This window comes from Deinococcus aquatilis DSM 23025 (assembly GCF_000378445.1).
GTDB lineage: Bacteria > Deinococcota > Deinococci > Deinococcales > Deinococcaceae > Deinococcus > Deinococcus aquatilis.
Window position 1 is genome coordinate 1 of sequence record NZ_KB899697.1, and the last position, 115,343, is coordinate 115,343.

80 protein-coding genes and 1 pseudogene (1 of these 81 running past the window's edge) are annotated in these 115,343 nt (G+C 62.0%); 36 read left to right on the forward strand and 45 right to left on the reverse strand.

Annotated elements, in window-relative coordinates; translation table 11 throughout:
• The 3 genes and pseudogenes from F561_RS0102435 to F561_RS0102445 form a co-directional block, all read left to right on the forward strand.
• Positions 1–263, forward strand: a pseudogene (locus F561_RS0102435) (IS4 family transposase); the annotation flags it as partial.
• A 226-nt stretch (positions 264–489) separates the two neighbouring features.
• Positions 490–2,154 (forward strand): sensor histidine kinase, encoded by a 1,665-nt coding sequence (locus tag F561_RS0102440; RefSeq protein ID WP_157451495.1) that lies wholly within the window; start codon positions 490–492, stop codon positions 2,152–2,154.
• Between the two features lie 118 nt (positions 2,155–2,272).
• A complete protein-coding gene (locus F561_RS0102445; protein ID WP_019008349.1) occupies positions 2,273–2,710 on the forward strand; it encodes a response regulator in 438 nt (145 codons plus the stop codon).
• A 62-nt stretch (positions 2,711–2,772) separates the two neighbouring features.
• Here the strand turns inward: F561_RS0102445 and F561_RS0102450 are convergent, their stop codons facing one another.
• The 3 genes from F561_RS0102450 to F561_RS0102460 form a co-directional block, all read right to left on the reverse strand.
• Positions 2,773–3,609 (reverse strand): alpha/beta fold hydrolase, encoded by an 837-nt coding sequence (locus tag F561_RS0102450; RefSeq protein ID WP_019008350.1) that lies wholly within the window; start codon positions 3,607–3,609, stop codon positions 2,773–2,775.
• 136 nt (positions 3,610–3,745) lie between these two features.
• Positions 3,746–4,990 (reverse strand): VanW family protein, encoded by a 1,245-nt coding sequence (locus tag F561_RS0102455; protein ID WP_019008351.1) that lies wholly within the window; start codon positions 4,988–4,990, stop codon positions 3,746–3,748.
• Positions 4,991–5,167: 177 nt separating this feature from the next.
• Entirely contained in the window at positions 5,168–5,647 is a 480-nt protein-coding gene (locus F561_RS0102460) for a fasciclin domain-containing protein (protein WP_019008352.1), read from the reverse strand.
• A gap of 443 nt (positions 5,648–6,090) precedes the next feature.
• On the opposite strand from F561_RS0102460, the gene F561_RS0102465 reads away from it, so the two are divergent.
• On the forward strand, positions 6,091–6,690 hold the full coding sequence (locus F561_RS0102465) for a DUF2239 family protein (protein ID WP_026298548.1): 600 nt from the start codon (positions 6,091–6,093) through the stop codon (positions 6,688–6,690).
• Positions 6,691–6,693: 3 nt separating this feature from the next.
• Here F561_RS0102465 and F561_RS0102470 read toward each other — a convergent pair whose 3' ends face one another.
• Positions 6,694–7,764 carry a sulfite oxidase gene (locus tag F561_RS0102470; RefSeq protein ID WP_157451496.1) on the reverse strand — a complete coding sequence of 357 codons (1,071 nt, stop codon included), beginning with the start codon at positions 7,762–7,764 and terminating at the stop codon, positions 6,694–6,696.
• 612 nt (positions 7,765–8,376) lie between these two features.
• On the opposite strand from F561_RS0102470, the gene F561_RS0102475 reads away from it, so the two are divergent.
• Positions 8,377–9,900, forward strand: coding sequence for a DEAD/DEAH box helicase (locus F561_RS0102475; protein ID WP_019008355.1), 1,524 nt, complete (start codon positions 8,377–8,379; stop codon positions 9,898–9,900).
• 187 nt (positions 9,901–10,087) lie between these two features.
• Here F561_RS0102475 and F561_RS0102480 read toward each other — a convergent pair whose 3' ends face one another.
• A complete protein-coding gene (locus tag F561_RS0102480; RefSeq protein WP_019008356.1) occupies positions 10,088–11,038 on the reverse strand; it encodes a tyrosine-type recombinase/integrase in 951 nt (316 codons plus the stop codon).
• Between the two features lie 416 nt (positions 11,039–11,454).
• Here F561_RS0102480 and F561_RS0102485 point away from each other — a divergent pair, with 416 nt between their 5' ends.
• The 5 genes from F561_RS0102485 (at position 11,455) to F561_RS27685 (ending at position 21,849) form a co-directional block, all read left to right on the forward strand.
• Positions 11,455–15,087, forward strand: a complete 3,633-nt coding sequence (locus tag F561_RS0102485) for a PAS domain S-box protein (protein ID WP_019008357.1) — start codon at positions 11,455–11,457, stop codon at positions 15,085–15,087.
• A gap of 553 nt (positions 15,088–15,640) precedes the next feature.
• Positions 15,641–16,039: a hypothetical protein gene (locus F561_RS0102495; RefSeq protein WP_019008359.1), complete on the forward strand. Its 399-nt coding sequence runs from the start codon at positions 15,641–15,643 to the stop codon at positions 16,037–16,039.
• 312 nt (positions 16,040–16,351) lie between these two features.
• A complete protein-coding gene (locus tag F561_RS0102500) occupies positions 16,352–19,081 on the forward strand; it encodes a PAS domain-containing sensor histidine kinase (protein WP_019008360.1) in 2,730 nt (909 codons plus the stop codon).
• Positions 19,082–19,861: 780 nt separating this feature from the next.
• Positions 19,862–21,262 (forward strand): sensor histidine kinase, encoded by a 1,401-nt coding sequence (locus F561_RS24580; RefSeq protein ID WP_019008362.1) that lies wholly within the window; start codon positions 19,862–19,864, stop codon positions 21,260–21,262.
• Positions 21,263–21,636: 374 nt separating this feature from the next.
• A complete protein-coding gene (locus F561_RS27685; RefSeq protein ID WP_040379603.1) occupies positions 21,637–21,849 on the forward strand; it encodes a KGG domain-containing protein in 213 nt (70 codons plus the stop codon).
• A gap of 255 nt (positions 21,850–22,104) precedes the next feature.
• On the opposite strand, the gene guaD is transcribed toward F561_RS27685, so the two are convergent.
• The 5 genes from guaD to F561_RS0102545 form a co-directional block, all read right to left on the reverse strand.
• On the reverse strand, positions 22,105–23,406 hold the full coding sequence (gene guaD / locus F561_RS0102520; RefSeq protein WP_019008364.1) for a guanine deaminase: 1,302 nt from the start codon (positions 23,404–23,406) through the stop codon (positions 22,105–22,107).
• Positions 23,403–24,254: a xanthine dehydrogenase accessory protein XdhC gene (gene xdhC, locus F561_RS0102525; RefSeq protein ID WP_019008365.1), complete on the reverse strand. Its 852-nt coding sequence runs from the start codon at positions 24,252–24,254 to the stop codon at positions 23,403–23,405. Before xdhC ends, guaD begins: the two co-directional genes overlap by 4 nt.
• 247 nt (positions 24,255–24,501) lie before the next feature.
• On the reverse strand, positions 24,502–26,871 hold the full coding sequence (gene xdhB, locus F561_RS0102530; RefSeq protein WP_019008366.1) for a xanthine dehydrogenase molybdopterin binding subunit: 2,370 nt from the start codon (positions 26,869–26,871) through the stop codon (positions 24,502–24,504).
• Positions 26,868–28,340, reverse strand: a complete 1,473-nt coding sequence (locus F561_RS0102535) for a xanthine dehydrogenase small subunit (protein WP_019008367.1) — start codon at positions 28,338–28,340, stop codon at positions 26,868–26,870. Before F561_RS0102535 ends, xdhB begins: the two co-directional genes overlap by 4 nt.
• Before the next feature lie 307 nt (positions 28,341–28,647).
• Positions 28,648–29,964, reverse strand: a complete 1,317-nt coding sequence (locus F561_RS0102545; RefSeq protein WP_019008369.1) for a glycerate kinase type-2 family protein — start codon at positions 29,962–29,964, stop codon at positions 28,648–28,650.
• Positions 29,965–30,086: 122 nt separating this feature from the next.
• Between F561_RS0102545 and F561_RS0102550 the strand changes: the two genes are divergently transcribed.
• Genes F561_RS0102550 through allE form a run of 4 tightly spaced genes read left to right on the forward strand, consistent with a single transcriptional unit; the run spans position 30,087 to position 34,837 of the window.
• Positions 30,087–31,472 (forward strand): aldolase/citrate lyase/malate synthase family protein, encoded by a 1,386-nt coding sequence (locus F561_RS0102550; RefSeq protein WP_019008370.1) that lies wholly within the window; start codon positions 30,087–30,089, stop codon positions 31,470–31,472.
• Positions 31,469–32,722, forward strand: coding sequence for an allantoate amidohydrolase (locus F561_RS0102555; RefSeq protein ID WP_019008371.1), 1,254 nt, complete (start codon positions 31,469–31,471; stop codon positions 32,720–32,722). The genes F561_RS0102550 and F561_RS0102555 overlap by 4 nt, the downstream gene beginning before the upstream one ends.
• Positions 32,712–34,073, forward strand: a complete 1,362-nt coding sequence (locus F561_RS0102560; protein WP_019008372.1) for an allantoinase — start codon at positions 32,712–32,714, stop codon at positions 34,071–34,073. The genes F561_RS0102555 and F561_RS0102560 overlap by 11 nt, the downstream gene beginning before the upstream one ends.
• The gene (gene allE, locus F561_RS0102565; RefSeq protein ID WP_019008373.1) at positions 34,070–34,837 is read left to right on the forward strand and encodes a (S)-ureidoglycine aminohydrolase; all 768 of its coding nucleotides are present in this window, start codon (positions 34,070–34,072) and stop codon (positions 34,835–34,837) included. The genes F561_RS0102560 and allE overlap by 4 nt, the downstream gene beginning before the upstream one ends.
• 68 nt (positions 34,838–34,905) lie before the next feature.
• Here the strand turns inward: allE and F561_RS0102570 are convergent, their stop codons facing one another.
• From F561_RS0102570 to F561_RS0102590, 5 genes are all read right to left on the reverse strand, one after another.
• On the reverse strand, positions 34,906–35,487 hold the full coding sequence (locus F561_RS0102570; RefSeq protein WP_019008374.1) for a TerD family protein: 582 nt from the start codon (positions 35,485–35,487) through the stop codon (positions 34,906–34,908).
• A 44-nt stretch (positions 35,488–35,531) separates the two neighbouring features.
• Positions 35,532–36,776 carry a VWA domain-containing protein gene (locus F561_RS0102575; protein ID WP_019008375.1) on the reverse strand — a complete coding sequence of 415 codons (1,245 nt, stop codon included), beginning with the start codon at positions 36,774–36,776 and terminating at the stop codon, positions 35,532–35,534.
• Positions 36,773–37,993 carry a TerD family protein gene (locus tag F561_RS0102580; RefSeq protein WP_019008376.1) on the reverse strand — a complete coding sequence of 407 codons (1,221 nt, stop codon included), beginning with the start codon at positions 37,991–37,993 and terminating at the stop codon, positions 36,773–36,775. The genes F561_RS0102575 and F561_RS0102580 overlap by 4 nt, the downstream gene beginning before the upstream one ends.
• Positions 37,994–38,102: 109 nt before the next feature.
• Positions 38,103–38,678 carry a TerD family protein gene (locus tag F561_RS0102585; protein ID WP_019008377.1) on the reverse strand — a complete coding sequence of 192 codons (576 nt, stop codon included), beginning with the start codon at positions 38,676–38,678 and terminating at the stop codon, positions 38,103–38,105.
• Between the two features lie 182 nt (positions 38,679–38,860).
• A complete protein-coding gene (locus tag F561_RS0102590; protein ID WP_019008378.1) occupies positions 38,861–39,316 on the reverse strand; it encodes a tellurite resistance TerB family protein in 456 nt (151 codons plus the stop codon).
• A gap of 233 nt (positions 39,317–39,549) precedes the next feature.
• Between F561_RS0102590 and F561_RS0102595 the strand changes: the two genes are divergently transcribed.
• On the forward strand, positions 39,550–40,653 hold the full coding sequence (locus F561_RS0102595) for a Gfo/Idh/MocA family protein (protein WP_019008379.1): 1,104 nt from the start codon (positions 39,550–39,552) through the stop codon (positions 40,651–40,653).
• A 162-nt stretch (positions 40,654–40,815) separates the two neighbouring features.
• Here F561_RS0102595 and F561_RS0102600 read toward each other — a convergent pair whose 3' ends face one another.
• Positions 40,816–41,844 carry an aldo/keto reductase gene (locus F561_RS0102600; RefSeq protein ID WP_245556411.1) on the reverse strand — a complete coding sequence of 343 codons (1,029 nt, stop codon included), beginning with the start codon at positions 41,842–41,844 and terminating at the stop codon, positions 40,816–40,818.
• 713 nt (positions 41,845–42,557) lie between these two features.
• On the opposite strand from F561_RS0102600, the gene F561_RS29605 reads away from it, so the two are divergent.
• On the forward strand, positions 42,558–44,006 hold the full coding sequence (locus tag F561_RS29605) for an endo alpha-1,4 polygalactosaminidase (protein WP_019008381.1): 1,449 nt from the start codon (positions 42,558–42,560) through the stop codon (positions 44,004–44,006).
• A 105-nt stretch (positions 44,007–44,111) separates the two neighbouring features.
• Here the strand turns inward: F561_RS29605 and F561_RS0102610 are convergent, their stop codons facing one another.
• From F561_RS0102610 to F561_RS0102645, 8 genes are all read right to left on the reverse strand, one after another.
• Positions 44,112–45,038, reverse strand: a complete 927-nt coding sequence (locus tag F561_RS0102610) for an endo alpha-1,4 polygalactosaminidase (RefSeq protein WP_019008382.1) — start codon at positions 45,036–45,038, stop codon at positions 44,112–44,114.
• Position 45,039: 1 nt separating this feature from the next.
• Positions 45,040–47,196: an Agd3-related carbohydrate-binding protein gene (locus F561_RS24590; RefSeq protein WP_083922258.1), complete on the reverse strand. Its 2,157-nt coding sequence runs from the start codon at positions 47,194–47,196 to the stop codon at positions 45,040–45,042.
• Positions 47,177–48,214, reverse strand: a complete 1,038-nt coding sequence (locus tag F561_RS24595; protein ID WP_083922259.1) for an NAD-dependent epimerase/dehydratase family protein — start codon at positions 48,212–48,214, stop codon at positions 47,177–47,179. The genes F561_RS24590 and F561_RS24595 overlap by 20 nt, the downstream gene beginning before the upstream one ends.
• Before the next feature lie 10 nt (positions 48,215–48,224).
• On the reverse strand, positions 48,225–49,013 hold the full coding sequence (locus F561_RS0102625) for a nucleotidyltransferase family protein (protein ID WP_019008385.1): 789 nt from the start codon (positions 49,011–49,013) through the stop codon (positions 48,225–48,227).
• Between the two features lie 80 nt (positions 49,014–49,093).
• A complete protein-coding gene (locus F561_RS0102630) occupies positions 49,094–50,089 on the reverse strand; it encodes a GDP-mannose 4,6-dehydratase (RefSeq protein ID WP_019008386.1) in 996 nt (331 codons plus the stop codon).
• A gap of 62 nt (positions 50,090–50,151) precedes the next feature.
• Positions 50,152–51,714, reverse strand: a complete 1,563-nt coding sequence (locus tag F561_RS0102635; protein ID WP_019008387.1) for a hypothetical protein — start codon at positions 51,712–51,714, stop codon at positions 50,152–50,154.
• Complete coding sequence (gene pelF / locus F561_RS24600; RefSeq protein ID WP_019008388.1) at positions 51,711–53,183, reverse strand: GT4 family glycosyltransferase PelF; 1,473 nt, start codon at positions 53,181–53,183, stop codon at positions 51,711–51,713. Before pelF ends, F561_RS0102635 begins: the two co-directional genes overlap by 4 nt.
• A 99-nt stretch (positions 53,184–53,282) precedes the next feature.
• On the reverse strand, positions 53,283–53,576 hold the full coding sequence (locus F561_RS0102645; RefSeq protein WP_157451498.1) for a hypothetical protein: 294 nt from the start codon (positions 53,574–53,576) through the stop codon (positions 53,283–53,285).
• Between the two features lie 965 nt (positions 53,577–54,541).
• On the opposite strand from F561_RS0102645, the gene F561_RS0102650 reads away from it, so the two are divergent.
• From F561_RS0102650 to F561_RS0102705, 12 genes are all read left to right on the forward strand, one after another.
• Positions 54,542–56,815, forward strand: coding sequence for an AfsR/SARP family transcriptional regulator (locus F561_RS0102650; protein ID WP_019008390.1), 2,274 nt, complete (start codon positions 54,542–54,544; stop codon positions 56,813–56,815).
• A 58-nt stretch (positions 56,816–56,873) separates the two neighbouring features.
• Positions 56,874–57,602: a hypothetical protein gene (locus F561_RS0102655; protein WP_019008391.1), complete on the forward strand. Its 729-nt coding sequence runs from the start codon at positions 56,874–56,876 to the stop codon at positions 57,600–57,602.
• Positions 57,603–57,725: 123 nt separating this feature from the next.
• Entirely contained in the window at positions 57,726–58,811 is a 1,086-nt protein-coding gene (locus F561_RS0102660; RefSeq protein WP_157451499.1) for an ATP-grasp domain-containing protein, read from the forward strand.
• Entirely contained in the window at positions 58,808–59,944 is a 1,137-nt protein-coding gene (locus F561_RS0102665; RefSeq protein WP_019008393.1) for a phosphoribosyltransferase domain-containing protein, read from the forward strand. The genes F561_RS0102660 and F561_RS0102665 overlap by 4 nt, the downstream gene beginning before the upstream one ends.
• Positions 59,941–60,705: an HAD-IIB family hydrolase gene (locus F561_RS0102670; protein ID WP_019008394.1), complete on the forward strand. Its 765-nt coding sequence runs from the start codon at positions 59,941–59,943 to the stop codon at positions 60,703–60,705. Before F561_RS0102665 ends, F561_RS0102670 begins: the two co-directional genes overlap by 4 nt.
• A 185-nt stretch (positions 60,706–60,890) precedes the next feature.
• Positions 60,891–61,982, forward strand: coding sequence for a cysteine protease StiP domain-containing protein (locus F561_RS0102675; protein WP_019008395.1), 1,092 nt, complete (start codon positions 60,891–60,893; stop codon positions 61,980–61,982).
• 41 nt (positions 61,983–62,023) lie between these two features.
• Positions 62,024–62,950, forward strand: coding sequence for an aldolase/citrate lyase family protein (locus tag F561_RS0102680; protein WP_019008396.1), 927 nt, complete (start codon positions 62,024–62,026; stop codon positions 62,948–62,950).
• 301 nt (positions 62,951–63,251) lie between these two features.
• On the forward strand, positions 63,252–64,481 hold the full coding sequence (locus F561_RS0102685; protein WP_019008397.1) for a branched-chain amino acid ABC transporter substrate-binding protein: 1,230 nt from the start codon (positions 63,252–63,254) through the stop codon (positions 64,479–64,481).
• 824 nt (positions 64,482–65,305) lie between these two features.
• Entirely contained in the window at positions 65,306–66,676 is a 1,371-nt protein-coding gene (locus F561_RS0102690; RefSeq protein WP_019008398.1) for a S8 family serine peptidase, read from the forward strand.
• Positions 66,677–66,857: 181 nt separating this feature from the next.
• Positions 66,858–69,047: an HD domain-containing phosphohydrolase gene (locus tag F561_RS24605; protein ID WP_019008399.1), complete on the forward strand. Its 2,190-nt coding sequence runs from the start codon at positions 66,858–66,860 to the stop codon at positions 69,045–69,047.
• Between the two features lie 190 nt (positions 69,048–69,237).
• The gene (locus F561_RS26995; protein ID WP_019008400.1) at positions 69,238–72,537 is read left to right on the forward strand and encodes an EAL domain-containing protein; all 3,300 of its coding nucleotides are present in this window, start codon (positions 69,238–69,240) and stop codon (positions 72,535–72,537) included.
• Between the two features lie 380 nt (positions 72,538–72,917).
• A complete protein-coding gene (locus tag F561_RS0102705; protein WP_019008401.1) occupies positions 72,918–73,436 on the forward strand; it encodes a hypothetical protein in 519 nt (172 codons plus the stop codon).
• A 75-nt stretch (positions 73,437–73,511) separates the two neighbouring features.
• Here the strand turns inward: F561_RS0102705 and F561_RS0102710 are convergent, their stop codons facing one another.
• The 10 genes from F561_RS0102710 to F561_RS27005 all read right to left on the reverse strand — a co-directional run bounded on the left by F561_RS0102710 (position 73,512) and on the right by F561_RS27005 (position 95,530).
• Positions 73,512–73,847 carry an acyl carrier protein gene (locus tag F561_RS0102710; RefSeq protein ID WP_019008402.1) on the reverse strand — a complete coding sequence of 112 codons (336 nt, stop codon included), beginning with the start codon at positions 73,845–73,847 and terminating at the stop codon, positions 73,512–73,514.
• A 119-nt stretch (positions 73,848–73,966) separates the two neighbouring features.
• On the reverse strand, positions 73,967–75,001 hold the full coding sequence (locus F561_RS0102715; protein ID WP_019008403.1) for a 3-oxoacyl-ACP synthase III family protein: 1,035 nt from the start codon (positions 74,999–75,001) through the stop codon (positions 73,967–73,969).
• A complete protein-coding gene (locus tag F561_RS0102720; RefSeq protein WP_019008404.1) occupies positions 74,998–76,515 on the reverse strand; it encodes a coproporphyrinogen-III oxidase family protein in 1,518 nt (505 codons plus the stop codon). Before F561_RS0102720 ends, F561_RS0102715 begins: the two co-directional genes overlap by 4 nt.
• Positions 76,516–76,621: 106 nt before the next feature.
• Complete coding sequence (locus F561_RS0102725; RefSeq protein WP_019008405.1) at positions 76,622–77,824, reverse strand: GNAT family N-acetyltransferase; 1,203 nt, start codon at positions 77,822–77,824, stop codon at positions 76,622–76,624.
• Positions 77,821–79,377 (reverse strand): aminotransferase class III-fold pyridoxal phosphate-dependent enzyme, encoded by a 1,557-nt coding sequence (locus F561_RS0102730; RefSeq protein ID WP_019008406.1) that lies wholly within the window; start codon positions 79,375–79,377, stop codon positions 77,821–77,823. Before F561_RS0102730 ends, F561_RS0102725 begins: the two co-directional genes overlap by 4 nt.
• Positions 79,374–81,158: a thioester reductase domain-containing protein gene (locus tag F561_RS0102735; RefSeq protein WP_157451500.1), complete on the reverse strand. Its 1,785-nt coding sequence runs from the start codon at positions 81,156–81,158 to the stop codon at positions 79,374–79,376. The genes F561_RS0102730 and F561_RS0102735 overlap by 4 nt, the downstream gene beginning before the upstream one ends.
• Positions 81,159–81,166: 8 nt before the next feature.
• Positions 81,167–85,012, reverse strand: a complete 3,846-nt coding sequence (locus F561_RS0102740) for a non-ribosomal peptide synthetase (RefSeq protein WP_019008408.1) — start codon at positions 85,010–85,012, stop codon at positions 81,167–81,169.
• The gene (locus F561_RS0102745; protein ID WP_019008409.1) at positions 85,009–92,820 is read right to left on the reverse strand and encodes a type I polyketide synthase; all 7,812 of its coding nucleotides are present in this window, start codon (positions 92,818–92,820) and stop codon (positions 85,009–85,011) included. The genes F561_RS0102740 and F561_RS0102745 overlap by 4 nt, the downstream gene beginning before the upstream one ends.
• A gap of 305 nt (positions 92,821–93,125) precedes the next feature.
• Positions 93,126–93,881: a 4'-phosphopantetheinyl transferase family protein gene (locus tag F561_RS27000; RefSeq protein WP_019008410.1), complete on the reverse strand. Its 756-nt coding sequence runs from the start codon at positions 93,879–93,881 to the stop codon at positions 93,126–93,128.
• A gap of 80 nt (positions 93,882–93,961) precedes the next feature.
• A complete protein-coding gene (locus F561_RS27005; RefSeq protein ID WP_019008411.1) occupies positions 93,962–95,530 on the reverse strand; it encodes an NPCBM/NEW2 domain-containing protein in 1,569 nt (522 codons plus the stop codon).
• A gap of 450 nt (positions 95,531–95,980) precedes the next feature.
• Here F561_RS27005 and F561_RS24625 point away from each other — a divergent pair, with 450 nt between their 5' ends.
• Together F561_RS24625 and F561_RS0102765 are read left to right on the forward strand one after the other, a co-directional pair.
• Positions 95,981–96,850, forward strand: coding sequence for an SRPBCC family protein (locus tag F561_RS24625; protein ID WP_019008412.1), 870 nt, complete (start codon positions 95,981–95,983; stop codon positions 96,848–96,850).
• Positions 96,847–98,043: a zinc-dependent alcohol dehydrogenase gene (locus F561_RS0102765; RefSeq protein ID WP_019008413.1), complete on the forward strand. Its 1,197-nt coding sequence runs from the start codon at positions 96,847–96,849 to the stop codon at positions 98,041–98,043. The genes F561_RS24625 and F561_RS0102765 overlap by 4 nt, the downstream gene beginning before the upstream one ends.
• 83 nt (positions 98,044–98,126) lie before the next feature.
• Here the strand turns inward: F561_RS0102765 and F561_RS0102770 are convergent, their stop codons facing one another.
• The 7 genes from F561_RS0102770 to F561_RS0102800 form a co-directional block, all read right to left on the reverse strand.
• Positions 98,127–98,966 (reverse strand): VOC family protein, encoded by an 840-nt coding sequence (locus F561_RS0102770; RefSeq protein ID WP_019008414.1) that lies wholly within the window; start codon positions 98,964–98,966, stop codon positions 98,127–98,129.
• A 96-nt stretch (positions 98,967–99,062) separates the two neighbouring features.
• Positions 99,063–100,124: a galactokinase gene (gene galK / locus F561_RS0102775; protein ID WP_019008415.1), complete on the reverse strand. Its 1,062-nt coding sequence runs from the start codon at positions 100,122–100,124 to the stop codon at positions 99,063–99,065.
• Positions 100,121–101,233, reverse strand: coding sequence for a galactose-1-phosphate uridylyltransferase (gene galT / locus F561_RS0102780; protein ID WP_019008416.1), 1,113 nt, complete (start codon positions 101,231–101,233; stop codon positions 100,121–100,123). Before galT ends, galK begins: the two co-directional genes overlap by 4 nt.
• A complete protein-coding gene (locus F561_RS27010; protein WP_019008417.1) occupies positions 101,230–102,735 on the reverse strand; it encodes a glycoside hydrolase family 36 protein in 1,506 nt (501 codons plus the stop codon). Before F561_RS27010 ends, galT begins: the two co-directional genes overlap by 4 nt.
• Complete coding sequence (locus F561_RS0102790; protein ID WP_019008418.1) at positions 102,735–104,891, reverse strand: beta-galactosidase; 2,157 nt, start codon at positions 104,889–104,891, stop codon at positions 102,735–102,737. Before F561_RS0102790 ends, F561_RS27010 begins: the two co-directional genes overlap by 1 nt.
• A 109-nt stretch (positions 104,892–105,000) precedes the next feature.
• Entirely contained in the window at positions 105,001–105,219 is a 219-nt protein-coding gene (locus F561_RS0102795; protein ID WP_019008419.1) for an ABC transporter permease family protein, read from the reverse strand.
• A gap of 45 nt (positions 105,220–105,264) precedes the next feature.
• A complete protein-coding gene (locus F561_RS0102800) occupies positions 105,265–106,023 on the reverse strand; it encodes a DeoR/GlpR family DNA-binding transcription regulator (RefSeq protein ID WP_245556412.1) in 759 nt (252 codons plus the stop codon).
• 543 nt (positions 106,024–106,566) lie between these two features.
• Between F561_RS0102800 and F561_RS0102805 the strand changes: the two genes are divergently transcribed.
• Positions 106,567–107,202, forward strand: a complete 636-nt coding sequence (locus F561_RS0102805; protein ID WP_157451501.1) for a hypothetical protein — start codon at positions 106,567–106,569, stop codon at positions 107,200–107,202.
• Here the strand turns inward: F561_RS0102805 and F561_RS0102810 are convergent.
• Positions 107,199–108,590, reverse strand: coding sequence for an MATE family efflux transporter (locus F561_RS0102810; RefSeq protein WP_083922263.1), 1,392 nt, complete (start codon positions 108,588–108,590; stop codon positions 107,199–107,201). The two genes, F561_RS0102805 and F561_RS0102810, sit on opposite strands and share 4 nt — an antisense overlap.
• Positions 108,591–108,750: 160 nt before the next feature.
• Between F561_RS0102810 and paaA the strand changes: the two genes are divergently transcribed.
• The 5 genes from paaA to paaZ all read left to right on the forward strand — a co-directional run bounded on the left by paaA (position 108,751) and on the right by paaZ (position 113,890).
• The gene (paaA, locus tag F561_RS0102815) at positions 108,751–109,740 is read left to right on the forward strand and encodes a 1,2-phenylacetyl-CoA epoxidase subunit PaaA (protein WP_019008423.1); all 990 of its coding nucleotides are present in this window, start codon (positions 108,751–108,753) and stop codon (positions 109,738–109,740) included.
• Positions 109,741–109,750: 10 nt separating this feature from the next.
• Positions 109,751–110,293, forward strand: a complete 543-nt coding sequence (locus F561_RS0102820; protein ID WP_019008424.1) for a hypothetical protein — start codon at positions 109,751–109,753, stop codon at positions 110,291–110,293.
• Positions 110,286–111,095 (forward strand): 1,2-phenylacetyl-CoA epoxidase subunit PaaC, encoded by an 810-nt coding sequence (gene paaC, locus F561_RS0102825; RefSeq protein ID WP_019008425.1) that lies wholly within the window; start codon positions 110,286–110,288, stop codon positions 111,093–111,095. The genes F561_RS0102820 and paaC overlap by 8 nt, the downstream gene beginning before the upstream one ends.
• Positions 111,095–111,586, forward strand: coding sequence for a 1,2-phenylacetyl-CoA epoxidase subunit PaaD (gene paaD / locus F561_RS0102830; RefSeq protein ID WP_019008426.1), 492 nt, complete (start codon positions 111,095–111,097; stop codon positions 111,584–111,586). Before paaC ends, paaD begins: the two co-directional genes overlap by 1 nt.
• A 237-nt stretch (positions 111,587–111,823) precedes the next feature.
• Complete coding sequence (paaZ, locus tag F561_RS0102835) at positions 111,824–113,890, forward strand: phenylacetic acid degradation bifunctional protein PaaZ (protein ID WP_019008427.1); 2,067 nt, start codon at positions 111,824–111,826, stop codon at positions 113,888–113,890.
• A gap of 87 nt (positions 113,891–113,977) precedes the next feature.
• Here paaZ and F561_RS0102840 read toward each other — a convergent pair whose 3' ends face one another.
• The 3 genes in view from F561_RS0102840 to F561_RS0102850 are tightly spaced (at most 57 nt apart) and all read right to left on the reverse strand, a layout consistent with a single transcriptional unit that may run on beyond the window.
• On the reverse strand, positions 113,978–114,487 hold the full coding sequence (locus F561_RS0102840) for an SRPBCC family protein (protein WP_019008428.1): 510 nt from the start codon (positions 114,485–114,487) through the stop codon (positions 113,978–113,980).
• The gene (locus F561_RS0102845) at positions 114,484–114,831 is read right to left on the reverse strand and encodes an ArsR/SmtB family transcription factor (RefSeq protein ID WP_019008429.1); all 348 of its coding nucleotides are present in this window, start codon (positions 114,829–114,831) and stop codon (positions 114,484–114,486) included. Before F561_RS0102845 ends, F561_RS0102840 begins: the two co-directional genes overlap by 4 nt.
• A 57-nt stretch (positions 114,832–114,888) precedes the next feature.
• Positions 114,889–115,343, reverse strand: partial view of a low temperature requirement protein A gene (locus F561_RS0102850; protein ID WP_040379660.1) — the 3' end only. It continues 748 nt past the right edge of the window; the window shows 455 of its 1,203 coding nt (coding positions 749–1,203); its start codon lies off the right edge, out of view; its stop codon occupies positions 114,889–114,891.

The window sequence follows — 115,343 nt, forward strand, 5'->3', positions numbered from 1 at the left end:
CCCACATGACGCTCCACGATCACGTGGAGCGCCTACTCTGCCTATTGACCCTGGCGTACGTCTGGTGCGTGCTGGTGGGGGTTCTCCAAACCTGCACTGTGAAGGCGCACGGTCGGCGAGCCTGGAGTGTGGTGACGCTGGGCCTCCGGACCCTCGTGCGGACGTTCGTCTGCATCCACGAGCGTGGGGAGGCGGAAGCCCTGCAACTCATTGGGCTTTTGAAATCCAGCCAGACGCTCAATTCAGAAAGTGTCGGGTACTGAGCTTGATGGGTCGTCATTTGCGACACTTGCCATCAAGTGCTTCTTTTTATGACTTATAGCGATAAATGAATGAACTGGGCAATACGGAGAAAGGAGCCACCGGAATTCTGTTTCCCCCGTGGTTCCTTTCGCCGTACTGCGTGCTTAAGAGCTGTGACGTGATATTTATCTCAAATCACTAAAAAAGTACAGCGCAGGCGACAGTATTATTTTACACTTCCCGAGAATGACCGTTCGGGATGATGCTACCAACACCCCTTCCTCACAACAGGGAGAACATAGAAGCGGAGTTTTGGCGTATGCGTCTCCGGGGGAACCGCTGGCTGCATTCATCCTGCGGCCTTTCTGGTTGCCTTTGTTACTGCTGCTGGGTGTAGGAATCTCGGTACTCGTGGCTGTGGACCGTAATGCCCGCAGCGCCATGCTGGTCAGGGAAGCGCAGGCGCGGCTGACCCTGATCACGACCTTGCTGCGCGACACCGCCGATCTGGAGCGCGGGCAACGTGGGTTCATCATTACCGGGATAGAGTCTTTTTTGCAGCCCTACACGATTACCAAGAAAAACCTTCCCGACCACATTGAGGCGCTACGTAAATCGAGTGTCACCGATCAGCAACGGGTGAATTTAAACCGCGTGGCTCTGTTGATCGTCACGTGGGATCGTCAGGCGGCCATGCCCGAAATTTCGGCCCGCCGAGAATCACTGACCAATGCCGTGCAGCTCGTCAGCGACGGCAGTGGCAGGCGCACTCTGGACGAGGCGCGTCAGACGCTGAATGTCATGCAGACCCGAGAAAATGCCCGCCTGAGTGCGGCTTTGGAATCGAGTACCCTGACCCTGCGCAACGTGCGGGCCGTAACGCTGCTGGGGTTGTTCCTCAGCATGCTGCTGCTGGTTCTGACAGCACTGAGAACCGCCAGAACCGTGGCAGGGAATGTGCAGGACGTGACGGCGCGGGCGCGGCATATGGCGGCGGGTCAGTACAATGACCGCCTGCCGCCGACGCCACTGCTGGAACTGCGTGAATTGGGTCAGCAATTTCAAATTATGGCCACTGCGGTACAGGAGCGCGAACGGACGCTTATCACCACCAACGCTGCTCTGGAGCGCAGCAACCGCGAGTTGGAGCAGTTTGCCTACGTCGCCAGCCACGACCTTCAGGAGCCGCTCAGAACCATCGGCAGCTACACCGAACTGTTGTCGAGACGGTATACAGGCAAACTTGATGAGCGGGCCGACCAATATATTGCCTTCACTATTTCGGCCACCCAGCGCCTCAAGTATCTGATTCAGGATCTGCTGGCCTACTCCCGCGTACGCCAGGGCGGGCGTAACTTCAGTGCCGTCAATACTGCCGAACTCGTCAGTCAGGTGCTGGAAGACCTGCAACTTCAGGTACAGGGCGCACAGATTCAGGTTGGCCCTCTGCCGACCGTCTGGGGAAATCCTGAACTGCTGCGGCATGTGTTTCTCAATCTGATCGGCAATGCCCTCAAGTTCCGTGCAGAGGGACGGCCTGCTCAGGTAGAAATATCGGCGCAGGACGACGGCACCTGCTGGACCATTCGCATACGGGATAACGGGATTGGGATAGAGCCTCAGTACCACGACCGAATTTTTGGAGTTTTTCAGCGCCTGCACGGGCCGAACGAGTATGAAGGCAGCGGTATCGGTCTGGCCGTGACCCGTACAGCTCTGGAGCAGCACGGCGGTACCCTCAGTCTCAGCAGCGTTTTCGGTCAGGGCAGCACTTTTTCTTTCACCATCCCGCACGCCGCAGCCCAGCTCTCCGCGCACGCTCTGGCAGAGGCCCGGTCTGTTCCCGCTGATCCGGCTCTCCGCGCAGACCGCCCCACGCCCAGCACTCCCGAGCCACCCCCCGGCACCTAAATTTCTGCTCTCAGTCGGCTAGAATATATTGTGATGTGTTCGGTCACCCGCCCTCGCTGCACCAGGCTTCGGCGCACCAGTAAAATCCAGGCAGTCCACTTTCCGTTCAGGAGTACGTATGAAGTCCATTGAAATTTTACTGGTCGAAGACAATCCCGCCGATGTCATGCTGACCGAAGAAGCGTTCACGGAAGCCGATTTTCCCCACCGCCTCCATGTCGCCAAAGACGGCGTCGAAGCTCTGCGTTTTTTGCGCAGAGAAGACCACTATGCCGGTCAGCCCACCCCGGACGTGATTTTGCTGGATCTGAATATGCCGCGCATGAGCGGGCTGGAAGTGCTGGACATTCTGAAGCTCGATCAGTATCTGCGTAATATTCCGGTGATCGTCCTGACCACGTCCAGGGCTGAAGGCGATATCTGGCGCAGCTATAACCTGCATGCCAACGCCTATATCCCCAAACCGGTGACCATCAGTGAATTTGTGGAAGTGATCAAATCATTCGAGACCTTCTGGTTCTCGATTGTGGCGCTGTCTCCCAAAGCCAAGCCGTAACCCTGCACCAAGAGGAGAGGCGCGGAGCCTTTTTTGTGCTCCGCGCCTCTCCTCTTTTTTGTTCAGGCCCGCTTCAAAAAGTTCAGCAGTGCGGCGTTGAGTTCCTCAGCATGTGTCCAGCCCAGAGCGTGTGGGCCGTCCTTGATGACCACCAGCTCGCTGCCTGCGATCATCTGATGGAGGCGTGCTCCCGTTGCTTCCAGCGGCAAAATCCGGTCGGCGTCGCCGTGAACGATCAGGGTCGGGACATCGATCCGGGCCACATCGGCGCGGAAATCGGTCAGCCACGCCGGAACGCAGGCGAGAGTGGCGCGGGCCGAGGAACCCACCGCCACATTCCAGCTGGCCTGCAAGACTTCATCGCTGACACGGGTGCCTTTCAGGACGTCAGCGTTGTAGAAATTTTGAAAAAATTGTTTGAAGAAGGCTGGACGGTCTGCGCGAATGGCGTCCATGATGCCCTCGAACACGCTGCCGTCCACTCCTTCTGGGTTCTCTGATGTTTTAAGGAGATACGGGGCGATGGGCGCAGCAAAGACCGCCTTCTGAATCCGGGCGGAACCGAATTTGCCCAGATAACGGGCCACCTCTCCGCATCCCATAGAGAAACCCACCAGAATCACGTCGCTCAGGTTCAGGTGCGCCAGCAGATGCTCCAGATCAGCAGACAGCGTGTCATATTCGTACCCCACCGAGGGCTGACTGGAAGCGCCGAAGCCCCGGCGGTCATAGGTGATGACCCGGTACCCTGCGTCCAGCAGCGCCGCTTCCTGCCGTTCCCACGAATGCCCATTCAGCGGGAAGCCGTGAATCAGGACGACTGGTTGCCCCGTGCCGTGATCCTCGAAATACAGATTGATGGGCTGCGCGTTTTCCTGACCGACAGTGACATAAGCCATAGGTATCCTCCTGATCTCTCAACATGAGTTTAGGCCTGTGAGCTGGCTGGGGCGTCATATTTTGTCTTGAACGTCCTATCACCTGCCCTTATTCTCCTTTTTTTGCCCCCTTGCCTTTTCGTCAAACTGGCGTCACTCACTGAACTCCCCTCAGGCGGGCGTCTCCCGGCGGCACGGCAAAGACGCCGCCCCAGGCCCGGTAACTGCTGGACAGACGCTCTTGGCGGGTGCGGCCATCGGCAAACTTGATCTGCCGGACAACCGAAACCTGTGCTCCCGCCGCAGGCATATCTATTCGGCGCACCGTGCCCGCTGCCATCTTGGAGTCGGCTATGAAGGTGGGCGGCGGCGCGGTGCGTGTACCGGACAGCTCAGGCGCACCAATCTGCACCTGTCTTCCGTCGGGGCGGCCAAACAGATGCACGCTCAGGCGGGCTGCCGGAATATCCCAGTCGGCCTGCACCAGCAAGACTCCGGCGGTATCGTTGCGCCAGCGCAGATTTTTGGCGGGGGCGTACACGGCAGCGTCCAGGCCCGGAGCGCCGTAATAACCCACCTGATAGGAGTGCGCGTGCCTTTCGGTGATGGGCAGTCCGGCGCGGAAGGCCGCCCGAAAAACCGTGGTGCTGACCTGACACAGACCGCCCCCGTCTTCCACACTCAGGGTATTACCTGTCACCACATAGCCCTGCCGAAAGCCTGTTCCTGCGCTGATCGGGCCGATAGAGGCGTTGAAATTGAACTCGGCACCGGGAGCAACCCACCTGCCATGGACCCGGCTGGCTCCTACACGCACATTTTCTATCCGGAAGTCAGGACTGCCCGCAAACGACGATTCACCTGTGCCCAGATACGCCAGCCCCTCGGCAGCGGCCCAGGCCACGTTGCGCGGCGGGGCCACCAACCTGACCGACAGGGCGCTGCGTGAATCACCTCGCTGCACAGCCCGCAGTAATGCCGCTTCGGTGGCGGCCCGGTCTACCTTCCAGCCTGTCTGGGCCTGAGCGATCCAGCGTTTGCCCTGCCGAAAGAAGCGCAGTTCGCGTGGCTTACGGGCCTCTATCTGATCGTAGAGCGGCATCAGCGCAGGCCGCAGCAGGTCTACACTCCCAGCAGTCTTCACCTGGCTTACCTGCTGGGTACTGAGGGGCAGGGTCAGCGAGCGGTGTACGAGTGGGCGCGAGATCTGCCCTCCCGACAGGACGGGTTCCGGGACGCTCCAGAGCAGCTGAATGTTGGTGGGTTGCGGCACCGTTTTGGGGGCTTTCGGAGGTGCGGCAGCCTTCAGAGGGGCAGTAGGCGGAAGGGTGGCATTGGACGTTCCCGAAGTTTGCGGGGCCGGACGGCAGGCCACCAGCGCCCCGAGGAGAAGCAGGGCCATCAGGGAACAGGGAACGGTCTGGAACGATAGGCGCATAAATTGGACTCTCTCAGGGGGAAAAACAAACGTTTCTGGGAATAGAGACCGAGCGTATGCTCAGAACAAATCTCCAGAGATGAAAAAGGGGAGAAACAGCCTGCTGGCCGCCGCTCCCCCGCGTGATGACTGCTGGTTGCCTCAGGGCATCAGCACCGTGTCGATGACGTGGATGATGCCGTTGCTGGCCGCAATATCGGTCTGCGTGACCGTCGAGTCGTTAATGGTGACCGTGCCGCCGTTGACCGCGATGGTCACGTTGGCTCCGTTCACGGTCTTGGCCGTGCTGAGATTCACCACTTGGGCGGCAGTGACCCGGCCCGGTACCACGTGATACAGCAGCAGAGCTTTCAGTGCGGCGGGGTCGTTCAGCAGGGCGTTCAGTTGATCCTGCGGCACCTTGGCAAACGCGGCATTGGTAGGCGCGAACACCGTAAAAGGTCCGGCGCTGCTGAGCGTGCTTGCCAAGCCTGCGGCCTGCACAGCGGTCAGCAGCGTGCTGAAGTTCGGATCGTTGGCAACGATTGCGGCAATCGTATTGCCCGTAGGAACGGCGCTACCGCCTCCTGCAAAAGCAGGCGTGGCAAACATCAGAGCGGTCAAAACAAAAATTTTCTTCATAGTCAAACCTCCGTAAACAAGACAAGTCGCCCTTTTGATAGAAAGGGATGCCAGATTGAAAGAAATAAACTGTCAGGCCACCAAGTTGTCTGATCTGCTGACAAAGGCAATTTAATTGCCATTCTCGGCTGTCAAAGTACGCCCCGGTACAATGAGATACTTCTGAGAATTCGATATGACTTTAGAGTTGGGTCAGTATAGGTAGAGATAGAGGATTAAAATCGACTGAATGAGTTATTTTCGACGGCAAATTAAGTGGAAGTTACGATTGCAAGAGCCTAAAATGCAGTGGCCCACTAGGCTCACATGTGATCTCTGCATCCGTCATACAGAATCCGAGAGACCGCCTGCTCTCCTGTACGAGGCAACGCCCTGATGCCCTAGGCCATTTATTCTACCCGGATGATATTGACATCCGTATTTTACCCGGATACTATCCTCGTATGGATAAATTGCCTGTTTATACGGCTTTTGACGGCACACACCACCTCCTCACAGGTACGCTCCGTGAGGTATTGACTCATCTCAAAACCCAGGAGGAATCGCTCGACGGCGGCTCTCCGGTCCTGATTTTTGAAGCCCACAGCGGGCGGCAGGTCGATTTTAATTTGCGCGGCACGCTGTCCGAGGTGTTGGAACGTGAAGCGCCGCTTCCTGTTGCAGCTGCCAAGGCTGGCCCCGGACGGCCCAAACTGGGCATCGTTTCACGCGAAATCTCTTTGTTGCCCCGGCACTGGGCCTGGCTTGAACAGCAACGCGGCGGGGCGTCGGCCACCCTGCGCCGCCTGGTCGATGAGGCACGTAAAGAGAATCCCGGTCAGGAGCAAATCCAGCAGGCCCAGACCGCCACCGACCGCTTCCTGGGTGTGATGGCTGGAAATCTGCCGCATTTTGAGGCCGCATCACGCGCCCTGTATGCCCGCGACCGGGCTGCATTCAGTCAGCACATCGCCCAGTGGCCCGGTGATATTCGGGCTTACGCCCTTCAACTGGCAGCACCTGTTTTTGCGGATCACTCTATAGAAGCCGCTCCGTCCACCTGACCCTCACTCCAGCGTGACGGTGATGGGCAGTGGGAAGGTGATCATGTATTTTCCCCGCCCTGGCTCGTGCCCGCTGGGTTGGGTGTGGCCTGCCGAGTCGGTGGCGCGGGCCAGCAGAGTCACCTTGCCGGGAGTGCCGGGGGTCTGCCAGAGGTAATGCCAGCGCCGCCACACATGAGTTTCCGGGGGATCGGTAAGTTCGGCCTCGGCCCAGGTCAGGCCGCCATCTGTGCTGACCTCCACCCGTACGATGTCGGCTTCACCTGTCCAGGCCGCGCCTGTGATGTCGTAGGGTTGTCCGGCAGCCACGTATTCGTCTATAGCAGGCCGGGCAATCTGGGCCTTGACCTGCATCACCGAAAGCGGCGTCATCTGGGGCGACAGGGGGCCGCTCTGATCCCAGTACGAATAGTCCAGCGTCTGGAAAAACCCCTGAAACGGCGTTTGAGTTACGTGAATCTCGGTCAACCATTTCACCGAGGCCATGCCGTACCATCCCGGTACGATGGCCCGCAACGGAAAACCGTGTTGGGGTGTCAGGGCTTCACCGTTCATGGCATAGGCCAGCAGCACGTCGTCCTGCGCTTTGCCCAGCGGCACACTGCGCTCATAGGCGATGATCCCCGGCGTTCTGGCGGGTTCATGCAGACAGCCCCGGTCGGCGCCGCACAGCACCGCTTCCCGTGCCCCTGCTTGTAGCCCTGCCCGCTCCAGCACGGCACGCAGCGGCACACCTGTCCACTGTGCGGTACTCACTGCTCCCAGTTCCCAGGCCACACCCTCTACCTTCGGTGTCAGAAAGGATCGGCTGTTGCCCGCACACTCCAACGTAACTGTGACTGTGCGCGGGGTCATGGCCTGCAGGTCGGCCAGCGTCAGCCTCAATGGGCGCTCAATCAGTCCACCAACCTGCAGGCACCAGTCGGCGGCGTTCAGTTCGGGCACCGGAAAATGACTGCGGACATAGAACTGTCCAGACGGTGTCAGACGCTCCGACAGGGTATGAAACGGAAATTCCAGATTGGCCGGACTGTCTTGCCGAACGATCATTTCTGACCCGTGGGGCGTGGGCATAGATCTACTCCAGAGCAGGGGTCGCCAGGAAGGCACCCAAAGAGAAACTTCATCCGTGCGCCGAACGCGGCACCGAATCCCGTAGGTCAGCAGTTGAGGCCTTCATTAAACAACGAATCGGCCTCAACAACGAATTGGTTCGGGGAGACCCGCTCCAGTGACAGCAAAACACCGACGGCAAAATCAACAGGCCAGAGCCTCGAGTACAGATTCGGCACGCTTCCTGCCGCGTCCCTCAGACAGTCACGCTGCTTTCCTGGCTCAATGGGATACAATGATCCCTGTGAATCCCCGCGATTGCGGGTGGCGTTCAGCCCCGGTGCCTCCAGTCGGTCTCCAGACCATGGGCATCAAGACAGTAGTTGCGCTGAAAAGATATTGTTTCTGGCCTAGATTCTCTCTTTATCGATCCTGCGGTTTCTGATCTGTTTTGCCTCATTGCTGGCAGGGGTCTGATCGGAAATGCGGTGTGTGGCGAGTCTTGCTGCGCGGTTGGGCCTCTCAGGCGGGGTATTCAACGTTCTACCCTTTACGCCTGCGGCCCCTGCCTGACGCCGCATCCATCCATGCCCCCACCCAGCTCAGGCCGGGTGCGCTGGCTCAGGAAACCTCATGACCTATAACCGCAACGCTTCATCTGCCCGTACTTCATCCAACCAGAATTCAGGCAACGCCGCCACGCTGGAGCGCCCCGCGCAGCCCGTGGCGTGGCAGACCCTGCTGGGTGGCCGCACCCCCACACCCGTTCAGGCTGGAGCCATTCCCGCACTGATGGACGGCCAGGACGTTATCACCACCGCCCGCACTGGCAGCGGCAAAACGCTGGCTTTCCTGATTCCTGCCGCCGCCCGTGGAATCGGCATGGGCACCACACGCGGTATGCGCCCCGAAGTCCTGGTGGTCACGCCCACCCGCGAACTGGCCGTCCAGATCCGTGACGTGGCCCGCGAACTGGGCATGTCGGCGGGCCGAATTACGGGAGGCATCACGCCCTCGCAGACCCGCAGCGAGGCGACTGGCAAGGGCCTGATCGCCGGAACCCCCGGACGCCTCAAAGACCTGATCAGCCGTAACGAACTCAGCCTTGCTGGACTGAAATACGTGGTGCTGGACGAAGCCGATGAACTCCTGTCGCTGGGCTTCCTGAAGGATGTGGGCGACATTTTGCGGGCGGCCAAAGGTCAGGCGGCTCAGGCGCAGGCCGAACACCGGGGCCGCACTGGGGCGCGTGCTCTGCAACTGGCGATGGCCTCGGCCACCTTTCCGGCAGCCATCCGCAACATTGCCGAACAGTTCATGCACGAGCCAAAGCGCATCGACATCGCCCCTGACCGGGCGGCCCTCTCTGCCGAGCAGGGTGGCAAAACCGATCAGGACGTGATGGGCGGAGCCACCGGAGCCACCCACCTGCTGATCAACGTGACGCGGGGCAACGTGCTGGAGGTGGCGGCCAACCATGCCCGCGAAGCCCTGCGCGAACCCGGCGGCTGCGTGGTCATTTTTTGCCGCACCAAGGCCCTCGTCAAGCGCCGCGCCGAACATCTGGCCGATCTGTTGCCCGGCGATACGGTCAGCCCGCTTCAGGGCAACATGGATCAGAAAAAGCGCGAGCATGTGATGGGTCTCCTGCGGAACGGGAAATCGCGCGTGCTGATCGCCACCGACATTGCCGGACGCGGTATCGATCTTCCCGAAGTGCGCCTGGTGATTCATATGGACGTGGCCTCCACTTCCGAAAACCATGTCCACCGTTCGGGCCGTACGGCGCGTGCAGGTCAACCCGGAACCAATCTGGTGCTCCTGATTCCCGAACAGCGCGGTCTGTGGCAGGGCGTGCGGCGCGGATTGCCCGCTGCCCTGCAACCCCCGCTGACCAACGAAGAGGGTCAGATCGACCGTGAAATTCAGGAAAAACAGGGCGGCAACGGTGGTAGCGGCGGCCAGGGCCGTGGCGCACGCGGCAGTCAGGGTGGTGGACAACAGGGCGGTGGGCAGCGAGGCCAAAGCCAGGGCCGGTCACAGCAGGGCGGTCAATCGTCCGGTCAGGGTCAAGGTCGTTCGGGCAGTTCGTCTCAGGCCGCAGGCGTCGGCGCGGGCCGGGTCGGGCCACAACGCGCCCGCCGTGGCCGAAACTGAGCAGCAGCTCAAATTGATTTACCCTTGTGGATGATGGAGAGGCAGGCTTAGTTGGGCCTGCTTCTCTATTTTTTATTTGATTTACATAGGAATAACTTAAATAAGCCAGAACCAGCACGATGCATAGCGTACCGGATGGTTGAGTAGTGCAGACCTCCTACCCACAGTAGCCCGCTTCTTTCCTCCGCTAGAAAAACTCCACCTCGCTCGCCACATCGTCATCCTGCACCGCCACATATCGCCGGGTCGTATCGACGCTGCTGTGTCCCAGAAATAGACCCACCCGCGTAAAGTCCCGTGTGGCGCTATACAGGCGCGTCCCCGAGTGCTTGCGGGCTGCGTGGAAACCTCGCCAGACGTGCCCGTATCCTGCGGCACGGAAAGCTTTCTGCATCTGGTACGTGGCCTGTGCGTAGTTCCAGTCGAACAGTCGGCCATCTGTGGATACTGGGGGAAGCCCTGCCAGAGCCGCCCGTACCCGTTGACCGAGGGGCACGCGGCGTATCTTTCCGCCTTTGCCGTGAACTGTCAGGCGTGCGCCCTCTATCTCTGTGAGTTTCAACCCCAGTGCTTCACTGACCCGCAGACCTGCGTGAGCACAGAGCAGCAGCAGGGCGGCCAGTCTGGGTTCACACTGCGCCAGTACCGCATCTATTTCTGCCATGTAGGGCGGGTTTTTCACGATGCCGGGGGTGGGGTCGGGCGGGACGTGAGCATCCTCGAAAGGCTGCGCCTCGGTGGCCCCTGCCCAACGCAGTGCACGGTACAGTGCCCTGACTCCGGCCACGTACTGCGCGACTGTAGATGCTGACAGCGTGCCCGTCTTGCCGCGCCCCAGCGTAGGCCGGGTCTGCAACTGGGCCACGTAACGGCCTCCGTCGCGCCGTCCGGGTCTGAGGAGCTGTACGCCGTTATCCTGTGCCCAGGGCACAAAATCGCGTACTGCCAGAGCGTAGGCATCCAGGGTTTTGGAGCTGGTGCGTGCCCCTTTACGGCTTGCAGTGGTCATATAGGCCCGTGTGATCTGCACCAGCATTTCGCCGTCGTAGGTGCTGGCGGCTTCCACGGCCCGCACCCGCAGAGCCTGATCAGTCAGGTTAGAAATGGCGAGCGTACCAGTGGCCCGGACCAGGCTCACAGCCGATGCCCCTGCACAGGCCAGCAATACCGAACAGGCCTGCCCAAGGCCAGCCGTCTGTCAAGTTGGATCATGGTTCAAGTCTACGCCCTGCAAACAATATTTTCAAACTAAGCCTTATTAGTGCGAAAACACAAAAGGGCTGAAGTGGTCCGCTTCCAGGACTGGCCTTATGCGGGGGTGGAGTCTCCCCAGGTCTTTTCCCCCTTGAAGAGATTGGGATGACCCTTCCTGACCTTCCTGTGAGGACAAGATTTTTTGGGGCTTCGGAAAGTTCTAGGTCAACTGGGATCGAACCGAGTTTGTATGGCCCCTTGAATGAGGACTTTTGGTGTGCGAGGCGCAATTTAAAGAAGGGAAAGAACTGCTAAGGATGACCTGTGGTTAGGCCTATTGTTGCGCTTTATTCTGATGGCATGCTCGAACAGTCCGGCACTTCCTTGGTGCGCCCGTCACTCAGCAAGCGCCTTCAGGATGTAACAGAACTTCTTGCCGCTGCTCGAACACAAGATGATGTTTTTGCCGTGATCCTCAGGCCTGCGCTTGAAGCCCTGGGCGCAATTTCGGGTACGGTGCTGCTGCTGAGTGCGGATGGACGCCGCCTGCTCCATGCCGTGACCGAGAGTGAAGAACATCGGCCCCTTCTCTGGCAAGACGGCCCGCTGGAGAGCAGTCTGCCAACCGGCGAAGCTCTTGCCCGGCACGTCCCACTTTTTTTTGAACATGCCGGGGCACTGACCGCCGCCTATCCTGCCATCCAGATCGGGCCGGATGTGGTGCCTCCGGTTGCTACGGCCATCCTGCCCATGTTCGAGGGTGAGCAGGCACTGGGCGTGATCGTGCTGGATTTCCGGCAGCCTCATCAGTTCACAGGTGATGAGAAACGCTTTCTGAGGACGCTCAGTGCTCAGTGCGGCATTGCCCTGGGGCGTGCCCGCCTGACCGCCGATTTGCAGCAGCAACTCCAGAACAGGACCCAGGCTGCCGATCAGGAGGCGCAGGTCTACGAAGCGTTTGTGGGGTTTGCTGGCGCACCCGGTACGCCAACTGATCCACTCGAACTTGTGCGGCAAGCCATTGAAGTTTTGCAGCAGCGTTTTGAAAATGGCAGCGTCATTTACTATGAAGCTGTAGGCGATCTCTGGAAGCCGCGCGTCTGGGGCGGTACTTTTGCCCCCGAGGTCTCCCCTCTGCTTACGGCAGACCTGTCCTCCACGCCACTGATTCGGAAGATGGTGCAGACCCGGCAACCGGTGATGATAGACGCCCGCAGTAGCGGGTGGGAAGAGGAGCACCCGCTGCATTTTCCCGGCAGTCCCGTGCAAAGCACCGTGAATGTGCCGCTGATCTTCGGCGATCCCGCGCAGGTTGGAGCCGAGGTACGGGGGATGCTGCTGATGGGCCTCAACAACATATGGCACTGGCAGGAAAGCGGCCGCAGACTCCTGATGGCCGTAGGGCGCGGCCTCAGTCTGGCACTTGAACGCGCTGAACAGGCCAGGCAACTGGAGGAAGAACGGGCCGCCCTCGACGCCTTCGTTGCCTTTGCCGAGGCTTCGGCGCTCAACACCGATGTGCAGACACTTGCTGGCCGTGCCGTGGAGGTGTTGTGCACGACGCTGGGCGCGGTCAATGCCGTGTATTACCAGCTGGAAGGAGATCTCTGGAAGGCAGCGGCGTGGTCCTCGGGATGTCCGCCAGAGATGCTGGTGGTGTTACAGGCCGGTATTCCCACCTCTGCCCCCAGCTTTGCCGAGGTCTCGGCCACCCGCGCCGTGATGTTTGTGCTAGGTTGGAAAGCCGAGCAAGAGGGTGTGCAGGAGGCTGAAAGTTTTGGTGCGGTCGCCCTGTATCCACTCTTCTTGCTGGACGCTCCATCTGACGCCCCGCCTCACGGCCTGTTGACGATGGGCACTCAGCGGGCGAGCAACTGGACAGACCGGGAGGCCCGCGTGTTCCGGGCAGTGGGCCGGAGTCTCTCGCTGGCCCTGGAACGGGCCGAGCAGACCCAGCGACTGGAAATCCAGAATGCGGAACTGGGTGCCCGTGCCCGTGCTCTGGAGGCGTTTGCCGATCTGACCCGCGATCTGTCTGCCGAAACTGACCGCTATGCATTGATCAAGCGGGCGCAGGAAGTGGTGATGTCGCTGCTTCCCCCCGGCTACGCGCTGTATTACGAGCGTGAGGATGGGCTATGGCGTAACCGGGTTCAGACAGGTCATCTGGGAAATTCGGGTTTGCAGGCGGCCATTGATGCCGGGTTCCCCTACGAGGTGCCTCAAAGCCTCGTGATCCCGTGGCAGACGCATCAGCCGTTCTATCAGGATGAATATGTTCGTGGCAGCGATACGGACGCCGCCCTGGTGCAACACGTCAATACAGCCGCGACCCTGAGAATCACCGTCGATGGGAACGGCATCGGGGTCATCTGTTTCGTGCTGTTCGGTTCGCGGCGTTGGACTCAGACCGATAAAGTGGTGATGGAGACGGTGGTTCGGAGTCTCGGAGTCGCTCTGGAACGTGCCGAGAGCGTGGCACATCTGGAAGCGAGAACCCGTGAAGTCAGTGAGTGGCGCGAACGTTATGAGGTGGCGGTGCGTGGTTCTGGACACATGTTGTACGACTGGAATCCCACCACGGATTCAATCCTGTACGGTGGTGCTGTCACAGAGATCACGGGTTACACCCCGGATGAGCTGGCTGGAGATCTGAGTGACTGGACGCAGCGCCTGATTCATCCAGACGACCGCGCCAGTTTCTCTGCAGAAATCAGGCGTGTGATCGAGCAAAACGATGAATTTCATCTGGCATTCCGGGTGGTGCATTCAGATGGCAGCGTGCGGCAGGTGGAGGACGACGGGTACCTGATCCACGATGAGGGTGGCCGACTGAGCCGAATGGTGGGCTTTTTAAAAGACGTGACCGAACAGAAACGGGCAGCCGAGGAATTACGCCGCGCGTCCCGATTCAATGAACTGATTCTGAACAATGTAGGCGAGGGATTAACTGGCGTAGACCTGGAGGGCCGAACGTCCTTCGTTAACCCGGCGGCTCTGGCGTTGCTGGGTTACACCGCGGATGAATTGATCGGGGTACCCCAACACCCACTGATTCATCACACCCGTGCAGATGGTTCGCCCTATCCCAGAGATGAATGCCCCATCTATGCAGCTTTTACCGATGGACAGGTTCGGACGGTACAGGACGAGGTGTTCTGGCGCAAGGATGGAACGAGTTTTCCAGTGGACTACACCAGCACGCCCATTCTGAATGAGGCGGGCGAAATCGAGGGTGCAGTTTTGGCTTTCCGGGATATCAGCGAGCGGCAGCTGGCGCAGGAGGCGTTGCAACACAGCAATGCAGAACTTCTACGCAGTAATGCTGAGCTGGAGCAGTTTGCCTATGTTGCCAGCCATGATCTTCAGGAACCTCTCCGTACCGTCACCAGTTTTTCGCAGCTGCTTGCCAGCCGTTACAGCGGAAAGCTGGATGCCAAAGCCGATACGTACATTCAGATGATTACCGGTGGTACAGACCGGATGGCCCAGTTGTTACAGGATTTGCTGACCTTTTCACGCGTAACCAGTGAGGCTCAGTTTTATGCCTCTCTGGATTCTGCCGCGCTCGTAGCTCAGGTCGTTCAAGATCTTCACGACCAGATTGCACGAACAGGGGCGCAGATTGATGTCGGCCCGTTGTTCCCTGTGGTGGGCGACGCTTCGCAATTGCGTCAGGTTTTTCAGAATCTTCTGGGAAATGCCCTGAAATTCAGTGGCCCGGAACGAAATCCGGCAGTCTACATCAGTGCCAGGGCGCAGGGTGACTGGATTGAATTCAGTGTAAGGGACAATGGAATAGGCATCGCTCCAGAATTCTTTGACCGCATCTTTACCATCTTTCAGCGCCTTCATACCAGAGATCAATATGAGGGCAACGGTATCGGTCTTTCGATTACCCGAAAGATTATTGAGCGTCATGGTGGGCAGTTGTGGTTGGATTCTTCATTGGGAAAAGGCACAACCTTCTTTTTTACCCTTCCCGTCGGTTGACGGTAAACCAGAGGCATTCAATAAAATCTATTACGGGTGTTTGGTAGTGATTTGAAATAGCATAGTGAGTATAACGTATCAATAGAGTTAAACATGGGTGCTTAATAACTACGTTTGTCTGTGATACCGATTGACTAGTAATGTCCTATTTCTCAGTTTGAAAACAGAAATATATAGACAGATAATTATCTGCCAGGGACAGTTATCACCCAGCATCTCAGGACCGCGTGGGTCAGGCACCCACTCTAGTTAAACAAATCTTAATAATACTCACCCTTCTTCTGTGGGTTATCCTGCCTGAAGTTGGTGCGTTTCGGTTCCAACAGCAGCGACCATCCGCAATGACTTTCCTGCCCCGCCCAGAGTTTGAGTTGATGGATCAAGTTGAGTAGGTCACCTTGATCTTTTGGAGAGACCGAGTAGAGCGAGGCCAGAAAAATGTACGTTGTATAGGGAATGAATTGGTTCTGGCGGTATTCCAAAAACGCTGCCGGGTTAGGTGTAATGTCCTTAGAAGCTTGTTCCTGTTCCCTTTGATGAGGCCGCTAGAAATATGAGTGATCCACTCCTGGATGTCCTGCGCCAAGCAGCGACCTGGCCCAAAGCGCTACACCGGGTTGCCAGTGCTGGTGGCGAACATTTTTTTGCTGGCTTTCATCGCCTCTTGCCGGGTGGAATGCCCTCCGACCCCCTGATTCACCTGTCTCTGGGTCCCAGTGGACAGGTCATCTGGCAAAAAGGCAGCGGCCCAGCGTTGGTCATGTATCTGCTGAACTGGGGAATGACTGAGGGATGGCAAATCCAATTTGAAATCGAGCAGGAATTTGATGAAACCGGGGATTGGGCTGTGTATACGGTTACTGTGGTCGGCGTAGGGCAATGCAAGGCTCGCGATCCACTGACGGCCACCTTGCAAAGTCTGGCCCAGGCCCAGTTACGCCAATCTGGGTAACCAGACGGTAGAGATGAACTCCGGCCTGAATAGCTCTGCTCACCTCGGGACTGGTTATGCCGGAGGGAACACACCGCAGATTGATCGGGCTGGGTAATGATCTCTGCTTTCGTAGGAAGCTGCGCAAAAGAGCTGTTGGAGCCTCACCTGATGAGCGCAGAGGCTCCGAATCGCTATTTCTGGTCGTGATCATTTCAATGATCTACGTTGTACTCTCAAAATTTTTTTAATAAACTCCATTGCTACTTAATAGGACCTCTGTCTGTTGCAAAAAGTGAGATTACTCTTTAGCGAGTGCGCTAAGGTGGGTTTATGTCTTTGCCGCAAACCAACGATACGCGTCTTCAGTTGGCTCTGAAGGCTGCGCGTCAGGGCGCGTGGGAATTCGATTTACGCAGCAATGCGGGTTACCGGTCTCCCGAACTTCGGGAACTGCTGGGCGTCCAGCAGGGTGACCCTTCATTGACTGACTATCTGGCCCATGTGGACCCCGCAGACCGGGCACGCGTGATACGGGCCTTTGGAGAACTCCGCAGCGGTGAGCGGGATGAATCGGTCTTGCAGTACCGCTTTTTGCGGGATGATCGGCAGGAACTCTGGGTAGAGCAGCATACCTTCGTGGAGCGGGATGAACTCGGCGAGGCGGTGCGGCTCTACGGTCTATCACGCGATATTACTGCCCAGAAGCAGACCGAGCAGGCCCTGCACGAGCTGAATGCCACCCTGGAGGCCCGCGTGACCCAGCGCACCCGGCAGCTGATCGAGGAACGGGCCGCGCAGGAGGCTTATGTGGCCTTTACCGAGGCAGTGGGAACCGAAACCGATGTGCTGGTGCTGGCGCGGCAGGCCATCGCCATGTTGCAGCTGCGTTTTCCGGGCGGCACGGTGGTGTATTACGCGCAGCAGGGCGAGCTGTGGCAGGCTCAGGCGTGGAGTGAGGACATCAGTGAAGAGTTGCTGGCGACCGTTGTGGGTGGACTGCCGACCAGCACTCCCCTGATCCGGAGTACCCTCGCTTCTGAGAACGGGTTTTTTACTGGTCAGTGGAATTCGGAACAGATCCACCACACCGAGGAGTACAGCGCCGCCGCAGGCTATCCACTCAGGGTCAACGGGAAGGTAAAACATCTGATGCTGTTTGGCCTCAAGGCCCCCAATGCCTGGAGCGACCAGGATCAGGCGCTGATTCGGGCAGTCAGCCGGAGCCTCAAGCTGGCGCTGGAGCGGGCCGAAGTGGTCACCGAGCTTGATCGCCGCACCCGTGATCTGGAACGCGCACGCAGGCAGGCCGAGGTGCTGGCCGTATTGGGGGAAGCGCTGCAACGCACCGTCACGCCCGATGAGGTGGCGGCGCTGGCCCTGGCACGCATAGGGCCTGCGATTCAGGCTCAGAGCATGTTGGTGGTGCGCCTGGAAGATGACCAGATTCACCTGCCGACCCTGTGGGGCGATACACCGGAAGCCATCATGAGGTACATGACGCGCCCCGGTCTGAAACTCGACGAGGCCCCGATCCTGCAACGTGTGGCCCAGACAGGACGCAGTGTCTATCTGGACAACTACCGCTCGGAACCGGGTACAGTCGCGTCGTTTCCGGCGCTGGCAGGAGCCGTGGAACCGATCCACCTGCCCGATCAGACGCTGGGGGGTTTTCTGGTGGCTTGGCGGCAGGAGGAATGCGGCGCGTGGCTGGAACATGAGCAGGATCTGCTGCGGCGGGCGGCCAATACGCTGGGCCTGGCGCTGGAACGGGCGGTACAGGCCCGGCACCTTCAGCTCAATAAGGCTGAGGTCGAGAGCCGGAATGCCGCGCTGGAGGCGGTGGCCCAGCTGTCCCGTGACCTGATGTTCGAAACCGACCGTTATCCGTTGGTGCGCCGCGCTCAGGACATCGCGCTGAGTCTGGTGCCCTCCGGATACGCCTCCTACTACGAACCCGAGGGCGATCTCTGGCGGCTGAAATCCCTGGCGGGAGAATTTGGCGACCCCCGCCTGGAAACGTTGGCGCAGGCTGGATTCCCCCTGGCAGTTCCCACGTTGATGACGCCCTGGAAGACCCGACAACCCTTTTTTCAGGACATGTATCAGCAGGGCCTCGATACATCGCCGGAAGTGGTGCAGCATATTCACGCCGTGGCCGCGTTGCCTCTGATGATGAACGAGGCTCCGGTGGGCATAGTGGTGGTGGCGCTCTTTGGTCAGCGAACCTGGACTTCCGTGGATAGGGCCGTCCTGGAGACCATCGTTTCTGGACTGGGATTGGCTGCCGAACGTGTAGAACAGGCGCGGCAACTGACAGCCCAGCGCGACGCCCTCAATCTACGGACACAGGCGCTGGGGGCGGCCAATGAAGAGCTGGAAGCTTTTGCCTACTCGGTTTCACACGATCTGCGCACACCTGTTCGGCATATCGCCAGCTTCAACGATCTGCTCAGAAAATCGCTGGGGGACAATCTGGATCCTAAGGTCGGACGTTATCTGGGCGTCATCGATCAGGCAGCCAGGCGCATGAATACCCTGATTGACGCCATGCTGGACCTGTCCCGCACTTCCCGCCAACCGCTCCGGCTGGGATTGGTGGACCTGGGAACGCTGGTGGCCTCTGTACAGATGGAAGTCAGTGCCGATGTGCAGGACCGTCAGATCGAGTGGAAATTGGGCCACCTGCCCTTGGTCATGGGTGACCTGGAGTTGCTCCGGCAGGTCATGCTGAATCTGATGTCAAACGCCGTGAAGTACACCGGCCCGCGTCCGGTGGCGCATATCGAGGTCTGGGCCGAGGAACGTCCCCAGGAATGGGCGGTGTTCGTGCGGGACGACGGGGTGGGATTCGATCCGCGCTACGGCAACAAACTGTTTGGTGTGTTTCAGCGCCTGCACCGACAGGAAGACTTTGAAGGCAACGGGGTGGGGCTGGCAAATGTGCGCCGGATTCTGGCCCGGCATGGCGGTCAGGTGCTGGCCGAGGGACGCCTGGGCGCAGGAGCCACCTTTTCCTTTACGCTGCCCAGGCCAGACACGGCAAACAATCAGGGCAGGTGAATGAAGCCCTTCTCTACGAACTGACCTGAGCGGCTTGCACAGGGGTGAGCCTGATACTGCTGGAAATAGAAAAGAGAAGACTGGATATCCCTGCCCAGTTCTACGCCGGGCATCTGCGGAGCATGAGTCATACAGAGTCATACAGTGCTTGGAACTCTGGGTTTCCTTTGGAGGGGCAGGCGGTGGCCGTATCTCAGGGAAGGGCCGACTGTACGGGAAGCCTACGGAATCCGTCTGACACGGACTTGTTCTGATTTCCGAACATCAGGGAAAGCGCCGATAGGGTTGTCCATCGTCGCCAGCCCTCATAGTGAACGGACGCCCACAAAGACGCCACTGGCTCTGCTGTGCAGTTCTGAGCGTCGGATGATTCTCGCGCAGTCTCGCCATCTGGGAACACAGCTCATGACGTGATGCCACCTCACCGGAACAACTGGAAACGGCGTGGAGTCCGCAGACGAATAAAAAATGCATGAACAGGATTTGGGAATAAAAGTTATCATATCTTACAGACAGTTCTATACTATAGACATCCGGATGGTCACGAACATGGAAAGGTCGGTATAGACCCCAGGAACGACCCATGATGCTGCGTTGCATGCTGCATTCACAATGTGACAGGTAGGATAGAACTGAGATGGTGTAGACCTTCTACCTCATTCTTCTGACAAGCTCGTCATCAGGATGACTGTGGGTCTGGGGCCATTCGGGGAAAACTGAATCCAGAGGGACCTCAGAGCTGAACGGTACTGAAAGACCAGGATCAGAAGGAGGGCGAGCATGAAAAAAGCTGACCAGGGTGCAGAAGTCGGAAAGGAAGCTGTCGATCCGGCGCTCCGTCTGGAAGCAGAGCGTCTGCTCGGTACAGTGCCTCCTCTGGATGTTCCTGAGCCTCCGGCAGCCCTGCGTCTGCATCTACAGACACAGGAACATGAACTTCAGGTTCGTCAGATTGAACTGGAGTTGCAAAATGAACAACTGCGTCAGACCAATCTGGAACTGGAATTAACGCGGAACAGATACACGGACCTCTTCCAACAGGCTCCTCTGGGATATTTCATGCTTGACCAGAGCGGCACGATTTTGGAGGTGAACACAACAGGTTGCACCCAGTTGGGCCTGACCCACGAGCGCCTGAACGGGCGGCGGCTACCTGTGTTTGTGCAGGAAAATTTTCGCACCCATTTTGCGGTGTTCTTGCGCCGTGTTTTTGAAACGATGCAGCCCTGCCGTGTCGAACTGACGCTCGTGGGTCAGGATGGGAAAAATTTTTATGCCCAGGTCGATGCTGTAGCGACTGCGGCCTCAGACGGGACTCCTTCTTATGCCCGTGCTGCCGTCATCGATATTTCGCCTCTCAAGGAAGCGCAGGAAGCCATCTCCTTGCTGAATGCTGTACTGGAAGAACGGGTGCAGGCCCGCATTGCCCAGATCCAGGAACTCAACGATGAGCTGGAAGCACTGGTGCAATCGGTGACGCATGACCTCCGTTTACCGCTGCAACAGATCAACACCTATGCCAGTCAACTTCAGGCGAAGGCCGAGGCCAGTGGCCTCCCGCCGCAGCAGGAGTTACAGCAGGTCCTGAGCGGCGTTGATCATCTCAATGAGCTGGTGGGAGCACTGTTCGCGTATTTCAAGGCTGGCCGCCAACGCGCCCGCTTTTTTCCTGTGAGTCTGGAACGGGTCATGGCTGATGTCCGCAAGAGCATGAAAAGTGAACTGCAGGCCCGGCAGGTCAACCTGACGCAAGACCCCCTGCCCACCATCTGCGGTGACAGCCGCACGCTGCACATGCTGTTTTCTCACCTGCTGGGCAATGCACTGAAATTTAGCCCACAGGACAGAACGGCGCAGATTCGAGTCATCTCGCAGGAAAACGAACGTGAATATCTGATCTGCGTGCGCGACAACGGCATAGGCTTCAACATGCGTCACAAAGACCGTATGTTTGGAATTTTCCAGCGACTGCATCAGGAACGGCAGGATGCAGGATTGGGTTTGGGGCTGGCACTGGTGCGGCGCATTGTCATGCGGCATGGCGGGCGTGTGTGGGCAGAGGGGAGAGAGGGCGAGGGGGCCAGTATCTGGGTGGCCTTCCCCAAAGGGCAGGGAGAGCACGGGCAGAAGGTTCATCAGGCCTTCGTGCAAGGCGGCACGGCTCCGCACCTCAAGCCATAATTTGCACAGATGAAATGAGTTCAGGCAGAACCCCTTGTCATTCCCTGACCTCAGAGGATCTGTACGAAGGAAAGTGCTGGAGGTCTTTTCCCCGATACTTTCCTTCTTCACACTGCTCTCCCAATTCGCTCCTTGCGTTCAGGCCAGGACGGGTACAACTGTTGATCGATCTTTTGAGAGGAACAACACTTCACGTTTCAGACATGAGGGTCAAATTAACTCATCTTTAACAGCTTTATGCAAGGCCAACATTTTTCACTTCCCTGCCTTTAGTGAGATGGGTGTGGCCGAGCTGGCCGACACGCCAAAATCGTTCTCAGAGAGCAGGAGCTTCTGCTCTACATCTCATCCAATGTTTCTCCCGGAGGCGTGACATGACCAACAAAGATGATAAGAACGGTGGCGGCCGCGGGTTTGCCCGTATGGATCCCCAGAAGCAGCGTGAAATTGCCAGCAAGGGCGGCCAGGCGGCCCACGCCAGCGGTAATGCCCACCAATTTACATCCGAAGAAGCACGCGCCGCTGGCCGCAAAGGTGGGCAGGCTTCTCGTGGTCGTAGCAAACCCAGCGCTCAATCTGCGGATTGAAACTGTAATTCCTGTGCAGGAGCCGCCCCACCAGAACGCGTGGGGCGGTTTTTTTGGCCCCAGTGCGGCTTTAGGGCGGCCAGTGACCAGTATTGGTCCTCCGTTGTCTGTCTGAACAGCCGTGTGTCACACGTTGTTTTGGCCTACACGTAAGACTGTCTTTCTGTACGTGCTGGACGGTATCTGAAGGCAAGGTGTTTCAAAACCGAGTCAACGGACAGCAGCCACAATCCCCTCTCTTGCTGGAAACTTCTGCTAGGAACTGGCGCGGCGATAAACCGAGTCGCCTCCTATCCAGACCTGTGCCACATCGCCCTGGGTGCCGCCTGCAAACACCGACGCCAGGGCGCGTTCGGTGCTGGTGGCATGGGCCAATACAGTCTTCATGATGCTGCCTTCCGGCGGGCAAAAATACACCGCGTCGAAGTTTTTGCCTGCGCTGAAATCGCCGATCTGGTCTTCCAATTGCAGCGCTTCGGCCCCGGCGCGGGTTGCCAGATACAGAAGGTGCGCGGGCGAGAGCGGCACGCCTTCCAGCCCCATGAGCTGCTGCATGAAGTGGGCCTGTAAGCCTTCCTTGAGCATAGAAAAGCCGGTGCCGCCGCCCACATCGGTGCCCAACGAGACGTGAACGCCCGCCGCCAGATGGCGTTTCAGAGGAAACATGCCGCTGCCCAGCGCCGAATTGCTGCACGGGCAATGTGCGGCAGTGCAGCGGTGTTCGGCCATCGCGCCCAGTTCGCGGTCTGTGGGATGCACGGAGTGGGCCAATACACTGCGGCGCGTGATCAGTCCGGCCCGCTCGTAGGTGTCCAGATAATCGCGGCTCTCCGGGAAGAGTTCGCGCACGGTTTCTATTTCGCGGCCATTTTCGTTGATGTGGCTGGTGAATCTGACCCCAGGAAACTCGGCCATCAGCGCGGCACAGGCATCCAAGATTCCCTCGGAGGCCGACAGAGAAAAACGCGGCGTGACGGCGTAGAGATTGCGCCCCTGCCCGTGCCAACGCCCAATCAGCGCCTTGCCTTCCTCATAGGCCCGCTGCGGCGTGGTGTGCAGTTCGGAGCGCAGCATCCGGTCAGAGACGACCTGACCCGCCACCGCCCGCAGCCCGACCCGGCTGGATTCCTGAAACAGAATGTCCACGGCGCTGGCAAAATGAGAACCGAAAACCAGCGCGGTGGTGGTGCCGTTGCTGGTCAGGCCCGCTACAAACTCGCGGGCGACGGCGGCAGCATAGGCATCGTCGCCAAATTTGGCTTCTTCGGGCAGGGTGATGGTGTCCAGCCATTCCAGCAGCGGCAGCCCCAGCCCACCGATCACGCGCACCTGCGGGAAATGCACGTGCGTGTCGATGAATCCGGGCAGCAGCAGGCCGCCGCGCAGGTCTTCTACAGGCTCGTCGGGAAAGGCGGCGCGAACATCGGCAAAGCTTCCGCTCTGGATGATCTGGCCGTTCTGGACAAGTAGGCCGCCGTCATCTTCGATCTGAAGGGCCTGGGCAAATTGAAACGGATTGGCAGGAGTGTGCAAAAAGGTGGCGCGGTAGAGGGTCATGAAGTCCTTTGGGAGGCAGATACGGGCTGCTGAAGAGATGGGGCTTTGGGCTGCTGCTCCAGAATTTGTACGAGCTGGGCCGCCACACTGACCGCGATCACGGCAGGCGTTTTGCCCCGGATTCCCGGTAAACCGATTGGCGTGGTGATGCGCTCCAGTTCGGCTTCGGTGTGGCCCACGGCCTTCAGTTGCTCGCGGAACCGAATCCATTTGACGCTGGAACCGATCAGGCCGACAAAACCCAGATCCGGGCGGCGCAGGGCCGCGTCACACAGGGCGGCGTCTTCGGCGTGGTCGTGGGTCATGATGACCACATGACTTCCGGCGGGCAGCTTGGGCAGGGTCAGTTCGGGAATGGGCAGGGGATGAAGGTGAAGGGTGGCCGCGCCCGCCGCCAGCCCCGAGAGGTGTTCGGGGGCCAGTTGCGCCGCCCGCGAATCGGTGAGGTGCAGATGCACGGGCAGGCGCGACAGGATCAGCGCCAACTCCAGACCCACATGCCCGATGCCAAAAAGAGCGATGTGGGGCCGTACCGTTGCCAGCGGCTCCAGAAGCAGCGTCACCTCTCCGCCGCAGCACTGGCGGCCATATTCGTTGGGGGCGCTGTCGGTCAGGCGCAGGGTCAGGAGTTCGGGGGTCTGGGCATGGGCGAGCAGCAGGGCGTGGGCGCGGGCTACGGCGGTGGCTTCCAGATTGCCGCCGCCCACGCTGTCCCAACTGCTGTCGGCGCTGACCACCATTTTGGCCCCAGCCTCACGCGGGGCATGACCACGCACGGCAGCCACCGTGATCAGGACGCCGGGTTCGTTGTGGTCGGTCAGGTATTGGAGGGCAGCGAGCCAGTTCATGTGGGGGTTCCTTAGTGTTGATTCCTGTTGGGCTTGGTCACATTCAGGCGGAGGCATCACCCCCAGTCAGCTTCGCCGCCAGCCCCCTTAAGGGGAGCGCAAAAGCGCAGTGGTCCTCCCCTCTAAGGGGGGCGTTGCGTCAGCAACGGGGGGGTTGGGTTGCGCACCTCGCCAGACTCATGACCAAATGCTGCACAGGGCTTGTGCTCCCGCTTTTCCTACAGCCCACAACCCACGTCCCACACCACTAGTCATCCGCCGCGACCACTTCTGCCCGTTCCTGCCGCGCTTCTTCCAGCGCCCAGAACACGGCTTCGGGGGTGGCGGGGCTGGCGAGAAGTTGCGGCCTTCCGCTGGGGCCGAACGCGGCGGCGGCCTGACGTAGCGCCTCGCGCACGCTGATTGCCAGCATCAGGGGCGGTTCTCCGACAGCTTTGGAGCCGTACACTACGCCGTCTTCGGTGGCCTGTTCCAGCAGAGCCACGTTAAAGATTTCGGGCATTTCGGAGAAACTGGGCAGCTTGTAGGTGCTGGCCGACTGGGTGGCAAGGCGGCCCCGGTGTGGCCCTTGGGTGGTATCCCAGCGCAGCTCTTCGAGGGTCAGCCAGCCCGCGCCCTGTACGAAGCCGCCTTCGACCTGTCCGATATCGATCAGCGGGGAAAGGCTGTCGCCCACATCGTGTAGCAGGTCGGCACGCAGGAGGCGGTAGGCTCCCGTAAAACCGTCCACTTCCACTTCCGACACCGACGCGCCGTAGGAGAAATATTTGAACGGCTCGCCCTGCATGGCGACCCGGTCCCAGTGCAGCCCCGGCGTGCGGTAATAGCCCGCTGCCCACAGCTGGGTGCGGAGGTGGTAGGCGTCGTGGACGAGCTGGGCAAAATCCAGACCCTGATCCGGGTGGCCCAGCGGGTACACGCGGCCATTCTCGAACCGCACATCATCGGGATGCACCCCCAGGCTGCCTGCCGCCACCGCTGCCAACCGCTCCTTGATCTGGTCGCAGGCGTTCTTGATGGCCCCGCCGTTGAGGTCTGCCCCGGAACTGGCCGCCGTGGCCGACGTATTCGGCACCTTGTCGGTGCGGGTCGGGGCGAGGCGCACACACCGGAGGGGCACACCCAGCGCCGTGGCCGCCACCTGAATCATTTTGGTGTGCAGTCCCTGGCCCATTTCGGTGCCGCCGTGGTTGATGAGCACCGAGCCGTCTTTGTAAATGTGAACGAGTGCGCCCGCCTGATTGTAAGCCGTGAAATTGAAGGAGATTCCGAACTTGACGGGCGTGATGGCAAGGCCGCGCTTGGTGTGCGGGTGGGCCGCGTTGAACGCCTGAATCTCGGCCTGACGGGCGGCAAAATCGCTCTGTTGCAGCAGCGTTTGCCACACCAGTTGCAGGCGCTCGGCGTGGCGCACGGGCTGACCGTAGGGCGTGGCCTCGCCGGGGGCATAAAAGTTGCGCTGGCGCAGGTCTGCGGCCTCCAGACCCAGCAGGGGAGCGCAGCGGCCCAGAATATCTTCGATCACCAGCATGCCCTGCGGCCCGCCAAAGCCCCGGAAGGCTGTCTGGGACGTTTTATTGGTTTTGCAGATGCGTCCCAGCACCTCCACATGAGGAAGGTAATAGGCATTGTCGATGTGGCACAGGGCGCGGGCCAACACCGGTTCGGAGAGGTCCAGGCTCCAGCCGCCGTCGCTGCTGAGGGTGGCTTGCAGTGCGTGCAGGCGGCCCGATTCGTCAAAACCCACCTTCCAGCGGGCGTGGAAGGGGTGGCGCTTGCCGGTCATGGTGAGGTCCTGGGTGCGGTTCAGACGAACCCGGACTGGCCGTCCGGTGAGGGTCGCGCCCAGTGCGGCGATGGCCGCGAAGCCGTGTGGCTGCATCTCTTTGCCGCCAAAGCCGCCGCCCATCCGCAGACACTGTACCGTGACCTGGCTGGAGGTCAGGCCCAGCACATGTGCCACGATTTCCTGTGTTTCGGTGGGGTGCTGCGTGCTGCTCTGAATAAACATCTGGCCCGATTCGTCGGTGTAGGCCAGCGCTGCGTTGGTTTCCAGGTAAAAGTGTTCCTGTCCGCCGAACTCGAATTCGCCCTCAAAGACGTGCGCGGCTTCCCCGAACCCCAGCGCCACATCGCCCCGGCGCAGGGTGGGCTGCGATCCCTGAAAACTGTCCTCAGCAATGGCTTCGGCAATGGTCAGGAGGGCAGGCAAGACTTCATATTCTGCGCGAATCGCTTCGGCCCCCAGCCGCGCTGCTTCGGTGCTGTCGGCCAAGACCCAGCACACGGCCTGACCGTAAAACATCACTTCGTTTGGGCCATTTTCTCCGAACAAAAGCGGCTCATCATGCTTGACGCCCGCATCGTTGACCCCCGGCACATCGGCGGCGGTCAGGACGCGCACCACGCCGGGAACAGACAGCACCGGAGAGGTGTCCAGCTTCAGCAGGCGGGCGTGGGCATGCGGCGCTTGCAGCGGCCAAGCGTGCAGAAGGTTGTGCAACCGCACACCCAGATCATCGGTGTACAGGGCGTGCCCGGTGACGTGCAGATCGGCGCTTTCGTGCGGCACGGGGTCGCCGACGGCCCCCAGCGGCGGGCGTTCAAACAAGCTCATGCCAATTCCTCCTGACGTTGTGTGGTCTGTTCAAAATAGAACTTCAGCAGGGTTTGCTCCAGCATGGCGGCGCGGTAGGCGCTGGAGGCGCGGTGATCGTCCAGCGGCGTGCCTTCTGTGCCCAGTATCTTGGCAGCCAGACGCACATTTTCTTTATTCCAGACCTGCCCGGTCAGTGCCGCTTCGGCTTTCAGCCCGCGAATGGGGGTGGCGGCCACTCCGCCCAGGCCGATGCGGAGGCGCTGCACCGTGTCGCCTTCCAACTCCAGCGCAATGCCCACTGCCACGCTGGAAATATCGTCGAAGCGGCGCTTGGCAATCTTGTAAAAGCCCGTGAGGGGCGCAAGCGGCAGCGGAATCCGCACGGCGCGGATCAGTTCGCCGGGAAGCCGGACAGTCTGACGGTAGCCGGTAAAATAATCGGCCAGCGGCACCTCACGCTCACCTTGCGGGCCTACCAGCACCACGCCCGCATCCAATGCCAGCAGTACGGGCGGGCTGTCTCCGATGGGTGAGGCTGTGCCCAGATTGCCGCCCAGCGTGGCATTGTTGCGGATCAGGCGCGAGGCGAAATGCGGGAACCACTCGCGCAGGAGCGGGATTTGATTGCCCAAGCGCCGTTCGATCTCCGACAGATTCAGGCCCGCGCCGAGTTCTATGAACCGATCGGTAGCAGTCAGGGTGCGGAGTTCCGGCAGACCGTCCACCGCGATGGTGACGCCTGCGCGGGCATGGCGCAGATTCACTTCCACTCCCCAATCGGTGCCGCCTGCCAGTACCTTGGCGTCTGGGTGGGCGGCCAGCAGGTCTAAGGCTTCTGCAAGGGTGCCGGGACGGTAAAAATCGCCGTCTGGGGTGCTGAGGTGCGTGGGACGGGGCATGGGCGGCGTCTGAGTGCGGCGCTGGGCCAGTGGATCGGTTCCTGCTGAGTCAGATTCGGGCGGCATCCCAAGGGCGTAGGCGGCATCCTGAATGGGGCGGTAGCCAGTGCAGCGGCACAGGTTCCCGCTGAGGGCGTGCAGATCGAATCCATTGGGGCCGTGGTGTGCGTCACCCGTTACCTGTTCTGTTTGGCTCCGCTCTGGGCGGTAATACTCGGCGGCCATGCTGACCACGAAGCCGGGGGTGCAGTACCCGCACTGCGAGCCGCCGCGCACTGCCAACTCGTGCTGCACGGGATGTAGCGTTCCCGGATGCCCTAGTCCTTCTGCCGTTACCACTTCCTGCCCCGCCACACTGCCCATCAGAACAAGGCAGGCGTTCACAGATTCCAGCCGCGTGCCGCCGTGTTCATCTGCCCGTGCCATCAGCACTGCACAGGCTCCGCACTCGCCTTCTGCGCAACCTTCTTTGCATCCGGTCAGGCCCTGATCCCGCAGCCAGTTCAGCAATGTGGTATGTGGGCGCACATTCCCGGCGACTCTGGGCTGTCCGTTGACGGTCAGTTCTAAAGTGTGCAAATTGGACATAAATGGGCCTCCTGATCTTTGAAAGCGTGGCACGAAAAGAGTGTGACAACTGAGGCGTAGACAATAGAAAAAAGCCTGATGGTCAGCGTGCGTCTGCCTCTCACTGGATTCATTCAGAGGGGGCAGGCGCATGGTTGACGCACAGGCTGGGAAGGCGCAGGGCGGACGGCTGGTTATCCATGCAGAACAGCCGTCTGGGTTGTGGGTAAAACTCTGGCTGTACTGTAGGACGGGGATTGGGGGATTGCAAGGTGAGCTAAGGGGTGTAGGTTATGTGTTGTGGTTTCTGTTATTCCAAAGTAAATAGTTAGAGTACCAGTAGCACGCGTAAGTCGTTCAAATTCTGCCCGGTGGGGCCAGTCATCAGGGCATCACCTAGAGCTGCAAAAAAGGAGCCGGAATCATGGCAGTGCAGGGCGACGGCAGGATCGAGTCCCAAGGCCCGCGCCCGCATCAGGCTGTCTGGGGTCAGGAAAGCTCCAGCAGCGGTAGAAACTCCGTCTATGCCATCCGAGCCTGCCGACAGGCCCCAGAGGGTTTGGCCTAAATCCTCCAGTTCAAGTTCAAGCAGCAAGGCCAGGGCAAATTCCTGATTGCGGCCGCCGATGCCCGGAGCTGACCCCAGCGTGACGGTGGTTTCTCCGCCGGAAATCAGGGCAACGGGGGGCGGGGCAGGCGTGCCGGATGTGTAAATACCGCGAATGATATTGGCGTGCGTGGCGGCCAACTCGCGGGCCTCACCGCCGAAGGAATCGCCCAGAATGACGGCCCGCACGCCGAACAATTTCAGGTGAGCTGCGGCGGCATTGAGAAGCAAACCGTTAGAACCGATCACCTCAGTTTGAACGGTGGCGAAGGCGGAGCTGGGTTTGGGCGTCTCAGGAATTTCTCCCCGAATGCCCTGGTGCAGATGTGCCCGTACTGCCGGATGCTCCAGCCCAAATCTGTCCAGCACGGCCAGAGCATCGGCAAAGGTGGTCGGATCGGGCACGGTGGGGCCGGACGCGATGACACTGGGATCGTCTCCGATCACGTCGGAGAGCAGCAGGGCCGTGACGGACGCGCCGCGCTTCAGGGCCGCCTGCGCCAGACGCCCACCCTTGACCCGCGAGAGGTGCTTGCGAACTGTGTTCAGGTCATGAATGCCTGCACCGGAAGCCAATAATTCCTGTGTCAGCGCCTGCTTTTGCGCCAGCGTCACGCCCCAGGGCGCACACAGCAGGGCGCTTCCGCCGCCCGAACCCAGCACCAGCAGATGCTGACCGGCTTGCAGTTGGCCCACCCATTCCAGCAACCTCGCCGCTCCGCGCACGCCGCGTTCGTCGGGCACCGGGTGGCGGGCAACATGGACTTCTCCCTGACCGTGCTGGACGGCCAGTTGCACGGCTGGACTGGGAGTTAGCCCATCGGGGGCAAGGGCCAAGAACCGCGCTGCTGGATAAACGGACAGGGCCGCGTCCAGCATGGGCAGGCTGGCTTTGCCGATGGCAGCGATCAGGGTGGGCACAGGAAAACCAGGCTGAAGCAACCGCGCCCGCACCAGATCGCCCGCGTCGGTGGCCTGCAATGCGGCGTGGTAAGTGGCTTCCAGCAGGGCGCGGGGATCGGGGATGGAGGCGGGCATGCTGGCCTCAGCATAGGCTTGGAGCGGAAAGCTAGACGCCTAAAGATCTTGAGGCCCGTAGCCCCTGGGTTGATAGGCTGGGGCCAAAGCAAACCGCTCTCTCCCCCGCCCCGAGGACGCCCATGACTCCGCCCATTCCAATTCCAGCCGATTCCATCCGACTTTCCCCGCTGGCCCACCAGTTGGCTGCCCGCCTGCATACGGCGCTGCGTGCCCGCTGGGAGCAGCTTCCCGGCAAGACTTCCCCGCCTTCCCCACCCGAATATGAGGCCGCCCCAGTTCCAGCTGACCTGAAGGGCCGCCGCGCCGAACTGATCGTGGAGGCGTCGGATGTGGCGGCGCTGCGACAGGCGCTGACCTCTGATGCTGATGCCGTGGTGATCGATTTTGACGATACTTTTGCCCCCACGCGGGCCAACGTGCAGGCGGCCTATGATGCGCTGACTTGGGCTACCCAGACCGAAAAACCGCTTCTGGCACGGCCCCGCGCCCTGTACGCGGTGGAAGAAGGGCTGGAGTTCGGCGGCCCCGGTATTGCCAGTCTGTGCGATCTGGCCGCCATTCTCGCAGCGCGGCCCCGGCGACCTCTTCACCTGTACATTCCCAAACTGGAAACGATGAATGAGGCATCCTTCTGGGAAGACGCGCTGGCGTTGGCCGAGGCAGAACTGGGGCTGACTCCCAACTCTGTGCGGGTATGCCTGCAGATCGAAACCTTTCTGGGCGTGCTGCACGCCGACGCCCTGCTGTATACCCTGCGTGGGCGGGCGTATGGCCTGAACGCGGGGCGCTGGGATTACGTGTTCAGTCTGGTCAAATCGGTTGGAACATCGAGTGGAGCCGTGCCGCCCCGCGCCGAATTGAGCATGGAGGTGGACGCGATGCGGGCCTATGCCGAGGCTCTGGTACGCGTCTGCCAGCGCCGCGACGCCGAGGCGATAGGCGGAAGCGCCGCCGTCGCGCCTGATCCGGCAGACCCGCAACCTGCGCTACAGACCGTGCAGGCCGATAAACGCCGCGAAGCTCTGCAAGGATTCACGGCGGCGTGGGCCGGATTGCCCGAGCTGTTGGGTGCGGTACGGGCGGGATTTGAAGGCGTGACCGCCGCGCCGCTGCCCCCCGAATCGCCGCAGCGCACGTTGGAGCGTTTGTTGGCCTTGCCCCAACCCCGTCCATTACCGCTGGGAACTGTGCAGGACACGATTGGACTGGCATTGGCCGTGTTCGGGGCGTGGTACGCGGGGCGGGGCGTGGTGGTGCGCGGGGGCCGAATCGAGGACACCGCCACCGCAGAACTGGCCCGCGCCCAACTGTGGCAGTGGGTACGCTCCGCTGCTGTGCTGGAGGGCGGCGAACGCCTGACGCCGGAGCGGTATCAGCAGGAGCGCCGCGCACAGGCCCACGATTCCATGCCAGAAGCCAGACTTTTAGACCATCTGGTCTTGAACGAACACTGCGCCCGTTATTTTCCCCGTGCAGCACAGCAATTGCAGGAGACCCAACCATGACTGCTCACCCTGACGCAACCCAGACCGTGCTGGACGCCTGCCGCACCTTGGCCGGGTTCACCACCACCCCCGGCAGCATCACCCGTCTGTTTCTGACGCCGCCCATGCACGACGTTCACGCCTTCCTGACCGACTGGGCGCAGCGACTGGGAATGAGCACCCGCATAGACGCCGCCGGAAATCTCCGCGCCCGCTGGGAGGGCACTGGGCCGAACGCGCCCACGCTGTATCTGGGGTCGCATCTGGACACCGTGCCGAATGCCGGAGCCTATGACGGCATTCTGGGCGTGGTGCTGGGGTTTGCGCTGGTAGAAGCGCTGGGCGGCGTACGGCTCCCGTTTGCGCTGGAAGTGCTGGGTTTTTCGGAAGAAGAGGGCGTGCGCTACGGCGTGCCTTTTTTTGGAAGTCGGGCACTGCTGGGCCGCGCTGGGCCGATGCTGAAGATGCGCGACGCGGGCGGCCAGACGTTGCAGGAGGCGCTGAATGAATTTGGGCTGGAGGCCGGAGCCTTGCCGTCTGCCGAACTCACCGGAGAGGCGCTGGGCTACTTCGAGATTCATATCGAGCAGGGGCCAGTGCTGGAAGCGGCCGGCCAGAGCGTGGGCGTCGTGGAGGCCATCGCGGGGCAAAACCGCTTCGACCTGACCTTCACGGGCCGCGCCTCACACGCGGGAACCACGCCGATGCCCCTGCGCCGCGACGCTCTGGCTGCCGCCGCCCGCTTCGTGGTGGCCGCCGAGGACTTGGCCCGAGCCACACCCGGACTGGTCGCCACAGTGGGCATGATGGAAGTCAAACCCGGCGCGGGCAACGTGATTCCCGGTGAGGTGGCCTGCTCGCTGGACATTCGCCACGCCCGCGATGAGGTGCGGTTGGCCGTGCTGCCGGGGCTGCTCGCTTCGGCAGAAGGCTTTGCGGAGGAGCGGGGCGTCACGCTGACGGTTCGGCCAAAGATGGAGGAGCAGGCCACGCCCATGCATCCGCAGTTCCGGGCCTTGCTGCATCAGGCGGCGGCTGACGTGGGGTTGCCACATCCCGAACTGGTCAGCGGAGCGGGGCACGACGCGATGGTCATGGCGACCCGGATGCCCGCCGCGATGCTGTTCGTGCGCTCTCCGGGCGGCCTCAGCCACCACCCCGACGAGGCAGTTCTGGCGGGCGACGTGGCCGATGCTCTGGCGGTAGGCGGGCGCTTTTTGCAGTTGCTGGCGGCACAGGCTGGCAGCACAGGGGGCAAACATGGGCTTTGATCTGATCGTTCGGGGCGGCACGTTGGTCACGGCGCAGGGCCAGCGGCGGGCCGACCTTGGGGTAGAAGGCGGGCAGATCGTCGCCATCGAGGAGGAGCTTCTGGACGGAACCGCGCAGACGCTGAATGCTTCCGGCCTGCACCTGTTTCCCGGCGTGCTGGACGGCCATGTTCACCTGAACGAGCCGGGGCGCACCCACTGGGAAGGCTTCGAGACCGGCACGCGGGCGCTGGCGGCGGGCGGGGCCACCAGCTTCTTTGATATGCCGCTCAATTCCTCGCCGCCCGTGCTGGACGCGGCCACCTTTGAGGCCAAACGCGCCGTGGCCGAGGCCAAATCGCTGCTGGATTTCGGGCTGTGGGGCGGCCTGACCCCGCTGAATCTGGACCGAATGGATGAGCTGGCAGAGGCGGGCGTGATCGGCTTCAAGGCTTTTATGAGCCACAGCGGGTTGGATGAATTTCCGGCGGTGGATGATGTCACGCTGTATGAGGGCCTCAGGGCCGCCAAACGCCTCGGTCTGCCGCTCGCCACGCACGCCGAGAGCGACGGTTTTACGCGCCGCCTGACCGAACAGGCACGAGCGCAGGGCGGTTCGTCGGCCCGCGCTTATCTGAATTCGCGCCCGGTGGTCACAGAGCTGGAAGCCGTGCAGCGTGCCCTGCTGTACGCGCAGGAGCTGGAAGCGCCGCTGCATCTCGTTCACCTGAGCAGCGGGCAGGCGGTGGCGCTGGCCGCAGAAGCCAGAGCGCGGGGCGTGGACGTGAGCATCGAAACTTGCCCCCACTACCTGCATTTCACGGAGGCAGATGTGGAACGCATCGGCGCGGCCCTGAAATGTGCGCCCCCACTGCGCCCGCAGGCCGTACAGGATGACCTGTGGGCAGCCCTTTTGCGCGGCGACATCGACATCATCGGTTCCGACCACTCCCCCGCCCCGCCCGACCTGAAAACCAGTGACGACTTTTTTGCCCTGTGGGGCGGCATCAGCGGCGCACAGAGCACGCTGAATGTGCTGCTGACCGATGGACACCATCAGCGCGGTTTGCCCTTGGCGGCGGTAGCAACCCTGACTGCCCTGAATCCGGCGCGGCGCTTTCGGTTGCCCCAGAAAGGTGAACTGCGGGTGGGCGCAGACGCCGATTTTGCGCTGGTGGATCTGGGCCGCCGCTGGACGCTGGAGCAGGCCGATCTGCAAGACCGCTGGCAGCAAAACCCGTATGTGGGCACTTCCTTTCAGGGACAGATAACGGCAACGTATTTGCGGGGCCGCGCCGTGTATCGGCAGGGAACATTCAACGCAGAGGTCAGGGGAAGACTCCTGACACCGCACATCCAAGGAGCCACATGAAACATCTGGGCCATACCCGCAGCAATTTGCAGCAATCCCACGCCGTCATCACGCCCGAAACCTTTGTTCGCACGGCTCTGGCCGAGTGGCCCGGCAGCGCCATCATTCTGCACATTGCCCCGGTCATCGGCCTGCGTGCCCGCTTCGTGCAGTTCACCGCCGAGATGCCGCAGGGCGCTCAGGCCAGCGCGTCGGCACACGGCTATCAGCGCTTTGCCTTCGTGCTGGAGGGTGAACTAGAGGTTGACGTAGAAGGCCAGACGCGCACTCTAGGGCCGTCCGACTATGTGTTTTTTCCGGCGGGCACGGCGCACACGCTGAAGGCCACGCAGCCCACGCGCCTCGCCGTGTTTGAGAAGCCCTATGAGGCCGCAGCCGGGCAGGACGCGCCGGAGGTGGTGTGGGGCAATGAGCGCGAAAATCCCGGTTACGCCTTCGAGGGCGATGATCACCTGATGGCCCGCAAACTCCTGCCCGACGACCCCCGTTTCGATTTCATGATGTCCACCATGAGCTTTGCCCCCGGCGCGAGCCTGCCTTATTCCGAGATTCATTACATGGAACACGGCCTGCTGATGCTGGAAGGCGAAGGGCTGTATAAATTGCAGGACACCTATTATCCAGTGGGCAAGGGTGACGTGATCTGGATGGGCGCGTATTGCCCGCAGTGGTACGGCGCACTGGGCCGGAACTGGAGCAAATACCTGCTCTATAAGGATATGAACAGGCACCCTTTGGCGATGCTGGGAGCTGGACTGAAATAAACGGGATTAAGCTCAAAAAGAACGGACGCCATAAAAGACGTCCGTTCAAACTATTGTGCTTGCTTTGTTTACAAATAAGCTCGCATATCCGGCAAGTTGTCGTTATAGGTGCGCCCGCGTGAGGTGGTGCCGATGGCGGTCATCGTCCAGTCGTTGCCCTGGCGTTTCAGGCTCGCCAGAATCATGGCGCTGTGGCCGCCCTGCGCCGACAGGTTATAGCGAGCGATTTCCTTCTCGCCCTGCGTATTCACGAGGCGGCAATAGGCGTTTTCGATCTGGCTGAAATCCTGCCCGGTGTAGTTGTTGACGCTAAAAATCACCGTGACCACGTTGGCGGGCAGGCGAGCCAGGTCCACCGTAATGGTTTCGTCGTCGCCGTCGCCCGCGCCGGTGCGGTTGTCTCCGCTGTGGCGAATACTGCCGTCCTTGCTTTGCAGTTGCCGGAACCACACGGCGTCCACGAGGTTGCCCTGTGCATCGAACAGCAGGGCGTTGGCGTCGAGATCAACGGCCACCTGACCGCCGCCAAAGCCGAGGAATCCCTTCTTCTTGATGGCGTCCCAGCCCAGACCCATGCGAACCACGCCCAGCGAGGGACCAGCTTCCTTGGCAAGACTGATCTGTTGCCCTTTTTGCAGTGAAATAGCCATGATGTTGCCTCCAGAGAGAAAGAGAAGAGATGGGAACGCTGGCTTCAGCGCAAGATGCCCTGCTGCTTGGCGTCGCGCTGCCACGAATCGAGTTCATTGACGAGCAGTTCAAAAAGTTCGCCGTCGGGGATGCGGATGGGTGCGGGCACACGGAAAAAGTCGGCGTTGTCCACGCGCCTGCCTTTCAGGTCGTCCAGCTTTTCCAGAAAGTCGAAGTCTACCCGGCCCGCTTCGATGCCCATGAATTTCCAGAAAATCGGCTCACTGGACGCTTCGATCATCTGTTTTTCTACCGCTGGGCGGTTGCTGCTGCCCCCATCGGTGATAAACAGCACCAGCGTGGGCAGGTCGTGGCCTTCCTTGCGGGCATCCTCGCGTACCATCGTCATCACCGGGCTGTAATGGGTTCCTCCTTCCAGCTCGATGTTCATGCGCTGCACAAAGCCGCCCACATTGCCCAGCGACATGGCCCCCTTGCGCTGTGCCCTCACGCCGAACAGATACACTTCGACCTCACCGTCATCGTCCAGGCGGGCGGCCAACGCCAAAGCACGTTCTGCCAGCGCCTGCACCGACCCTGAGCGGTACTCGTCGTACATGCTGCCGCTGATGTCCAGCACCAGTTTGACCCGGTAGCGGGCATCATCCAGACCACGTTTTTCCAGACTCACGCTGGCGGCCTTGATCAGGCTGACGAGTTGAGGCTGCTCACGTTCGGCCTTTTCCAGCAGCACGCGCTGACGTTCTTTTTTGAGGTTGACGGGCGTGGGCGCTGGGGCAGCAGCGGGTGCGGCAGCCTCGGCCACCTCGCCGCCGAAATGCCGTACCAGTGCGTCCAGACCGCCGTCGAACCCCTGCGCCACCGTTGCCAGTCGCCAGTCACCCTGATGACGGTAGAGACGCACCAGCATCACGGCTTTTTCGGCCTTCAGGTGCGGCTTCACGTCGAAGGTGGCGCTGCCCAACGAAACCGACAACGCCCCGGCCTGACCCACCGGAGTCGTGTCGTGCGTGGCCGTGAAATACACCTCGGTGATGTCGGCAGGCAGGGCCGCGAGGTTGACGCTGAACGCCGTATCCACGCCCTGAGCGGTCAGCGCCAAAGCTCCTTCCGGACTCTTGGGTTGGTTGAAAAACACCATGTAGCGGTCATCGCTCAGCTTGCCGTCTTTGAGACCGAAGGCGGTAATGTCGGTGCCGCCAAGGGTGCAATTGACCTGAACGGTAAAGCTGGTGCCCACGCCCAGAGTGGCGAGGGGCAGGCGTTGCCCGGCAGTCAGCGCCGTCATTTGCTGCCTGCCGACCAGCGAAAGCCGAAGCCGTAGTGCTCGTCACAGGTGGAGTGGTCACTGAAATAGCGTTCTTCCTTGGTAATTTTGATATCGCCCCCCACGTTCTCGATGTTGGCAATGGCACAAAAGGTCCGGCGCATGTCGGGATTGCTCAGGCGCACCGTGATCTCGTTGCCCCGAGGGTCTTTGAGGGTCAGGTGTGTGCCCACACGGGTAAAATCACTGGTTCCCTCATAGATGAAGGCAAAGATCAGCACCGTGTGAATCAGGTCGGGCCGGAAGATGATCAGGTTTTCGCCGTCGGTGGCGGCCCCGGTGCGGTCATCCTTGTCCAGCATGATGTACGGCTCGAACCGGTCTGAGCCGAAGTTATTGCCAAGCGACTGAATCACGCCCATCTGCCCATTGTTGAGCACGAACATGCAGCCCAGATCAAGGTCAGCACCCGCCGTCGCGCCGAAGCCCAGGAATCCGCCCTTGCTGCCGCCGCGCTCCCAGTTCAGATTGACACGGATGGGGTCCTGGCCGCCGTCCTTACGTAGAGAAATCTTGGTGCTCTGGCCCTGCTTGTCCAGCGTAATTTTTTGCAGACTGATGGTGGGTGCGGGCGGTGGGGGAGCAGACACGGGGGCGGCAGCGGGTACAGGAGGGGGAACGGGCACAGACGGCGGCACTGGAGGCCGTGCCAGCGGCGAGTCCTGTACCGTGCCGCCAAAATGCTTGACCAGTGCGTCCAGACCACCGTTGAAGCCCTGACCGACAGCACCGACCCGCCATACATCCTTGAAATACACGTCCAGCAGCATGATCGCCCGCTGCTGCTGAAAATCTCGCCCGGTGACGCGGTAGGTCAGGTGTTGCCCCGCGCTGCTGCTGAGGGTCACCTCGGCGTGGTCTATGGCCGCAAATGATCCCTGATCCACCGTAGAGGCGAGGCTCAGGCGGCGCACCGAGGCAGGCAGCCGCGCCAGATCGATCTGAAACACTTTTTCGCTGCGGGCACCGCTCTGCATGTTCAGTGCCCCTTCTGGACTTTGCGGCTGGTTGAAAAACACCATGTAGCGGTCATCGCTCAGCTTGCCCGCCGCATCCAGGCCAAACAGAATCAGGTCGTATTCAGGTGCGGGGCCAGTGACCCGGACGCTGAGGGTGAGGGTTGTCTGGGGAGTGAGGGTACTCAGAGGTGATTTTTGTCCAGTCTGGAAGGTCTGCATGGGTTCCTTTCGGAGTGCGAACTAGGCGTCGTTACTGCGTTCCGGTGGGCTGTGAGAGCCAAAAAGCGGGCGGAGGCCAAGCAGCCCCACCCGCTTTCGGAAAACGGCTCTAGACGTTGACGCCGTAATTGCGGGCCAGCGGCGCGAGGCCACCTGCATAGCCCTGACCGACAGCCTTGAATTTCCAGTCGGCCCCGTTACGGTAGACCTCACCGAAGATCATGGCGGTATCGGTCGAGGCGTCTTCAGACAGGTCGTAGCGAGCGATTTCGCTGCCGTTGGCCTTGTTCAGAACGCGGATGTAGGCGTTGCCCACCTGACCGAAGCTCTGACCGCGCGTATCGGCCTGGTCGATGGTCACGCAGACCGCCACTTTCTGCACTTCAGCGGGAACTTTGGTCAGGTCGATGTCGAGCGTCTCGTCGTCGCCGCTGCCTTCGCCCGTCAGGTTGTCGCCGTTGTGGGTCACGCTGCCGTCGGAAGAAGTCTTGTTGTTGTAGAAAATGAAGTCGCCGTCGGCACGTACTTTGGCGTCGTCTTTGAGCATGAACGCACTGGCGTCAAGGTCGAACTGCTTGCCGTCGGTGGCGCGGGGATCCCAGCCGAGGCCGATGACGATGGCGGTGAGACCGGGAGCTTCTTTGGAAAGAGAAACGTTGCCGCCTTTGGAAAGTGATACTGCCATGCTGCCCTCCTGAAGTGGGTGTGAAACTGAAATAGGGAAAACGCCAAGTGATAACAGCGCTGAAAGTTGAGACTCAGCTTCTAGCTTGCCGCCGCCGAAGCGTTCTGTCAATTACAATTGAGAAAATTCAAAGCCGGGACGGTGTTTTGACATCTGACACTCATCCGTAGCGTCGCTGACGCTCAGAGACCGAATTCGGCGGGGCTGAGCTTGAGACCGAAAATTACGTCTCGCACCACTTTCTGCTCTTCAGCGCTGAACTCGCCGTCAGCATTGGCGATGACCAGAGCGAGCTGTACCACCGCACGGGCCTGATCCTGTTTGCCTGCCACACGCCCGATCACCTGCATGAGTTCGATCTTGCCGAAGTCGAAATCTGCCGTGATCTTGTCGCAAAACGCGTCGTATTTGGTTTTCAGGTCGGCCACGTTGAACGCTTTGAGTTTATCGCTGGTGGTAATAAATTGGGCGGTTCGGGTGCGCTCCTGCTGATCGATTTTGCCGTCTGCCGCGCCGATCAGGGCACATGCAGCCATCGTCGCATCAGCAAACGCGGTGTTGTTAAAACGGCTCCAGGTATCCTGCGCTTCCTTGCCTGCCTGACTGCCCATGGCCTTGAGTTTGTTGAGAAAGCTCATCGGTTCTCCTGTTGTGCGGCGAAATGTGAATAGGAATGTGGATGACGTGAAACGGGACAGGACTGCGGGGAGTGCATCCCCTAGTTCCAGCATAGCGGTCAGAATGTGAGTTTGAGGCTAATTTGGGGTCAATCGATCCCTATAGACGGCCAGTTCATACAGAAGCAACCGAGGGTAAAGGCGCGTTCAGACGCCACATGACCAACGCCCAGGCCGCCGCTTTAGCGTGAAGGATGCCTCTGAAACCTGACCTCCCTGAACCCGAAGCCGTGCAGCACCGTGTAGGACTGGCTATCGTCGGACTGGGCAAACTGAGTGCCGAGGAACTGATTCCGGCCATTCGCACCAGCCAGCACGCCCGCGTTGCCGCGCTGGTCACCTCTGATCTGGAGGAGGGCCGCGCCTTTGCCCGTGCCTTCGATCTGACCGACGCCGACGTGTACGCCTACGAGGATTTCGAGGCGCTGAAAGACCGGGATGATGTGGACGGCGTGTATATCGTGTTGCCCAACAGCCTGCACCGTGAGTACACCGAGCGGGCCGCCCGCATGGGCAAGCATGTGCTGTGCGAAAAACCGCTGTCGGTAAATGCCGAGGACGCGCAGGCAATGGTGGACGCCTGCAGCGCCGCCGGGGTGCAACTGATGACGGCCTACCGCTGCCAGTACACGCCGCACCACTGGGCCGCCCGCGACGCCGTGCAGGGCGGAAAGCTGGGGCAGGTCAAGTTGCTGGATTCCATCCATGTGCAGGTCGAAACCGACCCCGAAGCGTGGCGCATGAAGCTTGACCTGGCAGGTGGCGGCCCTCTGCCCGATGTGGGCCTGTACAGCCTGAATATCCTGCGGTTTATCCTCGCCACCGAGCCGGAATGGGTTTTTGCCGCGCTGCGGCAGCCCACAGACGATCCCCGATTCCGCGAGGTGGAGGAGTCGGTATCGTTCATGCTGGGCTTTCCGGACGGCATCATCGCCAACGCCCTGACCAGTTACGGAGCGCACAAAACGACCACATTGCGCGTGCTGGGCGAGGGAGGGAGCGCACTGATGGACCCGGCCTTCAGCTACACGGGCCTCAGCCTGACCCTGACCGATCCAGGCGGCCAGACCATTCCAGCTTTTGGCAGCTACGATCAGTTCGGACTGGAAGTCGATCATTTTGCCGAGCGGGTCAGAGACGGCAAAACCCCCTGGACGCCGGGGGAAGAGGGGGTGCAGGATCAGCGGATCATGGACGCCATCTATCAGAGCGCCCGCACCGGGCAGGTGGTACAGCTCCAGAAACACCCCGGAAAGGACGTTTTTCGGGGTGAGAAACCGGGCCTGCCGGGAGAGTGAAGTTAAGCGGATCGCAGTTCATCCTGAGCTGAGTGAAGCGAGTAGCGAAAAATTACGTCTTGGCCTCAGCGCACAGCGCCCGCAAATCAGGAGCCGCCCAACGAGCGCAGGCAGTGGCGCGGGCGCTGTGGGCGGCATCAGAGTCAAAGGGCTAAAGAGGATTCAGGGCAAGACGTTCCCTGCTGCCCGCAAAATTCCGTACCATTCCTCGCGGGTCAGGTGGATTTCACTGGCCTTGCAGCAATCCTTGAGGCGCTGAAGATTCATGGTACCGGTCACGGGCTGCATTTTGGCAGGATGACGCAGCAGCCAAGCCATCGCAATCGTGGTATTGGCAACGCTGTACTTGGTTGCCAACTCATCAATCTTGGCGTTTAGTTCGGGAAATTTGGCGTTGTCGAGGAAGACCCCTTCAAAAAATCCGAACTGAAAGGGCGACCAGGGCTGAATGGTGATGTCGTGCAGACGGCAGTAATCGAGCACACCACCGTCACGGTTGACTGCCGCGTCGTTTTCCATATTCACGTTGAACCCGTTGGTGATCATGGTGGCGTTGGTGATGCTCAGTTGCAGTTGATTGGCGACAATTGGCTGGCGGACATACTTCCTGAGCAGATCCATCTGGCGCGGGTGCTGGTTGGAGACACCGAAATGACGGACTTTTCCGGACGTTTCGAGTTCATCAAAGGCTGCGGCCACTTCTTCAGGTTCCACGAGCGTATCTGGGCGGTGAAGCAGCAGAACATCGAGATAATCGGTATTCAGGCGCTTCAGGATGCCGTCTACTGAAGCCAGGATATGTTCTTTGGAAAAGTCGAACATTCCGGGCCGGATACCACACTTGGATTGCAGAATGATCTTTTCGCGCACGCTGGGGCTCATGCCGATGGCCTCGGCAAAGATTTCCTCGCAGGTACCCTTCCCGTAGATGTCGGCGTGATCGAAAAAGTTTGCGCCTTCATCTAGAGCGCCCTGTACGAAGCGCTGTGCCTCTGATTTTTCAATTCTGTTGAGGCGCATACAGCCCACGGAAACCACAGGTACGTCCAAGTTACTGCTACCAAGTTTGATGGTTCGCATAATCAATGTCCTCCTCAGAACAGGGTTCGGCAAAAGTGGATGCTGAGCAACACTGCCTCCTCCGAAATGTTCTTCAGAGTGGCACATTGCTGGGGAGGTCACCACACGCATAAAAGGATCGTGATGACCTGGACGATAAGGCCAGAGCAGTCATCTTGGCTACTAGAGAGGAGTCATCAGCGAGAGTTCCCCCCCGATACCCCACGGAGACTGCCTTAATTTTTGCTTCATGAAGAGAGCCTATTTGGTCTGACCCGTTTTTGATCTGCGCCCGGACCGAGCGGTTGTGTGAGGCAGTCTGAGAGCTCAGCACAGGTGGTGGCTGCCCCTCATCAAATTCCACGCCATCTTGCAGCCAAATGCACTCAGTCATGTCGCAGTTCAAAAAAACAAATAAAACAGACCTACTGTGCCTGGGCGACAAGATCAGGAATAGGCTTCAACTTGAATTTCATGGAAAGAAGTGGATACACCCAGAATCCCTGATATTTTAGTTCGGCGCTCAGATCTTCAACACATCTGTAATGACAGTAAAATGCAGAAGCCTTTTCCGTAAAATATAAAGAGCTGCCACAAGTTCACTAGATAGAAATCCCTCCATGCACACCGATAAGCCACCGACTAGATAATGTATCAAAAAGATTCTCATAAGTTTGGGATTATTCATTCACAAAAGGTGGAACAATATCTGACACTTTTCTTACATGAGAAGGAAGGATATATTTTACACGATTCTCTCAAGCAATGAGGAAAGGAGAAGAATCCAATAAGGGGTGTAGATTTTTCGTTATACGGATAATTGAACGGCCTGTAGCCTACCGCTCATGAAGTTTATGGATCTCCTGACAACCCACCGTGCTCCGCTGATGCTCCTGGCGACCGCTTCGTTGCTGAGCGCCTGTGGAACCTCCCTGCCTTCTCCAGACAGCCTGAATTCAGGCACAGTCGGAGCACACTTCGAGGCTGAGCAGGGCAGTCTGGAACACTTTGCTGACGCTTCCGGCGAACAGTTTGAGCCGTTGGCAGTTGTTCAGCCGGGGACCCTGCGGGATGCAGAAATTATCGATGACCCGGCAGCCAGTGGTGGAAAGGCAGTGGGACTGTACAGCACAGGCAGCAGCGTCCGGTTTACCGTACCTGCCGCAACCAGAGCGGGCAGTTATCTGGTCCGGATCAAGGCGCTGGCCGAGGCCTATCAGGGCAACCCGGTGGTGGCGCTACGCCGGGGCGGGCAGGAGTTGGCGCGGGTCGAGATCAAGTCGGCCACCTACGCCACCGTCTCGTTCGGTAAGTTCAACCTTGCGCCCGGCGACCGCCTGAATGTGGTCTTCCTGAACGGCGAGCGCACTGGAAACCGGGGAACTCTGGTGGACGAACTGCTGATTGATCCAGCGACAACCACCGCGCCCGCTCCAACCCCTGTTACGCCGACTCCGACCCCGACACCCACACCTACACCCACTCCGACGCCAACCCCGACCCCGACTCCCACGCCAGCTCTGGCCACAGGCATCAAATTGCCGCCCACTGGCACCGTCTCCTGGGACTGGCAGATCGGTGCGGGCAGCGATAGCAACGTGACCGTGCCTGCCGGAGTCAAATTGATCGACGTGGACGGCTTCGATATTTCAGCGGGCAAGGTCGCGCAGCTGAACGCGCAGGGCGTGTATACCGTCTGCTATCTGGATGTCGGCAGCTATGAGCCGGGCCGCCCCGATTCCAGCCAGTACCCCAGTTACCTGAAAATCCAGCAAGACCCCGATTGGCCCTCCGAGTACTTTCTGGACGTGACCGACGTATTCAAGCCCAATTCGGTGCTGGCCGTGATTCTCAAAAACCGCTTCAAGATGTGCAAGGACAAGGGATTTGCCGCCATCGAACCCGACAACCTGCAAAACGACGAGAACGTGAGCGGCGGCAAAATTACGACCCAGCAGCAGATCGACTTCAACGGCTGGGTAGCTGATCAGGCGCACGCCCTGGGTCTGGCCGTGTTCCAGAAGAACGGCCCTGACAAGATTTTGCTCAAAGACCGCACGGGCAAGATGATGGTCGAGAAATTCGACGGCATCTTGAATGAGGAATGCCAGCAGTACGGCGAATGCGCTCCACTGGCCGAGTACGTGAAACGCGGCAAATTGGCCCTGAACACGGAGTATAAGTCTGCCCTGAACTGCACTCTGTCGAACAGCCTGAAAATCAATACGATCCGCAAAGACCTGAATCTGGCGGGCGGCACGATGTCGGGCTACAAGCGCGAAAGCTGCAACTGATCCAACCTCTCAGACAAGATGCGCTCCAGAGGGACCTTCGTGGTCTGCTGGGCGCATCTTGTCTGCCTGACTACCAGTGGTTGGTCGCCAGGATCGGCCAGGTTTTCAGAGCATGCTTCTCTTTCCATTGCTGCCCGCTCCCGCGCTGCCATGCCCGTTGGTCGAGGCACGTCTGGGCGGTGTGTATCCGTTGGGCAGGCTCAGTTCGCGGTTACTGACAAAGGTAGGAATCCCGAAACTGGCCGCCCGCCGAAGCGCGAACCTTCGCAGCCGGGGTGTATCGGCGTAGTCGAGGGCGAACACATCCAGACCCAGCCGCCGCACCTGTTCCACGAGTTGCGCCGTGTAGTCGAGTTCTGGTTTGATGTAGGCGCGGTACTTCTCCGGCCCAATATTGGAAAAGGCCCCGGTTAAAGCGTCCAGAGCGGAGGCGGACAGAACTGAGTGATCCAGGGTTGAGCGGGTCGGTGGGGCTGTGGCTGGCTGCCAGGTAGTGGAAAAAGCTTCTATCAGGACGCCGTTGACTGCTCCGCGCAGACGGTGAAGCAGGCCGACGCCCCGGTTGATCAAGAGGTATTTGGGGCCAGCCCACTGGCGTACCAGGCGTACGAGCTTCAGCATGGCCCGCAGATGGCGGGAAGCGCGGGAAGCAGAGTCGATGGTATCCAGAAAAAATCCGCTGAACACAGCCCTGTCACGGAGCACCTGTGCCTGAATCTGTGCCCGCCACTGGGGATGACTGGCATTCACCAGCCGGGTATTCCAGACGGTAGGCGGTTCGTCTGTCAGCCAATCCTGCTGCTGGCCGCTCCCGTCCTCTCCGAGGCTCAGGTAGGCCAGAACCTGCACCCCACGCTGGCGCAACCAGCCCACCTGAGCCGCAGAGAAGTGACCCGGCTGGACCACTATCCGCTGATAGCGGGTCAGCAGAGGCAGAGCGTCCTTGCCGTAATAGAGCGCCAGAGCATACCGGGAGCGGTTGCGCTCGGCAGTTTCAGAGCTGGGCATTGGCGTGGGGCGCAGGCGGCTCATATCAGGGCACTGGAGCCGTGACGACCTGGCCTGCTGCCAGCGTAAAAGTGCTGATGGTGTTGCCGCTGTAGCTTTCGCTGCTGCCGATGCCGCCCGCCGCCGCACCAGTCACGAAGCCTGCTCCGCCGCCCGCCGAACGCAGGGTCAGGGTTTTGGCCGTCCGGTTCCAGCTGCCGCTCATCCCGCTCTTCATATAGGAGGTCCGGGCTTCTATATAGGCTCCGAGGCTGTCCCAGCGCAGGGTTTTGAGGGGCAGGGTACTGTACTTAGAATATTTGGTCAGCAGCGCCGTTTCCCAGTCGGAGGCGAGACTGCGGCCCAAGGTGTGCTGACGCAGGTTGCCCTGATGCATGTAGTGCGGATAGGCGCTGCCGCTGAGGACATGTCCCAGGGCCAGATCGGTTTCTTTGTCCAGATACTGGGCGTAGGTGAGGTCGGCGGGCCAATACGGGGCGCTGCCGTTGGGGCCGTACACAGAGTTGTAGGCTCCGACGGCCTGCGCGGGCGTGGTCACATGATAAAAGACGTTGGTCGGCCAGCGCGGAATCAAGAAGATATTGGAGTTCAGAGGGTGCGTCAGGCCACAGTTCATGCAGCCCGCATCCCACTGGCTGGATACCGAACGGTTGGAGGCCAGATACCGCGTGCCCGTGTTCTGGGCGGCCAGAAGGAAGCTGGTATTGGATGCGCCGAGGCCGTAATCCGTTTTCAGTCCTTCGCCCGCCGGGTTGTAATAGCCGAGTCCCGACATATCGCCCGTGACCAGGCTCTTGGTGCTGATGTTCAGACCCAGTTGCGCCCCGATGGTCAGGTTGGGTTGCAGCTGTGCATATGAATCGTTGTAATTCAGGAAGTCCATGTACTCGTGGTCGCGGGTATGGCTGACCCAGTCGAAGGTATTGGCGAGGCAGCGCGACATGCTGCTGAGGCGGTCTGGACTGATTGCGTTGGTGGCGCAGCTCAGGGGCGCGGCGGTATTGGCTCCGCCCCCGTTATAGACGACAGCGAACTTGAATTCCTTGGAGACGGGGAACAGCACCCGCAGGTCCGTCTGCTGCACCGCGACTGACATGGCGTCGCTGGCCGAGATCCTGAAGGCATCGGGGCTGACGGTTTTGGTCACCGGGTTGTAAACGTCACCCGGCAGGAACCAGTCGTCTATGTCCAGTTGATTGAAGCGGCGGTATTCGCCCAGATGGACACCCTTGGTCACCCACTTGACCAGGCTGTACCCCAGCAGCTCGGAGTGCAGCAGATCGGGATTCTGGGCAAAGGTCAGTGCCAGCCGTTCGCGTCCGGCGGTGTCCGAGCGGGCCGCCAGCACCCGCCCGCCCGAGTCGCTGAGCAGCGGCGTGGTGGTCACGCCCGGCACGGCAGCGACAGTGGCCGGGTAGTTGTAGGCGTACTGGATAGGCAGGGCAACTCCGGCCCGCAGGTCGGTAAATACACCCTGACCTGCCGCCGTCAGCCTGGGATTGGCGGTGGCTGACGCCGCCCCAGCGTCGCGCAGGCCGTAATCTTCGGGCCAGGAGCTGGGATAGGTGTACAGCGAGAGTTGCCGCACCCCATAGTCTTGTTCGTATTGCCACAACAGGTTCCAGCCTGCCCAGTCCAGCGCACTCTGCCAGTTGCCCGGACTGGCCTCGTAAGCCAGATTTCCCGTGGTCAGGATCACGCCCTGATACTTGCCCGTGCCGTCTTCGGCCACCAGGGTGTTGGCGGTAAAGCTACCCGGCACACTGGGATTGACCACGTCGTAGGGCACACCCGCCTGCGCCAGCATGGTCGTCGCGGCGCTCTGGGTGCCGTCAGTCGCGTTGGCGCTCAGCACCAGCACCCGGAGGGCCACGACATTCGTATTGGGCGTGGTACTCAGGGTTTGCAGCGGGAGCCGGGGCTTGCCTCCGCGAATCTCGGGCAATGGCGTGAGATTGCGGGCGTCGGGCTTGGCAGGCGGCGCGAGCAGGGGCGTATGCAGGTGATTTTGCAGATGACTGAAATTATCGGCGCTCTGGTCATCGGCCAGAACCTGGTCAGCCGGAGCCTGCGCGGTCTTGGTTTCCTGCATACAGCCGCCCAGCAGCAGCAGGCCTGTCACGCTCAGAAGCGCCTGAGCTGCCCTTCTGTACCCTGGATGTTTAAACGCGGAATTTTTCATGTGTAGACTCCTTTGATGCGGGTGAGAGCGGCGTGGAAGGCAGTGAAGCAGGCGCGTCCCAGTCCAGAGGCGAGGGGTGATACCACAGGTCGTGCAGGGCGTCCTCGAAGGTGTAGTGCGGAGACCAGCCCAGCGCACACAGCCGCTGAATATCGGCCTGCTGGCACGCCACGGTGCCTGAGCGCGGAGAACTGGGAGCAACCTCGGTGATGCTGCCCTTGAATCCGGCCAACTGGGCCAGTCCAGTGACCACGTCGCGGGATCGGCGGGCCTGCCCTGAACCCACGTTCAGCACCGTGGGAGGCCGTGAAGCCGAAGAAAAGAACTCTTCTGGACGCTGACCCAGGCGGGTGGCGAACACGGCGGCGCGGGCCACGTCGCGCACATCCACGTAATCGCGCCTGCTCGACAGATCACCGAAACTGACGGCACTCCTGGATTGGCGCACGGCTTCACGCAGCAGGCTCGCCGCCTGGCCTGGAAGGGTGGCCCCGCTCTGGCCTGCGCCCACGGGATTGAAGACCCGCAACACCACGCCCCGCGCCGTGTTCCAGTGCAGCGCCTCCTGAATCAGCTGGGTGGCGGCCAGTTTGCCCACCCCGTAAGGGCTGACCGGACGGCAGGGCGCGTCCTCTTCAACCGGGCGGTCAGGGGCGGTGACGCCGTATTCTGCTGCCGACCCCAGATGCACCAGCCAGGGCCACAGTTGCAGGCGGTTCAGGCTGGCCAGCAACCCGGAAACGACCAGCATATTGCCGTCGAACAGGTCCTGCGGCGTGCCCGATACCCGGCCAGCAGCGTTGATGATGACGTCCGGACGGGCCGCCGCGATCAGGCAGTCCCAGGCCGAGGCGCTGGCCTGCATCAGATCCAGCTGGGCGCGGGGCGGCCCCACCAGGGTCAGCAGGTCGGGCTGTTGCCGCAACCGACGCCCGATGTGCAGGCCGATGAAGCCGCCGCCGCCCAGCAGCAACACGCGGGTCATCTCTGTCTTACGGTGGTTCGGAGGAGTACTCATGATCTGCCGCCTAGTTGCTGGGCTGCATGGCCCGCAGATCGGCAGCCTCCGGAATTTCACAGGGATTGAAGCTCGGCTGACCCGAGGCGAAGCCCGGCATGAGCTGAACCTGACGCGTACTGAACTCTGCATTGGCGCGGTCGTAGTCTTCGGGGCGACCAATATCGAGCCAGTAGCCATTGAAATGGAAGCTGGACGGATGCTGATCTCTGGCGAGCAGATCCAGCACCAGATCATCGAAACCGAAGGGCTGACCCGGCGCGTAGTTTTTGAGGGTATTGCGCGAAAAACCGTAGATGCCCATGCTCACCATGAAATCGAAGACGGGCTTTTCACGGAACCGGATGATTTCGCCTTCCTGAATATCCAGCACTCCAAATTCACTGCGGACTTCGCGTGCGTAGGTCGCCACCGTGACGGGCGCTTTGGAGGCCATGTGCTGACGCAAGAGTTTGCCGTAATCCAGGTCGGTCAGCACGTCTCCGTTCATGACCAGAAAGTGTTCGGGCAGGGTATGGAGTGCGCCCAGCAGCGGCCCGATGGTGCCCAGCGGCGACGTTTCTTCGAGGTAATTGACATCCAGGCCCCAGCGCCCGCCGTCGCCCACGAAGGCCCGGATCAGCGGCCCCATGTGCCCGATTGCCAACGTGACGCGCCGGAATCCAAAATGCGACAGCTGATGCATCACGATTTCCAGAATGGAAAAACGGTCACCGATGGGCACAAGCGGCTTGGGAACGCAGGTCGTGTAGGGAAGGAGCCGGGTGCCTTTTCCGCCTGCCAAAATAACTGCGTGCATAGGAGCCTCCTGTGGGGCGTGTCCTGTGAGCTGTGGGAGATGGGGGAACTGCCGGGCGGTCAGAGGGGCAGAAGCAGGCGCTAGACCACGTACATTCCGGTGCGGTAATGGGCGAGATTGCTGCTGTCCAGGAACCAGGTGCTGGTACGCTCCAGGCCCGAACGCAGCGGATATTCGGGCTGCCATCCGGTCACGCGGCGCAGTTCCCCGCTGTTGCTCACGAGGCGCATGACCTCCGAGGCGTCGGGGCGCAGGCGTTGGGTTTCCTGCTCGACCTCGACCTGACGGCCCATCACGTCGGCAATGGCTCCGATCAGTTCGCCCACCGAGACCTCGACTCCGGTGCCGGTATTGAAGGTGCGCCCCACCACGTCGGTGGCCTGTGCGTTGCCCACCGCCAGGAAGGACTTGGCCGTGTCGGACACGTAGTTGAAGTCGCGGGTGGGGGCCAGAGAGCCGACCTTGACCACCGGGGCGCGGGCCGCGATCTGGCTGATGATGGTGGGAATGACGGCGCGGGCCGACTGACGGGGGCCGTAGGTATTGAAGGGCCGCAGCGTGACCACCGGCAGGCCGAAGCTGAGGTGGTAGCTTTCGGCCAGTTTATCGGCCCCCACCTTGGACGCCGCGTAGGGCGACTGCGCCTGCAACGGATGCGTTTCGTGAATCGGCACCTGACGGGCCGTGCCGTAGACCTCACTGGTACTGGTATGGATGATGCGCGGCGTGTGCAGGTCGCGGGCAGCTTCCAGCACGTTCAGGGTGCCCACCACGTTGGTCTGCACATAGGAATGCGGAGCCTGATAGGAGTACGGAATGGCGATCAGGGCGGCCAGATGGTACACCACCTCCGCGTCACGCATGCACTCACGGACCGAGACCGGGTCGCGCACATCTCCCATCACGACCTCCACGTTTTCCAGAACATCCGGCGGCAACTGATCCAGCCAGCCCCAGGAGTTGAACGAGTTGTACAGCACCATCGCCCGCACCCGCACGCCGCTTCTGACCAACGCTTCTACCAGGTGGGAGCCGATAAATCCTTCTGCACCTGTGACTGTCACGAGCTTGTTCATGAAATCCCCTTAAAAAGATGGTCTGAGAAGAGCGAATTGAGAGACGGCTTCAGCGCAGGCAATCAACCGAGATTGCGAATGTCCATCAGGGAGAGCCACATCAGGCCCAGCAGGAGCGCCAGCACGCCGCCTGCGCTGAGGGCGTAACTGCCCACCACATCCAGATGCCCCAGCAGGAGTCCCAGTTGTGCGGCCAGGGCCAGAGTCCAGGCCCCCAGCACCCGGTACAGCGCCCCAAAATTGATCAGCAGGCCGCTGAGGAGCAGCCCCACCGCCACTGCCAGGTGTCCGGTGATCAGCAACCACGAGGGGTGCTGGAAGCCGAACTCGGGGGCCAGAATGCGGGCCAGCACGTAGCCGACAAACAGGAGGGCGGCGTACTGAGAGCAGACCTTCAGAACCTGCCAGGCACTCCTTCCGACGATGCTGCCCACCGTTCCAGTGGTGCTGGCCTGCTTTTTCAGAGCGGCGTGGATTCGGCGCACACTCAGTTCCAGCACGCCCATGCTCAGGACCAGTGGGGCCAGGCTCCACGAGAGGCCCAACATTCCGGCAGAGTCGGCAGAGGAAAACTGGGCAGAGTTGGCAAAGGGATGCAGCAGCGCCAGCGACAGAAACCCGGCGCACAGCCAGCCGTACCCCGCGTGGGGCAGTGCCCGCCGCCAGGCCAACCGACCCAATTTCCGGGCAGAGGGCGCTGCCAGAGGAACACCCCGCACCCGTGCCGACTCTGCCTGTGCCGCTCCGATCAGGGCCGGGCGACTGCTGTAGAAGGCGGCCACCACGGGCAAACCCACTGCCAGCGCCAACACCACTGCGGCCTGCTGCGGCGCATTGCCGGGCACCACGCCCCCGGAGAAAACTGCCTGGAGGGCCATCCAGGTCAGGGCAGGCAGCAGACTGATGACCAACAGAACTTCGCTGCTGAGCACCAGGAGGGCGGTGGCCGCAGCCAGATATCCTGCGATAGCGAGCGCCACGACACCTACCTGCACCGCATCTTGCCCCAGGAGCAGGGCCACTGCCGCCGCCACCACGCCTGTCAGGGCCACCGCGCCTGTTCCGGCCCAGCGCAGCATTCTGGAGGCCTCCGCCGGACTGGTCGCCAGCCCCAGGTAGCCCAGATACGCCACGCTCTGCATCCAGCCCCAGCCGAAGAAACTGGAAATCAGCAGTCCGAGGCCCGCACCCTGAATGTTGCTGAGGCCCGTGCTCTGGCCCGCCTCATAAAGTGCGTTGCCGCCCGTTCCGTTCCAGCCCAGTGCCAGAACCGCAGGCGACCACACTGCCGGAAGCAGATAGATCACGCCGCGCATCAGGTCGCGCAGGGCGGAACTGGGGCGCAGAGTGTGCGCGGCAGGCCGGGCCAGCGTCGGTGGGCGGTAGGGCACCAGTTGAAACAGCCGCTCGGCACAGGCAAAGACGCTGGGGTCGCCGTAACGTTCCTGGATCAAAGCGTCGGTATAGCCCTCGGCCTCCAGAATCGCGGCCAATTCCTGCGGCTGAAGGGCATGCAGGCAGTCGTGGTTCAGGTGCCGCGACAACACGGCCAGCGGGTCGGTCGATCGGCGTTCCGCGCCGCGCCGGGCCGCAGACGCGGAGGTGCGCAGTGGGGCCGAGGTCATGACACCCACCGCGACGTGCTGCCCTGCAAAACCACATGGGGATAGATGTGACGGTAGACGTGCAGGAAGCTTTCCAGCGTGAACTGTGACAGCACCCGCGTTCTGGCCGCCCGGCCCAGGCTGTCGCGCAGGCCCGCATTGCCCAGTAGCGTCAGGCTGGCCTGCGCCACCGCCCCGTGATCCCGGGAGGGCACGATCAGCCCGGTGCTGCCCAGCGCCTCAGTCACGCCGCCCACGTCGGTGGCAACGGTGGCTTTTCCCGAGGCCATCGCCTCGATCAGGGTGTAGGGAAAACCTTCCGAGATACTGGTCAGGGCCACCATATGTCCGGCGTGATAGGCGTCCACCACCTCCTCGATGCGGCCTTCGAAGGTGGCCGCCCCCCTCAGTCCAAACTGATCGATCATGGCCTGACAGTGCTGCGCGTATCCCTCGTTGCCCTTCGGCACAGCCCCGAACATCCGCAGCCTCGCATCGGGCATGGCCTCGCGCACCACGCCGAAAGCCCGAATCAGCGTGCCCAGATCCTTCAGCGGATCGATGCGGCCCACCCAGCTGATGGTCGGGGCACTGGGTTCCTCGGTGGGAACAGGAAAGAAGGCGGGATTGATGCCGTTGTAGACGGGCCGAATGCGGTCCGGGTCGGCCCCGTTGCGCACTTCCCAGCGTTCGTTGTAGTGCGATCCGGGCGTGATCAGGTCGGCCATCTGGTAGGCCGCCGAGGTCAGCAGGCGGTAAAAGCGCATCAGGAACGACTTGAAGGCAGGTGTGTGGGTGCTGTGGCGCATCTCCAGAAAGCGTTCGCGCAGATAGATGCCGTGTTCAGTCAGAACGAACGGCGTGCCGTAGGCCCATTTGCAGGTAAACGCCAGCAGCGGACTCAGGCCATTGGACGCCGCGTGGCACAGATCCACTCTGGGCGGTGGGCAGGAGAGGGGCCGCAGAAAATGCTCCAGCCAGATGCTGGCCTGCAGGGCGTCGTCGAGGGTGGGTTGCAGCAACAGGTCGCCCTGACGCTCCATGACGCTGGAGTTGCGCCCGTAGGTGCGCCACATCTGATAGAGCTGAACCGTATTGCGCCGCGTCGTCAACGCCTGCGTCAGGTCTCCGAGTTGAGCGTACTCGAAGATTTTACGCAGCGCCGCCAGAAACAGTCCGGTGTCGTTGGTGCCGATCAGCAGGCTGTACAGCAACTGGGCATAGGCACCATCAAGCGCGTCCTGATGGCGTCGGCCATGCCCACTTCCAGATTCACGGCTCCACGAAGGCACGTCCCACAGCGGCACACTCACGAGTTTTTGCACGTTGGGCGGCAGCTTCCAACCGTCCAGGCTGATCCGCTGGCCGCTGATGGCATACACATCGAAGGAGTGTTCGGGCAGACCGGCAATCAATTGATCGCACCACACGCTCACGCCGCCCTGCATATGCGGGTACGTGCCTTCACAGAGCAGCGCGATTTTGATCATTCAGGCCTCCGGACTGGGCATGGACAGAGCAATGCAGGAACATCTGCGGGCAGGACAGGCAAGGCTCTCTGTGACTGGTGCCTGTGCAAATGCTCCCCATTACGGATCAATTTCAAGGTGGGCGTAGGCGCTTCTGGTGGGCCAACTGAGGTGCTCACGGGCCTCAAGTTCATCAAGTCGGCGGCTCTGGGCGGCGCACAGGAGTTGGAGCCGCTGAAGCTCTTCGGCCATCACGTCCAGCCTTGGAGCCGTTGCGGCGGACTGAACTCTGAGCGGAGCAAAGTGTGGTTGACCCACAGCATGCTCAGTGCAGGAAACAGTCTGGGAGAACACAAAATCTGTCATGAAAGCGGGGTCGATCTGGGTGATTTCGGTGTAGTTTCTGTCGGTCATAGAGGCTTTCTCCTTGTACTGAGCGCAACAGATTCGGGCCAGAACCCTGATTACACGCCCGTCCGCCGTGGTCACACGTGGTGGGCCAGATCCGCAGATGGGATACCGGGCATTGAGGCCAAAGCTATTTGCTCCTGTACTCTAATTATGAGAAGGGTATGACTGCGTTAAATCCAACGATGTGGCATCAATCCTTCATCAAAAATAGGTGGCTTTGCCAGAAAACTCATGTCCGGTAAATTGGACGAACAGCTACATATGAGCCAGAAATGAGCCGTCCAGTAAGCGGTTCCCACGTTGCTGGAGCATCAGTACACACGCTGTAAAGCGGCAGAGAGCCTGTAACGCTTATGACTTCACCAGCTCCACTGAACAGCTGGAAACCGAGGTCAAAGAGACTGACCTGAGCCGGTTGATCCTTTTCTGGACAGCTTTTTAAACCAGGAATCCACAGGGATGACCCGTCAGATGACCAGATAGAGCAACCAATTAGAACGGCAAACCCGAAGGAATCAGGCTTTAGGGCAGATGAAGGTCGAAAGCTGGCCTTAATGTTTCACTTCGGTCATTTGGATTGAGGTGAATTTAACGTTTGATTGACGTTGGAAACGTTCCACTGCTGTTAACATGAGAAGCAACGGAAAGCCTTCCTTTTTGATCCTCATGTTTGCAGTTCGTTGTTTTGTGCTGCGTTTGCAGCCGTCTCAACTCGCCTGATGGTGCGCCGCTTCCCAACAGTAGGCGTTGCAACGCACAGCTCCGGCGACGGGCAACAGAGCTTGAGTCTTTTGCAAAGTAAACAGAACTGAGAACTCAAGAAGGTCAAGAGAACAGATGTGACACGCCTATGGATGACCGTACGCTGATCATGCACTGATCATTTGGCAATCACTAGATTTAAATGACCTGACAGCCCCAACTGACTTCTCCTTCCTTCGTTCAGCCACCTTTTCAGGGAGTTTTTTATGCTGACCATTCATTTGCTCGGGCACAGTTATCTCGACAAAGACGGCAAGCCGGTCAACGCATCGCTGAAGGCTGTGGCTCTCTTGATCTACCTGACCCTACAGAGACGCCCCCAGCACCGTGAGCATCTGGCCGAATTGATGTGGAATACCCCTGACGCCCTGCGGAACCTGCGGGTCGAGCTGCACCGACTGCGCCACCTCGATCTGGACCTGTTTCCGTCGCATCAACCGCTGCTGGAGGCGGCCCTACCCACCGATCTGGACCGCTGGCTCAGGGAGGCCGACCATCTGCCTGATTCGCGCCTCAGCGAGTGGCTGTCGCAGGGCAGCGGGTTGCCGCTGAGCGGTCTGGAAGATCTGGGATCGACGGCCTTCCGCGAATGGGTGGACAGCCAGCGGTGGGTGATCAGTCAGGAGGTCGAGGCGGCCTTCTCGCGGGTCTACGCCCGTTCAGTGCAAAATGGACGACTGGCAGCGGCAGGACTGATCCGGGCGCGGGCCGAACAACTTGGCATGCAACTGCACATCACGCCAGCGTCCAGCCGTCCTCTGGGCACTGTGAAATTTGAGCGCACCGAACTGACCCGGCGATTCCGGCATCTGCTGGACCGCGCCCGAGAAACGCCGCAACTGGTGATTCTCAGTGGCCGCAGCAGCGAGGGCAAACGCGAACTGATTCAGGGTGCGGTGGCCGGAAGCGACTGGCAGGCCCTTCAGATGCAGGCATCACCGCACCCGGAGTTGCAGCGGGCAGCCTTTTTACACCAATTGCTGCGCCTGCTGCCCCCCGAACGGCACGCCGAAGCCCACGCCCTGTTGGCCCAGCCCGGTCACCGCGAAGAGGATCTGGTGCGGGCCTGGACACTGGTGGCGGCTGCCGGACACCCGCTGGTGATCGCCATTCACGATATAGAGCAGGCCACCCCATTTATCACCACCAGCATGCAGTTCGCCATGAATCTGCCCAGCAGCCTGATGCTGGTCCTGTCGCCCTCCTCGGCAGCCGGGCAACACGCCCTGCGGGACGCGCTGGGCACGCTCGACCGTTCGCGCCTGCATCATCTGGAGCTGTCGGCGCTGGCCGTGCATGAAGTGATGGACGCCGTCAGCGAGCGACAACAACTGCTGAGTCCTGACCAACGCCGTGCCTACGCGACCCGCGTGGTACAGCAATCGGACGGCCTTGACCTGCACGCCCGCGAACTGATCGAGGCCGATCTGGACCTGCCCGGCACCCGCCTGCCACTCCCCACCGGTGTACGTGACGCCCTGCTGGGGCAGCTTGGAGCGCTGGCGCCCTCCTTCCGCAGTGCCCTCGCCCGCCTGAGCCTGATGTACGGCCCACTGGATTCGGCTGTGGCCCACGTGCTGCTGGGATCAGACGCCCCGGCGGTGCTGGCTCAGGCGACCGCGCTGGGCCTGCTGACGACCGCTGCGTCCGAGGAAACCGTGCGGATGCCGGGGCTGATCTATCAGGTCAGCGATCTGGAAGACGGGCTGTGTTTTTCCAGCGAACTGCTGCGGGTGGCCCTGGCCGGAACTCTGAGCAGCAGCGAACGCCGTGAACTCAGAACCCTGCTGGCCGCCTACCACCTGCCTCTTCAACCTGCACTGGCCCGGTATTACGCGGCGCGGGCTGGCCTGACCGATCTGGCCGCGCAGGCCAGCGCCGGACTTCCCACCCCGCCCGCTGCCGCAGCGACCCTGGCCTCTCCCTCGGCACCCACTGCGGCCCTGGCCCGCCGTACCACCGATCCCAGCCAGCATGAACCCGAGGGCATGCAGATCACGCGCACCGAGCGGCGGACCTGCAACGGGTACCGGGTCGCCACCGAGCGCGGGCACCTCCAGATTCTCAGAAATGGTCTGTATGCCCAGCCGCCACTCCTGCGCCTCGTGTGGCCTTCGGTGCCTGCGGGCAACTGGGACATGGTGGCCCGCCTGGACGTGCAAAACAGTGCCACTGAACTGGAAGGGGCAGGCACTTCTTACGCTTTTGCCGTTCGGGTAGGCAGCGGCCCTCAGGTGGTCTACACCCGGCACGACGCCTACGAACTGCAAAGCGGCCAACAGCTCGGCGCACAGGTGCCGCTGGGCTGCTGGTTCGCGCTGGCCGGAACTGGCGACGGCGGACCACTGGAACTGAGTATCCAGTCGCTGGACATCGCCCTGACCATTGCCGCGTGGCGTTGGAACGGCCTGACGCTGCTGCCGCTGCAAAAAGCGAACAGCGCCGGACAACTTGCTGGACGGGCGGCGCTGGCGGGATAGGTCTGGAAGCAGCGTTCCCGCCACAGCACCCAGCCTCCAAACCGGGCAGAATCAGGCCATGACCTCGCCCGCCCCAGACGCTGCCATTCAGAAAGGACGCAAACTGATTCACCTGTACCGCCGGGGGGTGGGTGGCGAGCGCCAGAACGCGGGACGCCTGCTGATGACGCATCTCCGGACCCACGACCTGACCCTCTATGATCTCGATCCCAGCCTGCCCGTCTCTCAGGAGGTGGCGGCGCTGGATTCCTGGCGCGAAACAGCCTCTCTGATGACCCGCCTGGGCACGCCAGAACAAGATGAGGTGCTGACCCAACTGGTCGATGCCGAAGACCTGACCGAAACTGAACTGCGCAAGCTGCTGGACGCCGTGGACCTGAACAAGCTGGCCGAGGTTCGCGCCGATGGCTGGGCCTATACCCACGCCGCCGACTCGGAGCAGTACCGGCAGGCCGCCCGCACCATCAAACCCGCAGAAGTGCTGGCCCAGACAGGCTCGTTGGCTCAGCGGATGCAGAACGCCACCGTCGCGGCACACTTCCGCCTGATTCACCCTGAGCGCCATATTCGCGCCAGTGGCCCAGTGCAGCAACGCTTCGTGCTGGGGCTGGTGCGTGGTCTGACCGGACAACCCGGCGAAATCACCGAAACGGGCGTACGGGCCTATATGGATGTAGAACAGCTCTCGCGTCTGCGGGCACTGCTTTCTCAGTACGGCGGACAGGCCGAGGACGCCGCCCTCCGCGCTGCCGAGCAACTGGGGCAACAGCTGGGGCAGGCAGGATAGAAACGCAGGTTGGCTTCCAGACCTGACAAATTAAAGATAAATTAATCTACGCCTCTGCTGTCTGAATGACCCCATTCCGGCAGTACCGATCTCCTCTTCCCCTTCCCACCCAACGAGATGCCCATGACCACGCTGTTGCCCACCTCCGAGCGGCCCTCCACCGCCCTGCCCAAAGTCCTCTTCACCAAAAATTTCAGCGTGACCTCTGCCCAACTTGCAGCGCTGGAAGGCGCTCCATACGAGGTCTGGGCCAGCCACACCGACCCCGATCACGGGATGCTGGCCGCCGCCCCACACACGTTTCTGGAACCGCGTGGTCTGCTGGGCGACGACTACGCCGCGTGGCTGCTGTCGGCCTGCAAGGAGCGGGGCATCACGCTGGTCGTGCCCGGCAAGGAGCGCGAGCGGTTGGGGCACTGGCAGCCCGCCTTTGCCGAGGCGGGAATTGCCCTGATCGTGCCCGCAGACGAGGCCACGCAGCGACATCTGGAACGTAAAGATGAATTTTTGCGGAATTGGGACACCTCTATTCTGCCCATTCCGCGTTGGACGACCTTCGATACCTCCGACAGCTTCGAAGCGGGCCTGAGCGCCCTCAAGGTGGACGGCGTGCGCCTGTGCCTCAAGCCTGCGCGGGGCATCTATGCCAGCGGGTTCCGGGTACTGATGGAGCGGCCCGACCTGAATTCCTTTCTGAAAGGCGAGCTGTACCAGATGAGCGTGGCGGCGGCGCGGGAGATGTTCGCGGGCCAAACGCTGCCCACCATGCTGCTGATGCACACGCTGGAGGGGGCCGAACGCAGCATCGACTGTGTGGCGTGGCAGGGCCGCCTGATCCGCGCCGTGGTGCGCCGCAAGGGTGAACACGGGCAACGCCTGGAAGACCGCCCCGATCTGGTCGCCGCCGCCGCAAAGATTGCCCAGACCTACCAGCTCAGCGGCATCTTCAATTTCCAGACCAAAGACGACGGTCTGCGCGTGCCGCACATGCTGGAGATCAATGCACGGGCCTCCGGCGGCCTGCGCTACAGCATGGCAGCGGGTATCAATTTTCCGCGCCTGCTGCTGGACGCGGCCACGGGCACGCTGGACTGGGAGGCGCTGCCAGCCGTCCGCACGGGCCTCAGCGTGGCCGAAGACAAGGTGGTGCGCGTGATGGGTATGGCGGAACTGGCAGACACTGGGGTAGCAGAAGCGGCGGCAGGATGACCGTCAGCCCCGAGCTGGAAACGCGGGAAGTCATCTTGCCGAGTGGCACGCTGAGGCTGAGGTTAGAAACGGCCACCGCGCCGCTGGAGAGCCTGCTGACCTACGCCGTGCGCCGCAACCCCAAACGCGGATTTCTGTTTGTGAGCCGGGTGCTGGGCAAGCACATCCCGATTGCGCCGGAAGTGGCGGCCCGCACCTACCGCACGCTGGCCGCCGCCCTGCCCGAGTTGCACGCGCCGCACTTCATCGGGCTGGCGGAAACGGCCACCGCACTGGGTGAGGGCGTATTCCGGGCGTGGCTGGACGGGAAGCCGAACCCCCAGAGTGGGCAGACCAGATCCGGCACGTTTCAGCACACCACGCGCTACCACACGCAATTTCCGCTGCTGCTGCGCTTTGATGAACCGCATTCGCACGCGCCCGCCCATCTGGTCTACGATCCCGGCCCGGCAGCACGCGCCGCCACCGAACTGGTCCTGATAGACGATGAACTGTCCACGGGCACGACCCTGCAAAACCTGGCCGCCGCGTGGCTGGAACTGCACCCACACGTTTTGCGGGTGGTGCTGGTCAGCCTGACCGACTGGTGCCCGCGCCGCCGCGAACTGGCCGAGTCACTCGGTGTGCAGGTGGATTTCGTGAGTCTGACACGCGGTGAACTGTCTTTTATGCCCGACCCCGACTGGCATCCTGCCGCCCTGCCTGCGGTGGTGGGCAACGGAGCCGACAAGACCGCGCTCCTGCCCGCCCAGAGCGCCCGCTACGGCCACCTGACTGCCCTGCCCACGCTGGACACGCTGGGCCTGACCTTCCATCCCACCGACCGCGTGCTGGTGCTGGGAACCGGGGAATATCAGTATCCGGCCTTTGCACTGGCAGGCGTTCTTGCGCCCGGAGTGGCCTCCTGCCTGTGGAACGCCACCACCCGTAGCCCGATCCTGCCGGGGCTGGCGATCAGGCACACCCTCAGCTTCACCGACAACGTATCGGACGGAATCCCCAACTTCGTGTACAACGTGGACCCCTCCGCCTATAGCCGGATTCTGGTGGCCTATGAGGGGGCGTGCTTGCCTGGTCCGGCACTGATGGCCGCGCTGGGGCCACACGCGCAGGCCGTGAGGCTCAGTCCATGAGTACCATCGTCGCCTTTGCAGATCTGGACGACACTCTGTTCCAGACGCTCCGCAAGTTGCCGGGGGCCGACCCGCGCACGCTGACGCCCGCCACGGTCAATACTCAGGGCGAGGCACACTCGTTTTGCACGCCTACACAGGCTGAACTCCTGCGGCTGCTGGCCTGTGGCGGCGTGACCGTCATTCCCGTCACCGGGCGCGACCTCGCGGCGATGGCCCGCGTAACCCTGCCTTTTTCATCCTGGCGAATCGTGGATCACGGCCTGACGTTGATTGCGCCGGATGGAGCGGTAGATGCGGAGTGGGCCGCCCACGTCCGGGCACACCTGCACGACCTGCAAGACGCTCTGGCCGCCGCCACCGCCCACCTTGAAGCCCATGCCGCCCGCCTCGGCTGCCGCCTGACCCGCCACCACGCCCACCAGTTGCCGTTCATGACTGTGCTGAAGCACCCCGAGGCCCACGCCGGGGCACTGGAGGAACTGCAACTGCGCTGGGAAGGATTTCTGGTAGACCAGAATCTGGCGGATCTCCAGATTATTGCCAACGCCAACAACGTCAGTGTGCTGCCGCGTTCGCTGGGCAAGCTGGAAGCCGTGCAGCACCTTCGCCAGCGGCAGTTTTCAGATGCCGTCCTGACCTTTGGCCTGGGCGACAGCCTCAGCGATCTGGCCTTCATGAGCGCCTGCGATTTTGCGGTCACGCCGCCCAGAGGTCAACTCCTGCGGGCAGTGAATGCGGCCAGATTGCCTCAGCGGTAGCCCGACAACTGTATACCGGTCACTGTATAGACTCAGGCCTCCATCGGCTGACAAACATGTTGGATGCTGCGACCAACCTCATCTATTGACCTGTCATGATCTGCCTGCATTCGGAATCATTCCTTTCATTCTTCCCGGAGACCTTTTCCTATGACTCCCATAACCGTTTCCCCGTTGATGCCTGCATGACGCCAGAAGCTGACGCTCACCTGACCGCTCCACACCCTCAGGCACACACTCTGGCCCATACCCTGCCCGCTGACGACGCGCAGGTCCATCTGCGGGCCGCACAGCCGCATCTAGTCAGTGTTCAGGAAAAAGAGCAGCTGTTGCGGGAAGGCGTGTCGTACGGCAAACTGCTGACGCCCGAGCAGGTGCCCAGCAACGTACAGACAGCGGCCTACCACGAAGCCCTGACCCGCAACGGCGAGCGTGTGGGAGCGCTTCTGGCTAGCCTGACGGCAGAACTGTTGGCGACCTACACCCAGCCCGTTCTGGTATCGCTGGCCCGCGCCGGAACCCCGGTAGGTTGTGCCATGCGCCGTCTGGCCCGCCGCTGGGGGTCTGATCTGCCGCACCATACGCTCAGCATCATCCGGGGCAGCGGCATAGACCGGGCTGCGCTGGACGCCGTGCAGCGCCAGCATCCGCACGGGCAACTGATTTTCGTGGATGGCTGGACCGGCAAGGGCAGCATTTACGGGTCGCTGAAGGGCAGCCTGCCTGCCGAGGTGCCCACCCGCCTCGCCGTGCTGAGCGACCCGGCGGGAGTGGCCCTGCACGCCGCCACACACGACGATCTGCTGCTGCCACACGCGGCGCTGAATGCCACCGTGTGCGGCCTGCTGAGCCGAACTTTTATGACCCCGGAAGGCGGCCTTCACGCGGCGCGAATAGAAGAACAGTTGCGTGGACACGACCGGACGGCGGAGTATCTCGGGGAACTGGACGCCGTGACCGACGCTTTTGCGCCTGACTTTCACCTGCCTCTTGGCCCGCGCCCACAGCAGCCTTACGATGAAGTCACTGCGTTGGCCGCCGCCCTGGGTGTCACCGACCCGCATCTGGTCAAACCCAGTGTGGGCGAGGCCACGAGGGTCTTTTTGCGGCGGCAACCCGCCCACCTGATGCTGCGTGAGGCCAGTCATCCCGACACGCTGCACCTGGAGGCGTTGGCGCAGGCCGCATCCGTTCCAATCACGCTGCATCCCACACTGCCCTACCTTGCTGCTGCCCTGATCGCTCCCTCTCTGATCGCCCCTGGAGGCCCCCGCTGATGCCTGTGCCTGTCTCTACACAAACTCTTGCTCCAGGGGCAATGAATCCTCGGGCGCTCAATCCCTGGGCACTGGGCGCGAGCCTCTATGCACCGGCCACCCGTGACGACCTGGTACAACTGGGCACCGATAAATATCCTCTGCTGTCCAGCCTGATCTACTGCACAGAAGACGCTGTGCGCGAGGAAGATGTGCCGCGTGCAATGGCGAATCTGGCCCGCGCCCTGCCCGAGCTTCCCCCGCCCGGCACCGGCCCCCTGCGCCTGATCCGCGCCCGAAATCCAGAAGTGCTGGCGCAGTTGCTGACGATGGATCTGCACGGGATCAGCGGCTTTGTGCTGCCCAAAACGCACGACGGCAATCTGGCGACCTACATGCGCCATCTGCACCGCGACGAACACGCTCACCTGTCGGTGCTGCTGACCCTGGAAACCCGCGAGGCGCTCAGTGAGCACCGGATGGCCTGCCTGCGCGACCTGATCTTTCAGGAAAGCTGGCAGCATAGAATTGCCTGCCTGCGAATTGGCGGCAACGACCTGATGCACGCACTGGGAGTGCGCCGCACGCCGGGACGCACCCTCTACGAAGGGCCGCTGGAACGGGTCATCAGTATGTTGATCGGCGTATTCAAGCCGTACGGGTTCATGCTTTCCAGTCCGGTCTACGAGGTGTTTGAAGACCTGACCACGCTGGCCCGTGAAGTTCAGCAGGACCTCGAATATGGGCTGTCGGGCAAAACCATCATTCATCCGGTACAGCTGACCACTGTACTGAACGGCTACCGAGTAACCGAGGGCGACCTGCAAGAAGCCCATGCAATTTTGGCCGAAGATGCACCTGCCGTTTTCAAGATGAATGGCCGGATGTGTGAGCCAGCCACCCATACGCGTTGGGCGCAGGACATCCTGATTCGCGCGGAGCAGTACGGGACCCTCCCCCCCCTGCGGCATGAAGCCCTGCATTTCTGAAATTCACTGCCCGAAATCGCCTCGATAATTTTTCGTTCCGATATAACTAGAAATCAGAAAAATCAACTCAAAGTATGTCCTTCTATCTTTTTCGCCCAGATCGTAACAGAAATATCAGCCATATCAGATCATCTCAGAATGACTTGTGTTTTATTTATCGCCGCACAGGATAAATTTAGAAGTCAAAGTAAATCATAAAAAGAGTACAGCAGTGTAGACCGGACGCAAAGTTTTGTGGAAAGTTCGTGATTGTGGGCCACAACTGTAAGAGGGGTGTAGGTGGTGCTTACTAGATTGGCGTATGCACCGTAATGAAACCCCTTCCAAGGCCGTACTGACAGGCACGTTCGTTCGTCATCTTTCAGTTGGCCTGAGTGTTTCGGCCCTGATCTTGGGTGGAGCGCAGGCGGCCACCATCAAATTGGCGACCATCAGTCCCCTCAGCGGCAGCCTGACGGCCATCGGATCGGAGGTCAAGCGCGGCGCAGAATTGGCCGTACAGGAGCAGGCCAAGGCATTCAAAGCGCTCGGGCATGATCTGGTCTTGGCCCCCTTCGATGACCAGGCCTCGGCCACACTGGGGGCGCAGATTGCCGGAACCGTGATGGCCGACAAGAGCATTCTGGGCGTGGTGGGTGCGCTCAACTCCAGCGTATCCAACGTGGTGGCCGCCGCCTTTGCTCCGGGCAAGCTGGCAATGATTTCGCCTGCCAGCACCAACGACCAACTGACGCGCAACAACTGGATGCACTTCAGCCGCGTGGTCTCTGCCGACAGCGCACAGGGTGTGGCCGCTGCAAACTACATTGCCGACGAACTCAAGGCGAGCAGCGTCTACGTGATCTCTGACAACACCGCGTATGGCAACGGTCTGACCAAAGTCCTGCTGACCAACCTCAAGAAGCGCAGTGTGAAAGTGGCCGACTATGCGGGCGCGTCCACACCATCCCAGATCGCCGACGTGATCAAAAAGGTGAAGCTCAGCAAAGCCAACGTGGTCTACTTTGGCGGCACCGACGATACGGGCGCTGTACTGGTGAAAGGACTGCGCACCGCTGGCGTCAAGGCCACCTTCATGGGCGGCGACGGGCTGGACTCGCCCAGCTTTCTCAAACGCGCCGGAATCGCGGGCGCAGGCGTGGTGTACACCACCGGCTTTGGCCCGGTCAGCGCTTTCTCCAACGCCCTGACCTTTACCAACAAGTACCAGGCGGCCTACGGAGCCAAGCCCAGCGGAGTCGCCGTCTATGCCTACGACGCCGCCAACGTGATGCTGGACGCCATGAAAAGCGCCCTGAAACAGGCGGGCACCGTGCCCACGCGCTTGCAGGTGGCCGAAGCCGTGCGTAAGGTCAACCTCCCCGCCTGCTTCGACGGCGACACCTCCAGTTGCGTGACCATCACGGGCGCAGTGGGCTTTTCCAGCACCGGCGAGCGGATGCGTTCGCGCCTGCTGATCATGAAATTCGATGATCTGTTGCAGGCACAGGTGGCCAAGATTCAGATCGTCAATGCAGAAAGCCTGAAGTAAGCAGAGAACCTGAAGTAACCGTCTGAAGTTCCGACGCTGCTGGTATCAAAACCGATCAGTTCAGAGAGAGGCATCCAGGATTGCGCCAGATGCCTCTCTCTGAGCTTGGTCTATTTCGCTGAATTGATGCCTGATCCCAAACAGCGAGACTGCGCGAGAATCATCCGAGCGGACTGGCAAAGCGGCGAAGCAGAGCGAGGGACGAGAATTCCGGGAGGAGTGGCGTCCGTTCACGACGAGGGCTGGTGCCGATGGACGACCCTATCGGCGCTTACCCGGATATTCGGGAATCGAAGCAGGTCCGCACGATGCGGACTCCGTTGAATGACTGCACAGCAAGGAGCTTCATCAGCTCCGTGTCCACATCGCGTGGCGCGTTTAGGAGAACATCTTGTGGGTAGGGGCACCCAACCTCTCAAAAACCCGGCACATCATCTAGAAACAGAAGTTGACGGCAGCCTCTTGATCATGCTCTTAAAAAATTTTCATGTAGACATCTGAAAGCGTATGAACCAAACAAGTCTGGCTCCTCATGTCCTCTCAGCCAGAACTCATCTGGATATCTGCGAAGGCACGCTACCAAAATAATGGATTTACTGCGTGGAAGGGCAGCAATCTCTGCCCCCAAAGTATTAAGACGAGACAGCAACAATAGAGCCAGGCAAGATAACGAAATCTTAATTTAATAACCTATTCTTAAAATGAGTGCTGCCAACTGTTGCATCGTCCAAAAAAGTGACAAAAATGTCAGTACGACAATGTAAACTCATTTCATCCTCACAGCGGCTGCCCAGGCCCTGCCTGATCTCTTAAGGAGATTCACCATGATCCTACGTAAAACGCTGTCTGCTTCTGCTCTCCTCTCCTTTGCTCTTTTGACAGCCTGCAACACCACACCAGCAACCGACCTGACCTCAAGCAACACTGCCCGCTTCGATTACGTGGCAACGGTGCCGCTTGAAACTGGCGATACACCCAGAGATCTGGCGAAGACTCTGGGAGGCACGGTATTGTCGTGGGACAATGCTGATTGTGGCGCGGCAGATTCCGAGGTCTGCGTGGCGCTGATGGGCATGAACATCAACAACACGGCTCAGGGCGAGGTATCGTCCACGACCGCACAGCTGCACGCACAGAGCCTCGCAGCTCAGGCCAGCCGCAAGGTGTATATCGAGCCGAACAAGAATGTCTTCAGCGGCGGCGGAAGTATGACCGCCATCATGGGCGGGTCCATGAGCCTCTGGGCAGGTGGATCCATGAGCCTCTGGGCAGGCGGATCCATGAGCCTCTGGGCAGGTGGAAGCTACTCTCCCCTTCCCCAGAACTCTACCCTCTGGCAACAGATTCGTCTTCAGCAGGCGCAGGCGCTTGCCCCCAACCTCGGTGATGGAGTTACTGTGGCCGTCATCGATACGGGGATAGACCTTCAGCACCCTGCTTTTCAGGGATCCCTCACCGATCCTGCGTCATGGCGTGATTTCTACGCCGCCGATAACGATCCGCAGGAAGAGGGCACCCTGGGCGTTGGTGGATATGGTCACGGCACGAACGTTGCCGGAATCATTCTTCAGATCGCGCCGGAAGCCAAAATTATGCCCCTGCGCGTGTTGGGCGAGGACGGTTCCGGCGACGTGGTCATGGTCGCGCAGGCTGTCGATTGGGCCGTTGCCAAAGGTGCGAAGGTCATCAACATGAGCCTTGGCAGCGAAGACAACTCCAAGGTGGTTCAGGACGCCATCAACCGGGCAAGCACCCGAGGTGTTCTGGTGGTGTCGTCGGCAGGAAATGCCAACCTCGGCAAAATCACCTACCCCGCCAACAACGCTCAGCTGAAGGGCCCTGGAGACTATGCCGTCAGCGTGGGCAGCGTCAGTCTTCAGGATGTCAAATCGACCTTCTCCAACTACAGCAACACCCTGGAACTCGTGGCACCCGGCGAAAACGTGGCTGCCCCGGCCCCCGGTGGAATGGTGGCAGCCTGGAGCGGGACTTCGATGGCCGCCCCCATGGCCGCAGGTGGTCTGGCACTGGCGTTGGGACAACCTCTCAAGGTGCCTTTAAATGATGTCACCAAGAAAATGATTGGAACAGCCTTCGATGTCTACGATATCTCCGCCAACCGGCCCTACAGAGACATGCTCGGAGACAAAGGACGCCTCGACCTCGCGCTTTTCCTCCAAAACGTCATCAAATAACACCTGATGACTTCCGGTATTTAGCCGCTGCCTGATTTTCTGACCACTCGGCGCTGAATTCACGGCCACACTCGGGTTCTGTAGAGATGAGCAACCTTGTCTTCCGAATCCAAAGTGGCCGTGATCCATTCTCAAATTTCCCTGACCGTTTTTTCGTTGACTTTGGAGGCTCTCCGTTCCTGTGAATAACCCTGTAGACCGCAGCGCAAATCATCTGCAACAGCCCTATGAGGCTGCGGCACAGCTTCCCGTGCAACTGATGTACGAGGAAGCGTTGGCGCTGTTGGAAACAGACCCTCAGACGGCATTGATACGGGCGCAGGCGGCCTACGAACTGGCATCTGGATTCAGTGACGTTGAGTTACAGGCGCAGATTCTGTTGCTGCTGGGCCGCACACAACTTCAAACCTCAGATATGCCGGGTGCGCTGGAAAACTTTATCCGGTCTGCCGAGGCATACGCGCACAGCGGCGACTTTTTGGGACAGGCAGAGGCTGAGGGGTTTGCAGGCCGGGCCTGCTTGAATTTAGGACAGTTGGAAGAAGCGGAAGCGTATTTGCAGACAGCTATTGAAAGGGCCGAGAAGTACACCTCTGAACGCGCCCAGATCATTCAGGCGACTGCATTGAATCAACTTGCTGGCGTCCAGCACCATCAGGGAGCTTCTGCTTACGCCCTGAAATCACTTCAGTCTGCTCTGAGCCTCTGGCAATTGCAGAACAACCTGAGTGGACAGGTCAACTGTTTTATCAATATCAGTAATATTCAGAGTGCTCTGGGTCAATATACTCAGGCGGTTCAGTCGCTCTCCAATGCACAGCAGGTGCATCAAAAATCTGTTAAAGACAATAAAACAGAAATTCTGATCCTTCACAATCTGGCCAGAGTGCATTACCTGAATAACGACTACCAACTGGCAGTAGATGTCATGAGATCTGCTTACAGTATTGTCGCACAGACCGGTGACCAGAAATTTATTGCCACCGTTCAGCTCAATCTGGGCACCTTCCTCCTTGAATTACATCAATACGAAGAGGCGAAGAATCACCTTGACTCGGCGTTGCAGTTAAATAGACAGCTGGCTCACACCTTGGGCGAGATGCATACCCTGGACAGCCTCGGCTCTCTTTACGAACAGACAGGAGAAGTAAAGCAGGCCAGCGAATCGCATCAGCAGGCGCTTGGCATTGCCGTCACCATTGGTGCAACTCAGGGTGAGCTGGAGGCCCGCCTGCATCTGGGCCGACTTCATCTGAATGCTGGTGAACTGGAACCTGCACTCCTGGAACTGCAGACAGCGCTGGAACTGGCTGAAAAGAACCGCTCTCCCAAGGAGCAGGCCACAGCGCACGAAGCTCTGGCAGCGTTGTTCGAGCAGCGGGGCGACATGGGACGTTCGGTGGTGCATTTGCGGGCGCTGCGGCAGATAGAACAGGAACTCTTTCACGCCGAGCGGGATCGGCAGACACGTAACCTGACCATTCAGTTCGAGGTAGAACGCGCCCGGCACGACGCGGACGTGTACCGCCTGCGAACGGAGGTGGAACAGGAAGCCCGCCGCACTGCCGAACAGTTGGTGCAGGAACGGACTTCTGATCTGGCCCGCGCTCAACATGAGGTGGTGACGCGGTTGGCGATGGCTGCCGAGTACCGCGACGACACGACAGGCGAACACACCCGGCGTGTGGGCCGCACTTCTGGCCGAATCGCGCGGGCGCTGGGCTGGGAAGAGGCAGAAATCAGCGTGCTCGGTGTGGCCGCCCGCCTGCATGACGTGGGGAAAATTGGTATTCCAGACAGCATTTTGCTGAAGTCAGGCAAACTGGACGCCGCCGAATACATCCAGATGCAGACCCATACCCTGATCGGCGCACGCATCCTGTCGGGTGGGCGCTCCAAATTGCTGCAACTGGCGGAAGAAATTGCCCTGACGCACCACGAACGCTGGGACGGCAGCGGCTATCCGCATGGGCTGGCCCAGGATCAGATTCCGCTCAGTGGGCGCATCGTGGCGGTAGCGGACGTGTACGACGCCCTGACACAGGCGCGTCCATACAAACCCGCCTGGACTTCGCAGGATGCTCTGGCCGAGATTCAGCGGCAGGCCGGGGCACACTTTGACCCGGCTGTCGTGGAGGCCGCACTGATGGTACTGAATCTGCCCGAACAGCCGTCAGCCGGACAACGTGCCGATTTGCTCAGCGAGGCCGCCTATTCAGAGGATCTACCCATGGCCGAGGAGGACGCCTCTCAGGTGCTTTCAGTGTTCGAACAGCTTCTGATCGAGCGGACCACCGAACTTAAATCAGCCCGTGAAGCGGCCCAGCGGATGGAAGAAGCATTGCAACGACTCAGTACGGACGACCCATAAGGCAGTTTGGGTATGGCCCACAGGCAGGAAAACGCCGCACAGAGAGATCCTCTGTGACACAGCATGAAACGTATCTGGAGCAAAGAGAACCTTAGCAGGACGGAAGAGAAGACGGCTCAGGGGATCAGTGAGAAATAAAGGATGTTGTCCAGCAAAGTAGCAATCTGAGACAGGCGGCTCAGCGACCACGATGAAAACTTCACTGGCGTCTGCAACCAATTTGACCGAGATCAACGGACGTGTCAGCCTGGCTGCTCATCCTCTGGCCGCCGACCTTCTGGAAGCGAGTCTGCCCGGAGATCCAGCACCGCAGGAACTGTACCGCCGAGTTCTGGCGCTGGCGATACAGGCCGTACCGGGAGTCCTGACAGGCCGCCTGTTCGGACGCGAGGCAGACGGCAGATTTCGGGTGCTGGCTGCCAGTGGACAGACGCTGGAATTGCTCAGAAGTCTGCACCTGGAACCGCACGATCTGATCTACGACCCGGCCCTTCGCAGCCAGTGGGTCAGCGGATTTCGGGCTGCTTTTGCCGACAGCCTGCCCACTGATCAGGCGGCGCTGCTGGAGGCGGCCCACGCGGCGGACAGCCTTCACAGTTTCCCCGACCGTCCTGTAAGTTCTGCGGTACAGGTCCTGATTGTGCCTGTACAGCTCAGGGGCGAGTTGCGGGCGGTACTGCATCTTGACCGCATAGACGGTGGGCAGACCGCCAGAGAACCGCATCAACAGGCCGCCCTCCTCGAATCCGACCTGACCCTGGGCCAGTGGTGCGGGGCACAGGTGGCGCTGGTGGTGCAGCATCTGGATACTGCCGCCACCTTGCAGGCTGGACAGAAAGAACTGAATCTGCTGAACCGGGCACACGCCGCAGTCACGGGAGCGCAGGATCTGGACGACCTGTTCCGACAGGTCATCAGCGCCGTGACTGAGCTACTGGAGGTCGAACATGCCAGCATCGCGCTGCTGGAAGGCGAGTTGCTGGTGCCCCAACAGCAGGCAGGAGGAGGCGTCTGGAGCGACAGTTATCCGCTGACTTCCGGAGTGTGCGGACGGGTGGCCCGCACTGGCCTCTCTATCCTGCTGCCCGATGTCCGCCAGGACCCGGAATACGTGCAGGAACACCCCGACGTGATCAGTGAACTGTGTGTGCCGCTGCTGGACGGCGAACGGGTGGTGGGGGTACTGAATCTGGAATCCAGCACCCAGCACCTGACCCCGCAGGATTTGCGGCAAGTTCAGGCCCTTGGGGTCTGGCTGGGGCGGGCCATAGCACGCGAGCGCCTGTACACCGCCAGCGAGCAGCAGCGGCGAGCGCTGGAGTTGCTGCACCGGGTTCGCACTGCCGTCAGCCGCACCCTAGATCTGCCCGAAACCATCCGCGCCGTCAACGAAAGCATTGCCCAGACGCTGGGATATCCGCAGGTCAGCGTGTATTTCTGCAAGGGTGATGAACTGGTATTGCAGCATCAACTGGGCTACGAACAGGTCATAGAGCGCCTGCACCTGACGACCGGAGTGATGGGCAGGGTCGCCAGAACCGGGCAGGCCGAATGGATCGAAGACATAGACCAGGAACCCGAAGCCCTGAAAGCGATGGAAGGCATTTCTTCCGAGGTGTGCGTGCCCCTGCATCTCAAAGGCGAAGTGGTAGGCGTGCTGAACGTAGAAAGCATGGGCGAGCGGCGTTTACGGGCCTGGGACGCGGAGCTGATCACGGCAGTGGGAGAATATGTGGACTACAGCCTGGAACGGGCGTCGCTGCACGCCCAGGTGAAAGACCGGGAGGTGCTCTACCGCCTGCTGGCCGAACACACCAGCGATCTGATCTGTCTGTACCAGCCGGGTGGCCCCCTGATCTATGTCAGCCCCAGCATCACGCCGCTGCTGGGTTTTATGCCCGGAGACGCCGTGCTGCACACGCCCGCACTGTTGGTCCATCCCAAAGACCGCTATTACATCCGGCGGGCTTTTCGTGCCAACGGGGAGCCGATTCGCTGGCGACTGCGGCACCGAGATGGGCATTACATCTGGTTTGAGACCACCATCAGCCGGATCGACCATGACCCATCCGGCAAGGATGCCCAGCCTGGACAATTTCTGATGTCCTCGCGCGACATTACGGCCCGGCACGGGGCAGAGGCGCGGTTGGCCTGGGCCGCCACCCACGATCCGCTGACGCACCTGCCCAACCGCGCCCTGTTGTTCGAGCGCCTCGGGGGGGTGCTGCGGACGGCGCAACGCAGCGGGCACCACGCGTATGCCGTGCTGTACCTCGACATGGATCGGTTCAAAGTGATCAACGACAGCCTGGGACACGCGGTGGGCGACGAATTGCTGGTGGCATTTGCACACCGCCTGCAAAGCACCATGCGGCAGGGTGACCTGGTGGCACGGCTGGGCGGCGATGAATTTGCCGTCCTACTGAGCAATGAATATGGTGGGTTACAACATGGTGGGCTGCAAGAGGATGGGCTGCTGGAAGCCAGGCGGGCGGCGGCCAGGTTACAGACGGCGCTGGCCGAGCCATTCGTGGTGGCAGGCCGCACCCTACGTGTTGCAGTCAGCATAGGCATCGCGCCGGGGCGGCCCGGACACCTGACCCCCGGCGACGTGTTGCGTGACGCCGATCTGAGCATGTACCGGGCCAAGCGAGACCGCCGGGAAACTGTCGCGACCTTCGACCTCAGCATGCACACCCGCGCCGTGCGGCAATTGCAGCTGGAAGCCGACCTGCCACATGCGGCCCGCCTGGGCCAACTCGGGCTGCATTTTCAACCCATCGTGAACCTGATTTCGGGCAAACTGCACAGTGCAGAGGCGTTGGTGCGCTGGCAGCATCCACAGTTGGGCCTGATTCCGCCTGATGAATTTATTCCGCTGGCCGAAGAACTGGATCTGATTACAGAGCTGGGAGACTGGGTGCTGCACCGCGCCTGCGCCCTGTACAGGCAGTGGAATCCGGCTCAGATGGGCCTCAATGTCAATGTTTCTACCCGGCAGTTTTTGAAGGAGGATTTTGTACAGCGGGTCGAGGAGGCGCTGAAGGCCCACGCCATGCCCGCCAACCGCCTGAACCTGGAAATTACCGAAAGTGCGCTTGTGGAGGATATGGACGAGGCTGCCCAGACGCTGGCGGGCCTCCGGGCACTGGGCGTGCGCGTGCAGATCGACGATTTCGGCACCGGGCATTCGAGCCTGGCCTTCTTACACCGCTTTCCGGTAGACGTGCTGAAGATTGACCGGGCCTTTATTGCACGTCTCGGTGAAGACGCCGTCAGCGCCAGCGTCGTGAAAACCGTGGTGTTGCTGACCCAGGCGTTGGGCGCAGGCGTGGTGGCCGAGGGCATAGAAACTGACCTGCACCGCCGCCATCTGCTGCATCTGGGCTGCCCGCTGGGACAGGGATACCTATTTTCCAGGCCACTCCCACCCACCGAATTTGCGGCCCAGTGGCTGAGTCAGAGCCAGGCTGAAGCCAGTACTGGTTAGGACAGTGGTCGAACATATGATCTGGTGTTGACTGAACGGGCGAGTGTATTCAGAAGAAAATTGGGAGAATGGCAGTGCCTATGAAAACTTCAGAGGTCTTTTCCTTGGCGCTGTCATCTGGACAGATGCTCTGAAGGTCACTCTTTTGAGCTTCCGTTTCCAAGTCTTGACATCCCTGCCAGGAAAAGAGCGATACGCCGTGCAGAGTCGATCAAGAGGGAGACTCCGCCGATGCCGTTGTGGGTGTGCGGGATCAGAACAGACTGCCTGGAATCCGTCAATCCCGTCCCCAGAAGCTTAAAGGCTGTGTGGCTGGGACCGTAACGGGTGTTGGTATCTCTCTCACAGTGGTTCAGACAACCTCTCCCAGAATGTAACGCATGAAACACCTTTTGTTCCCCACCGTGGCCCAGGCCGACGCCTTCGTACAGGATCTCCGCGCTCAGGGCGTCATCCGTGAAGAATTGGGCGAATCGCGCCTGAACCGTACCTCGACCGCTGGAATGACCTCTGGCACGCAGACCACCACCGAAGTGGTCGAGTTGCGCGGAAACCCTGACGAGGCTGCCGAGGGTGCTGTGAAAGGCACCGGAGTTGGTGCAGTCGTGGGCGCAGTGGCCGGAGCCGCTGCCGTTGCCCTGACGGGCGGATTGGCCGCTGTGCCAGTCATCCTCGGTGCTGCGGCGCTGGGTTCGGGCGTGGGTGCAGTCGGCGGCGCGTCGGTAGGCTACACGAGCGGCGACGATGTGGTTCACCACGTCTCCGATGTTTCCGACGACCACTACGACCGCATGAACAGCACCGTGGAGAGCGGTGGCCGCGCCATTGCCGTGGACGACAATATCCCCAGCGATGTGCTTGAAGCTGCCGTGATGCGTCACGGTGGACAGTTCGTCTGAAGCTGAAGCTTTACTGAACTGAATCCCCCAAAAAACGGACCGACTCTATTTGCTGGAGTCGGTCTGTTCTTGGGCTTATGTGGCGAACACTTCGGCCAGAATGAGCTGCGCCAGATCGTCGATGGTGTCCTGCTCCAGCGCCACCGGGTCAAGGTCTCGGCTGAGGTCACGTTGCAGGCTGTACAGAAGTTCCACGCTCATCAGCGAATCGAACCCGATAGCCAGAAAGCTGCGGTTGGCGGTCGTATCGGTATCTGCACCGCCCTGTTGCCGAATCCACGTCACCTGCTGCTCTATGTACCGGGTCAGCATCCTCAGCCGCTCCGAGTGACTCAGCGGCGTCAGGGCGGCCAGAAGTTGGCCTCTATCTTTGCTGTGGTTGAGGGCTGTCCAATCTTCGGTCAGGGTCATGTTGTTCCTCCGGTGCAGCAGCTCAGGTTCGGCGTTTCGGGAATGTTCGGACGTTCTCGGGCTTCAGAATGTTGGGTCACTGCGTCTTTTCACCATCTGCTCCTCAGCTATTGCCGTCCTCAGTAGCGCAGCAGCACACTGGCCCAGGACAGGCCCGCGCCGAAGCCGCTGAGCAGCAACAGGTCGCCGCGCTTCAGGTCATGTGGCTGTGACTCATTCTGTTGGGGGCCGTGCAACACGCTATGCAGCAGAATAGGAATGGACGCCGACACAGTGTTGCCTGTGGTCGCCAGGGTGCGTGGCATACGCTCTGGCAGCAGCTTCAGGCGCGAGCGCAGGCCGTCCAGCACCATATGTGACGCCTGATGAAACAGGAACAGGCGCACGTCGTCGGTGGTGACCCCATGCGCGGCCAGCAACCCCTGAAGATGCGGCGGCACCATACGGTAAGTGAAACCCAGCATGGTCTTGCCGTTCATGTGAATCTGATCGCGGGTGCGCGTGTTGGGGCCGTCCGTCACTTCGGGCAGAGGTTCGGGCGGGGTGGGCAGGCGGGCCGCGCCACCGGGAACGCAAAAGGCGTCCTGAAGCGTGCCGTCAGTGCCCCACGCCGAACCCAGCACATACGAAGTCGCGTCTCCCCCACTGACCCAGGTGGCCGCCGCACCGTCGCCAAACAGCAGGCGGGTTGAGCGGTCCTGAGGGCTGATCAGCTTGGTGTAGGTATCGGCAGTCACGATCAGAACGTTGTGGGCCGCACCCGAGGCCAACAGGCTGGACGCCAGAATCAGGCTGTAGGTGAAACCGGAACAGGCCAGATTGACATCGAAGGCGGCCACCTGCGCGGGCAAATCCAGTCGTCCATGCAGCAAGCAGGCATTGGAAGGCAGGCGGTGGTCGGGCGTCTGGGTGCAAAAAATGATGGTATCCAGGCGGCCAGAGAGTTCGGGCTGTGCGGCGAACAGCTTGCGGCAGGCGGCCTCAGCCAGATCGAGGGCCGTTTCACCGGGGGCGCTGATGTGACGCTGCTCCACACCCGTATGCTTGGCCGCCTCAGGCACATTCCAATCGGGAAACTGGGCGTGCAGATCGTCATTGGTCTCTATATGCCGGGGCAGATGCACCGCCACCGCCTCTATGCGGGCAGGCATCATGAGAGAGCCGCCGGGTGGGAGGACAGAGGCTGAAGCGGTTGTCCTGCGGTTGCCTCCGCTCCTGCCTGCACGGAGGCAGCCTGTTTCAGGGCGGCCATATGCGCTTCGGTCAGTTCTTCCACGCGTGACGCCATCAGCGCCGTCTGGATCAGCGGCACGCGGTAAGCTCCTTCAGGTGTAAGGCGAATGGAGTCGTCCTGCACAGAGATAAAACCCAGGTCGGCGGCGGCCTGCCAGATACCCGGAAATTCCTCCAGTACATCCTGCCCAAAATTGGCGCGGTAGCTGGCGCGGTCTACACTCAGCGACTGCAAATTACGAAACAGCAGCGAGAGCCGCAGGTCTGCCGGAGTGCGGGTGTAGCCCACCTCGGCAGGCAGGCGGCCCGCATCCAGCGCGGCGTAATAGGCGCTGAGGGTGCGGGCGTTCATGAAGGTGGAACCGCCGTTCTGTGCAGCCCGATCTGAACTGTGGTGGCCGGGGCTGCGGTGGTCAGGAAAGTCCGAAATGGCCGCGTAGCCCCAACCCCAGACATCGTGGGCCTCGAAGGAACGGCGGCATTCCTCGTAGATGAAGCCCTCAGTTCTGTTCTGATCGTCTCGTTTCTGGCTGGCCTGCTTCTGAAAATCGTAGGGCGTCAATTGTTCGTAGCCGCCCGCTGTCAGCAGGTCACGGGCCAGATGGTACATATCGCGCACCAGTTCAGGACCGGGCAACTCGTCCCGGCGGTTCAGGGCAAAGTCGGTCATGCCGCCCACGTTCAGTTCGTAATGTGTGATGTGCTCCACGCCCGAGGCCATCAGGTCCCGCAGATCGCGTTCCAGATGCGCCAGCGTCTGCTGAGGCCAGCCGAAAATCAGGTCTACGTTGCAGCCCAGCCCCAACTGTGCGGCCCATTCCACCGCCTGAAACACATGCCTGGGCTGTTGCTTGCGCCCACTCAGCAGGCTCAGTTGGTGGTCGAGTTGCTGCGCCCCCATGCTGATCCGCGTGACGCCATGTGCCTGCATGACTTCCAATTTTTCAAGGCTGAACAGCTGCGGAATGCCTTCCAGCGTGATCGGGGTGGCGGCAGGAAGGCTGGGCAGAAGGTCGTGGATCAGCCCAAGGAGGCGCGGATACTGGTGCACCTTCAGCAGATTGGGTGTGCCGCCGCCGATAAAAATGGAACGGGGTTGCAGGGCCGTCCAGCGCTCGCGGTACAGTTCGCCTTCTCGGGCAAGGTAGTCCAGATACACGTCCAGTTGATCCTGATGACGGTAGGCCTCGGTGGGAAACAGGCAGTAGCCGCAGTGGGCAGGCTCGGTGGTCAGGCAAAACGGCAGACCCACATACAGCTCACAGGTGGGCGCGTCGGTCCCCGGTGGGCGGGCCTCCAGCGGCGTGCCCGTGCCGCCTTTCCAGAACCGGGGAGAGGGAAAGCTGTGTAGCACCTTGTTGACCTGCCGCTGCGTCAGCTTGGTGTCCAGAAAACGGCGGGCGGCGGCGGGCGTACTGAGGTCGATTCGGGTCATGCAAAACCTCGCAGCTAAGAGAAGAACCGTGAGTGAGAAGAGCGTGGTGGAGGCAAGATGGATGTTCCACCAACCCAGAACGCTTCTGACTCGCTGTGCTCGGCAACTACCGCAGCCGCAGCGGGCCGACGGTGTGCAGACCGTCTGAATTCAGGCCACCGAACTTCAGATCAGGGGCGGGAAACAGCATCATCAGGGTGCAGACCTGCGGTACAGGCACAAAACCGCAGGCCAAAAAAGTGGCGGCGTGACGGGCATCCGTGCGGGCGGCGAGGGTCAGCCAAGCGCCGCGCTCCGCACTGGCAGCGGCGGTGGCGTGCAGCAGGCGGCGGCGGGCGGCGGGGGTCAGGTCATCGAACAAAAGCAGATCGATGGTCTCGGCAGGAATGGAAGAACGGCTGTGCAGCGGCCAGGAAAAGCTGTTGCTGAAGCCCTGAACCTGTGATGCTGGGCCGCTGACGAGGGTATGCGACTGGAATTGGGGCGGCGAATAGAGTTGGCGGGCGAGAGGGGAAGCGTCCCAGAGTTGCGCCAGACCGGAGTGAGCGGCGGCACGGTCGAGCAGCAGATGGCAGGCGGGCAGATCGGCAGGCGTGTAGGGCCGAACCTCTTCCCTACCCCGGCCAAAAGTCAGATGTCCAGAACTCAGGTTTTCAGAATTCAGGCGTCTAAGTGCGCTCTGCAACAGCGACAACGCCTGCAATCCGGCACGTTCGGCGGGATGACCCATCGCTCCAGCCACCGCACGGGCATTCAGAAAACGCATCCAGAAATGCACGGGCCGGAGTGCGCGGTAGCGTGCCGGAAAAGCCCGCTGGAAGGCCGTCCAGAATTGCGCGGCGGGTGTGTGGGACGCAGTATTGACGTAACCCAACATGAAATCCAGCCCATGCAGGCGGTGCGCCCGCTCCAGCGCATTGATCAGGCGGGTGGCGACTCCGCATGCGGCGTAGTCGGGATGCACGCTGAAATAACTGCCCTGCGTACCGTGTCTGATCTGGCCGCCCACACGCAGGGTCAGGCGGTCAGCCAGAAAACAACCGACCAGACGCCCGCCATCGTAGGCGGCCAGACGGAAGTCGCGGCTGTCCTCGCCTGCATCCAGCACCTGCCAGGACAGACCGGGCGCGTCGTAGACGGGAATCAGGTCGCGGGCGAGGTAGCGGCCCTGCCAGGACAGATTGATCAGGTCGGCCAGTTGTGCCGGATCACCGTCAAAAGGCCGAACCTCTATCCGGCCCGTGCTTCTATGGCCTGTACCTGTCTGGCCTGTACCCGGCTCGCCTGCACGGGCAGCAACGGCGCTCATGCGAAGACCCCCTGCATCTGCATCCGCGTCAGCGATTCGGTCAGACCCGCCGAAATCTGGGCCACATCTGCCGCCGTGTGCGCCGCCGACAGGTCGAGGGTGGGCAGGGTTTCCATGTACATGCCCTGAAGCCGCCCATACAGCGTCAGCAGGCGGGCGGCCCGGACGTTGTCGGGCGTGAAGGTGCGGAAATAGGCGCGGGCCGGATTGTGCGCGTCGGGCAGCGGGGCAGCACCACTTGAATCGGCACCGTGTAGACCAGCATCCGGCGAGGGCAGCGAGAAGGCCAACATGGAATACAGGCGCGGATGACCGTCGAGGCGCACCTTGACGCCGAGGCGAGCAGCGAGGGCGTCTATGGCGGATTTCAGGTGGGCGTGATGGGCGTCCAGCGGCGCGAACAGATTCGCTCCGGCCTGTGCTGCGCCGTCCTGTCTGGCTCCCGCTGTGGCGATCATCCGTAGCGCCGCCAGCGACGCCGTGACACTCAGAGAATTGGCGGCGTTGGTGGTGCTGATCCAGACTTTTTGGCTCACGTAATCGTTGACCAGTCCGGCGGTGGTGGCGCGGTTCATCAGGTCGGCGCGGCCCCCCACCACGCTCAGCGGCAGGCCCAGGCCGCCCGTGATCTTGCCGAAGCAGCTCAGGTCGGACTGCACGCCAAAGGCCTCGGCCACTCCACCCGGCGCGAGGCGAAAGCCCGTGACCACCTCGTCGCAGATCAGGGGCAGTCCCAGTTCGGCGGTGAGGCTGCGGAGTTGCCCGGCAAAAGCCTGTGCCCCCGCGAGGTCGTTCATCATGAAGCGCGGCACGGGGTCCAGCAGCACGCCCGCCAGATCGGAGGCGTGATCCCGGATCAGTTGCAGGGCCAGAGGGTCGCCGTAGGGCAGGATCAGGAATTCTGCGCCCGCCGCTCTGGAGACGCCCCCGGTGGCGAGTTCGGGCGCGATGTTCTCCAGCGGCCCCTCTCCGGCGCGGCCTGCCCACGTGAGGGCCGTATTGACGAGGCCGGGTTCGTGCCAGCCGTGATAACAGCCCTCGAATTTGGCGATGAGGGTGCGGCGGGTGGCGGCGCGGCACAGACGCACAGCGGCAGTCACGGCGTCGGCCCCGGCGTGCAAGAAGGCCACCCGTTCCAGCCCCGGCACCAGCGCACAGATCAGCTCGGCCAATTCCACCTGCTCAGACACGAAGTAGCCCGCGCCGGGGCGTCGGCCCAGAGCGGCAGTCAGGGCGGCCACCACCGGGGGCGGATTGTGGCCCAGAATGCCCGCCGTATAGCCCATATGCGCGTCCACGAAGTCGTGCCCATCGGCGCAAACGATGCGCCCACCCCGCGCCTCCTCTATGCACAGCGGTAAAACTGGGCTGAAATAAGGCAACTGAGAGCGGCCCCCACTGAGGGTTTGCCGGGCGCGGGCGTGCCATTCCAGAGAACGGCGCTGGCGGGTGGCAACGGCGGCCAGCACGCCCAGCACATCACGGTTTCCGGCAGCCAGCAGGTTCAGCGCCCGCTTCTGGTCGGCGTCCAGCGAGAGTGGGGGCGCGGTCATCGGGCCAGCCCAGCGGGAGAGGGCAGAAATCCGCTGCCGACCATGCCGTCCAGATAAAGCCGCACCAGATCGGCATTCATGGGGGGGCAGGTCAGACCCTGCGGGGCGAGTTGGGCAGTGGCCTGCGCTCCGCCAAAATGCGGGGGCCGCAGTCCGGTCGCCTCGGCCACACTGAGATGGGCGATCAGGGGGAGCAGCGTGTAGAGCGAATTTTCTGGCCCCGCCGCCTCTATGCGGGCCTGCCAGTCTGCGTAATCGGTGGTTGCCAGCGGGTAGCCGTAGGCCCGGAGTTGCCCAAACAGATCGTTCAGGCCGCTGCTTTCCGGATTGACGAGATGGTAGGTTCGGCCCTGCGAGGCTTCGTCGAGGGCCAGGCGCACCAGTCCGGCAGCGGCGTAATCGGCACTGACGATATTCAGGCCGCTGCGGATGCTGGGGGCCATGCCCAGTTGCACACAACCCCGGAACAGGCGGCACAGCGCGTCGTTTTCGTTGCTGACGCCCGTGCGTGTGTGGCCGCCGATGATGCTGGGGCGGTAGATGGTGACCGGAATGCCGCGCCCGCTCGCCTGCCGCGCCAGTCCCTCGGCCACCCAGCGGCTCTGGGCGTAGCCGCCCGTGACGGTGGGCAGAGCGTCTATGTCCTCGGTTTCTGGGATGTGTGCGCGGCCCAGCAGACGCGAACTGCTGAACAGATGAATGGTGCTGACAAAATGCACGGGCTTCAGGTGGCCGCGCACCGCCAGCCGAAACAGATCGGCGCAGGCGTCCACGTTGCTGGGCTTGAGGGTGGCGTAGGAATAGGCAAAATTCACCGTCGCCCCAGCATGGAAGGTGGCGTCTACCCCGGCAGCCAGCGCCGCGAATCCGGCCTCTCCCAGCCCAAAGCGGGGCGCGGTCAGGTCGCCGCAGTGGGCACGGACGCGGCCCTGATCCCAGACCGCGCCGGGGCAGAACCGTTGCTGGGCAGCCCGCAGGCGCTCCAGGGCTGCATCCGGTGAATCGGCCCTGACCAGACAGTGCACGGTCAGGTCAGTGGTTGCCAGCAGTTCGGCCAGCAGATGCGAACCGAAAAATCCGGTGGCCCCAGTCAGGAACACGGCCCGCCATTGCCCCGGCGGTGTAGCCCCGGCTCCCGGCGGCACCTGAATATCGGCGGCCAGATTCACGTCGGCCCGGAGCAGGTCGGTGGACTGTTCCAGCTCGGTGTCGTCGGCCTCGAACGCTGACAGGTCGAACTGTTCGGCAGGAACGTCTGCTGACGGCATGGGCGCGGGGGCGGCGCGGCGGGCCAGAGCTACACCTGCCGCTAGACCTGCCGCTGTGGGCGACGAGAACATCAGAGCCACGGGCAGGGTCACGCCCAGGCGTTCACGCAGTTTGGCTCCCAATTCTGTTGCCAGGAGCGAATCGCCGCCCATCAGGAAAAAGTCGTCGTGGATGCCGAGGTCGGGGCGGTTCAGGACTTCGCGGAAGACGGCCAACACGTCACGCTCCAGGTCGGTGCGTGGAGGGGCGTGGCCGCCCGCCTGTGCCGGGGCCGGATCGGGCAGCGCGGTCGTATCGACCTTGCCGTTGGCCGTCAGAGGAAAGGCGGGCAGCACGGCAAATTGGCGGGGAATCAGGTGGGTGGGCAACCGGCGTTCCAACTCGGCCAGAACGTCAGCAGTGAGCTGGTCGGCCACCCAGGCAGGCGGCGGCGCAAGCTCCTGCTCGGCCAGCAGACGGGTCAGCAGTCGGCGCTGAGATGGTGTGAGCTGGGCTGATGCGACTTGGTTCATTTCCCGGCTCACAACTGGCCCGCCTGTCCATCTGGCAGCGCCGTCACACGTTCGAGCAGGCGGGCAAAACGGGCCTCCGGGCGCAGGTCGGCCAGTCCAGCGGCGCGGGTGGCTGCCGCCCGGTCGGGTTCCAGCAGGCCGCCCACCAGAGAATGAACCAGGCGTTGCGCGGGGCCGAGGCACAGAGCGCGGGCCACAGCAGGTTCATCCAGCTCGCCCACCTGACATACGCCCAGCGGCGTGGACGCGGCCTGAAGTTCCAGCAGTCCGGTCATCAGACCCGCCTCCAGGGTACAAAAATGAATCGAGCGGTCGCCGTAGACGGGGGCGATGGCCCGCAGATCGGCCACAAACAGCAGGGCAAAGGCGGCCTCGTCGAACATCGGACGGTTGATCAGTGGGTGATAGGCGGCGCGGGGCAGCGGCAACGAACCGGGCAGGGCACGCAGGTGGCCGGAGGCGGGATCAAGCACATGCAGGCCCTCCTCCAGACCCTCTATGCGGCCTGCCCGCGCCCACAGGTACGCGTCCACCGGGTAAAGGTCGCCCGCCGAGGCATAGCGCCGCCGCCCAGTCAGAGGATCGGGCAGAAGTGCGCCCAGCCACGCGCCGAACAGGGCTGCGGGCAGCGGCTCCAGCGCGTAGCGGCGAAAGCTGCGGCGAGCGCGGAGCCGCTCCAGGTGCGGGCCAGCGGGAGAGGTCAGCGCAAAAGTCGCGCCGTCTGCGGGGGTTGGCGTGGGTGATTTCTGTTTGAAGACAGCGCGGGCTTCAGGCGTGGTCAACAGCCCCAGTTGTGCATCCAGTACAGGGTCGCCGCTGCGGTAAGGGCGCAACGTGTCGGCGGCGTGCATCAGTTCTGTCAGCAGAGAATCCGGGACCACAGTATTGGAGGCAGCGGGAGTGGCCTCCGGCACGAGGTAGGCCGTGAGGGTCGGCTGCCGGGCGGGGCTAGGGCGCACCGTGACCAGCGTGTCGCGCACGCCCGGCACGGCGCGGATGGCGCTTTCGATCTCTCCGAGTTCTATACGGTGACCGCGAATCTTGACCTGACGGTCCACGCGCCCCAGCAGTTCCAACGCTCCGCCCGGCAACACGCGTCCCAGATCGCCCGTGCGGTACAGCCGCTCTCCGGTACGCGGATGCACGAAGAATCGGGCGGCGCTGCGTTCGGCGTCCTTCCAGTAGCCCAGCGCCACGCCTGCGCCGCCGATAAACAGTTCTCCGGGAGCCAGATCGGGTGCGGGGTTCAGGGCCGAATCGAGCACCTGCACAGTCTGAAAGGACATGGCCTGGCCATACGGAACACTGGCCCAGCCGGGATCTATCGCCCCGACCTCATGCAAAATAGACCAGATTGACGCCTCAGTGGCACCGCCCAGGCTGATCAGGCGGGCCTGTGGCAACTGCCGCTGCACAGCGGGAAGGAGTCCCAGCGGAATCCAGTCGCCGCTGAGCAAAAGCAGGCGTAAGGAAACGAGGTCAGCGGGTGAGTCGGCAGGTGAACCGGCCCCGAGCAGCATATCCAGCAACGCCGGAACAGAATTCCAGACCGTGACGCCGTGAGTCTGAATCAGGTGCCGCCAGTGGTCGGGGTCGCGGCGGCCCGCGTGGGTAGGCAGCACCAGCGCTCCGCCCGCCGCAAATGTGCCGAACAGGTCGTACACCGACAGGTCGAAAGTCAGTGCCGATACGCCCAAGACCCGGTCGGCGGGGCCGATGCCAAAGCGGTGATTCACGTCCAGCACCGTATTGACCGCGCCCCGGTGGTCGATCATCACGCCTTTGGGCTGCCCTGTAGAGCCGGACGTGTAGATGATGTATGCGAGGTCGCCGGGCAAGACGGTGGGGAGAGGAAAGTGAGAAGCAGTGGGCGGAGGCGGATCGGTAAACGGCTGGATGGAGAGACCGGGCAGCAGGGGCAGGTGGGCCAGCAGATGCGGCTGCGTGAGCGCCAACCGTGCGCCGCTGGCCTCCAGCAGCCTGAGCAGGCGTTCGGGCGGTTGATCGGGGTCTACCGGCAGGTACGCGCCGCCCGCCCGCATCACGGCCAACGCCGCCGCTGCGCCTTCCCAACCACGTTCCATGACCAGCGCGACAGGCTGGCCTGTGCCCACGCCAGCGCCCCGCAACACCTGTGCCCAGGCTGCGGTCAGGACGTCCAGTTGACCGTAACTCAGGCTGCGGCCCGGCGCGATGATGGCCGGAGCCAGGGGCTGCGCGGCGGCGCGGGTTTCAAACAGGCTGGGCAGGGTGGCCGGGCTGCGGTCAGGATCGTGGGCAAAGCCGGGGCTGGGTGGGGTGGCCCGCGCCGCCAACTGGTGGGCGGGGGCGAGGGAAGAATGGGTGGCCTTCCACGCCGCTCCTCCCTGTATCAGGGTGTGCAACACGCGCAGGTAGGCCGCGAACATCTCGTCCAGCACGCCGGGGGCAAACAGGGCGGCGCGGGCGTCCCAGGAAATGTTCAGGCCGCCGCCCTGCTCGAACACCTGATGATCGAGGCTGACCTGCGGCGTTTGAGAGAGGCCGTACACCACCTCCACGGGCAGCGGCGGCGGAATGGTGTCCTGGGCGCTGTGGCCGCCCGCAAGGTGGCTGGTAAATACGACGGGACAGAGGGCCTGCCTCGTGCCCGATTCCCTCGACAGGTCGCGCATGACCTGTACGCCGCTGTAATGGCGGTGTTCAAGATCAGCCCACAGCTGCGCCTGAATGCGGGCGGCGCGTGCGCTGAAGGCCTCGGTGGGGGTGAGATCGAGGGCCAGCAGCGTGGTTCCGGTAAAGTCGCCCACCAACCGCTGAACGGCGGGATGCAGCGGCAGGCGGTTGAACACGGTCAGGTTCAGCGTAAAGCGGCGGCTTCCGCTCCAGCCTGCCAGCACCGTACCGAACGCGCCCAGCAGCACACTGACGGGCGTGACGCCGTGTTGGTGGGCCAGGTCTTTGAGCGCCCGCCACTGCTCGGGCTTCAGGCGAGCGCTGCGGCGAGAAAAAGTGCGTCCTTCGGGGCTGTGTTCGGCTACAGCCTCCAGGCCGCGTGGCCGGGGCAGCTCGGGGGCAGGTGGCAATTCGGGCAGGCGGGCCGTCCAGTATGCCTGCGAGGTTGCCCGCAGCTCGGAACCTTCCAGCGCGGCTTCGGCCAGGCGGTAATCTCGGAAGGTGATCGGCAGCGGTGGCAAAGCGGCCTGGGGCGAGTTGTAGTACACGAACCAGTCTTCCAGCACGATCTGAAAGGAGCGCAGATCGAGAACGAGCATGTCGAAAGACACGCACACCCGCGTCAGGCCGGAAGCGAGGCGCAGCGCCCGCAGATCGAACATGGGCCACACGGCAGGGTCGTACACCCGCGCCTGCATCTCCGTGCGGTTGGCATTCAGGCGGGCCTCACTCTCCTGGGTGCTCAGGCCAGTCAGGTCCGCTTCCCTGATTTCAAAGTCGGGCACCTGCTCCAGCACGCGCTGAAAGCCGTCCGGCTGCACCACCATCCTGAGCTGATCGTGGCGGGCGATAACCTGCCGCCAGGCCCGCGCCATGCGCCCCACGTCGGTCATCTCCAGGTCAAACTCGCTGTAAACGTGTGCCCCCACGCCGCCCAGGTCCAGCCCCTCCTGACGGCCCAGCCAGTAGGCGTGCTGAATGTCGGTGAGCGGGAAGGGGTCGTGGGCGTGCGCCGGGTCGGGCAGGACGCTGGGGAGAGCTTCCGGCATGGATGCTGGCTGCGGAGGCGAGGCCGAAGCTGGGGCCGCCGCCGCTTCTTTTTCGCGCAGCAGGCGCAGCAGCAGCGCCCGTTTCTGGTCGGGGGTCAGGTGGGCCAGCCCGTCTGCCGGTGGGTTCGGGGGCGGATCGGTCACGGTCATGGTCGGCCCTGCCCGGCGGCCTGCTGATCGGCCAACAGTCCGGCCAACATCGCTTCTACCTCTGCGTCGGGCAGGGTTTCGACGTGCCCTTTCAGGTCAGTGGCCGGAGCAGCCAGCGTCACCGATTCCGGTTCGGACACAGGCGTGGTCAGGCTTTCCAGCACGAATTCGGTCAGCCCGCGCAGGGTGATGCCGCCCACGAATTTCATGGGTGACACCTTGACCCCCGTTTCGGCCTGAATCTGACTGCCCAGCTCCACGGCCATCAGCGAGTCCACGCCCATTTTCATGATGGCCTGATCGTGGTCGAGTTTGCCCGGAGAGGTCCCCAGGATGCGGGCCAACTGTTCGGCGAGGCGGGCACTCAGGGCGGCCCCGCGCTCCTCGTCGGAGAGATTCAGAAGCGCGGAGAGGAATCCGTTGACCTCTTGCAGGGAGGTTTCGGCGGCGTCCCCCGACAGCAGGGGAGCCAGACGCGGGGGCAACGCCACGCCGCCAGAGTGGGACCACAACGACTGGGCCAGCAGCGGCCAGTGCAGCGCCGCCACGCCCACCGCGCCGGGGCTGTGTGGGTCGCGGCTCAGCGCGGCGGGCCACAGTTCGCCCAGTGCCGCCAACAGTTGGCCCACAGGCACGGGCGTCACGCCCACCGCTTCCAGCCGGTCGGCCACCGCCGCCTGCCCGGTCAGGTAGCCCACATCGGCCACCGCGCCCCAGTTGACGGTCAGCGCGGGCAAGCCCTCGGCGCGGCGCAGATCGGCCAGAGCGTCCAAAGAGGCGTTGGCTGCGGCGTAGTTGGCCTGCCCCAGATTCCCGATCAGGGCACTGACCGATGAGAAGCACACGAACACGTCGAGGGGATCGGCCCGCGTGTGGGTGTGCAGATTCCACGCGCCCAGCACTTTGGGAGCCGTCACGCGGCGGTAACGCTCGGGCGTGAGCTGATCGATCAGAGCGTCGTCGATGACCATCGCCGCATGGAACACGCCGCGCAGTGGCCCCAGCAGGCAGGCGCACTCCAGCATGGCCTGCACGGCGTCCGGGTCGGCCATATCGGCCTGCTCCAGCGTGATCTGCAAGTCTGGCGTCTGCTGCATCAGGTCGGCCAGAGTGGCCCGCGCCGCCTCGCTGCCTCCGCTGCGGCCCACCAGCACCAGCCGCCGCGCCCCGCGTCCGGCCAGCCAGCCTGCCAGCGCCAGCCCAAAGCCGCCCAGCCCGCCCGTGATCAGATAGACGCCCTGTGGGTCGAGGCGCACGGGTTCGGGCAGCCGGGAGAGGTGCGCCGGAGCTTCGGCGGTGAGGGCCAGCACCACCTTCCCCGTGTGCCGCGCCTGCGCCATGAAGCGGAAGGCCGATTCTGCCGCCGCATACGGAAAAACCCGGTAGGCCAGCGGCGGCAGTTCGCGGGACTCGAACAGGCCCATCACGGTGTGCAGCAGGCCCTGCATCATCTGCGGGCGATCGACCCACATCCGGTCGAGGTCTACGGCAAAATAGGACAGGTTGTTGCGGAACGGAGCCAGATCCAGCGGGCTGTTCTGGTAGATGTCGCGCTTGCCGATCTCCACGAATTTGCCGTAGGGACTCAGGCAGCTCAGGCTGCGCCCGATGGCCTCGCCCGACAGCGAGTTCAGGACGATGCTGACGCCCCTGCCGCCAGTGGCCGCCAGCACTTCCTCGGCAAAATCCAGCGTGCGGGAATCCATGACATGCGCCGCCCCCAATGCCCGCAGGAGTTCGCGTTTTTCGGGTGTTCCGGCAGTGGCGTACACGGTGGCCCCGGCACGCCGACACAGCGCGATGGCCGCCAGGCCCACGCCACCCGCCGCCGCATGAATCAGGACGCGGTCGTCCGGTCCCAACTGGCAGAGGGTGTGCAGCGCGTAATAGGCCGTCAGGTACGCAATCGGCAGGGTCGCGGCAGCCTCACTCCCCAGATGGCCGGGGCGACGAACCACGAAAGCTGAGGGCACGGTGCGGAAGCTGCTCAGGGCATCCGGGCCGCACAGCACCACCGCGTCACCGGGGGCGTATTGGGTCACGCCCTCGCCTACGCGCTCTATGAGGCCCGCCGCCTCCATGCCGTAGGAACGCCCGGTGAATCCACCTTCCAGAGCCTCGTCGGGCAACATGCCCATGCCCACCATGATGTCTTTGAAGTTCAGCGCGGCGGCCTCTATCCGCACCTCCACCTCGCCGGGTTCGGGGGCACGGCGCGGCGCGGCCTGATGGACGAGGCTGCCCAGCACGCCGGGCCGCTGAATATGAATGTGGGTGGCGCTTTCCAGATCGGCAGGCGAGCCGGAAACGGTCAGGTCATCGCGGCTGGCACGGTTCAGACGGTGAACCCAGCGGACCGACTGACCCTGTGCTGACTGACTCTGTGCCGACTCAGTCCGTGCCACGCGTCCCTGTTCCGTGCGGAAAGCCAGTTCATCTTCGGCACTACCGCTCAGGAGTTCCTGCACCAGCACGCCGACACTGGCCGCCGCTGGTGCAGCCGGATCAAGGTCGGCCAGCCGGGGCGAGAGCTGGGGATATTCGGTGGCGACGACGCGGCCCAGCCCCCAGAGGCCCGCCTGTTGCACGGAAGTTACGGCCCCTGCGCCTACCGCCTGCGCCCCCCGCGTGATCAACCAGAGCGGGACATGCATCTCAGTGGCCGCCAATGCCTGCACCAGCGCCAGCACGCTCTGACCGCCCAGCAGCTCGGCGTGTTGCAGGTCGGTGACGGAAGGGTCGGCCACAGGGTTCAGGCCCCAGGCGAATACCACTCCGGCAAAAGCTCCGGCCTGTGCCAGCAGGGCAGTCAGGGCGGCGCGGTCAGCGGTCGGCACTTCCACCGCACTGGGAAGGCCACAGCCAGCAGGAGAGACGACCTGCACCGAACCCCGCCGCGCTTCCAGTTCGGCCTGCATCTGCGCGGCAAATTCGGTGTTGTCGGCAAAAAGGAGCCAGCGGCCAGCGGGGGCGGCAGCCGGATCAGACCTCTGTGCCGATACCTCCGCCACATCCTCCGGCGCACGGCCCCAGATCACTTCGCGCACAGCCAAGGCCGATTCGGGCGCGTCGGGCAGAGTCTGCACGTCTTCAAAGCCCCCAATGGTCAGGGTTTCGGCCAGAGAGCCACCCCCGAGCGCCGGGGACAGTTCAGGCAGCAGGGCCGTCCAGGCAGGCAGGCGGAGGGTGCGTTCCAGCAGCAGCACGCCGCCGGGGGACAGCAGACGGCGCAACTGGGCCGCCCCGCTCAGAGACACATCGACCCCCACTACCACGTCAAATCTCTGGTGCTCGTCTTCTCCCTGTTCGGCCAATTGTTCGTCCAACGGGCGGGTCAGATCGAGCAGCAGGGTGGCGGGCGCGGCGCTGAGACTCTGGCCTGCGCGGGCGGCGGCGCGTTCAAGTGCGTCCGGGTCGGCATCCGCCAGGGTCAGAGAGACTCCGGCGCGGGCCAGTGCGGGGGCCAGATGGGCCGTCAGTCCACCCGACCAGCCTTCCTGCGCGGCGTTCAGTTCCAGCACCCGTACTCGCTGGGGCACGCTGCGCCCGTCAGAGCGCCGGGCATCCAGCAGGCCAGTCAGGGCCGACGCCACCAGCGTATGCGCGGGCCGCACAGTGGGCGAGGCAGAGCGCAGATGATCGAGGGGTCCAGAAAGTCCGTCCAGGGCAGGTGTTTCTGGATGCTGAAGCCGCGCTCTCAGGGTCGCCCCGGCACGGTGAAGCACCTGCAATTCGGCAGCGTGGCCGGGAAAACGTGCCCAGAGCGAGCGCCACAGGATGGCCGGATCACTGGTCTCAGGATCGGTGCCATCAACAGGAGCCTCGGCCAGAGACTGCACCGCCTGCCCCAGAGGAGAGCTGTCCAGAGCGGAGTCTGGTCCGTCTGCAAGGGCGGCCCGCGCATACAGGCCAGCCAGCCGCGCACTCAGGGCCTCGAAGTCAGCGCGGTCTGGGGGCGTGCCAATTCGGGCCAGCGTATCGGCGCGGAATGCTTCCAGGTCAGCGAGGGCGGGCAGCATAAGGGTAAGCGGCAACCCCTGCTGAGGCTCCAGCAGGGGTTGCCGCTCCCAGGTATGCGTGTACAGCATGGAATCCAGACTGCTGGCCGCACTGTCGATGGCCTGACAGCTCAGGCCGCGCACCTCGGCCAGCACGTTGCCAGCCGCGTCCATCAGGGTCAGGTCGCCCGTGATGCGGGCCGTGTCCCACTGGGTCAGGCGGGCGTGGGCAGACAGCGGGAAGAACGGAGCCGCAGCGGGCATAAACACCAGTTCCCGAATCTGTACCGGCAGATACAGGCGGCCTTCCGGCGCATCCGGAAGCGAGGCCACTGCCCCCAGCAACAACTGGAAACAGGCGTCCAGCACGGGCGGGGGCAGGAGGCCGTCTTCGTGGGGGAGCGCGGGCCGCAGCACGCCGTAAGCCTGTGCATTGCCCGCTCCCAAACACACCTCCGACAGGCCCCGGTAATGCGGCCCGTACTGCAAGCCCAGCGCGTAAAAATGGGCATAGAACGCGTCGATAGGGTAGGGGCGCGGACAGCGGGCACGCAGCGTGGGCAGCGATTCCTGCCGTGCCAGATGGCCTCCCAACCGCCGAAGTGTGGCGCGGGCATGCAGAGTCCAGTCCTCGGCAGCGGGGGCCTCCGAACCTGCGGCGTCCACGGCACTTGCGGGACGGCTGTGAATCCGGAAGCCCTGGCGGGCGTCCACCAGCGTCTGCACCACTCGCCCCTCACCCGGCGGCAGGATCAGGGCCTCGGCAAACACCAGATCGCCCAGCACGGCCCCGCTCTCGCCAAACATTTCGCGGGCCGCCGCCAACGCCGTCTCCACATACCCTGCTCCCGGAAAGACCACCTCTCCCTGCACCACATGATCCCGCAGATCCGGTGTGCTGTAGGCGTCAATGACGTTTTCCCAGGCGGGCGTGGCCGTACTCTGACGCTCGCCCAACAGCGGATGCACCTTGAGGCCGAGGCGTTCGCGGTAGGCGCGGGCGGTTTCGTTCCAGTGTCGCTCGTGCTGCCACGGATACAGCGGCAGGGGCCAATGCTGCGGCGCGGCAGAATGGATGCGCGGCCAGTCCAGGGGACGGCCCAGCGTGTACAGACGGCCCAACGATCCGAGCAGCGTGATCCGTTCGGGTTCCGAGCGCCGCAGCGACGGTAACACCACGCTGGCACTGCGGGCGTGCGACTGAGGGGCCGCCGCGATGCAGCGCGTCAGGCTGGCCGACAGAGCGGGGTGGGCGCTGACCTCCAGAAAAACGTGTGGGCCGCCCTGCAACAGTTCCCGGACACCGCCCTCGAACAGCACCGACTGGCGAATATTCTGCCACCATGCGGTCACGTCCAGTTCCGCGCCCTCCACGAAGCGCCCGAAGGTCGTGGACATCAGCGGAATGCTGGGCGCACGCGGCACCAGCCCCTGCATCACCGTGAAGAAATCCGTGCGAATCTGCTCCATCACGGGGCTGTGGAACGGCACATCCACCTTCAGAAAGGCGTTGAATACGTCCTGTGCGGTCAGGCGGGCCGCGATGGTTTCCAGATCGGCGGTGACGCCTGCCAACGTGAGGTCGGTGGGGCTGTTGAAGGCGGCCACCGACACCCGGCCCGGAAACTCGGCCACCAGCGCGGCGGCTTCTGCGGGCGGCATGGTCACGGCCAGCATCTTGCCCTGCCCGGCGGTGCTGTGTTGCAGGCGGCTGCGCTGATAGATCAGATGAACGGCGTCGGGCAGCGTCAGTGCCCCGGCAATGTGGGCCGCAGCCGCCTCGCCCAGACTGTGGCCGATGATCACGTCGGGCGTGACGCCCCAACTGGCCCACAGCCGCGCCAGGGCCACCTGAAGGGCAAAAATGGCAGGCTGAGCGATCTGGGTTTCATTGATCCGTGATTCTTCTTCGGGGCGGGTGAGTTCAGCCAGCAGACTCCAGCCCGTATGCACGGACAGCAGCGCGTCGATTTCCTCCAGGGCGGCGCGGAAGACCGGTTCGCCGGATTCGCCCAGCAGCTCCCGGCCCATGCCCCACCACTGCGGCCCCATGCCCGAAAACACGAAGGCCAGCGGCACCCGTTCGCCCTCGGCCAGCGTCCGGCCCTGCGCCATGCCCGCCCGCATTTCACCGTCCAGAAAAGCCTGTAACTGCTCCTGCCACTCGGCATGGCTGCGCGGCGCGAGGCCGAGGCGATACGGGTGATGCTCGCGGTAACGGCCCAGCGTGGCGGCCAATTCCGGCAACGGCAGACCGGGATGCCCGGCAGAGAAATCGCGGAAGTGCTCGGCCACCGCACGCAGGGCTGCCGGACTGCGGGCCGACAGGGGCATGAATTCGGCGCGTTCGTGGGCATCGGTGGGCTGAATATCGGTGGGCCAGATATCGGTGCGCTGTGTCTGATCCGCTGGCATTGCGGGTGCAGTGTCCAGCACCACATGGGCATTCGTTCCGCCAAAGCCGAAGGAATTGATCCCCGTCAGGAACGACTGCGAGCCGTCCGGGTCCGTGGGCCAGGGCTGCTGCCCGACTGTCACCCGCAGGCCATAGGCCTCAAAAGGAATGGCCGGGTTGGGCGTACGGAAGTGCAGATTGCCGGGGATTTCACGCTGCTGGATGCTGAGGGCGGCCTTGATCAGCCCCGCCATGCCCGACGCCGCCTCCAGATGTCCCAGATTGCTCTTGACCGACCCGATCAGGCATTCCGGCTGGCCGGGAGCATATTCCGCCCGCAGCACCTGCCCCAGCGCTCCGACCTCGATGGGATCACCGACCACCGTGCCTGTGCCGTGCGCCTCCACAAACCGCACCCTGGCCGGATCGAGGCCTGCACGGGAATAGATGCCGCGCAGCAGGGCCGCCTGAGCCTCGCCGTTGGGCAGCGCGATGCCGCCCGTGCGCCCATCCTGATTGATGTCGGCAGCGCGAATGACGGCGTAGATGCGGTCGCCGTCGCTCTGGGCGCGGCTCAGGGGCTTGAGCACCAGGACGCCCGCACCCTCGGCCCGCACGTAGCCGCTGGCATCGGCGTCAAAGCTTTTGCAGCGGCCCTGCGGAGACAGCATCTGCGCCTTGCTGAAGCCCATCGTGTTTTCGGGCCGCAACATCAGGTTGACTGCGCCTGTGAGGGCCACACCGCATTCCCCGTTCCAGAGTGCCTTGCACGCCAGACTGACCGCCACCAGCGACGATGAACACGCCGTATCCACCACGAAACTCGGGCCATGGAAATCGTAATGGTAGGAAATTCGGTTGGCCGTAATACAGCTGCCGACGCCCAGATTGGTAAATGAATCGATGGAATGGCGGGAATTCGAGGCCGTCTGGATACCCGCATAATCACAGGTCGATACACCCATAAACACGCCTGTATCCGAGCCTGCCAGCATGCTGGGCGGCAATCCCGCATCCTGAAAGGCTTCATCGGCCACCTCCAGCAGGAGGCGTTGCTGCGGATCCATCCGGGCCGCCTCACGCGGAGAAATGCCGAAAAATGCGGCATCGAACTGGTCTATTTCCCGAATGAAGCCGCCCCAGCGGGCGTAGGTGCGGCCCGGTGCGCGGTGGTCGGGATTGAAATAGGCATCGACCCGCCAGCGTTCTGCCGGAATTTCTGTGACCGCGTCGCCGCCGCCCACCAGAAAATTCCAGAACTGACGCGGCGTGTTGGACTCTCCCGGAAAACGGCAGCCGATGCCGACGATGGCAATGGGTTCTGGAGGCTGCGGCCTGACATCTGGATGGGCCTCCAGACTTGCTCCATCCTCAACAGAAAAACGGGCGGAAGGCGTCCACTCGGAATGCGTCATGCTGTACCTCTGAGGAGAATTCCGGTCGGTCCATTTTCAAATGAAGGAACGACCCGATCAAAGGAAAAGAGAACGGGGGTGACGGAGTGGACGCACCGCAGAGAAGGAACGAAAACGAGAAAGCGAAGCGGAACATCCGGAACCCTGAAAAAGAACGAAAACAGAAGGGGGATGCGCTCAGAGCAATACGTCTTGAACTCGCTTAAAGAAAGACTGTAGTTGAGCCTTCACTGTAGTCTAAAAGCTTTCTTAACGCTACGGGCTGCCTAACCTCTCTGGCAGCAACGACCCAGACTGAACCCGGTTCAACAGTCGGCGGGTGTCCACCTCTGTACGCTGATGCTGAACCGCCCGGTGGGAGCCGCCTGCACGATGACGGCGGCGCGGTACTGCGCTTGTAGGGCTGCGGGCAAGATCACAGACTGACCCCACCACTGCTTCACATCACCGGGAATCGGCTGAACAACCCGGATTTCTGCCCCGGCCACATTGCCTACAGCCACAGCGACCGCCTCCAGAGGCGCACCCAGACCGACTCCACACGCCTTGAAGTAGGCTTCTTTGGCTGTCCAGAGGTGGTAGAACACCTCCAGCTTTTGCACAGGCGCGGCAGCAAGAAGCGCCTTCTGCTCTGAAGGTGAAAAGGCGGTCTGGGCCACACCCCGCCAGTTCACCGCGCCGCGCATTCGCTCCAGATCTATGCCCACGGCTCGCCCCTGCACCACCGCCAGCACCGCGTATTCTCCGGAATGAGACAGATTGAACTGCCAATCTGCGGGATTCTGATGGCGGGCCAGGCAAGGTTTGTGGCCGCGCGGCACAGGCTCGAAACAGACCTCGGCGGGCGGCAGATTCAGGAGCGCTCCCAGAACGGTGCGGCGAAACACCACCGAAGCCGTATAAAACCCGCGTGCAGCAGGATCGGGCAGGGACTGGGCGCGGGCAGATTCCAGAGCACTGAGATAAGGGTGGGTCGGCCACGTCACAGCCTCAGCAGCGGGCAAGTGCATCAGCCACAGCGCCACGCCTGATTGGTCTGGTTCCTGCTGGGCCACAGTCATGGACAGGAATCAGTATGCAGTCAGACGGCCAGAACGTGAATCTGGCCGTCTGGCCCCTGAACAGTAAGCCTGCAACAACGTCAGGGCCAGAACCTCCGAATCGCATTCTCAACCGCAACAATTTTGCCGTCTGGTTGAATCAGAATCTTGCGAATGCCGCCCGATTCGGCGGTGGTGACGACCTGCCCGCTCCCCTCTGATCCAAAAGTGGGGTCGAAAGTCAGATCAGTATTCAGGCGCACCAGCACACCAGAGGGAGAAATCCCGCCCAGATCGGCGCTGCCACCCACCAGAATCTTGCCATCTGGCTGCAAGGCCAGGTCCATAACGGTATTGCTGTGAGGCGATTGTGGGCCGAGGAAGAAATTACCTGTATTGCCGCCCCGAGAACCGTTTCTGCGAATGCGTTCTACCAGCACACCGACGTAACTGTTGGCGTTGCTGTTGCTGGCGACAATCATGTCTCCGTTAGATTCCACTCTCAACTGGGCGCTTCCTGAGACGCTGGTGGTCAAAGTCGTCATTCCCAGAGGAAGGTTTCTGTTCAACAGAGTCCTGTCCAATGATCCATTGGCGTTATAACGCACGACTGCACGGGTCGTCCTGTAGTCCTCGGGCTGCTGATACAGACCTGAAACGACCAACGTACCGTCCGGCCCCAACGACACGCTCTCAGCGTCATCGCTGCTGAAGGGTGGTGGAGTCATGGGCAGCAAATCTTTGAGCGGCTCCAGAGAAGTCAATACCAATCCGTTCTGACCAAAACTGCTATCGGGGCGGCCATCGGTGGTGTAACGGGCGACAGCGAAATCGCTGAGTTGGTTCCAACCTGTTCCCACCACCACCAGTTTGCCATCCGGTTGCAGTACGGCGTCTTTTGCTCCGTAAACTTGTGGGCTATACGGAGAGTTGGCCTGGCCTGATCCAAAATCGGTGACAGTTCGGCCCCCCTGACCATAACTGGCATCCAGCGTGCCATCAGGAAAGCGCCGCACCACTTCAAATTTGCCAGAAGTCGTGTTGGTGATCACCAACCGCTTCCCGTCCAGTTGGCGCACAAACAGGCCGCCCAGCAGCACATTCAGGTCTGGTTCCAGGACAGCCTTGATGAAATTCGCTGCGGCACTCTGAGGAGTCCAGGTGGTGTCCAGGCTGCCTGCTTTGGGTGCGGTGGTGGCGCAGTTCAGCCGGGGATCGGCCCAATCCGCGTGATCGTAGCTGATACCGTTGCCCGCATCGGTGACCGCCAGCCGCAATTCCTGACGGCCCACCACACCCACATTTACCCGCCTGGTGGCACTGTTTCCGGTCAGCAGGCCGCTGTCGTACAGCTTTACGCCGTCGCCATACACCTGAAACACCACGCTGCCCCGGCTGCCCACTTCGTCGTCCACGCCAATGTCGGCGGTAAAAGTGTTGCACTGTGCGCCGCCCGTTCCCTGAAGGCTGAACCGCAACTCACTGCCTGCATGAACCCCGTAGCCCTGGGCATACACTTTCCCGTTCAGGGTCAGCGGCTTGCCGTCCCCGGCCTGTTGTTCACCGTTGCTGCGGTTGCGCTCCACTGGCCCCCAGCTGTTGCGGGCAAAGGTGGCGGTCTCGTATTGGAGGGTATTGACTCCCGGCGTCAGCGACTGCGGCCTCAGCATTCCGGTCTGCTGCCAGGGGTAACTTTGCCCATTGGCATAGGGGTCTTTCCCGTCAGCTGAAGGCGGTTGTCCACACGCCAACATCCATATGGAAAGCGACAGGGCAGGCAGCAGACGAACTGGCAGACATGACATATGACCTCCACCGTAAGGAACGAATGCATTGCAACTGAGATTTCAGTGTCTTCCTAAGCCAGTGGGGGGAAAGACGAGTTTAATGAACATTAGTTTCATGAAGTGAGAGTCGCTTCGGAACTCAGGCGAGTACCGTTCCCACCCGCCAAGCGCAAATCAGATGACAGGACTGCGTCAAGATGTGCTGTTGCTGCCGCGTTTAGGCTAGTTTCGCGCTTTCTTCAGGAAGCCTCCACACAGTAAGCCAGGCTGCCAAAGAAGATTTTGGGCGGCGCTCAGAGTGTGCGATGCAACTTCAATTTCAGGGGACACTCCATGCCAGCTGATCAGCAGGAACCACAGGCAGGCAAAATTGGTGGAAGGGGGTCGGCCGTACACGGCAGCGCCGCTTCCTTTGAAGACCCGCTGGAGCCTCAGGCCTCGACCACAGGCGCGAGTATGAGCCTGCTGGAGCGCGGTGTGGTGGCCGTTGCCGGGGCCACCCTCGCCACACTGGGCCTGCGCGGACATCCTTTCGCACGTATCGCCCTCATGGGAGCCGGAATTGGCCTGACCATTGTGGCGGTGCAGGGGAAAAATCCGCTGGCAACGGCCCTCAAAATTCAGCAAGATCCAGAAACGGGTGAAACCCTGGTCAGCGACGCCGTAACCATCGCCAAGCCAGCAGACGCGCTCTATGCCATCTGGCGCAAGCTGGAAAACCTGCCGCAGCTGATGACCCACCTTCAGGAGGTGCGCGTGTTAGACGAGCGCCGCTCTCACTGGACGGTCAAGGCCCCAGTAGGCGAGGTGGGCTGGGACGCTGAAATAACCGCCGACGAACCCGGCCAGCGGATCGCTTGGCAGTCCTTGCCCGGCGCGAGCGTGGAAAACAGCGGAGAGGTGATTTTCCGTGCTGCTCCCGGCAAACGCGGTACAGAAGTGATCGTACGGCTGCGCTACAAGGCTCCGGGGGGCACAGCAGGCGCGGTGGTGGCCCGCATTGCCGGGCAAGAACCATCCCAGCAGTTGCGCGACGATCTGATGCGCTTCAAGCGCGAGCAGGAACTTGGGTTTGCGCCCACCACCGAAGGCCAGACCAGCGGACGGGCAGCCCATGAAGCCAAGAAATCGGCTGGAAAAGGAGAACAGATGCAGGCAGATAAACAGGCGCCCAGAGCGCAGAAGCAGGGGGAAGCACAGTGAAGGCGCTGATCTGGCAGGGCACCAACAAAGTCGGTATCGAAACCGTGCCCGACCCCACGCTGCTGCTGCCCAGCGACGCTATCGTCAAAATCACCTCCACCGCCATCTGTGGTTCTGATCTGCACCTGCTGGACGGCTACATTCCCAGCATGGAGAAGGGCGACATCATGGGCCACGAGTTCATGGGCGAAGTGGTGGAAGTGGGCCGTGACGTGAAGCGCCTGAAGGTGGGCGACCGGGTGATCGTGCCGTTCAACATCGCCTGCGGCCTGTGCGACCACTGTACCCGTGGCAACTACAGCGCCTGCGACAATACCAACCCCAATCACCGTATGGCCGAGGCCCTGTACGGCGCAGTCAGTGGCGGCGGCCTGTTCGGGTACTCGCATATGTACGGCGGATACGCGGGCGGGCAGGCCCAGTATGTGCGCGTGCCGTTTGCCGATGTGGGCGGGTTCAAAATCGAATCGAACCTGCGCGACGATCAGGTTCTCTTTCTGACCGATATTTTTCCGACCGGATATCAGGCTGCCGAAAACTGCCAGATCGTGAAAGGCCGGGACGTGGTGGCCGTGTTCGGAGCCGGGCCAGTGGGTCAATTCGCCGCCCGCAGCGCCCAGATGTTGGGGGCCGCCAAAGTCATTATCGTGGACCGTGTGCCGGAGCGCCTGAAGATGGCCGAAGCTGCGGGCATCGAGACCATCAACTATGAACAGACAGACGTGCTGATCGCCCTGCGCGAAGCCACGGGCGGGCGTGGCCCCGACCACGTCATTGATGCGGTGGGTATGGAGGCACACGGACACGGCCCTGGTGCCCTGGTTGACACCGCCAAGCAGAAGATGCGCCTGAGCTTTGACCGGATTACGGCGCTGCGCTGGGCCATCCTGAGCTGTGCCAAAGGCGGCACCGTGAGTATGCCGGGCGTATACGGTGGCCTGATCGACAAACTGCCGATGGGTGCGGCATTCGCCAAGGGTCTGGTCTTCCGCATGGGTCAGACGCATACACACCGCTATGTCAGGCCGTTGCTGGCGCATATCGAAAAGGGCGATATAGATCCCAGTTTCGTCATTACCCACCGCGCCACGCTGGACGAAGCGCCGGAACTCTACAAGACCTTCCGCGACAAGCACGACGGCTGCATCAAAGTGGTTCTTGATCCCTGGGGGCAGCCTACCGGGAAAGCCTAGGGATTTAGCAGAAGCTACGGGCCATGAACTCCTCAAAATGTGGAGGGTTCATGGCCCGTAGCTTGCATTCGTAGTAGAACCCGCTACTGGGCCGCCACAAATTCAAACACATGGCCTTCCGGGTCGCGCACTGCCAGCCCTTTCTTGTCTTGTAGATGAGGCAGGCCCGCCGCCTTCACCAACTCCGCCACCGCCTCGACATCGGCGTAAAAGCGGGCGTGAACATGGTCTCCACCCAGCATGTCGGCCAGCCCAACCTGTGGGTCCCAGGCATAGAGCCAGCGGCGGGGCGTGCCGTTGCCATCATTTTCTGGCTGCGGCCCGAGCGTAAACTGGGCAAAATTGCGGGCATCCTGCTCCTTGGCAAAGGCAAATCCGTAGGCGCGGGGCAAACGCTCCAGCATGGCCGGATAGTCACCGAAGCCCAGAGCTACTTCCCGCAGGCCAAAAACGGGCAGGGCGTGGGCAGGGCGCTCCATCGGGGTGGGCAAAAAGTGAGGCCGCCGCGCGTCGGTCAGGTCTACGCCGCGCAGTTCCAGCCCGTGTCCAAAGGGATCAAAAAAATACACCGTCCAGTCAGGGCGGTCTTCGGTGCCCAGGTTGATCTCTGTCCATTCCAACCCGTGTGCGTCCAGCAAGGCTTTGCACTCTGCCAACGCTTCCGGCAGGATCTGGAAGGCGTAATGCAGATGAGACGCGCCGCGTGCCCGTAAGGGGGCCAGCCGGGGCGAATTGGCCTGCCGCGTGATGGGTTTCCAGAGGGTCAGGGTCTGGTGCGAGTTGACCTCAAATTCGGCCACGCCCTGTTCTTCGGTGTGGTGCAGGAGCCGCAGCCCCAGCACCTGTTCATAAAAGCGCACACCACGCGCCAGATGATTGACCTCTAGCGTCACACCTGCCAAATCAAGAATCGGGGAAGTCATGACCAGAGCCTAGAAGAAACGAAGCGGGCTGACCCCAAAGGTGAAGTCAACCCGAACGAAATCCGCAGGAGAGAGGGATCTGAGATGAACTGCGCTCTAGGGAACGACCCTCTGACCTTCCGGGCCGTATTCGGCCAGTACACGTTCGGAGACCTGCACCGCCAGGCCCTCACGCACCAGCGCCACCACTGCGCCGCCGAAGCCTGCCCCGGTCATGCGTGCGCCGAAGACGTCCGGGTCGGCCTGCAGCAGCGTGACCAACACGTCCACTCTGGGGTGAGATACGGCGTAATCGTCGCGCAGGCTGGCGTGTGAGGCGTCCATCAATTGGCCGAAGGCAACGGCGTCGGTGGTGGGCAGCAGGGCAGCCTGCACGCGGGCATTTTCGCTGACCACGTGCCGCGCCCGCATCCTCAGCAACTCGGGCAGAGTTTCTATGCTTTGCAGGTCAGTCACGTCCCGCAGTTCTTTCACTCGCAGCAGGCGGCTGGCTTCCTCCACCTGTGCGCGGCGTTCGTTGTAGCCGCTTTCGGCCAGTCGGCGCGGCACACCGGAGTCGATGACCAGCACTTCCGCGCCCGCCGGAAAAGCCACCGCCCGGTACGTAAGAGCGCGGGTATCGATCAGAAGCATGGTGCGCGTATTGGCGAGGCTGGAGGCCATCTGATCCATCACACCGCACATCACGCCGACGAATTCATGTTCGACCTTCACGCCGCGCAGGGCCAGGTCCACGTCGTTCAGGTCGAGGCCCAACAGGTCGCGTAGGGCACGCAGGGTAGACACTTCCAGCGCCGCGCTGCTGCTCAGGCCGCCGCTGGGCACGTCGCTGTGAATGTGAACGTTCATGCCCTCGGTCACGCCGCTGAGGTTCAGGCAGCCTGTGATGTAGGGGGCAAAATCGCTGCCCACCTCGCCCACGGGCACGGTGACGGTCTGATCCAGATTGGCACTGTAGATCACATGCTGAGCGCTGCCGTTACGGCCCAGCGAGACGGTGGCCTGCTGAGGAATGGCGGTGGGCAGGACGAATCCACCCTGATAGTCGGTGTGTTCGCCCAGCAGATTCACGCGGCCCGGTGCCGAGGCGCTGATCTCCGGGGCACTGCCGAACAGGTCGGAAAACGTTTTGGCCGGAGCAGAATTGGAGGCGGTCACAGCGTCACCCCGCGCAGTTCCTGTGCCGCCGCTTCGGGGAATTTATCGTTGGCAAATTCGCCCGCGCCCTGCTCAGTTCCGGCCAGGAACTTCATGCGGCCCGGCGCACGCAGATAAGGATAGATCTCGATGTGCAGCGGAAAATCGGGGTGCGGCGCATTGACCGGAGCCTGATGCACGGTCATCAGATACGGCATCCGCACACCAAACAGGGCGTCCAGGCGCAGCAGGGCATCTTTGAGGGTGACGGCCAGGGCGCGGCGCTCGGCGGCATCCAGATCGGAAAGCAGTGAGGCGGCGCGGGTGGGCATGACCCACGTTTCGTAGGTGTAGCGGGCAAAGGGCGGCACGATGCTGATGGCGCGGCCCCCGTCATGAATCACACGCACGGCGGCTTCTCGCTCGGCGGCCACAAAGTCGGTGAGCCACGCCCGGCCCGACTTGGCGCGGTGGGTCTGAACGGCGGCCACCATGCGCTCCTGTACGGGCGGAATATGGTCGTAGGCGTAGATCTGGCCGTGAGGGTGGTGCAGAGTCACACCGACCTCCACGCCCCGATTTTCAAAGGCCAGGACGCTGTGAATCTTGCCCGTGGCCGCGAGGCGGGTGGTGCGGTCTGCCCAGACTTCGATCAGGAGAGCCATCTGATCGTCGGTCAGGTCGGACAGGCGGCCATCGGCATTCTGGCTGAAGACCACGACTTCGCATTTGCCCACGCCTGCGCGTTCCAGTGGGTTCTGCGGCGTGGGGGCGTCCAGCGTGAGGCTGGGAAAACGGTTGTCGAACACGGCCAGATCGTAGTTGCCGCCCGGCAGTTCGGTGGGGTGACCGCCCACACGGGTCGGAGCCAACGGGTTGTAATCCGGGGGCGGCAAAAAAGTGCGGTTCAGGCGGTGCGCGGCGTACATGACCCATTCCGAGCGCAGCGGATGCCAGCGCAACACCGGGCGGGCGTCTACGGGGTCACCAATGTTGGGAAGCTCGCCCGTGATCTCGATGGGTTGCAAACCGTACAGGGTCAGGGCGCGGCCATCGGGCTTGGTAAAATCAGCCTGAAAGTTGGCGGGCGACTGGTCTGGCACGGGAACGCTGGACAGAGAGTCGGTCATAGGCGCTGCTCAAGATAGGCGTGTGCGGGCAGGTTTTGTACAGCCTGGTCGGTCAAGTTAAAGGTTCCCCGTGAAAAATGAGTGACCGCACCTCCGAAACTCTGGGTCAGGGTGGTGGGGCGGTCGGGCGTGCTGATCTGCAAGCACCGCCGCAGAAGGGCCAGACCTTCCTCATCCAGCATGGCAATCGGGTCGCTGCTGGCCCGCAGGCCGCCGATGATGTCCAGCATTCCGGCCACCGCTTCCCGCTCGTGGTGATTGAGCAGGCTCAGCTCGCGGCGCACGATGGCAACGTCGGGGTCAGGCTGATACCAGGAATGCTGATACCAGCGGCTGAGGGCCGTGTGCAGCGCATTGCGGGCGCTTGGGCCGGTGCCGTCGCCCAGCCAGACCCGGCGCGATTCTTCGTCCCAGTAGGGGGCCACGTCGGGGCCGGTACGCATGGCGTCCACGAGGCCGATGCTGCCCGCCAGAGGTGCGCCGCACGCCAGAATGAAGGCGTCGGGTGCACCGTCGCGCAGGGCCTGCAGGGCGTTCCGGTAAGCCTGCGCCCGCCCGATGGTGGGGTCGTGGCGCACACCGGACAGGGCCGCGCCGTACAGAAAGTCCAGTTTCAGGTAGGTATACCCCCAGCCGCGCACGGTGGCCGACAGGTTCCGCAACCAGTCCAGAACCTCGGGGTGGGTGGTGTCCAGCGTGTAGTAGGGACCGCCCCAGTTGTTTCCTACGGGCAGAGGCTGGCCGTCCTCGCCGCGCAGCATCCAGTCGGAGTGGTCACGGAAGAGCTGCGAGGTGGGCGAGGCCAGGAAGGGAGCCAGCCAGATGCCGGGGGTGAATCCGAGCGCCTGAAGCTGGGCAGGAAGCTCGCTGGCGTGTCCGCCAAAGTGAGGTGACGGCTCGAACCAGTCGCCCAGATCGGCCTGAAAGCCGTCATCGAGCTGGAACACATCGAAAGGCAGATTGTGCTGACGCGCCAGCCGCGCATTCTCCAGCATATTTTTCAGCGTGACTTCCCGGTAATAGCTGTACCAACTGCACCACACCCGCAGAGGCGATGGCGTGAGGGCATGCATGTTGCGGCCCAACTGCGCCGACAGGGTTTCCAGCGTGCCGATCACGTCGGCGGTGTCCTGCCATACGACCTCCACGGCGGGACCTTCCCCGGTGCAGGTCACGCGTACCTGCTGGCCGTCTGCGCGGGCCTCCCAGTGGGTAAAGGTCTGGGTAGCGTCCAGCGCACAGCCGACCCAACCGCCGCCGTCTGGCCGCACCAGTGCCAGCACGGTATGACTGCGCCACACGCCCGCCTCTCCGCTGGGCAAAAAGGCCGGATCGTGGCCCTGCTCGTGCCGCCATTTCATCATGGGCACAGCCTGAAGGTCGGTCAGGGGACGCAGTTCGGCCTCGCTCCAGGACTGGAATCCGCTGACCAGCACACGCACGTCTTCGGGACGCACGTCCAGTACCCACTCTCCTACCAACTGTTTTTCTGGTTCAAACATCACTGCTCTCCCTCTTCCACTTCCACTGAGCCGACCACCTCGAAGCTCACGGGCGCGAGCGTTTTGCCCTGCCATTTCACCGCCGTGGGCAACCAGTTCTGCACCAACGTCTGGCCTGCCCGCCGACTGATCCGCACGCCATCCGGCAGACGGGTAGTGGGAACATTCAGGACCGCCAGCATGTCTTCCAGCACCACGCGGATCAGATCGGAACTGTGTGCGCCGACGACCGTAACTTCACCCTGTCCAGCGTGACGGCGAATCACGGCGGCCTGACCGTCCAGTGGACCACCCGCGTAGTGATACAGCGCCTCGGCCGCGTCGTCATTTGCCGTGTCAGAGGTACTGAGGCGGTAGCTTTCGGCCCAGTACTGTGCCCCGAAGGTCTGACCCTCCGTGCTCCGGATTTCCTGAGACAGACCGGGGCGCATGGAATCGTATTGCCCCAATCTGGCTCCGATCAGCGTTCCCAGCGGCCCAAATTGCCCCACGTCCCACGTTTCACCGCCGGGAGTGCGGAAGGCGGTACGCGGCCCACACAGCAGATGCACGCCGCCCTGCACCGCCGCAGTCCAGCGGGCGGCCCGGTCAGTATCCACCAGCGTGATGGCCGGAGCCACCACCAGCGCGTATCCGGTCAGGTCGGCGTCGGCGCTGATCACGTCCACATCCACACCCAGCGAACGCAGCGCCGAATAGTAAGCAACCACCTGCGCCCAGTAATTCAGGCTGGCGCTGTGTTTCTGCTGGTCATAGAACCACAGGCTCTCGTAATCGTGCAGGATCGCCACCCGCGCTGGCACGCGCCCCAGCGGAAAGCGCTCCAGACCCGCGTCCACCAGTGCGCCCACCTCGGCAGACCCCCGGTCAGGCGTTTCATCGTGCCGGAGTAGGCCGGAATGCATGACTTCCTGCGCCATGGTGGCGGCCCGCCAGCGGAAATAGCTGACCACATCGGCCCCGTGCGCCCACGCCTGAGCCGTCCAGAGCTGCACCGCGCCGTCGGCGGGCAAAGGGTTGTGGGGTGCCCAGTTGACCTGCCCGCACTGCTGTTCCATCACCCAGAAACCCCGTGAGTGGTCAGTGGGAAGTGGTGAGTGGGCCGGACGCTGTTGGGCGGGTTCGTTGGTCTGTGCGGCGTTGACAGGATCAGAGAACACATCTTTTCCTATTGACCACTGACCACTTCCCACTGACCCACCCAGCATTCCCCGGTACAGATCATGATTAAACCCGATCAGATCCGGGTGCCCCGTGCGGGCATACGTGACCTTGTGGCCGTCGAAACCGGGTGGCGCGAAGAATTCCAGCATTCCGGTGGGGTAGTTGTCCCAGGTCACGAAATCCAGCCCACGCGCCACCTGGTAATGATCAAAGCCCTTCTCGAAAATCATGAAATTGTGCGTCACGAAGCGGCCCGGTGAGAGTTCGCGCAGGATGGCGACCTGCTCGGCCTGAAACTCGGCCACCATCTCGGAGGAGAAGCGGTAGAAATCCACGACGTGGCTGGGATTCAGTTCTGTCACGGTGAGGTTGGGAGGGCGAATCTGCGCCCAGTCCGTGTACTCCATACTCCAGAACACGTTGCCCCATGCCAAGTTCAGGGCGTCCAGCATGCCGTATTTGCGTTCCAGCCAGCCTGGAAAGGCGGCGGCACTGGCTCCGCCGTAGCTGCGGCCCGTGTCGTGGCAGGCAAATTCGTTGTCCGTCTGCCAGCCCACCACTGCCGGGTGCTGCCCGTAGCGTTCAGCCATCGCCCGCGTGATTCGCTGAGAATGCTGGCGGTACACGGGCGAGGCAAAATCGTAATGGCGGCGCGAACCGAATTCGCGCACGCGGCCCTGCTCATCAAAGGGCAGGATTTCCGGGTGGGCGCGGATCAACCAGGCAGGAGGCGTGGCGGTGGGCGTACACAGCACCACGCCCAGACCCTCGGCGGCGTAGGCAGCGACGGCTTCATCCAACCATTGCCAGTCGTACACGCCTGCACGGGGTTCCATGCGGCTCCATGCGAATTCCGCGATCCGCACGAAGCGCAGACCCAGTTCGCGTTGTTGCCGTGCATACGGCCCCCAACGGTCACGCGGCACATGCTCGGGGTAGTCGCAGGTGGCCAGAAGAAGGTGTGGAGCAGAGGCAGATTCAGATTGGGTCATGGACAGTTCCTTGAAAGAGACAGGGGGTGGAGGATGGGCCGTGGCAACACAGAAACAGGAGTGCCCAGACGGGATTCATGACGGATGTCTCAGAGCTCTGGGCCGTTCCTCAACCCTTCACGGCACCGTTTGCCAGCCCGCCCTGCCAGTAACGGCCCAGCGTCAGGAACGCCAGCACCAGCGGCAGAATCGAGATCAGGCTACCCAGCACGATCACGGTATAAATAGGTTCCTGTCCGCTGCTGGAACTGGTCTGGTTCCACACGCTCAGGCCCAGCGTCAGTGGAAACAGGTTGGGACACGGGCAGAGAAAGCTCAGCAGATTCACCGCCCCAGCACCTTAGACCCTTGACTCTCAGACGATCCTTGAATCTCAGACGACCTGAACGTCGGAAATCAGGGCCAGAAGATCGGCGGGCGGCCCAGTGGCGTGCCGGGCGGTAATCAGGGTCGTTACGCGGCTGGCTGGGGCAATGTGTGCCCGGCTGACCACGCCGAGCTTGCTGGAATCGGCCACCACCACCACCTGACGTGACTGGGCCACCATTGCCCGCTTGACCTCGGCTTCTTCGTGGTTGGCGTTGGTGATTCCCTGCACGGCGTCTACCCCGTTGCAACCCAAAAACAGCCGATCTGCGTGGATGTGGCGCAGCACTTCAAGGGCGTAAGGACTGACGAGGCTGTGCTGAAGGGGCCGCAACGTGCCGCCCGTGACGATGACGCGCAGATTGAGCAGCCGCTCCAGCTCCAGCGCGATATTCAGGCCCGGTGTCACCACAGTGACGTTGCGGAGCATCGGAGAGAGCGCACGGGCCACTTCGGTGGTACTGCTTCCCACATCCAGAAAAATAGTTTCGTTGTCCTGCACCAGTGCAGCGGCGGCCCGCCCAATTCGGCGTTTGGCGTCGGCATGACGGTGACGGGTTTCTTCCAGAGGAGCTTCACCGCGCACATCGAGCGGCAATCTGGCCCCACCACGCGTGCGGCGCAGTTGTCCAGCCCCGGCCAGCACCTGTAGATCGCTGCGAACCGTGACCTCGGAGACCCCCAGCAGTTTTGAAAGTTCCGAAACCAGCAACTCCCCGTGCTGATGCACCAAAGACAATATTTCGCCCCGACGCGCCTTTATCACGCCTCACCTCCCTCGGTACTGGAACCGATCTCTGAATTTCGATACTTTCAGAGCTTACGACAAGATGAAAGAGGCCGTCAACAGGTGAGGCGTTCAATTCTGGGAGATGACAGGCCAGAAAGAAGGCCAACAATGTCATTACATAGCAAGTTTTTTAGTTGTTGTATCCATATTTTATGACTCGCGGGTCAATATCATGACGCTAGCGTTAGGTCTGTACAGGTATACAAACCGAAAGGAGAGGTTTCGATACGTCAGAGCATCTGGCAAAAGTGTTACTTGGTCTTGACCGAACGAAGAGAGTGAAAGAGAAGAAAATGGCAGCGTCACACGGACTCCACTCCATTCCGCCGCGACCTTGAATCCCACCTCTTGCAGTTCCAGATTGCGTAAATCCTGTTTTTGCTATTCGCTCCGCTCGTATCGAAAACCCGTACATGAGGCTTTCAATTGGAATTCCCAGCAGAGGTCTTTTATCTGACGCTGGAATTCGGACAACTCCTCCAAGCGCTCATATACCCTCCGACCCGGCAGAATGCAGGTGTGTCTCTTTCTGACCCGGATTCTTTCGCTGATTCTCAAGGGCTGTGGGCCAGCCTGGGTGTGCCGACCCCGCGCCAGACGCACTTGACGGCAACGGCCCGCACCCGGCTGGCGCATCTGGTGGAGCTGAATGATGTGTCGTCGCCCTCGGACGCGGCGCGGTGGGCGGGGCAACTGGCCCGCGAGCCACACATCCTGGACGACCTCTGCCGGGTGCGGCCCTGGCTTTCGCCTGTGCTACCGGGCACGCGCTGGGAAGCTTTGACCGCTGTGCTGGCCGAAATCATGTGGCAGGAATGGACTGGGTTTCTGGTCCTGTTGGGCGAATACGGGCCGTGGGTGTACGCGCCCAGTGTGGCCGACCTGCAAGAACTGTCGCGGCATTACGCGGCGTTGGTGCTGGCCTCTATTCCTGCCTCCGAACAGACCGTGCTTGAGGCGGCCCAGCAGCTTCAGCAGCCCAGCGCAGTTCATATCTCCCTGCTGGCCCGCCTGGAAGCCACCGACTACCGCCAGCCTCAGCCACGCGGGGGCAGTGCGCCGGACAGGTTGGCCGAACTGGAACGGGCCTTCTGGCACGCAGCGGAAGCGCAGGCGCGGCGGCGGGTACAGGAGTGGGAGCGGGAAAAACGTTAGCGAACTTTATCGGGCCGCGTGTGATGCAGGAAGCGCGTGAGGAGAGCCACCGCCGCGAAGATCAAGCCCGCCGTGAGGCCAAACCACAGCCCGCGTGGGCCGATACCCAGCCCAAACGCCAGCAACGAGCCGAAACCCAGACCCACGACCCAGTAAGCCGCCAGCGAGATCAGCAGTGGAATGCGGGTGTCCTGCAGGCCACGCAGGGCTGCATTGGCCGTGACCTGTAGGCCGTCGAACATCTGAAACAGGGTGGCGATGAGCAGGAATGCGCTGGCCGAGGCGATCAGCGGGGCGTTGGCCGGATCGCGCAGATTGACGAACAGGCCGATCAACAGGTGAGGCGCGAAGATATACACGAGGCTGAATCCGGCCATCAGCGCAATGGCGACCCCTGCACCGACCAACCCCGAACGGCGGGCCGCCGCCAACTGGCCCGCACCATGCGCCTGTGCCACGCGGATTCCGGTAGCCGTTGCCAAACCCAGCGGCAGCATAAACACGGCAGTGATGACCTGAAGTGCCACGTTGTGCGCGGCCAGAGCGTCGGGGCCAAAGCGGGCCATCAGCAGGGCCGTGACCGAAAACAGCCCGCCCTCTGCCCCCAGGGTGAGGCCGATGGGCCAGCCCAAACGCGCCAGAGCGCCCACCTCTGACCGAACCACGCCTGCTGGCAACGCAGGCCGGGGCAGCCGCCGCAGCGCCAGCGGCAACAGGGTGAGGGCCAGCACCCAGGAGGTCAGAGCACTGCCCAGCGCCGCGCCGCGCAACTGGAGGGCAGGCAGCGGCCCCCAGCCAAACGCCAGAGCGGGGCTGAGAACGGCAACGAGGGCCACACCCGCCACCGCGACCAGCGTGACGGTGCGGGCGTGCCCAGTGCCTTCCAGACCGCCGCGCAGGGCTGCGAAAGCGAGGGTAGCGGGCATACCCAGCGCGTACAGGCGCAGATAATCTCCGGCCAGATCGCCCCGCAAGCCTGCTGGGGCCAGTTGCTCCAGCCCCCACGCGGCTACAAAGGCAATGGGCAAAAATGCCGCCGACAACAGGCCCGCCAGCCACAGCCCGCCCCGAAAGGCTCTGGCGATGCCCACCGGGTCGCCCGCCCCTGCTGCCGCCGCCACGCGGGGAGCCACCGACAACATGACGCCCAGCAGCACCATAAATCCGAGGTAATAGCTGGCACTGGCATAGGCCGCCGCCGCCAGTTGCGCCGCACCCAACCGCCCCACCACGGCTGTGCCGACCAGAGCGAGGGCGTTGGTGGCAAATTGCGAGCCGATCACGGGGGCTGCCAGCGTCAGCAAGGCCCGAACTTCGCGGCCCAGAGGCCCGGTCTGCCCCGGTGGACTGGAGAGAGCAGGCGCAGAATCAGGGCGGGGAGAAGACATCAGAGGAGTTTAAGGGTTGGGCAGGCAGGAGGGCCATCTCCGAGCCAGGAGAGGGCACTCAAAAACACTTCCCCTTAACCTAACTAACGTTAGGCAGCTCTGATCTGCTAGAATAAAAGTCACCAGAGTTACCCCTTTTCCCCTTGCCCGGAGGTTTCCTATGACCCAGATTCAGAACGCTTCAGCCAGCGCCCCCGTCCTTGCGGCCCTTCCCGTCGAAACTCCCGAACAGTTGGAAGCTTTCGAGGCCCGCATCGCCGCAGGTGAGAAGATCGAACCCGGTGACTGGATGCCCGCCGAGTACCGCCGCCAGCTGATCCGCATGATTTCGCAGCACGCCCATAGCGAAGTGGTAGGCATGTTGCCGGAAGGCGAGTGGATTCGTTTTGCCCCCAGCCTGAAGCGCAAGCTGATCCTGATGGCGAAGGTGCAGGACGAGGCGGGGCACGGGCAGTACCTCTATCACGCTGCCGAAACGCTGGGCGCGACCCGTGAGGAGATGGTGGACGCGCTGCTGAGCGGCAAGGCCAAATACAGCAGCATCTTCAATTACCCCACGCACAGTTGGGCCGATGTGGGCATGATCGGCTGGCTGGTGGACGGCGCGGCCATCAAGAACCAGACGATGCTGGCCGGATGCAGCTACGGGCCGTACAGCCGCGCAATGGTGCGAATCTGCTCCGAGGAAACCTTCCACCACAAGCAGGGCAAAGAAATGATCGTGCTGTACGCGCAAGGTACGCCGAAGCAGCGCGAGATGGCGCAGGACGCCCTGAACCGCTGGTGGTGGCCCAGCCTGATGATGCTTGGTCCACACGACGCCGACAGCCCCAACAGCGGTGTGTTGAGCCGCTGGGGCGTGAAACTGAAGAGCAACGACGAGGTGCGGCAGGAGTACATGAACGAGCATGTGCCCGAGCTGCTGGAAGCGGGCCTGACCATTCCCGACTCCGATCTGCATCAGGACGAGCAGGGCAACTGGCGGCATGGTGCGATTGACTGGACGGAATTCTGGGCTGTGGTGAAGGGCGAGCGCGGCCTGAACAAGGAGCGGCTGGGCGCACGTCAGCAGGCGCATACGGACGGCGCCTGGGTACGCGACGCGCTGGATGCCTACGCGGTGCGGGAGAGCGGAGCAACACGAGCATGAGCGTGAAGGTATGAGTGAGCTGCCCCGATGGGAAGTGTTCAAGCAGGACGGCCCCGGCAAGGTGCATCAGGCGGTGGGCAGCGTCCACGCGGGCGACGGCCAGCACGCCCTGTTTACGGCCCGCAGTGTGTTTGCGCGGCGTCCGGCGGCAGTGAGCCTGTGGGTGGCCCGTGCCGACCATATCTTTGCGCTGACCAAGCAGGAACTGGACGCCGGAAAAGGTCTGTCCGAGGGGAACGGTGGGACGTTTTATATCTTCGGCAAGAAGACCAACCGCCGCTCGATGACGTTGGGCGACCATCTGGGCACGCTGGAGGCCAGCAACCCGCAGGCCGCGCTGGAGGCCGCCCGCACCCAGTACGGCGACGACCTGTTGGTGTGGTGGCTGGTGCCCGATTCGGCTCTGGTACGAAGCACAGACAGCGCCGAAACGGTGGAAAGCTGGTTTGCCCCGGCCAAAGACAAAACCTACAAGCAGCAGAGCAGTTACGGCGTGGTGGGCCAGCATGCCAGCGCCCACAAGAAAGCCGTTCGGGGCGGCGACCATGACTGAGACGACTGAGATCATGACTGAAACACTGATTCTGACCGAAGCTCTCAAGACTGCCCTGACCGCCCGCTTCACCGCGCTGGCCGACGATGAGATCACGCTATCTCACCGGGTGGCCGAGTGGACGGGGCACGCGCCGCTGCTGGAAGAAGATATTGCGCTGGCGAACATCGCACAGGACGAACTGGGACACGGCACGCTGTGGCTGGGGCTGCGGGCCGCGCTGGACGGCAGCAACGCCGACGCTCTGGCCTATCACCGCGACGCTGCCGAGTACCGCAACGTCCCGCTGACCGAACTTCCCAAAGGCGACTGGGCCTTTACGATGGTGCGCCAGTACCTGTTTGATGCGTGGGAAGTGCTGTGGCTGGACACCGCCCGCCAGAGCAGCTATGTCCCGCTGGCGGAGGCTGCTGCACAGGCCCTGCGCGAAGAAAAATTCCACCTGCAACATACGGCATTGTGGGTGGAACGCCTCGCGCTGGGCACGCCGGAAAGCACGCGCCGCATGCAGGACGCCCTGAATCAGCTCTGGGCCTATGCGCTGGGCCTGTTCGACCCCCTGCCCGCCGAGGCAGATGCGGTGGCTGCTGGCCTGCTGCCCGATGTGGCCGCCCTGCAAACCCGCTGGCTGGGGCTGGTGCGCGGCCACCTGGAAGGCGTGGGCCTGAGCATTCCCAGTGCCTCTGAACTGTCGGCCTCTCCCCTGCCCTACAGCCGAAGCCAGCACACCGAGCACCTCGCGCCCCTGCTGGCCGATTTTCAGCGGGTGGCGCGGGAATTTCCCGAATCCCAGGTGTGGTAATGACTGCGCCCTCTGCACAGACCTACTGGGACGCCCTGCGCGGCGTGGCCGATCCCGAAATCCCGGTGGTCAACATCGTGGAAATGGGCATGGTGCGCGGCGTAGAGATTGGTGAACACGGCGTCCGGGTGCGCTTTACGCCTACCTTTTCCGGTTGCCCCGCCCTGCATGTGATCCGGCAGGGCATCACCGACGCTCTGGCCGCTGCTGGAGCCGACGCCGTGACCGTGGAAAACGTATTCAGCCCGCCGTGGACAACGGACGACATCACACCCGAAGCCCGCGCCAAGCTGGAAACCTACGGCATCGCGCCGCCTGCCCCCAACGGTGAATCCAGCCTGTTCATGACGCTGGAGCCGGAAGCCGTGCGCTGCCCCCGCTGCGGTTCCTTCGACACGCGCATCACGGCCTCATTCGGCTCGGCGCTGTGCAAGAGAATGTATGTGTGTCAGGCGTGCAGAGAGCCGTTTGAGGGAATGAAGAGCGTTTAAAGCAATCGCGTTGCTCACTCACCTCCTCAAGGGGGAGGAGCTAAAAGCGCAAACTCTTCCTGAGTTAATACATTTAGCAAAACTCGTTTATAGGCAGTTATTCCTCAGCCTAAATCACTTCAAAGAAACAGGATTTGAAGTTTCTCTCCCTCTCCCTTGAGGGGGGAGGGCCGGGGAGGGGGTGAGTGAGCAACGCGATTGCCGTTCTCCCCTTTCCAACCATCCAAAGGACACCCCATGACCCAATCCCCCACCCAAATTCGCCCCATCCAGGTCGCCTCTTTCATCTCCGGGCAGTGGCACGCCGCAGCGGGCGGGCAGGAAATCCGCGACGCTTCCTACGGCTTGCCTGTGGCCTACGTGTCGTCTGAGGGCGTGGATTTCGGCGCTGCCCTGCACTACGGGCGCACGGTGGGCGGGCGCAATCTTCGCCGCACGACCTTTCACGAGCGGGCGCGGATGCTGCGGGCTTTGGCGGTCTATCTGAACGAGCGCAAGGCCGAATTCAACGCCCTGTCGCACCTGACCGGAGCCACCCGCCGAGACAATCTGGTGGACATTGACGGCGGCATCGGCACGCTGTTCAGCTATTCCAGCATGGCGCGGCGCGATCTGCCCGACCAGAAATTCTTTGTGGAAGACGACGTGAACCCGCTGGGACGGGGCGGCACGTTTTTCGGGCGGCATGTGTTGGTGCCGCGTGAAGGCGTGGCCCTGCACATCAACGCCTTCAACTTTCCGGTGTGGGGCATGCTGGAAAAGATCGCGCCGAACCTGATCGCAGGCGTGCCAGCCATCGTCAAACCCGCCTCGCAAACGTCCTATGTGACCGAAGCGGTGGTGCGGGCCATCCACGAATCGGGCATCCTGCCGGAAGGCGCACTGCAACTGATCTGCGGCTCTACCGGCGACATTTTCGACCATCTGGAAGAGCAGGACACCGTGACCTTCACCGGGTCGGCGGCCACCGCCAGCAAACTGAAAGTTCACCCGAATATCGTGCGGCGCGGCGTGCCCTTCAATACCGAGGCTGACAGCCTGAACTGCATCGTGCTGGGCGAAACCGTGACGCCAGACGCGCCGGAATTTGGCCTGTTCGTGCGCGAGGTGGTCAACGAGATGACCAGCAAAGCGGGCCAGAAATGCACCGCCATCCGCCGCGTGATCGTGCCGGAAAACCGGGTGGAAGACGTGGCGGCGGCCATCCGTGAACGCCTGAGCACCATCACGATGGGCGACCCCTCGCGGGAAGACGTGCGAATGGGGCCACTGGTCGGCACCTCGCAGCGAGACGATGTGGCGGGCGTGCTGGCGCGGCTGAGTGCCGAAGGTGAGGTACTGGTGGGCGGCGGCCAGCAGGCAGAACTCTTGGGCGGAGATTGGGAAGCGGGCGCATTCCTGGCCCCAGCCCTGCTGCTGGCCCGCGACCCGCTGAACGCCCACGCCGCGCACGAGCTGGAGGCGTTCGGCCCGGTGGCGACCCTGATGCCCTACACCGGGCTGGACATGGCCGCCGAACTCGCCCGCATGGGGCGCGGCAGCCTCGCAGGAAGCATCGTGACGCATGACCGCGACGAGGCCCGCGAGCTGTTTTTCGGCATGGCGTCGGCACACGGGCGGATTCTGGTCCTCAACCGAGACGACGCGAAGGAGTCAACCGGGCACGGCTCGCCGCTGCCCCAGCTCAAGCACGGCGGCCCCGGACGGGCAGGCGGCGGCGAGGAGCTGGGCGGTCTGCGGGCCATCAAGCACTACCTTCAGCGCACGGCCCTGCAAGCCGACCCCACCACCATGACCGCCATCACGGGTGAATATGTTCGCGGCGCGGCGGTGCGTGAGGACGTGGTTCACCCCTTCCGCAAGAATTTCGAGCAGTTGCAGGTCGGAGACAGCCTGCTGACCCCCCGCCGCACCGTCACCGAGGCCGACGTGAGCGCCTTCGCGGGCCTGTCGGGAGACCGCTTCTATGCCCACACCGACGATATCGCGGCGCAGGACAGCCTCTTTGGAAAACGGGTGGCGCACGGTTACTTTGTGTTGAGTGCAGCGGCGGGCCTGTTCGTTGATCCGGGTGTGGGACCAGTACTGGCAAATTATGGTCTGGAGAATCTGCGATTTACCGAGCCAGTGGGCTTTGGCGACACCATCCGCGCCCGCCTGACCGTGCAGAGCAAGACCGCCAAGGAAGCGAAGGAAGGCGAAACCCCTACCGGAGTGGTGAAATGGCATGTGGACGTGACCAACCAGAATGACGTGCTGGTGGCGACGTACAGCATTCTGACGCTGGTGGCGAGAGGGCAGTAAGTGGTGAGTGGGCAGTGGTGAGTGGGAAAAGCAAAAACAGCCGGGGCGAGTGCTTCCGGCTGTTTTTATCTTTTGTCGTGTGGGTTCTTAGCCTGCTGCCAGATGCGCTTCCAGTTGGGCGAAAGTGCCCCCGAAGCCCTGCTCTATGTTGGCCCGGAAACCGTCAAACATGGCCTGTTCTTCGGGGGTGGCGTCCAGCGGTGCGCCCTGCAGGGTCAGGCGGGTCTGGCCGTTTTCTTCGGTGAGGGTCAGGGTGGTCATGACCTGAAGCGGCCAGTGTTCGGAGAAGGGCGCACGCACGATCTGGCCCTCGGCATCGGCAAAAGCGCTGATAAACACGATGCGCGACGGGGGTTGCAGTTCGCGGAAGATCAGCAGGGCACGCATCACGCCGCCACCCGGCGCGGTCTGCTCGTAAAAAAAGCTTCCGCCGGGGCGAATGTCGGCACTCACGACGCGCAGGGGCACGCCGGGAGAACCCCACCAGCGGGCCAGATGGTCGGCATCCGTCCACGCCTGAAAAACCAGTTCACGGGGCGCGTTGAACAGGCGGCTCAAGGCCAGCTCGGGGTGAGCAGTTTCGGTGGGCATCGTCATAGGTCTTCTCCTTGCTGCTGGGCCGACATCTCGGCCAGATGTGCTTCCAGACGGTCAAGCCGCCCAGTCCAGAGGCTTTGGAAGGTGGACGCCCAGTCATTAATAGGCTTCAGCGCCGCCGCATTCAGCGAATACAGTCGCTGCTGGCCCACACCCCTAACCTGCACCAGTTCCACTTCTTTCAATACGCGCAGATGCTTGGAAACGGCGGGCTGACGCAGTTCCAGGCGTTCGGCCAGATCGTTGACCGACAATTCGCTCCCTGCCAACAGGGTCAAAATCTGGCGGCGTTGCACCTCAGCCACGGCGTTAAAAACATCCGAGGTGGTGGGTGAGCGGGCCATGCAGCTATTATATTCCCATATCGGAATATAAATCAAGATTGAACTGGGCGACTCGCCTCAGACTTTTTCCCGTCGGCCTGAATTGTGTTCTGTTCGGTGGCCCAATTGGGTTTCCCAGAGAGCCACCAACACCAATACCGCTGTCACCATCAGGCCCAGCAGCACAGGCGACAGCAACGTCGCCAACCAGAACCCCAGCGTCAGAGCCGCCATGCCCGCCACATGGGTGACAGGAATATGACCAGTGATGACCCGTTTGAACAACAGGTTGCCCAGCAAAAACAGCAGCGGGCCTCCCAGCACAGCCAGCGCCGTTTTGAGATCAGTGTGACCACTGGGATGGGCCAATATGAATTCGTCGCCCACCGCTGTCAGGACGATGCCAGCCACGATGGTCAGATGAATGAAGGTATAGGCCACGCGGGCAATTCGGCCCGGATCGTCCGAATGACTGATGCTCTGTGCGCCTGCCTCGGCATTGGCGACAAAATAAATCCACCACAGGGCCACGC

Coding starts and splice junctions, on each gene's coding strand:
- F561_RS0102440 (WP_157451495.1), top strand. CDS start 490: ATGACCGTTCGGGATGATGCTACCAACACCCCTTCCTCACAACAGGGA.
- F561_RS0102445 (WP_019008349.1), top strand. CDS start 2,273: ATGAAGTCCATTGAAATTTTACTGGTCGAAGACAATCCCGCCGATGTC.
- F561_RS0102450 (WP_019008350.1), bottom strand. CDS start 3,609: ATGGCTTATGTCACTGTCGGTCAGGAAAACGCGCAGCCCATCAATCTG.
- F561_RS0102455 (WP_019008351.1), bottom strand. CDS start 4,990: ATGGCCCTGCTTCTCCTCGGGGCGCTGGTGGCCTGCCGTCCGGCCCCG.
- F561_RS0102460 (WP_019008352.1), bottom strand. CDS start 5,647: ATGAAGAAAATTTTTGTTTTGACCGCTCTGATGTTTGCCACGCCTGCT.
- F561_RS0102465 (WP_026298548.1), top strand. CDS start 6,091: ATGGATAAATTGCCTGTTTATACGGCTTTTGACGGCACACACCACCTC.
- F561_RS0102470 (WP_157451496.1), bottom strand. CDS start 7,764: ATGCCCACGCCCCACGGGTCAGAAATGATCGTTCGGCAAGACAGTCCG.
- F561_RS0102475 (WP_019008355.1), top strand. CDS start 8,377: ATGACCTATAACCGCAACGCTTCATCTGCCCGTACTTCATCCAACCAG.
- F561_RS0102485 (WP_019008357.1), top strand. CDS start 11,455: ATGCTCGAACAGTCCGGCACTTCCTTGGTGCGCCCGTCACTCAGCAAG.
- F561_RS0102495 (WP_019008359.1), top strand. CDS start 15,641: ATGAGTGATCCACTCCTGGATGTCCTGCGCCAAGCAGCGACCTGGCCC.
- F561_RS0102500 (WP_019008360.1), top strand. CDS start 16,352: ATGTCTTTGCCGCAAACCAACGATACGCGTCTTCAGTTGGCTCTGAAG.
- F561_RS24580 (WP_019008362.1), top strand. CDS start 19,862: ATGAAAAAAGCTGACCAGGGTGCAGAAGTCGGAAAGGAAGCTGTCGAT.
- F561_RS27685 (WP_040379603.1), top strand. CDS start 21,637: ATGACCAACAAAGATGATAAGAACGGTGGCGGCCGCGGGTTTGCCCGT.
- guaD (WP_019008364.1), bottom strand. CDS start 23,406: ATGACCCTCTACCGCGCCACCTTTTTGCACACTCCTGCCAATCCGTTT.
- xdhC (WP_019008365.1), bottom strand. CDS start 24,254: ATGAACTGGCTCGCTGCCCTCCAATACCTGACCGACCACAACGAACCC.
- xdhB (WP_019008366.1), bottom strand. CDS start 26,871: ATGAGCTTGTTTGAACGCCCGCCGCTGGGGGCCGTCGGCGACCCCGTG.
- F561_RS0102535 (WP_019008367.1), bottom strand. CDS start 28,340: ATGTCCAATTTGCACACTTTAGAACTGACCGTCAACGGACAGCCCAGA.
- F561_RS0102545 (WP_019008369.1), bottom strand. CDS start 29,964: ATGCCCGCCTCCATCCCCGATCCCCGCGCCCTGCTGGAAGCCACTTAC.
- F561_RS0102550 (WP_019008370.1), top strand. CDS start 30,087: ATGACTCCGCCCATTCCAATTCCAGCCGATTCCATCCGACTTTCCCCG.
- F561_RS0102555 (WP_019008371.1), top strand. CDS start 31,469: ATGACTGCTCACCCTGACGCAACCCAGACCGTGCTGGACGCCTGCCGC.
- F561_RS0102560 (WP_019008372.1), top strand. CDS start 32,712: ATGGGCTTTGATCTGATCGTTCGGGGCGGCACGTTGGTCACGGCGCAG.
- allE (WP_019008373.1), top strand. CDS start 34,070: ATGAAACATCTGGGCCATACCCGCAGCAATTTGCAGCAATCCCACGCC.
- F561_RS0102570 (WP_019008374.1), bottom strand. CDS start 35,487: ATGGCTATTTCACTGCAAAAAGGGCAACAGATCAGTCTTGCCAAGGAA.
- F561_RS0102575 (WP_019008375.1), bottom strand. CDS start 36,776: ATGACGGCGCTGACTGCCGGGCAACGCCTGCCCCTCGCCACTCTGGGC.
- F561_RS0102580 (WP_019008376.1), bottom strand. CDS start 37,993: ATGCAGACCTTCCAGACTGGACAAAAATCACCTCTGAGTACCCTCACT.
- F561_RS0102585 (WP_019008377.1), bottom strand. CDS start 38,678: ATGGCAGTATCACTTTCCAAAGGCGGCAACGTTTCTCTTTCCAAAGAA.
- F561_RS0102590 (WP_019008378.1), bottom strand. CDS start 39,316: ATGAGCTTTCTCAACAAACTCAAGGCCATGGGCAGTCAGGCAGGCAAG.
- F561_RS0102595 (WP_019008379.1), top strand. CDS start 39,550: ATGCCTCTGAAACCTGACCTCCCTGAACCCGAAGCCGTGCAGCACCGT.
- F561_RS0102600 (WP_245556411.1), bottom strand. CDS start 41,844: ATGCGTGTGGTGACCTCCCCAGCAATGTGCCACTCTGAAGAACATTTC.
- F561_RS29605 (WP_019008381.1), top strand. CDS start 42,558: ATGAAGTTTATGGATCTCCTGACAACCCACCGTGCTCCGCTGATGCTC.
- F561_RS0102610 (WP_019008382.1), bottom strand. CDS start 45,038: ATGAGCCGCCTGCGCCCCACGCCAATGCCCAGCTCTGAAACTGCCGAG.
- F561_RS24590 (WP_083922258.1), bottom strand. CDS start 47,196: ATGAAAAATTCCGCGTTTAAACATCCAGGGTACAGAAGGGCAGCTCAG.
- F561_RS24595 (WP_083922259.1), bottom strand. CDS start 48,214: ATGAGTACTCCTCCGAACCACCGTAAGACAGAGATGACCCGCGTGTTG.
- F561_RS0102625 (WP_019008385.1), bottom strand. CDS start 49,013: ATGCACGCAGTTATTTTGGCAGGCGGAAAAGGCACCCGGCTCCTTCCC.
- F561_RS0102630 (WP_019008386.1), bottom strand. CDS start 50,089: ATGAACAAGCTCGTGACAGTCACAGGTGCAGAAGGATTTATCGGCTCC.
- F561_RS0102635 (WP_019008387.1), bottom strand. CDS start 51,714: ATGACCTCGGCCCCACTGCGCACCTCCGCGTCTGCGGCCCGGCGCGGC.
- pelF (WP_019008388.1), bottom strand. CDS start 53,183: ATGATCAAAATCGCGCTGCTCTGTGAAGGCACGTACCCGCATATGCAG.
- F561_RS0102645 (WP_157451498.1), bottom strand. CDS start 53,576: ATGACCGACAGAAACTACACCGAAATCACCCAGATCGACCCCGCTTTC.
- F561_RS0102650 (WP_019008390.1), top strand. CDS start 54,542: ATGCTGACCATTCATTTGCTCGGGCACAGTTATCTCGACAAAGACGGC.
- F561_RS0102655 (WP_019008391.1), top strand. CDS start 56,874: ATGACCTCGCCCGCCCCAGACGCTGCCATTCAGAAAGGACGCAAACTG.
- F561_RS0102660 (WP_157451499.1), top strand. CDS start 57,726: ATGACCACGCTGTTGCCCACCTCCGAGCGGCCCTCCACCGCCCTGCCC.
- F561_RS0102665 (WP_019008393.1), top strand. CDS start 58,808: ATGACCGTCAGCCCCGAGCTGGAAACGCGGGAAGTCATCTTGCCGAGT.
- F561_RS0102670 (WP_019008394.1), top strand. CDS start 59,941: ATGAGTACCATCGTCGCCTTTGCAGATCTGGACGACACTCTGTTCCAG.
- F561_RS0102675 (WP_019008395.1), top strand. CDS start 60,891: ATGACGCCAGAAGCTGACGCTCACCTGACCGCTCCACACCCTCAGGCA.
- F561_RS0102680 (WP_019008396.1), top strand. CDS start 62,024: ATGAATCCTCGGGCGCTCAATCCCTGGGCACTGGGCGCGAGCCTCTAT.
- F561_RS0102685 (WP_019008397.1), top strand. CDS start 63,252: ATGCACCGTAATGAAACCCCTTCCAAGGCCGTACTGACAGGCACGTTC.
- F561_RS0102690 (WP_019008398.1), top strand. CDS start 65,306: ATGATCCTACGTAAAACGCTGTCTGCTTCTGCTCTCCTCTCCTTTGCT.
- F561_RS26995 (WP_019008400.1), top strand. CDS start 69,238: ATGAAAACTTCACTGGCGTCTGCAACCAATTTGACCGAGATCAACGGA.
- F561_RS0102705 (WP_019008401.1), top strand. CDS start 72,918: ATGAAACACCTTTTGTTCCCCACCGTGGCCCAGGCCGACGCCTTCGTA.
- F561_RS0102710 (WP_019008402.1), bottom strand. CDS start 73,847: ATGACCCTGACCGAAGATTGGACAGCCCTCAACCACAGCAAAGATAGA.
- F561_RS0102715 (WP_019008403.1), bottom strand. CDS start 75,001: ATGATGCCTGCCCGCATAGAGGCGGTGGCGGTGCATCTGCCCCGGCAT.
- F561_RS0102720 (WP_019008404.1), bottom strand. CDS start 76,515: ATGACCCGAATCGACCTCAGTACGCCCGCCGCCGCCCGCCGTTTTCTG.
- F561_RS0102725 (WP_019008405.1), bottom strand. CDS start 77,824: ATGAGCGCCGTTGCTGCCCGTGCAGGCGAGCCGGGTACAGGCCAGACA.
- F561_RS0102730 (WP_019008406.1), bottom strand. CDS start 79,377: ATGACCGCGCCCCCACTCTCGCTGGACGCCGACCAGAAGCGGGCGCTG.
- F561_RS0102735 (WP_157451500.1), bottom strand. CDS start 81,158: ATGAACCAAGTCGCATCAGCCCAGCTCACACCATCTCAGCGCCGACTG.
- F561_RS0102740 (WP_019008408.1), bottom strand. CDS start 85,012: ATGACCGTGACCGATCCGCCCCCGAACCCACCGGCAGACGGGCTGGCC.
- F561_RS0102745 (WP_019008409.1), bottom strand. CDS start 92,820: ATGACGCATTCCGAGTGGACGCCTTCCGCCCGTTTTTCTGTTGAGGAT.
- F561_RS27000 (WP_019008410.1), bottom strand. CDS start 93,881: ATGACTGTGGCCCAGCAGGAACCAGACCAATCAGGCGTGGCGCTGTGG.
- F561_RS27005 (WP_019008411.1), bottom strand. CDS start 95,530: ATGCTGAGGCCGCAGTCGCTGACGCCGGGAGTCAATACCCTCCAATAC.
- F561_RS24625 (WP_019008412.1), top strand. CDS start 95,981: ATGCCAGCTGATCAGCAGGAACCACAGGCAGGCAAAATTGGTGGAAGG.
- F561_RS0102770 (WP_019008414.1), bottom strand. CDS start 98,966: ATGACTTCCCCGATTCTTGATTTGGCAGGTGTGACGCTAGAGGTCAAT.
- galT (WP_019008416.1), bottom strand. CDS start 101,233: ATGACCGACTCTCTGTCCAGCGTTCCCGTGCCAGACCAGTCGCCCGCC.
- F561_RS27010 (WP_019008417.1), bottom strand. CDS start 102,735: ATGTTTGAACCAGAAAAACAGTTGGTAGGAGAGTGGGTACTGGACGTG.
- F561_RS0102790 (WP_019008418.1), bottom strand. CDS start 104,891: ATGACCCAATCTGAATCTGCCTCTGCTCCACACCTTCTTCTGGCCACC.
- F561_RS0102810 (WP_083922263.1), bottom strand. CDS start 108,590: ATGTCTTCTCCCCGCCCTGATTCTGCGCCTGCTCTCTCCAGTCCACCG.
- paaA (WP_019008423.1), top strand. CDS start 108,751: ATGACCCAGATTCAGAACGCTTCAGCCAGCGCCCCCGTCCTTGCGGCC.
- F561_RS0102820 (WP_019008424.1), top strand. CDS start 109,751: ATGAGTGAGCTGCCCCGATGGGAAGTGTTCAAGCAGGACGGCCCCGGC.
- paaC (WP_019008425.1), top strand. CDS start 110,286: ATGACTGAGACGACTGAGATCATGACTGAAACACTGATTCTGACCGAA.
- paaD (WP_019008426.1), top strand. CDS start 111,095: ATGACTGCGCCCTCTGCACAGACCTACTGGGACGCCCTGCGCGGCGTG.
- paaZ (WP_019008427.1), top strand. CDS start 111,824: ATGACCCAATCCCCCACCCAAATTCGCCCCATCCAGGTCGCCTCTTTC.
- F561_RS0102840 (WP_019008428.1), bottom strand. CDS start 114,487: ATGACGATGCCCACCGAAACTGCTCACCCCGAGCTGGCCTTGAGCCGC.
- F561_RS0102845 (WP_019008429.1), bottom strand. CDS start 114,831: ATGGCCCGCTCACCCACCACCTCGGATGTTTTTAACGCCGTGGCTGAG.